The following is a 115,343-nucleotide window of genomic DNA, read 5'->3' on the forward strand; positions in this document are numbered from 1 at the left end:
ATCAGCCTGAATAGAGGAAATTATGCAACGCTTTGCAATTGGTATTGAGTTTTGTGGTATGCGGTATAAAGGTTGGCAGACTCAACAGGCTGGCGTGCGTAGTATCCAAGAAACCATGGAAAAAGTGCTCAGTAAGATTGCTGATGAACCAATCATTCTACATGGTGCAGGACGTACTGATGCAGGCGTACATGCGACCAATATGGTGGCACATTTCGATACTAATGCGATTCGCCCAATACGTGGTTGGCTCATGGGTTCAAACAGTCAATTACCAAAGGATATTTCTATCCAGTGGATTAAAGAAATGGACATGGACTTTCATGCCCGTTTTAAAGCCAAAGCACGTCGTTATCGCTATGTCGTTTATCAGTCGGCAAATCGTCCAGCCTTACTACATAAACAAGTCACACATGCCTACTATCCTCTAGATGTAGACAAAATGATTGAAGCAGCACAAAAATTTGAAGGTACACATAACTTTGAAAGTTTCCGTGCAGCAGCTTGTCAGTCCAATCAACCTGTGCGTCATGTAAAACATTGCCGTTTGATTCGTCATGGCAATTATTTAGTGCTGGATATTCAAGCCGATGGTTTTTTACATCATATGGTACGCAATATCATGGGGTGCTTGCTTGAAGTCGGTCAAGGCTTGTATGAAATTGACCATATTGATGAAATTTTTGCTGCCGAAGATCGCAAGGCGGCGGGAATTACTGCCCCACCTGATGGGCTTTATTTCATCCATGCCGATTATCCAGAACAGTTTGAATTGCCGAAAATGCCTTTAGGACCACATTGGCTCAATATGCCTGAATAATATTTGAAGAAGAATGAGTATTTCATTGTGCATTTAATTCACAATGAAAGTCTCCCTCCCTATGGGAGGGATTAAGGGAGGGTATCTAGAATAGAGAGATTTAGCGCTGTTTACGTTTTCTATATTCCACAGGCGTCTCATTCGTCCAACGCTTAAATGCCCGATAGAATGTACTTGGCTCAGAGAAACCTGTTAGATACACAATCCGCTCCACACTCTCATTGGTATTTGCCAATAACTTCTTCGCAAGACGACAACGATAGTCTGAAAGAATCTGTTGAAAACTGGTATTGGCTTCCGAAAGCTGAGTACGTAAGCGACGCGGTGTAATACTGAGCTGTGCTGCAACCGTTTCAAGCGTCGTTTCACCGCTTTCAAGCGTTGAACCAATCGCACGGCGTACCTCACCAACCAAATCATAACGTGCAAGTTCTTGCAGCTTCTCAATCGCCAATTGCTCATGTAACTGCAATAGTTCAGGTTCAGCCTGCCACAATGGATAATCAAGAATCGATGGATCAAAATACAAGCGCGTTTCTTTTTGTCCCAAACTCACAGGACAGCCATACACACGATAATACTCACCATCAGATGCACCTTGCGTAAAATTAAAATCGATATAAATCGGTTCAAATCTTCCCTCAGTGATGAATTTAAAGAAACGTAAAATTCCAGAAATAGCACATTCTGAAAAATGACGATTGACAATATTTTCACCCCAAGGTTGTTCACCATTGGTCAGATAACAACGCCCTTCATCATCAACAATCAATTTAGCGTGAAAAGCATCACTGATCAGACGCTGATAAGCCAATGCACGCTTTAGACCTTCACCAAAGTTTTCACTGGAAATGAATAGGTGCTCGATGACCTGCCCTCGGTATAATGGCAAATGCTCACCAAGGTGCAATCCAATGTCAGGATCATTGCTGACTTCCTCAGCAGCCACCCAAAATGCAAACTGTGCATTCAATGGTGTACGTGCATTCTGATCAACTTGACCCAAAGCTACGCCTGCTTTTGATAATATTTCTTCTGTCGGCAATCCTGCACGACGGATCGCTTGATAGCCTAATCGTAAAACAACCGAAGCATCAGTTAGCTGACTCACGTAGTGCCCTTCCTTGTATGTTATTCATTTATACTTAAAACCTTTGATTTAGATTACCGTCGATTGACCAAACTGACAATATTTATCCACTTTTTTTTGTAGAAATTGTTTAACAATATGTTCGCCTATTTTCAAGTCATCTGCCACCTTGAAATACCGAATAATCTTGTTTTTCTATAAAAAATTGCCTATAATTTGCGCCTTTCCAATTTGATCATCAGGTAGGCTATGGCCAATAAAGAGGAACTTATCGAGTTCGAAGGCGTTGTCACCGAAACGCTTCCTAATACTATGTTCCGTGTGCGTTTAGAAAACGGTCACGAAGTGATTGCTCACATTTCTGGTAAAATGCGTAAACATTACATTCGTATTTTAACTGGCGATAATGTAAAAGTTGAAATGACACCTTATGATTTAACAAAAGGTCGCATTACTTATCGCGCACGCTAAGTTTTAGTGTAAGCAAAAGCCACATTTAAGTGGCTTTTTCATTATCAAACTTCCGTTCTCGTACCCAATCCTATGCTCAACGATCTAAAGCGATTGTTTGGCAAGTCTGTTCTTTACACATTGAAATCTGTGTATCTAGCCAAGTATTCCGTGTTTGCAAAGCATTTAAATGGCAACCAACTGCGTTCGATTTATCAATCTCACGCGCGCAAGTCGCATCACGTTGATTCATCCAAGTCAATTGAGAATACTGTAAATTCTTTTTCTGATTCGTTGTTAATTTTGCTCTGAGTTGTTGGTATTTCTGCTTTACTTCATTCTGTAATATTGTAAATTGCTTTTTACCACACTCTAGATTTTGAGTATCGCAGACCTGTGCAAAACCTATTGTAGGCAAAAAAGAGATCAGAAAATAACTACATCCAATCAATACAAACTTCTTCATGATTCAAATCCTTTGAACATTTCTTTTACAATTCATCAATCAATTGTCTTTAATATAATAGGTAAATATCTACAGACTTTTTGCTTATTTATTACACTAAGATGACACTTTATATAAATAAAGCAATGTTTTTTAATCAAACTCCGTAAAGGTGACCATCATGCAATTACCTCTACATTATCTGATCATTCTCATCGGTATCGGTTTAATCACTGGATGCCAAAGTCTGGATACGCGCCCTGCGGATTTAAATGCTTATCTACAACAATTTATTGGACAAAATAGTACTGATATTCAAAAGAGTTTAGACTTCAGCGCATTAGGATATAAAGTCAGCCAAACTGTAAAAGCCACGGATGATGAGCTGAGTTACACCATTCTTCGACCATTAAGCATCCCCGTATCTGGAGGAAATGCGACAGTCGGATCAAATGCAATGGGAGCACCTGTAATTCGCTATGATACAACTGCGATGCCAAGTTATGACGTTAATTTTAATTGCACAGTCACATTTAAGCTTAAACAACATATTGCAGAGTCTATACAATATAGTGGTCGAGCTTGTTAATACTAAAACTCAAGAAACCTGTTATAAGAAACAAGATTAAAAATTAAACCATAAAAAACGCAGCCCTAAGCTGCGTTTTTTGAAACCATTAAGAGTTAAGCAATAGCAGCAACAACAGCTTCGCCCATTTCAACTGTACCAACTTTGCTCATGCCTTCAGACATGATGTCACCTGTACGTAAACCTTGATCTAAAACATTGCCTACAGCATCTTCTATCGCTTTAGCCGCTGTTTCTTCACGGAAGGTATAGCGAAGCATCATCGCCACAGAAAGAATCGTTGCAAGTGGATTCGCCACGTTTTGACCTGCAATATCAGGGGCAGAACCATGACATGGTTCATACATACCCTTACCATTTTCATCCAATGATGCAGATGGCAACATACCAATAGAACCTGTCAACATCGCAGCTTCATCAGAAAGGATGTCACCGAATAAGTTACCTGTCACAATCACGTCAAATTGTTTAGGCGCACGAACCAACTGCATTGCTGCATTGTCCACATACATGTGTGAAAGATTGATATTTGGATACTGCTCTTCTTTCATTGCAGTCACAGTTTGTTTCCAAAGCTCAGTCACTTCAAGAACATTGGCTTTATCCACTGAACACACTTTACCACCACGAAGATTTGCCATTTCAAAAGCAACTTTGGCAATACGTTTGATTTCAGATTCAGCATAAACATCGGTGTTAAAACCTTGTTTTTCACCATTTTCAAGTTCACGAATACCACGTGGTTGACCGAAGTAAATACCACCAGTCAATTCACGAACGATCAAAATATCTAAACCAGATACAATTTCAGGCTTTAAACTTGAAGCATCAGCCAATTGCGGATAAAGAATCGCAGGACGTAAGTTTGCGAATAGATTTAATTCACTACGGATTTTTAATAAACCACGTTCAGGACGGATTGAGCGCTCAATCGTATCCCATTTAGGACCACCAACTGCACCTAAAAGAATTGCATCGGCTTTTTTCGCTTGTTCAGAAGTTACCTCTGGATAAGGTGAACCATGTGCATCAATCGCAGCACCACCCAATAAACCATGTTCCCACGTCAAACCTAAATTAAATTTTTCATTGACACGTGTAAGTACTTTTTCAGCAGTGGCAACGATCTCTGGACCGATACCATCACCTGCCAAAATCAAAATTTGTTTAGACATTTGTAGTTCCATTTGTATTCAGCATAGTGCTGATGTGAGATTAAATCTTTTGTTCAATAAATTCGCTCACACCTGTCACCGCATTATGTGGGCGACAGAAACGGCGAATCGTTCGTTTTTCTTGAATCATATCGACACACAAAGGTGTCGGCGCAGAAACATTCAGCAAACTGCCTGAACCTTGACGTGTTCTTTGACGATACATTTTGAATGTATATTGTTGATTCGCTTTAAAATCATGAATCACATGGAACACTTCTGCATGTTGTTTGGTAATGGGATAAAACCGAATCACCATTTCATATTGCTGTGGTGGAATCGTCAGATAAACACCATTACGATCTAAAGGTTCACCTGTCAGTTTCAAATAACCTTTGTTAATCGCCTTACGATTCGCACGCTGCCCATGTTCTTCTGTAATGATCAAATCATTTAATCTGGCAAATTCACAATGTTCTGCACCTGAACAATAAACGGTTACAGTATTTAGGCTTTGATGCTTCAAACCAGCTTTGTTGATTCTGACCTTATCAATCATTTGACTTGACTGACACGCACTTAACAACAGGCTCAATATTGCAATTAAAACACTACTGCCTAAAAACTTTGTCATTATTCAGTCCCAACCCTTGCGCACCACATCAACATATCTTTTGTTATGTTCCGCATGTTAGCAAGAGTTAGGCATTCACGCTATGCATAAATGTTTATCAATAACTTAAAATTCAATTTGAAATTTAGCCTTGAATTTCAGCAAATACCCAAGGACGAGCCGCTTTGGTTTTTTCTTCATAAGCTCGAATATCATCCGCAGCTTGCAAAGTTAAACCAATATCATCCAAACCATTTAATAAACAATGTTTACGGAATGGATCAACTTCAAATTTGAATGCTTCGCCATTTGGTGTACGTACCTCTTGCGCTTCCAAATCAATAGTTAACTGATAGCCTTCATTGGCAAAACACTCTTTAAATAACTGATCCACAATCTCTTCAGACAAGATCACTGGCAACATGCCATTTTTAAAGCTGTTATTGAAGAAAATATCTGCATAACTTGGCGCAATCACGGTACGGAAACCATATTCTTCCAATGCCCACGGCGCATGCTCACGGCTTGAACCACAACCAAAGTTCGCACGTGAAATCAAGATAGAAGCCCCTTGATAACGTGGTTGGTTCAAAGTGAAATCAGGATTTTTAGGACGTTTTGAATTGTCCTGACCTAAAAAGCCTTCATCCAAATAACGCAATTCATCAAATAAGTTTTCACCAAAACCTGTACGTTTGATGGATTTCAAAAACTGTTTTGGAATAATTAAATCTGTATCGACATTGGCACGGTCTAAAGGTGCAACGATACCTTGTTCAACGGTATATTTTTTCATGATCCATGCTCCTATTAGAATGTACGCACATCAACAAAATGACCTGCGATTGCCGCCGCAGCTGCCATTGCTGGACTCACCAAATGGGTACGACCACCATTGCCCTGACGACCTTCAAAGTTACGGTTAGACGTCGATGCACAGTGCTCACCTGGTTGTAATTTATCCGCATTCATTGCCAAACACATTGAACAACCTGGTTCACGCCATTCAAAACCAGCTTCAACCAAAATTTTATCCAAACCTTCTGCTTCTGCTTGTGCTTTAACTAAACCAGAACCCGGAACAACCATCGCTTGCTTAATTGTTGAAGCAACTTTTTTGCCTTTCGCAACTTCTGCTGCTGCACGAATGTCTTCAATACGTGAGTTAGTACATGAACCGATAAATACGCGGTCTAATTGAATATCTGCCAATGCCTGACCGCCATTCAAACCCATATATTGATAAGCACGTGTCCAGTCATTACGCTGTACATCATCTTTCGCCTGTTCCAAGGTAGGAACAGCTTGTGACACAGGAATCACCATTTCAGGAGACGTTCCCCACGACACTTGCGGTTCAATCTCTTCACCTTGTAAAACTACAACTGTATCGAAATGTGCGCCTTCATCAGAAACTAAAGTATTCCAATACGCCACAGCAGCATCCCACTGTTCGCCTTTCGGTGCATACGGACGATCTTTTACGTATTCAATGGTTTTGTCATCGACAGCAACCATACCCACACGAGCACCACCTTCGATTGCCATATTACATACAGTCATACGACCTTCGATCGACATATCACGGAACACTTGACCACCGAATTCAATCGCATGACCTGTACCACCAGCAGTGCCTATTTTACCGATAATGGCTAATACGACATCTTTTGGTGTTACGCCTTGACCTAATTTACCGTCAACACGTACCAACATGTTTTTCATTTTCTTTTGAACTAAGCACTGGGTTGCCAATACATGTTCAACTTCTGATGTACCAATCCCATGCGCCAAACAACCGAATGCACCATGTGTTGCTGTATGTGAGTCACCACAAACCACGGTCATACCTGGTAAAGTTAAACCTTGCTCAGGGCCAACTACGTGTGCAATCCCTTGGCGTACATCGTTAATGTCGAATTGAACCACATTAAAAGTTTTACAGTTGTCATCTAAAGTTTGTACTTGGATACGTGAAGTATCATCTTCGATCCCTGCAATACCTTCCGAGCGCTCTTTGGTCGACGTTGGTACGTTATGGTCAGGTGTTGCCACGTTGGCACTTAAACGCCAAGGTGTACGACCTGCCAATTGCAAGCCTTCAAACGCTTGTGGAGACGTTACTTCATGCAATAAATGACGGTCGATATAGAGTAATGCAGAGCCGTCATCGCGTTGTTTTACTAAGTGGTCATCCCACAATTTGTCATACAACGTTTTTGTATTTTCAGTTTTTGCTTTTTGGTTTTCGCCTGCCATGTCGATGCGCTCCACTGGACTGGGTAATTCTTTCATTGAAGTCGATTATAACCGTGTTTTTACATAAATCTAATTTATCATTTTTATTAATTTAAAAACTTTTTGGAATTACTTTGTGTTTTTAAGTATTCTAAATATCAACTTAATTCACAAATCCAATCATCACCAATTAAAAATTCTCTTTTACATTTTAAATGATAATGATTATTATTTAATTAACTTCTAATCTTTGTGGTGATGATCATGGCACGTATTCAAAATTTTGTTCAAACCAATCAACGAATTTTCAAAAAAACCTTAAGTTATTACATTATGCACATCACTGTCGCAATGATGGTGGCTTATGTTATTACAGGAAATCTATGGATGGCTATCACATTAAGTTTAGTTGAGCCAACTGTACAAGCTGTTGCATTCTTCTTCCATGAGAAAATTTGGAATAAAAGAGATCAAAAGTTGGCGCAAGCTGCAGAAGTCAACGCTTAAACAAAATAAATGAGGAGGTGTCAATCACCACCGCCTCCTCCGCAACTACTGCAACTGCTACAAGAAGACGAAGAATCTGAACTATTAGAAGAATGATTTGAGTCATGAGATGACCCCGAACTTGTGCATGAAGTAGTCATTGAAGAGCATGCTGTTGTCGAGTTTGATGAACAGGAAGACATGGCTTGATCATTGGGAATCGCCGAGGTCGCACTCATTTGTGTATACAGTGCAATCAGAAAAGGTAAACTGAAAATCAAACCCTGTTCCCAACGAATGTGTGCATCGACTTGAAATATTCGTGGCAAAATATGCGTTTTTTGTGGATCTAATCCATGTATATGACATGCAGCCTGCCATGTATTTGCCAGTTGTTGTCGCTGACTGATTTTCTGTGAATCTGTCGGAGCTTGCTCATGAGGTTTGTGAATTAAGTGATAACCTAAAAAAGTTTCACACATGACACGGTAATAGCTGTCATATTCCTCGATCAGTAAATGCCACAATGCATCTACAGAATGAGACGGCATCGCATAGGCTTGCTTGATCCAAATATGTAATGCCAAATAATCTTTAAATCCATCCTCGATATGTTTATACGATGTCACACTGATATTTGGATGTCTTTTTCTAAATGCTGTCCAGATATAATCAGGGATTTGGAAACTTTCTAATTCTTTCATTTTAGTTATTCGATTGAATCTAGCTCTTAACCAAAGCAATGTAATAACTTCCGTAATGATGATAGGAATATACCACTTTAAAAAATACAACAAACCAAAGCCAATGCTATTTAGAATAATGAGTGTGGTAAAAAATCTCAGCCATGATGCAGTATAAGTGCTTCTTGAAAGCTGTTTAAAATAATGAATCGATGTCATTGTTGGTGGATTTAGAACTGTTCTATTCAAATAGTTTTCCTTTTGTTCTTTTTATAGACTGACTATAAATGAAATGAGACCAAATCATATAGCAAAAACTTGTATATAAACTTTTCATAAATTCTAAAAACAAGCTGTAAAACCAACCAATGAAAAAAACTTAAAATTTACTTTGATTTATTCTTAAAATTTCTAAATAATAAATTACGCATAAAATTTCTTTATGGATGGATAGACAATGAATTTAGCAGCCTTTGAAGCTTTCGTAAAAGTAATGGAAACAGGATCTATTTCCATGGCAGCAGAACATCTGTTTATTACCCAACCTGCTGTCACCAAACGAATACATAGTTTAGAAGAATATTTTGGCGTCAAACTTTTTGAGTCTGCGGGACGTGGTGTACAAGCGACGCATGCAGCACATTCACTATTGCCTAAAGTTAAAAGTTGGTTAAATGAATTAGGTGACATTCACCATACACTAAGCCATGAACAAGGCGAAGTCCGTGGAAAATTAAAGATTGGTACTAGTCACCATATTGGTTTGCATCATTTACCACAGCATTTAAAAAAATATGTTCAACAATTTCCTGAAGTGAAATTGGATGTGCATTTTGTCGATTCGGAACAAGCGCATGAACAAGTACTTGCTGGTGATTTAGAGCTTGCATTCCTTACACTTCCGCCTCAAGGTGATGAGCGTCTGAGTTATATCACCATTTGGAATGATCCTTTGGTTTTTGTGGTTGCACCATTTCATCCACTTGCACAAAAGAAGAATCTCAAATTAGAAGACTTAATTGAATATCCAAGTTTACTGCCTGCTGCACAAACCTATACCAGTCAAATCACCTTGGCGGAATTTGAAAAGCAAGGTCTAAAACCGAAGATCACCATGAGCAACAACCCACTTGAGTCGATTCGCATGTTGGTTTCGATTGGGCTAGGCTGGTCTGTTTTACCTAAGACTTTGCTCAATCAAGACTTACATCAGCTCGATATTCCTTTTGAAATGAATCGTCAATTAGGCATGGTCTGGCATCCTGCGCGTACACAATCACGTGCGGTGCAAGAACTGATTGAAATGATGAAGTAGTTTTAAATACTTAAAATGCCGAGCAATCTTTAAACTGCTCGGCATATCACCCATACAAATAAAACCGCACTTCTCTAGAAATGCGGTTTTTGAATCATCAGAATCTCAATATTTTATTTCACAGAGTCTTCATGTAATGACTCATTCAGTTGATCTACAACAAGTGCCCATTCACCGTCAGACTTAATCTTTTCAGCTAAAAATTGGCGTTGTGATTCTGACCAGATATTGGCTTGGACAATAGTTGTATCTGCATCTAACTGATGGGTTTCGATAAATTTTGCAATTCCCGCTTCACTTGAATCCAAACCCAGTTGTTCAAATAAATTAGTCATTCTTGGACGTGTTTGGCTCATTTTATTTTCTCCAGCAGTTTCTAAAAAATTCTAAAACCAACATAGCATTTTTATTTTTAAAATGAAGCACAAAACCTTTATTTATAAAAATAATTACAAATCTCAGAATTTAAATTTTGAAAATAAAAAACAGCACCTCAGTGCTGTCATTCATCTACTTCATCAATAACACAATCAATCAAATTGACCAGTCTTGAATTTCCCAAGCCTGCTCTTTCGCCAAAGTTTCTAAGCGATCATCTGGGTTGATGGCAAAAGCATGATCTGCATATTCCAACAAGAAACGATCATTGATTGAATCAGAATAAGCCCATGACTCAGTCACATCACGCCCCTCAAGCCATTGATCCAAACGCGCCAATTTACCTTGTTGATAACATGGAATATTGGTCACTTTGCCTGTGTATTTACCATCTTTGACTTCAGCATTGGTGGCAATGATTTCTGTAATACCAAATTCACGAAAAATCGGTGCAGTAATAAAGTCTGATGTTGCAGTAATCCCAACCAATTCATGTCCTGCATCTTTATGGCGTTGAATCGCCGCAAAACCTTTAGGACGCATTTGTGGACGAATCACTTTTTGCATAAATAACTGATGTAGCTCAGTTAAGTATTCATTGTCATGCTGAGTTAAAAATTCAAATACGAATTCATTATAAGCAATCGGGTCAAGTTGCCCTGCTTTGTAATCTTCATAGAACTTGTCATTCATGGCACGGTGATGGACTGGATCAACCAAGCCTTCATTGACTAAAAACTCGCCCCAAGAATGGTCAGAGTCGGTATTTAATAAGGTGTGATCTAGGTCAAACAACGCCAATTTCATGAAAATACTCGTTCAAACTGAAATTTAAGAAAAAAATTGTAAATCTATCACCGCTAGTCGATAGAAATTCGGTAAGATCATAGCAATTTTACAACATTATTACTTTGACTTTATCGAGTTGGACAAAAGAGTGTGTGTCCCCATATATAAAGTCAAATGAAATTAACAATTTTTAGGTAGCCAAATGATCGACTCAGAAGGTTTCCGACCTAACGTCGGGATCATTTTGGCAAATGATATTGGACAAGTGTTATGGGCAAAACGCATTGGTCACAATGCATGGCAATTTCCTCAAGGGGGGATCCAGTTTGGAGAAACTCCTGAGCAAGCTCTTTATAGAGAACTACGAGAAGAAGTTGGGCTCCTACCCGAGCACGTCCAAATAATCGCCCAGACAGATGACTGGTTGCATTATCGTTTGCCGCTTCGATACATTCGCTCGGATTCCGATCCGATTTGTATTGGACAAAAACAGAAATGGTTTTTACTCAAACTGACAGCTTCAACGAAACATATTCAGTTGAATTTGTCTGACCCGCCAGAATTTGACCAATGGCAATGGGTGAGTTACTGGTACCCGCTTGGTCAAGTGGTGAATTTTAAACGTGATGTTTATCGTAAAGCGATGATGGAGTTATGCATGCAGATGCCACAGCATGGTGCTGAAATTTCTTCAAAAATTTGAATGATTTTTCAAAACAGTGCTGTTATAAATAATTGCAAATGAAATCGCGTTAAACCGAACATAAATAAGGAGCATACCTTCATGTCGAACATGCAACTGGACACCCTAAGACGCATTGTGCAAGAAATCAATGCGTCCGTCAGTTTGCATGAGTCTTTAGAAATTATGGTCAGCCAAGTTTCTGAAGCAATGCATGTCGATGTATGCTCGATTTATCTTTTAGATGAACGAAATCAACGTTATGTGTTGATGGCGACTAAAGGTTTAAACCCAGAATCTGTAGGCAATGTTTCATTGCAACTCGGTGAAGGCTTGGTCGGCTTAGTCGGTCAACGTGAAGAAATTGTCAACTTAGACAATGCCTTTAAACATGAACGCTTTGCTTATTTCCCTGAAACAGGGGAAGAAGTCTATAACTCTTTCCTTGGTGTTCCAGTCATGTACCGTCGTAAAGTGATGGGCGTGATGGTGGTTCAAAATAAAGAATCTCAAGATTTTAGTGAAGCCGCTGAATCCTTCCTCGTCACATTATGCGCGCAACTTTCGGGTGTCATCGCACATGCACATGCTGTCGGGAATATTGATGTTTTCCGTAAGCCGAGCAGTTCATCCAACTATAAAACTTTCCAAGGTTCATCTGGTGCAGGTGGTATTGCTTTAGGGCGCGCCATTATTCTTTACCCGCCTGCGGATTTGGCAGCTGTGCCAGATCGTGATGCTGATGATATTAGTGAAGAGCTTGAACTTTTAGATCGTGCCATTTCTGATGTCCGCACTGAGATTCAATCCCTCGACGATAAAATGCAAGACTCACTCATGGCTGAAGAACGAGCGCTATTTAGCGTGTTCTTACGCATGTTAGATGAAAATGCTTTACCGAGTGAAATTAAAGAAATTATTCGAGATGGTAGTTGGGCACAAGGTGCTGTAAAGCATGTCATCGACCGTCATGTCGCACTCTTTGCGCAAATGGAAGATGACTACTTACGTGAACGCGTGTCTGATTTAAAAGATCTAGGGCGTCGAATCTTAGCAGCACTACAAGAGGGCGATACCAGTCATAAAGAAATCACGTCTGAAAGTATTTTAATCGGTGAAGAAATCAGTACTGCAGCACTGGTTGAACTCCCTGTCGATAAAATTGCCGCGATTGTCACGTCTGAAGGCGCTGCCAATTCACACATGGTGATCGTAGCACGTGCGCTCGGTATTCCAACAGTCGTTGGCGTGACTGAATTACCTGTAAATACCCTCGATGATGTTGAAATGATTGTCGATGCTTATCAAGGTCGTGTGTTTGTAAATCCACCACGGCGTTTACGTACCCGTTATAAAGAGATTCAAAAAGAAGAAGAGCAAATCGCCAAAGATTTAAAGCAATACGAAACCAAAGATTCGATTACACCTGATGGTGTTGCAGTCAAATTGTATGTCAATACAGGCTTGATGATTGATGTGGTGCGTGGTGTACAGCGTGGTGCCAAAGGGGTTGGTTTATATCGCTCTGAAATTCCGTTCATGCTCCGTGAACGCTTTCCGGGTGAAGAAGAACAACGTGCGATTTACCGTCAACAGCTCAGCCACTTTGCCAATAAACCTGTGGTCATGCGGACACTGGATATTGGTGCAGACAAAGACTTACCTTATTTCCAAATTGAAGAAGAGAACTCTGCTTTGGGATGGCGTGGGATTCGTTTCACACTCGATCATCCTGAGATTTTTTCGTCGCAAATTCGTGCCATGCTCAAAGCCAGTATTGGTTTGAATAATCTGCATATTTTACTGCCAATGGTGACCAGTGTCAGTGAAGTTGAAGAAGCGCTTTATCTGCTTGAACGAGATTGGATGGCGGTTCAGGAAGAAGAACAAGTTAAAATCACCAAACCTAAAATCGGGATTATGGTCGAAGTACCCAGTGTGCTTTTACAGATTGGTGAATTTGCTGAACTGGTGGATTTCTTCTCAGTGGGTTCGAATGACTTGATTCAATATTTACTTGCAGTTGACCGTAATAACCCCCGTGTGTCGAGTGTGTATTCTCACTTCCACCCTTCTGTACTACGTGCCTTAACGCGTTTGGTTCAGGAATGTCATAAGTATGACAAACCGATCAGTATCTGTGGTGAAATGGCGGGGGATCCGCTGTCTGCAATTTTACTCATGGCAATGGGTTTCAATACCTTGTCGATGAGTTCAAGTAATATTCTTCGTGTGCGTAAAGCGATTTGCCATGTCTCGATGACAGATGCTCAGAAGCTTTTGGAAGAAGTTGTGGCGATGAACAATCCACTGATGGTGAAAAGTTGGATGGAATACTATTTCCGTCATCATGGTTTAGCAGATATGGTGAAATCGAATCGTTTGGTCAATGTTTAATTTGAAGGTTTATTTTTAAGTTAAATATTTTTATTGTTAATATTTCAATGTATTAAGCACAAATTTGAAGCATCAAAAAAGGGAGATAATCATTTGAGTATCCCCCTTTTTTGTGTTTTGCATAGCCTCGTTTTGCATTCTTTTTTCGATCTACAAAAGTTTGGCTCTTGTTAAAATCGTTCATGTGTTTTGCCACAAAGTTGTGAATTACAACTTCAGGCGCAGCTTTTTTCTTCGCCATTTTATTTACCTTTTAGACTGTATGTTCGCCGCAGAATTGGTGATGCGGTGCAAGGCTGATATTACGCTTTTTTGTATAGAATACAAGCGGATTTATCCAATATTTCCAATACATCACATAACAAATACATGCAGTTCTTTGTACAGCATCCCGAACGCCAAAACACACATCATCAATGCTAAACCTTTTAATAAAATTCTCTCTATCCATTTATTATTTAAAAGTTTCTTAATTTTTAAAGCAGCAAAAATATATAGGCTTCCAACAATAAATAGAGTCAAAACTGTCAACCCAATCAGAGTAATCGTTTTTTCTTGTAACGATGCTGAACCAAAAATAATCGGCACCAAAGCAAGATAAAAAGAAATCGTTTTCGGATTGCTTAAAGTCATCAACAAACCATCCTGAAATGCTGAAAATGAGATCTTTATATCTAAAATTTGAGTATTTTCATTGAATAAATGATCCTGAAAATTCCAATATTGATAAGACAAGTACAGTAAATAAAAACTGCAAAGCAACATCATATAAACTGAAAAATGTGGACTGAGTTGGTGAATGAAATCAATTAGAAAAATCGAACTCAGCAAGAATAGAACATCACCTGTGATCAGCCCTAAAAGCATTAACAAGGCACGTTGGTGTCCTTGAGTAAATGTCTTCAACATTAGACCTGTCATGCCTGGTCCAGGTAGCAAAGCTGCAATGGCTAAGGTGAATAAATACGTTGAAAATTGGGTTAAATCTTGCATCAGCATCACAACCTGAAAAATCTGAAATGTATCCTTATATTTTTTGTGAAAAACGTAGGTAAAACTGATCTATTTATTTCTAAAATAGCAATAAAAAGGGTATAAATAACCTTTAAGATGAACTCAAAAGACAAGAATGACCCAAAAGCAGATCGATAAAACTGACACTAAAATTTTAGAGTTATTACAACGTGACTCTCGTATTTCCAATGCTGAACTCGCTGAAAATATCGGAATGTCTGCCTCACCCTGTTGGCGTAGGGTGAAACATTTAGAAGATACAAGCATCATCAAAGGCTATGGCGTACTGTTGGATCGTAAAAAAATCGGCTTAGGTGTCATGGTTTTTATCCGTGTTTCCATCGACAGTCACAGTGAAAAAGAAGCCAAGAAATTTGAAGAGCAAGTGACAGCTTTGGAGCATGTTGTGGCTTGTTATAGTATTGGTGGTGATGCTGATTTTCTTTTACAGGTGGTCTCGCCTGATTTAGATACTTATGCAGAGTTTTCAATGTCAATTATTCGCCGCTTGCCAGGAATTAAAGAAATGCAAAGCATGTTTGTACTCAAAGAAATTAAACCTTTTCTAGGTTTCCCAATTTTAAAGCCCTGAGCATGTAAAATTATTCTTTCACTCTCAAAATAAAGACCATGATAACAATCAGTTATAGCCTGAAAACACACACTCTTACATTAAGTTTCATTAAAATACAAAATAATCAAATATTTTCAACAAGTTAAATTTGCTTTATTTTTAAAACGTATATATATTGTATATACATTTTGATTTCCGCCTTTGGGGATAAATACGTGATGGCTGAATTACCCAAAAAGACAAAGGTGAATAAAAAAGATGGGCAGCTCTTAATTCGCATTAACAGTGCTGAACGGGATGAGTTTTTACAATTGTGTGAAAGTCTTGATACCAGTGCAGCACGTGAGTTAAGAAAATTTATCCGTAGTTTTATCAAAAAACATCAGCCAACGGATAGCAAAACAAAGGAGTAACATGATGTCAAAGCAAGTTAAATCTTTAAAGAAACAAATCAAAGCGCGTTTGGACAAAATTTCAAAGCACGAAGGTAAATTGAAAAAACTCCAGAAAAAGCTTAAAAAACAAAAGTAATTTTCAATAATTACGTGTTAAAAGTATCAGCTTCAAATCAAACCTGATTTAAGCGTATGAAGGTCATCATCATGATGACCTTCGCTGATTTGGGCATTTAAAAATCTATTTCAACTCGCCAATGCCCTTCCCAACAATCGTTCCACATCCACTGATTTCGCCTCCACCATGCCTACGACCCGTCCATGAAATTCACTATAACGAGTTGCGATAAACGCATCAGAGACAAAATCAGGTGCATACTGTTTCAGTAAAATCGCTTGAGCAAGAATCACCAAACGACTGACCAGACTGCGCGCCATAAACTGCATTTCATCGGCTTGTAAACTGCTGAATAATTTAAACAAAGACTGCAATTCATTCTGTAAAACAGCATCACTTGAAGCCACTTTTGCGAATGATTGGAACAGGACTTCGATGGACTCACGATCACGCTGAATCGCACGTAATACGTCTAAACACATGACATTGCCCGAACCTTCCCAAATGGAATTTACAGGGGCTTCTTTAAAAATGCGAGCCATGATGCCAGTATCGACATAACCATTACCACCAAAGACCTCCATCATTTCACCTGTCAGTTCCACCGCACGTTTACATACCCAAAACTTAGATGCAGGCGTCATGATACGTTTCCATGCCAGTGACATTTCATCATCCTGCTCATAACAATGTGCGAGATGAAAACTCAGTTGCATCGCAGCTTCGGTTTCCAAAGCCAAATCCGCAAGTACTGCTTGCATCAAAGGTTGTTCAGCTAAATGCTTTCCAAACGCTTTGCGCTGACGGGTATAGGCAACGCACTGTACCAATGCCTGACGTAGCATCGCACTTGAACCCACTGAGCAAGTTAAACGAGTGTAATTCGCCATCTCAATAATGGTTGGGATACCACGCCCTGCCTCACCGATCATGATGCCCCAAGCCTCTTTAAATTCGACTTCTGAACTTGAGTTACTACGATTACCGACTTTGTCTTTTAGACGTTGCACGTGAATATTGTTTTTCGTGCCATCCTCCAACCAACGTGGCACAAAGAAACACGCCAAGCCATCCTGTTCAGTTTTCGCCACCACCAAATGTGCATCACACATCGGGGCTGAGAAAAACCATTTATGCCCTGTCAGCAAATAGGCTTTACCACGACCTAATTCAGCGACAGGCACTGCATAGGTTCCATTGGCACGGACATCTGAACCACCCTGCTTTTCTGTCATGCCCATACCCATCCAGATGGATTTTTTTTGGGAAATCGGAATATCACGTTCATCGTATTCATTGGACAGTAATTTTTCACCGATTTTTGCCCAAAGCTCAGGTTCATTTTGAATCAGTGGAATACTGCCCAAAGTCATCGAGTTAGGGCATAAGTTTCCACATTCCACTTGTCCGCTTAAGAAAAATCGTGCTGCCCAATCCACCCATTTTGAAGTTGACTGTGACTGATTTTGTACATCAATAAATGGATAAGCATGAGTGTGGTATTGACGATTAATACCCATCCATTTATGCCATGCAGGGTGAAACTCTAAAAAATCTTTACGGCGACCACGTGCATCAAAACTATGCAATTCAGGTGTATGTCGATTGGCTAGGTCTGCATATTGATAATATTCTGCTGAACCGACAATCTCTCCAAACTCTGCTAAAGTCTGCTGATCCTGACTGCCATAGCGTTGCAAAATTTCTTGTAGGACTTGATCTGTGCTAAATAAGTTGTAGTTTTGCAATTCATCAAATTGGTTGCTGATCTCATGGGTTTGCCATGCTGTAGTTGTTCCAAACGTTGCTGTGTTCATGCTGAAATCCTGTCTTGTTGTTTTGTCCAATTACATTCAGTATAGATGAAAATCTATGGATGGATGTTCGGGTTATTTTTATGGCTTTGCCTGCAATCAATGTGCGTCGTAAACCTCGCCAGTCAAGGGCTCGTATCACTCAAGAAGCCTTGATGGAAAGTTTTGTTCGGCTTTTGCATGAACGTCCTGCCAGTGAAATTACCATTCGAGAAATTACTGATGTTGCAGGCGTTGGCTTGGGAACTTTTTATGAGTATTTTTCTAAGAAAGAAGATTTGATTGCGCTGACCATTCATCAGCATGTGAAAAGTAATGCTGAAGCTTTAAAAAGTTATGCACAAAGTCTGATCGAGTTATCCACAAATCTAGATTTTCCAGCACATTTACAGCAAGTGATTCATTTTCAATTGCAAGAAATTCAGGCACAGCAGTTTTTATGGGCACAGACTTTTTTGTTGGAGCGACAGGTTTCGAGTATTGAAATTTATCGTAAAAGTTATGAAATGATGGTGCAGATGTGGCAAACCATTCTCATGCCTTTTATTCAGGATCATGAGCAACTGAATCGGATCAGTTTAAATGTACAGCGGATTTGTTATGGAGTGATTTCACAGACTTTATTGATTGAGCCTGAGTTTAGGGAATGGGAGATTTTGGAGAGTGATGTGCTTGGTTTTGTAAAAAGTTTAATGGAGATATAGGTTTTTATTTGCAAAATGTTTTAAATTTGGATAATAGACACTCAACTCGTTTCAAATCGATTTTTTTGAGAATGAAAAAATATTTTAAATATATAAAATTTTTATTTCGCATGACAATCATTAAATTAAATTTAAACACAAAAAAAATATAAAATAAACTTAATAATTATTAAAAAAATACTTAATGATTTATATCAATTCGTATAAAATTAATCTTATTTTTTTAGGGTAATTCCACACAATTCACAAGCCATATAAAAAAAAATTAATTTTAAGTGATAGAACTTTCATTATCTTACATTTAGTTCACCAACAATAAACTCTCATATTTTTATACCAATATAGATAAATTAAGCACACGATAAATTCAAATAACTTTTTACTGTTTAACATTATTTTGACTTTAAAAAATACCCAGCAAGAAGTATAAGAAGTATAATTAATCCAATGGAAAAATAAGGATTAATAGAACCGATGGTTTTAAATGAAATCCGAAAAACTATTTCTATTACGTCTTTCATAACAAATTCTTACTATTAAATTATAACAATCAAAATTATATCAGATATATTATCTAGCAATTAATTTAAAATTCTATTGCATTAAGAAAAAATGTTTGGTGTTTCACTCGTAATGTTAAATCCATTAAGAATATAACGAAATTAGTCCACTTATCTTCATTTTTACTCTTGACAGATACGATTAGCACACAACCTCTATTGCCACCAATAAATGTACTGTAATTTCACGATAGCACTCTTTGTATTTATTTTTGATTATAAGCGACAATCTGTGTCGTTTAAATAATGAAGTTTAATAATATTTGCATTATAATATGATTCAAATTAATTACATAAGGGGAAAATTATATGGGTACGAATTTTAATACAGATTCTGTTGAAACAGAAACTCAAAAAAAACTAGATGAAATTGAAAAAAATTTAGAAAAAAATGTAACTATTGCTGTTGTTGGAAAAGTTAGTGCAGGTAAAAGCTCATTACTAAATGCTCTGTTTCATAAAAATAAAAACGAAGAGTTGCTTGCAAATGTCGGAGCTATGTCTGGCGTAACAACTAAAGTTAAAAGATTTAAACTTGGCAAGTATGTAGAGATTATGGATTCTCCTGGGCTTGGAGACATTATAGATGAAAATAGTGCTGCCACAAGAAATGCACTTTTAGATATCGATGTTGGTATTTTAGTGGTTTCTGATTCTGCTGACGTGGCACAAAAGCAACATTTTGATTTATTAAAGACTCATTGTAAAAAAGTTTTTGTCGTATTGAATAAAATTGATATGTATGACAGACAAAAATCATCAATACCAAAAGTAGTTCAGCAATGGCGAGAGGCTTTAAACTTATCAGAAACAGAAAATATTTTTCAAACTTGTACTTTTGGCTATGATCCTGATACAGATAGTGAGACTAACCTAGATATTCGCGGTGTAGATGAACTTCGCACATCAATTTTTGCCTTTTTAAAAGAACATGGTAAAGATTTAGTGCTAGCGAGAGAAATGGAAAGAAAATCTGTTATTGCTAAACGTATTATTTATGGTGCATTAGCAGCAGTAGGAATTGAAGCTTTTATTCCAGGTAGTGCAATCTATATTACAGGAACACAAGCAGCAGCAATTATGTCAATTCATTATACTTATACAGGCGAAGTTTTAAGCAAAAAATCAGCAGTTGCAATAATCCCATTATTTGCAAGTCAAAGTATCGGTGCCAATGCATTTCTTTTTGCTAAGTCATTCTTACCACCAACTGGTATTCTAGATATTGCAGCTGCTGGTGTTGCTATAATCGTAACATTAGCCATGTTAAGTGCTGTAAATTGGGTATATGAAAATGGCTATAACTTAGATGATAAGACTGAGTTAAAAGAACAGTTTAATAGATTTAAGAAATTGCTTGATGAAATTGGCGCTAAAGAAATTGCTAGAATCATTATAAGTAAAGATATAAAGTCTATAATGGAATTAATTTCAAAATTTATTAAATAGATTTATCATTAACATAGTACTCCTTATGCAAAGTGTGATGAATTAATTGAAATCCATAAAATGACATCACTCACAAAAAAACCGCCCTCAGGCGGTTTTTCTACATCTTAAATGACTTATTTCACATCAAAACGGTCAGCATTCATGACTTTCGTCCATGCTGCCACGAAGTCTTTTACAAACTTCTCTTTGTTGTCGTCTTGCGCATACACTTCTGCATAAGAACGAAGAATCGAGTTAGAACCAAATACCAGATCCACACGGCTTGCAGTCCATTTCACATCACCAGACTTACGCTCAACGATGTTATATGAATTCTTACCTGTTGGTTTCCAGTTATAGTTCATATCTGTTAGATTCACGAAGAAATCATTAGTGAGAACACCCACTTTGTCTGTGAATACACCTGCTTTATCGTCAGCATAGTTTGCGCCAAGTACACGTAAACCACCAACAAGAACTGTCATTTCAGGTGCAGTCAAACCAAGCAATTGTGCACGATCAAGCAACATTTCTTCAGGCTGAACCACATAATCTGCTTTTAAGAAGTTACGGAAACCATCTGCTTTCGGCTCGAAATCTTCAAAAGAATAAGCATCTGTTTGTTCCTGAGTCGCATCACCACGACCTGCAAGGAATGGAACTTTGATGTTCACACCCGCATCTTGCGCTGCTTTCTCAACCGCTGCTGTACCACCGAGTACGATCAAATCTGCAATACTGACTTTCTTGACTAAGCCCGCTTGAATCTCTGCAAGTTTCGCGACAACTTTAGCTAAACGAGCAGGTTCATTCCCTTCCCAATCTTTTTGCGGTGCAAGGCGAATACGTGCACCATTTGCACCACCACGATAGTCCGAACCACGGAAAGTACGTGCGCTATCCCAAGCCGTTGCGATCAATTCAGCAGAAGTTAAACCACTGTTCAGTAATTTCACTTTGAGATTGGTCACGTCTACATCAGACAATGAGTAATCTGCTTTTGGAATAGGATCTTGCCAAATTAAATCTTCATTTGGAACATCTGCACCCAAGTAGCGAGTTTTTGGTCCCATATCACGATGAGTCAGTTTGAACCATGCACGGGCAAATACATCTGCTAATTTGTCAGGATTTTGATAAAAATCTTCTGCAATTTTACGGTACGCAGGGTCAAATTTCAGTGCCATATCGGCATCTGTCATCATCGGGTTACGGCGTACATTTGGATTGTGTGCATCAACAGGTTTGTCTTCCTCTTTGATGTTCACAGGTTCCCATTGTTTTGCACCCGCAGGGCTAAGTGTTTTTTCCCATTCATACGTGAACAGTAAATAAAGGAATTCATTGTCCCATTTGTCAGGATGTGTTGTCCAAGCACCTTCAAGACCACTGACCATGGTATTTGCTCCATTGCCTGTACCTTCTGAGTTGTGCCAACCGAGACCTTGGAATTCTACATCTGCACTTTCTACATCCGCACCGAGGTTTTCAGCTTTACCATTACCATGTGCTTTACCCACAGTATGACCACCAACGGTGAGTGCAACAGTTTCTTCGTCATCCATTCCCATACGATCAAAAGTAACACGCATGTCCTGTGCGGTACGTAATGGATCCTGTACGCCATCGACACCTTCAGGGTTGACATAGATCAAGCCCATTTGTACTGCAGCAAGTGGGTTTTCCAAAGATGAACGATCTTCATCACTTGCATAACGCTCTTTAGTTGGTGCAAGCCATTGGCGTTCTTCACCCCAATAAATATCTTTTTCAGGTGCCCAAATATCTAAACGGCCACCACCGAAACCAAAGGTTTTTAAACCTGCCACATCATAAGCAACTGTTCCAGCAAGGACGATCAAGTCACCCCAAGAGATTTTATTACCATATTTCTGTTTGATTGGCCAAAGTAGACGACGACCTTTATCAGTATTGACGTTATCAGGCCAACTGTTTAAGGGTGCAAAGCGTTGGTTACCTGTGTTCGCACCGCCACGACCATCTTGTTTACGATACGAACCTGCCAAGTGCCATGCGGTACGCACGAACATACCAATATAGCTACCATAGTCCGATGGCCACCAATCTTGGCTTGAATTAATCAGTTCACGTAAGTCTTGTTTTACTGCTTCCAAATCCAATGATTTAAATGCTTTGGCATAATCAAAATCTGGGTCCATCGGATTGGTTTTTTTGTCATGTTGAGAAAGAATATCGAGATTCAGCGCATTCGGCCACCAATCTGCATTATTGGTGCTGGCTACACTGGTCTGCCCACCGGCTTGATGGAAAGGGCAACCTGAAGCTGGCTTATTGTTATCCATGTATAATTTCCTCATTCATCAATTTTGATTAAAAATTTAACCGTTTAAAAATTCTGCTACAACACCAACATAGCGGTTTTTCATGACAAGCTAAAGTGAATTTAACGAATAAAAACAATCGGATTCTTCTATTTAAAATCTTAAAATTTAATGATTTACAATAATTCAGCGATTTAGCAACATTTTCTCGACTATTTCCTTACAAAGTTTAAGTGATTCATTATTTTCATCATACTTTTCGATTATTCCGATGGTTTAAAAATGTACCGATACAGACTGTTTTTTCGCCCAATAATTTCAGTTATAGTGAGCTTAAGCGCTGCATAAAATGAGCCTGTGAATGTCAAAAATAAGCACTGAAAATCATATTGCCCTAACTAAGGACAGCATTGAACAGATCATTCAACAACATGACATTGTGTTATTTGATGCGATTTGTGTGTTATGCAATGCTTGGACAGAATTTCTAATCAAATATGATATAGATGCTCGATTTAAACTCGCCTCAGTTCAGTCTGATTTAGGACAAGCCATTTTAAAATTTTATCAAATGCCAACAGACCATTTTGACACCATGTTGGTGATTAAAAATGGGCAAATGTACACTGAATCTACTGCATTTTTAAAAGTGATCGAAGACTTGGGGCAACCTTTTTCAAGTTTAAAAGTCGGTTATGTCATGCCGAAATTGCTTCGAGATTTTCTCTACCGCCGAGTGGCTTTCAATCGTTATCGCTTATTTGGAAAAATGCAGCATTGCACCCTTCTTTCTGCTGAAAATAAACAGCATTTTTTGGAAAATGTCATTAATGGATAAGTCAATTCAAAAGGCATTACTCACAATAAATATCAGCTTAGCGATCTTATGGATTTATCAAGGCATCGTGCCGAAAATCATGTTCAAAGCAGCAGAAGAACGAAAATTTTGGGAGTTTCTGGAGATTGATCAATCGAGCATGATGCTGTTTATTACACTTTCAGGTGTGATCGAGATCATTTATGGCTGTTTATTTTTAGTATTTCGACAATCCAAGTTACTTCATTATCTCAATATTTTTGGCTTAATTGGTTTAGCAGTTACGGTTGCGATCATTTATCCTCAATATTTCACTGCTGGCTTTAACCCTTTTGCAATGAATGTGGCAATGGCAACCCTCTCTGTTGTGGCGATTCAACTGATCAATATTCAACATAGTCAAAACGTTACAACCTGACATTTTGACCGAAATCTTCTTTCCAACCCTTTGTTTCTACTGCAATCTGTGAAGCCAATTTACTTTTCACTTCTTTGATTAGTTGCGTACGTTCCTGTCCATGTACAAACCGCGCTTTATAACGTGTTTGCATTTGCTGAATATAGTTATTTAATGCAAGTTTATCTTTAGGGCTTTTTGGTTGAATCGTTAAAAACTGTAGATAATCCTGATCTGGATTTGTTTCCAACGGATTGCTAATAGTATCCTCCACATAAACTACAGCACTGATTAATTTGACCATCCCTTTTGAATCGACTGAATAAACCTGCTTACGCACGCCATAAGGAAATGTCCATAAACCCTGTCGATCCCCTGCCGCCCAATACGTATAAAAAATCAGTTGATTATTTTTAACCTCATAATCACCTACCTCTATAGTAAGAATACTGCAATCTCCTGTACTTAAACGTTGGGTATGGGTCAACAGTTTTTTATCGCCACGATATAATTCAAGATTGTCTTGTTCAAACCCCTCGTCGGTTTCACCATGCGTAGTTTTAATTTCAAAGCGTTGTTGATTAATGCTCAATGTTTTTGCATGTGCCGCAACAGTACCAAACATCAGCAATATAAGTACCAATTTGAACATTTTCATTATTTTTATCCTTCAACATTCAGTTAAAAGAATGACTTTATTGAATACCCCAAGCCTTCGCAAAGTCCTCTCTTTCCTTGCATAATTTTTTAAACACAGGTAACTTCTCACCTGCTTGACTCAAGGTTTGGGTCTGACGATATAAATCTACTTTTTTCACTAATTTATAATTTTGATCATCCTTACTTTGGTATTGTTCAAGCACTTTAAAGGTCTGATCTTTACACAAAACTTGATAATAATTGACCACAGATGTTTTCTTAGTAGGTTCAATCGTCTTAATCCACGCTTCAACCAACTGAATCCCATCATTCACAGTCAAATCATTTTGAAAATATTGTGTTTGCTTATCCTGATAAATCAATCTCCAATCATTTGAACCTTCCATACCATCAAAGCTATATTTTTCTTCTAGCGGCTTTGCTGCATAGTTGGGTACAACATCATGTTGATCTGCAACAGCATCAACAACATCAGCAGACTTATCACCAGCATAATCGACTAGATCTGCATCAACCGCTTGATCATGGTCTACATGCTTTGATTTTGCATGAGCAACATCAAAAGACAAGATGAGAAAAGGTAATATCAAAAATCGTAAACTCATTTTTTTCATATTCAACATCCTTGTTCATTTTTATATTAGACCACTAACTTACGCCCTTCACGGATACAATAAAACGGATTGACCATTTTCGACGAATGTTTCATGGCTTTTTGCAAATCTTGCTCAGGCTGTTCGCGGCTTTCATCCGTCAGTTGGAAAGTACGGTAATGTATTGCCAAAGAACGCTTTGCCTGTAAATCCAAATGCGCTTGAAAAGCATCTTGTGGATTCATATGCATATATTGCATCAATGCTCTAGGTTCATACGCCCCGATCGGCAACAAAGCAATTCGTGGTGTTCCTAAACGCTTTTGAATTTCTTTAAAATGTGGTGAATAGCCTGTATCTCCCGCAAAGAAGAAATGACCATGTTCAGAAATAATGGAGAAACCGCCCCACAATGCAATATTCTGATCACGTAAGCCACGACCAGAACCATGTTGTGCAGGGGTATAAATAATTTTCAAATTTTTAAATAAAGCCGATTGCCACCAGTCCATTTCAATCACATGAAATGCTTTAGGCAGATATGATCCATTGCCTAAACCTGTATAAATCGGCATACCGAATTTATTGTGTAGCCATCTTAAAGATGCCAAATCCATGTGATCATAGTGATTATGACTCAATAAAACAGCATGAATCTCTGGAAGCTGTTCCAATGCAATTCCCGATGGAATCACCCGTTTAGGTCCTCGTCCTTGTTTAGGACTGACATAATCTGCCCAAACTGGATCGGTTAAAAAGTTATACGGTCCAATCTGAACCAAGACCGTTGCATGACTAACAAACCAAACTTGCCAATCATTGTCATCAGCATCTGGACGGTTTTGCGGTAAAGTTCGTTTAGTTGCATAGAATTCAGCAGCTTCTTTGGCTGAATCGACATTCCATGTATAAGACTTACGTGTGCCTAACCATTTCATCAAATCCCAACGACTACGCCCTTCAGGTCGACGTTGTTGATTAAAAAAACGTTCCCCGTTGTGATAATTCGAACCAATTACTTTAAATAACGGTTTCGCCCATGTATGCGATAAACAGTTTTCAGTATCAATTCGATAATGTAATTGCTGAATATTTTCAGATGGAACTACAGCAGATTGAACCTTATTCTCATGGTTCTTCTTATCTAAAATCGTCTCATCTTGTTTCGTTTTTTCTTCAAAACGGACAATTGGCTCTTGTTTCGACATGATTACTCTAAACGCCCTTTCATTCTTTCAAGCCAAACTTGTTTAGTTTGTGGCTTCACGAATAATGCCACGATTTCAGGATGAATACTCTTAATCTTTGCTTCAATTCTGTTCACGCAGGTTTCAATCTCATCTGAAGTAAGCCCATCTTTAAATTCTAAACTTAAAGAAGCGATCACTTGATGAGCTCCCATTTGTTCTGTCAGTACACCATTGGCAGAATATACAGCTTGATCTTCTTGCGCGACCTGCAACACATTATGTCGCAATTTGGGATCTGCCGTTTCCCCCATCAACAATCCTTTCGTTTCTCTCGCCAAAAGTAAAGCTGAAATGGCTAAAACGACACCAATCAATACTGAAGCCACGCCATCTAAAACAGGTAAATTAAATTGATGTGCACAGAAAATTCCAACCAAAGCAATCAATAAACCAATCAATGCTGCTGAATCTTCAAATAAAACGGTAAATGTCGTCGGATCTTTACTACGTCGAAATGCCTCGAAATATCCCATTGAACCTTTGGTCTTTTTAAAGGTTTTTAGGGCAATAAACCAAGACGTTCCTTCACAAAGAATCGCGAACCCTAACACGGCGTAATTCACCATTGGAGATTCAATCACTTCAGGATGACGTATATGCTGAATACCTTGAAAGATAGACACCACTGAACCCAAAGCAAAAACCAATAAAGCAACAATAAATGCCCAAAAGTATAACTCTCGACCATAGCCAAATGGATGTTGGTAATCGGCAGTTTGTTGCGATTTCTTTAAACCATATAGCAATAATATTTCATTCAGTGTATCCACAACAGAATGTACAGCTTCACTTAACATTGCAGAACTATTTGTAATATACGCTGCAATAAACTTAACCAATGCGATGGCTAAATTACCAAAAAGTGCTGCATATACAACAATTTTGTTAGAATCTGACATTTATTGTCCTGTTTTTTTTCATCAAATACATCGATTTGATTTTTATACCGATATTCATTCATATTAGCGAAACAACATGTGATTTTTCTTTATTTTTTGTTTCTTTTCACACTTGAGTGAATGTTTTATGGAAATAGACCTGAACCATATTCTGGACACATCATCAAAAGATCATCCGCAACTCTTAAAAATCTGGGAAGATTCTGTTCGCGCAACACATGATTTTTTAAATGAACAACATATTGTACAAATTAAAGAGTCGATCATTCAGCATCATTATTTTGATCACGTACAATTGTTTCATGTGGAACGAGATGGAAAAATCGCGGGATTTATGGGTTTGGCATATCAGAAAGTTGAAATGTTATTTGTCGATCCACAGTTTTTCGACCAAGGCATTGGTTCTATCCTGATCAAAAAAGCTTTTGAATTGGGAGCACATGAAATTGATGTCAATGAACAAAATCAACGTGCTTTGAATTTCTATCTTAAACATGGGTTTAAACAAATTGCGCGTTCTGAATTAGACTCAGAAGGTCGCCCATTTCCTATTCTACATCTACGTTTTCCAAACCATTGTTAAATTCATTTGAAAATCGAAACATAAAAAAACTGAGCATAAAACCTGAGTAAAATCACTCAGGTTTAAGATGACAAAAACCAAAATTATTTCAATAACTTACGTAGTTCTTGGCTCATATCCAAATGCTTATCTGCTTCAAAATTAGCTTGTTTGCTAATAAGTTTTTTCAAAAGACGCATCTCTTTAGCAGCATTGACGGTAATACCGCCCACAATCACACCATCCGTTATACCAAATAGGATGAATGAAGATTCAGCAGCCAATTCAGCGTTCATTTCACCACGAATGTGCCATTCAGCAGCAGCCATATCGCCAACAAACTGATAATTAATATTCAGTTGATCTGTCCAAAACCATGCAGGATTTGGCGTTGGATGTTCAACACGCATCACGTGACGAGCAAAAATTCCTGCTTGCAGATTAGCATTTTCCCAAGTTTCTACACGACCATATTGACCATTGCCACGTAACTGAGTCGCCACATCACCCGCAGCATAAATATCAGTATGTGATGTTTGACAGTTTTCATTGACCAGAATGGCAAAATCAACATTTAAACCTGCATCAATTGCTAATTGTGCATTTGGGATAATACCAATGCCGTAAATAACCGCATCTGCACGAAGTCCTTCACCCCCCTCAAGTGTGATAACCACTTCTTCACCCTCAAGCTGACAGTTTGAAATTTTTGTCTCTAAACGAACATCCACACCTGCAAGACGTTGTTGTGCCAAAAGGAACTCGCTCAAGATCCGTGGAGATGAACGTCCCATCACCATGCTGCCCATTTCAATGACTGTCACTTGGCAATCTTTAAAACGTGCCGATGATGCAAGTTCTAAACCGATTACACCACCACCGATTAAGACAATACGGCGACCTGCTTGTAGTACGGGAACAAGGGCTTGAGAATCTTCAAGGTTACGTAAGGTATATACGTGTTTGCCTAATGCATCGAAATTCGGTAAGCGACGTGCCGCACCACCTGTGGCAAGCAGTAACTTATCAAAGGCAATTGTTTCACCATTTTTAAGTTCAATACTTTTTGCCTCAGCGTTGATTTTCACCACACCATTGCCACGAATATGTTCAACGCCCAAATCTGCCAATTTCTGTTCTGACAAAATCTCAATTTTGGTTTCATCAGGTTTTAAAATCACGTCTTTTGATAAAGGTGGGCGTTCATATGGCAGATGGGGTTCATCTCCCACCAAAATGATCTTGCCTTCATATTTGTTGGCACGAAGTTCTAAAATGGCGCTCGCACCTGCTTGACCTGCACCAACAATAACAATGGTTTTCGTCTCATTTTGGCTCATGGGAGATTTCCTTTATTTATTTCAATTCAGCAGATACGATGCCGAAGCCCGCAATCCACTCACTAATATCTTCGTAGCAATGTGTGGTCATGTCGTATTCACCCACTTCATGCATCGCAGCAAAGGCTGCCATCCATGAACGAACTTCTTGACCGCCACGTCCGCCATCTTTACGGATTTCCGCCTCACTCATCGCTTCAATGCTTGCAAAGTCGGCTTTGGCAAAAGTTTCAAGCAAGGCACGATCCCATTCAGGATTTAGTGGCACAGCCACAGAGGTATCACCTGCTGCCAACTTTTGTCCTACCGCAATAATTTTGCCTTGACGTGTATTGCGTGACTCTTCACTTGGATTACGTCCACATATCAAAAATTCTTCCACTTCAGGTGGTACTGAACCCATTTGTGGTGTCGGTGGATCGTGTGATAAGCCACCTGTTCCAAGAATCAAAATACGTTCATTTTCAAGGTTCAATGATTTAACAAACTGCCCGACTGCACGACCTAAAGCCACTGTGCGTTTGGTAGTGGGCATCGGTGCAGCTGCACCATTGATGAAAATAGGAATGGTTGGGTAGCGATCTAGTTTTCCACCGCATAAAAAATGTAGAGGCTGTGTCACACCATGATCGGCTTGCATACGGTATGAATAGGCAACATCGACGCCTTCATCTAAAACACGACGCACCAAATGAATTGCTGTTTCTTCAGGTACATCAATTTTATTGTCAATTTTGCCATAGTCCCAATCGCCTGCCGCTGTAGCACGAATCCCCACGCAGAAACTCGGCATCAGGTCATAGAAGAAACCATTAAAATGATCAGGACCGAATGTGATGATTAAGGTCGGATTGTATGCTTCAACTGCTTTGGCAAGTTGAGCAAAAGTCTCACGAACTTTTTGTTCTTTGTATTGTTGTTGCGGTGAAGCAAATTCCATCAATGGACTGTGCGATGCACATATGAGCTTAACAGGCATGTTGGACTCCGAAATAGAAGTAATAGCTATACTTCTTAATCTTCCCTCTGACAGAATATATTTCTCAGCTTCTGAAAAAGAAGAGTTTTTCTGCAAAGGGAAATTTAATTTATTAATTAAGCTTCTTGCGCAAGTCAAAATGTTCAAACTTTTAAAGTCAAAACATATTCGAAAGCATATCGGGAGTTCCTTCTCCCTTTGGGAGAAGGCTAGGATGAGGGGCTTTTAAATATAAAACCTCTCCCTAACCCTCTCCTTAAAGGAGAGGGAACTTTCAATATTGATTTAATAATCATTTTGAATTTTACAAAATTCAAAATGATTACTCATCAAAGAAACCTGCACGCGGTTGGCGTAATCCACGAATCCCCAAACCACATTCCGCATTGATTAAAACACCCGTCAGTGGACGGTTGTTCTGACGGGATGCCAGTAAAACGTAAGAACCAGTCATATCTTCGGGTTCTGGTAAGAAGTTGAGCGGCATACCGCGGGCAATCTTCTCAGGATCACGTGCATCCAATAAGCCTACATTTTCCTGACCTAAAGATGCCGCACCTTTGATATTGACATTCATACCTGAGGGCGCAACGGCATTCACTCGTACTTTAGGCGCAAGCTCATAGGCCAATTCTTTCATAATTCCAACCCCTGCATGCTTAGACGCTGTATATACAGGGCCTCCGCCTGCTGAGTACAAGGCTGAATTAGACAAAGTAAATATGATAGACCCTTCAGAAGCGATCAATGCATCAAGCGCAGCCTTAGCTCCAAGGATTAAAGACTTGGTATTAATGCCCATAATCTCATCAAATGCTTTCTCAAGTTGTTCACCTGAAGTATTGACGATATCTGCGTAATGATCCCAAATTCCTGCATTACCCACGAAGCAATCAAGTTTACCAAAGCGTTCAACGGTGGCATTTACCGCACGGACATTGTCTGCATAGTTGGCTACATCGCCCTCAATTGCTAAGACTTGACCACCGAAATGTTCATTTAAAGCATCCACTTTGGCTTTTGAACGCTGAAGCACTGCAACCTGTGCACCTTCTTCAATAAAGCGTTCCACCAAAGCCCAACCTAAACCTGAACCACCACCGGTAATCAGTGCAACTTCGCCTTGTAGCCAACCCATGCTTATTCTCCTGCCATTTCTACAAACAATTGACCATCTTCCACAATCACAGGGAATGTTTTGATTGGATCAGTTGCAGGTAGACACAATGCTTCACCTGTTTTTAAACAGAAACGAGCTGAATGTAATGGACATTCCACCGTGCCATCATCTTCAAGATAACCTTCAGACATCGATGCATTGCCATGTGAACAACGGTCATTCATGGCAAAGAATTCACCGTTGTTATTGAATACTGCCAATGCTTCGATACCATTGACACCACATTCTACTTTCAGTGCTTCGCCTTCATCTAACTCGTCAATTTGGCAAACAAAAATTTTATTCATCAGAAGAACACGCTCAAGTTGTGTGAGTTATACGTCACTTGGTCTAGGGTAATTTTACGGTTGAAAATCTGCCATCCTAAGCCGCCTTCAACTTGGCGAAGTTTGTCATGACGTTTACCGCAGTAAATCGTCACATCTTTCTCTTTCTGTGTACGGTAAAGTAAATAGGTGACGTAAACATCGTATTCGCCATCTACTTCGGTCGCTTCAACAATCACGTTTGAAACCATGTGCGTGGTACGTGATGGAGGTTCTTCCGCCCAAGCCATACCTGTTTCAAGGCGTGCTACACGGCGTTCCAGCAAATGTTTGTTGTCGTTAAATACCCATGTGGTTGGTGGTTCAACAGAACGACGACGGTCACGGGTTTGTGCATTTGGTGTGGTGCGAAGCGTATAAGAAATATCTTCTGCGAAGACATCTAACCATTCACGGAATTTCCAATCATCGAGTAATTTTGCTTCACGATATAAAAATTGGCTGATTTGGTGTTGTAATTCGAGGCTGACTAAACTCATTTCACAAGCTCCTGCTCATATGCTTCTGCCGCAGCTTCGACATCTTCCCATTTTTCATGAATCAGTAAGTCTGCCCAACGACGGTACATGCCACGTGCGGCTGTTTCTGAGAAAATGTAGTTGGTAATCCCAGGAATATCATCTTCACGGACTTTCTCATTGCCTAAACCCATTTCCATAATGAGTTGGTTTTTACGTGCTTTGTAGCCACGAAGTACTTTTTGAATCTCAATCCAGTTCTCAGAGTCATCTTGTTCCAAGAAACCCGCAGGACCAAAGGCACGTGTCGCAGAACGCTCAAACGCTTCTTTCACTTCTTGTGATGCTTCGGCATCGGCAATACAGAATGCCCAGACTTCTGTTTTGTTTGGACCACGTGGATGCCATACACGAAGTGTTGCTGTACCATTCAACCATGACAATGTTGGGAACATGGTGTTATGACCTGCAAGACGTAAGGCACGAACTTCACCTAAACGTTCTTTGACTTCATCAAATGTTTCACGGAAATAGTTGGCAACCTCACCGTCCACCCAGACGTTTGCATCAGGTTTCTCGGTAAAGAAAAAGCCTGAACCATGACCACGTGAACCGTATTGAATTGCGTCTTTGGCTGTTTCCCACACAGGACGAGCGGTTTGGGCAGCACCTAATTTTTTAGAGCCTTCATCGTCAGGTTTTGCACCTAAGACTTGAATCGCAGAAGCATGTGAGAATAAAGCGTGATATTGGTCAGAGGCAAACTGTTCTGCTGCAAATTTCCAGTTACACTCGATTTCCCACTTGTGTACACCCCCGATGATTTCAGTACCACCTGGACGACGGTCTAATACACCATCTAAATACCAAGCAATATCACCCATATATTCTTCAAGATCAGGTGTGCTTTCATCCCAACAACCAAAAATTAAGCCCTTATAAGATTTGACGCGGTTAACTTCAATCAAGCCCCATTTTTCTTTACATGCACCTTGTGGAAATGCACGATCTTCAAGTGGAATATCTTTCAGTGAACCATCAACACCGTATGACCAACCGTGATATGGACATGTGAATGCACGGGTATTACCACAGTCTGCAAAACTGACACGCATTGAACGGTGACGGCATTGGTTCAATAATGCTTTGATTGAGCCATCTTTTTGACGCACCACAATGATCGGATCTTCACCCATGTAAGTGTTGAAGAAATCACCTGCTTTTGGAATTTGGCTTTCATGGCAAAGGAATAACCAAGTACGACCGAAAACTCGCTCTAATTCCAACTCATACAAATCTGGATCTGTATAAATAGATGGCGAGATACGTCCATTTTGTGCATCGACCAAAGCATCGATTTCACGTACATCAATTTTTCCACTCATGAAAGCTCTCCTGCGACAAACGTGGGGTCACAAACAAATTGACTCAACTTTGCACAAATCATCGCTTTTGAGACGAGTTTTAGGGAAATATTTATTTTGTTTTAATTAATACCTTTTTTGAATTATTAGCAGCGTTATTTTCTATATTAGAATGGCAATGCTTTTGCAGACTTCATTTATTTTCTAAATGGCATAATCATCTTCACGCCATAGTTGTTTATAGATTATACTCTCACAGCTTATTAGTAAGACATTTTTTGGATTACTCTTTGGACGAGTTATATGGAATTACGACATCTAAGATACTTCATTACTGTGGCTGAAGAACTCAACTTCAGTAAAGCAGCATTGAAACTTTATACCGCACAACCTTCTCTCAGTCAGCAAATCAAAGACCTAGAAGAAGATGTCGGCGTCAGACTACTGAATCGCACTAAACGTAAAGTTGAACTGACCGAAGAAGGTGCTGTTTTTCTAGAACAAGCACGCTTAACTTTGGCACAGGCAGACAAAGCCGTGGCAATGGCACGTCAAGTCTCCAAAGCCAAACAACAGTTACTTCGTATTGGCTTCGTTCCTGTCGCTGAGATGAAAGTTTTTCCTTATGTACTGCCTAATTTACGGGTACAAAATCCTGATCTTAAAATCGAATTATTAAGCTTAAACAACCTTGAGCAAATGCGTGCAATTAAGAAAGGTGAATTGGATGTCAGCTTTACCCGACATAACTTTCACAATGATGAAATTGAAAGTAAATTTGTCCTACGTGAACCTTTGATTTTTATTTTACCCAAAGATCACCCTTTGGCGAAGTATGAACGTATTCCTGTTAAAGCATTGAATGGTATTGATTTTATTATTCCTGCCGAAGAGCAATCAGGTACGTTGCACAACGCTATTTTAGACTTTGCCAAACAGAATAATATTGAATTTAATATCGTGCAAAAAGCCGATAATATTTTGTTTAATATCAACTCGATTGGTATGGGCTTAGGCTGCACCATTTTACCAGGTTATATTGCACCACTCACCATGAGCAACACGGTCATTCGCCCACTCGATGTAGAGCTTCCCTATTTAGATTTGTATGTCAGCTACCGTAAAAATATGGATTCTGTCGCTGTACAAAAATTTATGGAACTATTAACAAAGGTATTTTATCTCGATATCAATCGTTCAGATCGTTAATTTTTAACCATCTCATACATCTTGCTTTTTGCACCATTATTTATTTTTAAAATAATGGTGGCTAAATCACAGAGAACCTATTCACACTTTCCAACAATAAGTATAAATGAATAAGTCTGCTTTTATTTTTTACGAATGAATCTAAACACTTCATCTTTTTTTATACGCATCAGTTTTGTCAGTCTTTCTCATTAACTTTGCTATTGACTACAACTTAAGTCTAATCACCTCTCACAAATTCAGCTAAGATATTTATACATAAAACATAACAATTTTAAGTTTGGGTGATGTTGATGAGGACAATACATACGTTTCACCGCTTCAAGTCAGGAGTGCAATCTCGTCCTTACTTTTTTATAAGCTTCATCATCACAGCCCTGCTCTATGTAATGATCGCTTTTTCAACAGATTGGAATTGGTCTACAAATCTATTATTCAGTTGGAATATTGCTATTTTTGTCTATCTTATTTTGACCATGAAAACATTATGGACAACCAATCGAGCGCATATTTTAAAACGAGCACAGCAACAAGATGCCAGTAAATGGATCATCCTATTTTTAGTCATTTTAAGCCTGATCATGTGTTTTATTGCGATTATTATTGAATTAACACATTTGCCAAATGATCATATGGTCAAATTAGGGCATTTGATCTTAGCAATGGTCACCATCATTTTCGCATGGTTATTTATGCACACCATTTTTGCGATTCATTATGCACATGACTTTTATTTAGCAGTCGCCAATCATCAAGATGGGGGCTTAGATTTTCCCAAAACACCTGAACCCACTTATCCAGAATTTATATATTTTAGTTATGTGATTGGCACTTCTGCACAAACTGCTGATGTTTCTTTAACTTCAAGTTCAATGCGTACACTGAATATTTTACATATCCTTTTGGCGTATGGGTTTAACACCACAATTTTGGCGATCTGTATTAATGTCGCAGCGAGTTTTATTATGAGCTGAGTAACAAAATACTCTTTCATTTACTTCCCATTATAAGTGCTACTTTGACATCACGACCTTATATCTTTACAACATGTACAGAATATTGTACATTTATTTTATACTCCATCGTGTAGATGGTTTAGATTACTTATTCATCGCCCATAGTGGTGATCGAGGTATTTAAATGCATGTATTTACATACACAGATGCACGTAACAATCTAAAAACTGTTTTAGATAAAGTAATAGATGATGCCGATGTCGCTGTAATTACTCGTAAAGAAGGACAACATGCCGTTGTCATGGGACAAGATTATTACAATAGCATCATGGAAACATTACACCTGTTATCTTCTCCAAGTAATGCTGCTCATTTAGCAAAATCAATTGCTGAATTACGCGCATCGAAAGCAGTCGAAAGAGAACTTTTAGATGACACGACTGACTAGCTTCACGCCTACAGCTTGGGAAACTTATATTTATTGGCAAAGCCAAGATAGAAAAACGCTCAAAAGAATCAATACTTTAATCAAAGAATGTCAACGTACGCCCTTTGAAGGTATTGGGAAGCCTGAAGCTTTACTCGGTGATTTATCTGGATTATGGAGCAGACGTATAGATGAAAAGAATCGACTGGTCTATGAAGTCACAGATACAGCCATAACCATAATTTCCTGCCGTTATCACTATGAATAAAAGCATGAGCTAATCAATGCTTTTATTACAACTCTACTCAAAGGACTAAAAAAGGACAGCTTTCGCCATCCTTTGGGTAAATCAATATAGAAAATTTACACACCACGTGCAGTTAAATAATCTTTAATCACGGTATTAAATTCTTCAGCTTTTTCTACTTGTGACCAGTGACCACATTGACTGAAAATGTGTGCATCGGCATTTGGCACAGTATTTAGAATGTCCCATGAACGAGATACTGGAATCACCACATCCTGCACACCATGAATCAACAATACAGGTACAGTAATGTCTTTCATTTTTTCAAAATCGAGTGGAAATTCAAAACGATCACGGTCACGTGCGCCAACCACATCCATTAAACGATTTGATGCATAGTCATTTGCCGCAGAAGCAAAACGTACTTTCACCAATTCATCTGTAATCAAGTCTTTGTTTACCACAAACATGGACAAGGTTTTTTTGATGCCTTCTTCTGTCAATACAGGATTTGCATGCGCTTTCAGTGCTGCTGTTTGTTTTGCACCACCTGTACCCATAGACACAATACCCAAAACACGCTCTGGATAATCAAGTGCCAATTGGAAAGCCAACCAACCACCTAAAGAGTTACCCACTAACCACGTTTTTTCGATACCCAAAGCATCTAAAGTACGTACCGCATGATCGACCCAAGCACGAATACCATAAGCAGTATCTGGTGCAACAACAGTTTGACCATAACCAATCGTATCAATTGCGATACAACGTGCTTGCTCACCAATTTGTGGCAAATTTAACCACCAGTTTGCAGCTGCAGAAACACCTGTACCTGAACCATGTAAAAACAGAATCGGTGTACCCTCACCTATTTCATGATAATGGGTAAGTTCACCCTCAGCTGTTTCAATCCATTTGTCTTCCAAACCGAAGAATGCATCAGTTTTATAATCTGGGATTTGTACAGTACTCATACCTATTCCTTTACAGTCTATCTATGGGTTGAATCCATTTAAAAACGCATCAATATGGATTCAAACTGACTAATTTACAGCTTCATAGTACCTGTGAATTTGAGTGAAATTGATACTTAATAACGATGACAAACTACAAAAAAACGATAATTTAAATGACTGTTTTCAATGTGTTTTTAATAGAATTTGTTTCAACAAGATCTGAATCAATATTGAATATTCCCTCTCCTGAGCAAGTTTTAAAGCACTGCTTTAAAATGAAGCGCAAGTGAGGGTTAGGGAGAGGTCTTATATTTTATTTGCAATAAATATAACACTTACACCCTATTCTTAAATGGATACGCGTAAGTAATTACATACAAATTTAAGTTAAAAACGATAGGTATACGTCGTCGCAATACGATTCTCTGTTAAATCCACAAATCCAGGTACATTGGCATAATTCACATTGATATACATCCATTGAAAACCAAGACCTTTAAGCTTACCCTCAGGAATTACATAATTTACAATCAAATTATCTTCCTGTTCCTTACCACGTGTACCATTGTTATTTTTAATATTTGAACCATCATAATGACGTGCAGTCACAGTCAAACCTTTGGCAATCGTATCTTTAAAATCATAGGTATAACCTAAACTCCAAGAACGCTCATCTTTACGAATAAAGCTCGCCACTGACCAATTCACCAAATACGGCTGTGGCACCCAACCTGAAAGTGTCGAGAACATCGCATTCACATTGCCCGTATCACCAAAAATCTGTTGATAGCCTGCATCTATCGTATGGTTGTCATGTGTCCACGCGCCACGCAAAGATAAGGCTTGGTTATCAATTGCACCATAAATCGCATCACCTGAATCTTGGTTATCGAAATAACGGATATGGGTCGCGATTTTATTGTGCTCATCCAGCTTTTTATTAAAAGCCAAACCGAGATAATTTTGGCGGTAAATATTTTCTACATCCGCATAGAAATAGCTTGCTGCCAACTCAGGTGTCACTTGATAGTCCACACCTGCGATTAGCATACTTTTGCTATCGCCTTCACGAACTTTACCTTTATCCGTATTTAATTCATTGGGCCACAATCCAAAATCATGCACCTGATTTTCATAACGTGCATTGACACCATCTAAATAGCCCAAAGTGAGTTTGGTATTTTTAAGGTCTTTAGATTCTAACCAAGCACCCTCAAATGTGGTGAGTAATTGGCGTGATGGGTCGAAATGCACCACAGGTGACATCGGTAAAATTTCACCCACTTTCAGTTCTGTTTGGCTGATTTTCGCTTTTAAAGTCGCACCCAATTTTGCATTATCACGGGCTTGCTCTTTGCTGTTGTAATCGTATGGCATGACATAGTCATTATCACCACGATCTCCACTTAAACGTAGAGCATATTGTGCCAAAACATCCACACCCACTTGCACAGGACCAAGTTCTGCATAACCAGATTTAGCATCCAATGTTACTGCCTGTGACCAACTACCAAAATCTTGAGGCTTAGTTTTATCAGGTTGATCAATTTGACGATCTAAGAAAAAGTTGCGAAATTTGAGCTGAACTTGACTGTCTTCTACAAACGCTGCATGCGTTGCCGTTGTCCCTAAAACTGCTGTTGCAGTACACATTGCTATCCATAATGATTGACGGCGCATCGTTGCTTTCCATAAAACAAAATCTGAGCGGACATCATGCGGAACTCTAGTTTTCGATAAAATCCGACTACAGTATTAAGTTTTATCTATGTTTTAACCACTCATCGTGGCATGATCTTTTTTTATTTATTTTTAATATATTTAAACAATAAGTCTTTTTTTAACCAATATTTCTCTTTAAGATTTTATCCTCACAAAATAATAGAGATTATTAACAAATAAATAAGATGATTATTATATTATGAAATCTTTTAGCGTTTTTAAGTTTAAAAATATTTTTAAATTTGCATTTTTATTTTTTTTATTTATAAGAAATAGCGTTTAAGTCAAAGGAATTTTCTATAGCAATTTATTTTACAGTCCACCCTTAGATTTAAATAACCACAAGCTAAACACATTATAAATATCATATTTTTATACCCACAAAGTATTTGAATCAAAAAGCAGACCTCAGTAAATTGAGTTGCGCTTTTCACAACTACTTACAGGATGTAAAACCTTATGAAAAGAATTCAGGCAGCATTACTTGCAACACCTTTATTGATTTTATCTCAAATCAGTTCTGCGGATTGGGTCAAAGACGCTGTCATTAAAACAGAACCTCAAACCATTCAATTACGCCATCAAATTCATCAACATCCTGAACTTGGCAACATGGAGTTTAATACTTCTAAATTAGTTCAAAAAGAACTCAAATCATACGGGATTGAAGTTAAAACTGGATATGCAAAAACTGGGGTAGTCGGTGTTCTCAAAGGTGCTTTACCTGGACCAGTGATGGCTTTACGCGCAGATATGGATGCCTTACCTGTTGAGGAAAAAACTGGTTTAAGTTTTGCCAGTAAAGTTAAGGCGCTCTATCAAGGAAAGCAAGAATCAGTGATGCATGCTTGTGGACATGACACACATACCGCAATGTTACTGAGTGCTGCCAAAGTTCTCGCTGAAAATAAGGATAAACTTGCGGGTACTGTCGTTTTTGTTTTCCAACCTGCTGAAGAAGGCGCAGCAGACATCGATAATTTTACCCAAGGTGACCAAATTGGTTCTCGTAAAATGATCGCTGATGGTGCTTTTAAGCAGAACAAACCCGAAGTTATTTTTGGCATTCATGTGATTTCAGGCATGCCAACTGGCAACCTGTTCTATAAAAGTGGTGCAATTTTAAATAGCGCAGATGAATTCCGCATTAAATTAACAGGTCAACAAGTTCATGCATCTATGCCATGGGCTGGAACTGATCCGATCGTGACTTCTGCTCAAGTGATTACCAATTTACAAACGCTCATCAGTCGCCAATCTAATCTAACCAAAGGCATGGGTGTTGTGAGTGTTGGACAAATTTCTGGCGGAACTGTGAGCAATGTTATTCCTGAGGAAGTTTCAATGGCGGGAACAATTCGTACAAATAACGAAGCTATCCGTCAGAATATTTTGAAAAAACTCCCAGAAATGGTGAAATTTACGGCACTAGCAAATAATGTGAAAGCCAATGTAGACATTTCATCTTATGCACCTGTGACCACAAATGATAAAACTTTAACTGAACTTACAGCACCAGCGCTCGAAACTGCGGTTGGCAAATCTCAATTACACCTCTTGGATAATAATGCGAGTCCAAGCGAAGACTTTGCCTATTATGGGAAATTAATGCCATCACTTTTTGTTTTCCTTGGCGCAACACCTGCTGACCAAGATATGGCAAAAGCCGCACCTAACCATAGTTCAGAATTTGTTGTCGATGATGCAACCCTAAAAACTGGGGTAGAAACACATGTCCGTTTTATTTTGAATTACCCATCTATTGCCAAGCAAGTTCAAGCTTCATGGAAAGCACAATAAGCTCTTTATTCAAAGCTTTTCACATCTAACTTTCGATCATTAACCGCACAAACACTCAATTTCAAAATGAAATTGAGTGGATTAACTTTGCCTATTTTTAGGCAATTTATTTCAAAACATCTTAACAAAGGACTTATTAAGATGAATAAAATTTTCACTCTACTTGCGCTTTCTACGCTCATTACTACCAGTTCTGTATATGCAGGAACAATCAATATTGGTGATTCAAAAACGGATTTAGGCGGCTTAAATATTGGAGGTGCTGTTCGTGGTGCTTATGTTTACAAAGACTTCGCCGATGATGTGAGCGAAGGCTCAACCAATGGGCAATTCAAATTTCTTGATATCAAGCTGATGTTAAATTATGAAAATCCCAATTGGCTTGCCTCTTTTGAAGCGCGTTGCTACCAACATGATCGTTTATGTGATGCGATCTTTGTCCGTGATGCTTGGCTTGGCTATAAACTCAATGAACATAGCCGTATTTCAGCTGGACAACAAGATGTTGAGTTTGGTTTTGGTCGATACTGGGGGAATACCAACTATGGTTCGCTCTTTTCATCAATGGGCTTTGAAGGTGTAGAAAACGTCGGTGTTAAGTACAAATTAAATCAAAATGATTATGCATTTACACTCGGATTTTATCCAAAAGATGGTGGAAATTTTAAAGGTGTCAGTAAAGATTCAAGCCGTTATGGTGTGAGTTATGTTGAGGCAGATGACATTGAAAATGGCACACATATTGAGGAAGAAAATATATGGGCTACACGCTTTGCCAAAACATTTAACATAGATTCAGAAAAAAACTTTAAAACTGAAGTGGGTGCTTCATATTTACACTCTGACTTAGACAATCGAATCAGTGGTGAAACGGGTAAACGAGACTCTTGGAATGCATTTGCAACAACGGATTATCAAAACTGGCAGTGGTTGATTATCGCAGGGCAACAAAAAGTAGATAATGCAGATGCATTACGTCCACACGATTCAACCTTAGGTGCTCGAGATTACTCTTATCAAGTTGCAAATGATGGCAAGTTTATGTTGAACGAAATCAATTACTCAATTAAACAACCTTTTGAAAATGTGCCTGAAATTAAACCTTATCTGTCTTATGGAAAATACTATAAGGATCAACAAGGATATCTAGATTCAGAACGAATCAATGCGGGTGTATATTTCTTCTATAAAGACATTGGCGTTCAAGCAGAATATATCATCAGTAAAAATGACCCTGCTGTCGGTGGTAGTAGCACTTCACTTGCTCAAGGTGACAATCAGGACACCAATAAAATGTTTGCTTTTTCAATTGGGTATTTTTTCTAAAATTTAATACTTGATTTGATATTTGAGATTAAATTTCCCAATCCATAAAAAGTACAGGATCAACCCTGTACTTTTTTCTTTCTTGAACAATATTGCTCATCAGCGTTTTAAGCATTCGCCTCTTTAGCTTTAGACATAGTCAATGCAAGATCTTCGATCATATCTTCCTGACCACCCACCGTACCACGACGACCCAATTCAAGTAGAATTTCACGAGCTGATACGCCATATTTAGCTTCAGCACGTTTCGCGAATAATAGAAATGAAGAATACACGCCGGCATAACCCAAAGTCGCTGCATCACGATCCGCACGAATCGGTTGTTGCATCATCGGTACAATCAATTCTTCAGCAATATCCTGTACTTTGAACAGATCCACACCTGTTTCCATCTGCATACGGTTCGCTACAGCAACAAACAGCTCAAGTGGTGTATTACCCGCACCTGCACCCAAACCTGCAGAAGCCAAATCGACACGTTTTGCACCTGCATCAACTGCAGCCACAGAGTTTGCCACACCCATACCTAAGTTATGGTGACCGTGGAAACCGATTTCGATTTCTGCTGCTAAATTTGCACGCAAGATTCCGACACGATCAGTCACATCTTGTGGAAGCATATAACCTGCTGAGTCAGTCACATAAATACAGTTCGCACCATAAGACACCATTTTCTGTGCTTCTTCGAGTAATTTCTCAGGAGTAGCCATGTGTGCCATCATCAGGAAGCCCACAGTATCCATACCAAGTTTACGCGCAGCAGTGATATGCTGTTCTGAAACATCCGCTTCCGTAGAATGCGTTGCCACACGAATGGTTGCGACACCCACATCATGCGCCATTTTCAAATGGTCAACCGTACCGATACCAGGAAGTAAAAGCGCTGAAACTTTAGCTTGTTTTAAATTCGGAATAACCGCTTTTAAATATTCTTCATCAGTTGCAGCAGCAAAGCCATAGTTGACTGAGTTACCACCCAAACCGTCACCATGTGTCACTTCGATTAACGGTACGCCCGCATCATCGAGTGCAGTTGCAATGGCAACCATTTGCTCAGGGGTTGTTTGATGGCGCATCGGGTGCATACCATCACGTAAAGTCATATCATTAATAATAATCTTAGACATGAAGATGCTCCTTATGCTTCTACTTGGTTAGCGATCAGACGTTCTGCAAACATTTCTGCGGTACGTGCAGCAGCTGCGGTCATGATGTCGAGGTTGCCTGCATATTTAGGTAAATAGTCACCCAGACCTTCAACTTCCAGGAACATAGATACGCGGTTGCCATCAAATACAGGACCATTCACTAGTTTATAACCTGGTACATATTTCTGAACTTCCTTGATCATGGCATGCACAGATTCAGTGATTGCAGCCTGGTCAGGCTCACCTTCCACCAGGCAATGCACTGTGTCACGCATCATCAGTGGTGGCTCAGCTGGGTTAATGATAATGATCGCTTTACCTGCTTTTGCACCGCCAACTTGCTCAATTGCACCCGCAGTGGTACGTGTAAACTCATCAATATTTTTACGTGTACCAGGACCGACAGATTTGGTTGATACCGTCGCAATAATTTCACCATACTCAACCGCCTGAACACGTGAAATCGCAGCCACCATCGGAATAGTCGCCTGACCACCACAAGTCACCATATTTACATTTGGCAATTCACCTTGTTCAAGCAAAGCCTCAAGGTTGACAGGTGGAACACAGAATGGGCCAATTGCCGCAGGCGTTAAGTCGATCATCTGTACGCCAAGCTCGTTGAGCTTACGGCTGTTTTCAGCATGTACGTATGCAGACGTTGCATCGAAAGCGATTTTAATGTCGTCAGCAATGACGTGAGGAAGCAGACCATCCACACCTTCAGCAGTGGTTTTAATCCCCATTTTTGCAGCACGTGCCAAACCTTCAGATGTTGGGTCAATCCCCACCATCCATACAGGTTCTAAAAACTCACTGCGTTGTAATTTATAAAGTAAATCAGTACCAATATTCCCTGGACCGATCAATGCACATTTAATCTTTTTCATGAACAATATCTCTTAACGCTAAGTTGTAAAATGCAGGCGTTGTAAAACTTAAGACCTGGTAAAATTCAATTTTATTCAGCCGCAAAAGCCGCAGTCACTGAACCAAAACCTTCAATTTCCACAACAAATTCATCACCCGCATGTGCCACAACCATTGGCCCAAGCGCACCAGTCAAAATAATGTCACCTGCCAGAAGTGGACGACCACGACGTACCATTTCATCTGCTAACCAAACAGCTGCATTCAATGGGTTTGAAAGACATGCTTTACCCACACCTTGAGAAACCACTTCACCACTACGCGTCATGGTCATTTTGCAATTTACAAGGTCAAGATTTTCAAGTTTCACAGGCTTAGAGCCGAGGACATAGGCTGCAGAAGACGCATTATCAGCAACAGTATCAATCAGTGAAATTTTCCAGTTTTCGATACGGCTATCGACCACTTCAACTGCAGGCAAGGCATATTCAGTCGCACTGATAATGTCTGCATAGGTGTGTTTTTCCTGGGTTAGATCTTTATTGATTACTAACGCAATTTCAGCTTCAACTTTCGGCTGAATCAATAAACCTGCAGGAATGGCTTCACCATCACCAAATGCCATATCTGCAAACAGCATTCCAAAATCTGGAGAATCAACACCTAACTGCTTTTGCACTGCAATTGATGTCAGACCAATTTTGCGCCCTACTAAACGACGACCCTCAGCAATCGCACGTTTGGTATTTTCTTCCTGAACGGCATAGGCGATATCTACATCGGCACTTTCACCCCCAAGTTGTGGACGAACAGGCGCTATCGCCGTTTTTGATAATTCAGCTTCTCTTAAAGCCAAAGCAACCGATTCAACACTTGTTTGAACAACAGCAGAATTCGACATCATGTTTCCTTAAACTGCAAAATGGACTGAATACCGTTTTAGATGGCTGAATCTCGACATTACCCAATGAGAGATTTTGCTTGAATGATCAGATCAATCTCTGCAGTTCTACTGCATCTGAACACCATTTTTCTTTAAAACGTGTACTTTTATGAACAGTTTAAGCATCGGTAAATTGCTGTTTTTGTGCCAATACTTATTTTATTTATGACAATAGTTAGAACCTATAAATCTTTATCCATATTTTTAGATGAATAAACAAGCGTTAAAAATCAATTAGAAATACCCGTAAATTACTCAGAATTCAGGTCGTTGTTATTTTTGAGGGAACTTTATTCTACGACTAAAAGCTAATATAGAGATGAACAAAAAATGACTTTTTCAGCCGAGAAATAACAGAGCAATACAATCTTTTAAATATGAAAAAAGGGCAAAAGTGAATGACTTTGCCCTTTTCTTTATGAGAATGAAGCGACGATGGATATTGATTAAACCACGTCTTTAAGCTGAACCTGTTGAAGTAAAAAATCATGCAAAGTGCTGACATCATTTGCAATCGTTAATGGATTAAAGCTTTGTAAAACATCAATACGATGTACCCCATAACTCACGCCTACACGTGGCATCGCAATGTTTTTCGCCATTTCCAGATCATAAGAAGTATCACCGACCATAATCGCACGATCAGCCTGAATCCCTGTGTGTTGTAAAATTTCAGCCAACATTAATGGATCAGGTTTGGACTTGGTTTCACTCGCTGCACGGGTCACAGCAAATAAATCATGACTATTGGTTTGCCCTAAAACACGATCTAAACCTTTACGACTTTTCCCTGTTGCCACTGCCAATTTGATGCCTTGATCATGCAAATCATGCAACATTTCTGACACACCTGCAAACCACTGATCACCTTTGGAATGCTCAACATAATGATCACCATAGCATTTTAAAATTTCTGTATGCAGTTCAGGCACAGTTGGAAATAAAACCTGAGCCACTTCAGGCAAACCTAAACCGATAATACTTTTTGCAGCTTCAGGTGTTAAAGGTTGCTCAAATTGCTCAGCAGCAAACAATAAACTCGCCACAATCTGCCCGACAGAATCAAACAGTGTCCCATCCCAGTCAAAAATAATCAGTTCTACAGGTTTTTGCATGTTTATTTCCAATAAGTTCCCTCTCCTGAGCAAGTTTTAAAGCACTGCTTTAAAACGAAGCGCAAGTGAGGGTTAGGAAGAGGTAAAAATTTCTCAAATACTTTTAATTACGCAACAGGCTTATCCGCTTTCTGCGATCTTAACTGCGCCACCAAACTCTGCATATCTTCAGGCAAAGGCGCTTCAATCACAGGATAGCCTGGAATTTCCAAACGCATCGCATGCAGACACAAACGACGTGGATTTGGTCCACGATATTCAGTTTCATGCCCATACTTATCATCCCCAACGAGTGGATGACCAATACTCAAACCATGTACACGAATCTGATGGGTACGCCCTGATAGCGGTGAGGCATGTACCAAAGTTGCATGCATAAAGCGTTCAGCGACTTTCCATTGTGTCTTGGATTCTTTACCGTCTTTTGACACACGTACACGACGTTCGCCATTTGCCAATTCATAGCGCAATAAAGGTTGATCAATCAATTGATTGTCTAAGCTCACCTGACCTTTGGCAATTGCAGCATAAGTCTTACGAATTTTATGTTCACGCAACAAATCTTGTAGCGTTTTGAGTACGCTACGCTTTTTACTGATCATCACCAAACCAGATGTATCACGGTCAATACGGTGAATCAGTTCCAGATATTTTTTACCTGTTGCAGCTCGCAAACCTTCAATCAAGCCATACGCCACACCACTACCACCATGTACTGCGATGCCTGAAGGTTTATTGACCACCATTAAACCTTCATCTTCATAGACCACACGGCTTAATAAACTTTGCGCCACCTTATCTGACACAGGCACAGCAGACTCATCTTTTTGCTCAAAGCGAATCGGTGCAACACGGATCTGATCGCCAATCGCGAGCTTGGTTTCAGCCTTAACGCGTTTTTTATTGACACGAACTTGACCCTCACGAATCAAACGATAGATGCGGCTTTTTGGCACACCTTTTAAACGTGAAAATAAAAAATTATCAATACGTTGAGCTTCCTGATGTTCGTCGACTTCAAACCAGGTGACACTTTGCCAGTCTTGCGTAGAATTCATACAGTTACGATGACCTAATAAAACGAAATTTTGATTAAAAACTGATCACTTAGACTATACATTTCATACAAAATAACCGTATAGCCCATAGGCAGATGATGCAAGGTTTGCTATAGTCAGCGCACGGATACCACCGTAAGTGAACTTTATTATCTGTATTTCAGAAACTTTTGAAACAAAAAACTTTTTGAAAGCACAGACAGAATAAAGCATTCACCCAAAGCTCGGAATGGTCCCAAAAGAATACGCCGACGCCGAAGGCTTTATTATATCGGCAAAAAGACAAACTGTTGCGTTTAATTGTACTTAAAGTACAGAAATCGGTTTGTTTAAAAATATATGTCGCCAAACTGGTCATTATCCAGCATTTGGTTTTTAAACATAAACTGATACACATCAGCCAAGTCGCTTTAGAGTGTTATTCAGGACATAAGTGTCTGAGGTATTGGAACTGCACATTTTGTAAAGATACGATGATAATTCCGTATCAAGACGCACTCACCAAAGTTGAGATGATCTTCGAGCAATGTGACAGTGAAAGACGATCAAATCCGTCATCCAATGCACCACTTTCAGTGCCAGTGAAAACCTCAAAACTTTAATTGTGCAAAGATTAAAGAAAGTATTGCAACATCAATACGGAAATACAGGTATCAAACCCTCGCCTGAGCTCACAACTCAGTCAGCAACTTAAATCATACTGGATGTTTTTGGTTTAAGTCTTGATCCAATATTTTAGATGTTCGCTTTATTTAGATAAATAGCGAGTTGTTGGTGTGGATCACTATTAGGTGTTACACCCATGAAACGTATGTTGATCAATGCAACACATGCCGAAGAAGTTCGCGTTGCACTCATCACTGGTCACCGTCTTTACGATTTCGACTTAGAAAATCGTACACGTGAGCAAAAGAAAGCCAATATTTATAAAGGTCATGTCACTCGCGTAGAGCCTTCTTTAGAAGCTGTATTTGTAGAATATGGTGCAGGTCGTCAAGGCTTCTTGTCGATGCGCGAAATTGCCAATACTTATTACAAAGCAGATCCTCGCCAAACTTCAAATATTCGTGAATTAATCACGGAAGGTACAGAACTTCTTGTTCAAGTTGAAAAAGAAGAACGTGGCAATAAAGGTGCTGCCCTTTCTACTTATATTTCACTTGCAGGTCGTTATTTGGTACTTATGCCAAACAACCCTAAAGGTGGCGGTATCAGTCGTCAAATTTCAGGTTCAGTTCGTGAAGAGTTGAAAGAAATGTTGGCGTCTTTAAATACTCCTCGTGGGATGAGCGTGATTGTTCGTACCGCAGGTATTGGTCGTTCACAAGAAGAATTACAACTCGATTTACAACATTTATTAGACCTTTGGGCGCAAATCCAGGGGACTGCAAATTCTGGTCCATCTCCAATGTTGGTGCATCAAGAAGCAGGTGTAGTAACACGTGCGATTCGTGATTACCTACGTGATGACGTTGCAGAAATTTTAATTGATTCTGAGCAAGCCTATAACGAAGCATATAACTTTGTTAAAGCGGTAATGCCAAACCAACTCGACAAACTCAAAACTTATACTTTAAATGAACCATTGTTCGCTCATTTTGGTATCGAAAGCCAAATCCAAACGGCTTATGAACGTGAAGTAAAACTTCCTTCCGGTGGTTCTATTGTCATCGACCAAACTGAAGCATTGGTTTCTATTGATATTAACTCTGCGAAATCTACCCGTGGTCATGATGTTGAAGAAACAGCATTAAGTACTAACTTAGAAGCAGCTGAAGAAATTTCTCGTCAACTCCGTTTACGTGATATTGGCGGTTTAGTCGTGATCGACTTTATCGACATGACCAAAGAACGCAACCAACGTATGGTTGAAGCGAAACTTCGTGAAGCGACGCAAAGCGATCGCGCACGTATCCAATTCGGTCAATTATCACGTTTTGGTTTAATGGAAATGAGCCGTCAACGCTTACGCCCATCACTTGAAGAAGCAACAGGTTATGTCTGCCCTCGCTGTCATGGCACAGGTATGGTACGTGACTTACGTTCGCTTTCTCTTTCAATCATGCGTAAAGTTGAAGAGATTGCACTCAAAGAACGTCATGGTGAAGTTCAAGTTGAAGTGCCTGTAGAGATTGCAGCATTCTTATTGAATGAAAAGCGTCACAGTCTTGTTTACTTAGAACAAACCTCAAATGTACGTGTGACTGTATTGCCACATCCACATTTAGAAACACCACATTACGAAATTTCATATAACCCTGAAGGCTTTGCGCCAACAAGCTATGAACGTACTGAAGCAACTCGTTCAAGCGAAAAAGAATTGGGTTATGAGTCATCTGAGTGGCATTTAGAAGAAGAGCAAGCACATCAGCACACTGCTGCGCCTGTTCAAACTCAAAACAATAAGCAAGGCAAAAAACAACAAAGCCAACCACAAGCTCAGCAACAGCAAAGACAACAAGCTGTTCAAGCTCAAGTTACGCAACCATCATCAAGCCCATGCGCTTGGTTAGAAAACTTGTTCGTCCAAAAACAAGCAGCAACTGTAGATCAGTCACGTACTGCGAATAATGCAGCAGCGTCTATTGAACAAATGGTCAATGGTGGTGCTGTAAGCCGTGGTCAATTCGGTCAAGTCAATCAAGTGCCTTCTGCACCAACGATTGAAGCACGTGTTGTACCTGAAACCAATGCTTACCTTTCACACGCGCCTGCTCAAAAGCAAGAACCACGAGAGTATGAAAAGCATGTTGAACGTGAGGACAAACCTCAACGTAACAACAAAAACAAAAATCGCAATAAGCACAAAGAGCAACGCGATCAATCAAATGATCAACATCAGGTGATTGAAGAAGTTGTTCAGGTGACTCGTCAGGAACAACGCCAAGAGCAGCGTCAGGACAATCGCCAAGAACAACGTGATCAACGTCGTCAGCAAAAACAACAACGTCCTCAGCATGAACAACATGCAGATGCGAACAATAATGCTGAACAAGCTGTTCCACGTCGTGACCGCAATCAACAACAGCGTCCACAACGACCAAACCGTCATCGTGACCACAGTGTGTTTAATGGTGAGCAACAACCTGCTCAAGTGAATACACCTGCTGTTGAAACACAACAAGCGGCTCAAAATCAACAACCTAAAGTTGAATTCGTTGATGCGCCTCAACAGGCTCAATTAACTACAGCTTTGGTTGTAAATATTGATCAAGCGCAAAGTGAAATTGTGGCATTAACACCGCCTCAACAAGCACCTGCACCTGCGAAGCAACAAAAGCATCGTCGTGAAGCTAAAGCTGAAGTTGCCGTTGAAGCACCAACTGCTACACCAGAAGCAAATACGACACCTGTAGAGCAAGCACCTGTTGTAGAAGTTCAAGCTCAACAACCTGTTCAACGTGCGAGTAATGACCCGCGTCAAAAGCGCCGTCAACAACGTGAAGCCGCTCAAGCCAAAGCTGCTGCACCAAAACTTAATCCGTCTCAAGTACCGACCTTAGGTCAGTATACTGTACGTAGCTTGATTACTCATGTTTATGGTGATGATTGTGCTGTATTGATTGAACAGTTTGGATTAATCCCAACGTTCAACCGTGCATTGGCGAAGTTCACAGAAGAATATGCTGCAATACTTACTGTTGTAGAAACTTCTGAACCTGCGGTTAAACAACCAGTGACACGTGATGTTGCTGTGACTAAAGCTGCACCTGAAGCTGAGCCTGCGGAAGTGTTAGACCTAACACCACCAAAGCCAGAAAATGACCGTCGTGTAGCTAATGATCCACGTGAACGTCGTCGTTTAGCCAAACAAGCGGCTGCTCAAGCAAAGCAAGAGCATCAAGCTGAAGTTGTGAAAACAGCTGAATCTGATGTTGTTGAAGCAGCACCTGTTCAAGCTGAAGCAACAACTGAAACTATCGCAACTGAGACTGAAGCAACCACACCAGTTGAAGCAGTAGAAACAGAAGCTGCACCAGTGGTTGAAGAAGCAAAAGTTGAAGTTTCAGTAGAAACTGATGCTGTTGTTGATACAACAAAAGAAGCCGAAGCTGAAAAACCACAGCAATCGCTTGCATTGGAAACAGCTGAAACTGTGAAAGATGAAGCAACGCAACAAGCTGAGACTGTTGCGACAGATGAAAAACCTGCTCGTCCACGTCGCCCACGTGGTCGTCCACCAAAAAAAGCAACACCACCAACAGCTGAATAACTAGTAATTATTTGCTCAAATGCTGTTGTTTAAAAAGAACCTAGTCATTTCGATGGCTAGGTTTTTTTGTTATTTTGAATAAATTACAAATACATTTGTCAGATTAGGTTGATTGCACTAGACCAAATCTATTAAAAAGACAGCTGTATAGAGTTATTTTTATTCTTTATATTATGCTTAACATGAAAATACTTAATGTTCGGTCTAATATTAAGCATAAATATGGTTTGCAAATTAGAAGCAAATAAATTGTATCGGATGACGAAAAATAAATAGGATTGATATGAGCCAAACCACACAGACCGATTTGATCGGTTTTGCTGATGTAGCAGAGCGCTTGCCAAAATTCATCAATAAAATTCCCAATCTACTCAGCGGGCTGAAACAAGCTTATATCAGAACGCCGAACTCGCCTGCTGGTCTTGGTCTTGCATTTGAACGCGCAACAAAGAACAACCCTTATGGTGATGCGTTATTGTTTGAAGAGCAACGCTACAGCTATAAAGAGCTCAATAACTGGGCGAATCAAATTGCACATTTTTATCTTTCAATTGGGATAAAAAAAGGCGACACCGTTACAGTAATGGTTGAGAATCGTCCTGAACTCTTAGCAACCATTATTGCCTTTGCTAAACTCGGCGTGACTTCAGCGCTCGTCAATACATCGCAAACTGGTAAGGTACTGACACATAGCATTAACCTTGTAAAACCCGTTGCTATTGTTGTTGGTGAAGAATGTCGAGTAGCCGTCGATGAAATTCGTCAAGACTTAGCGATTCAACCTGAAAATTTCCACTGGTTTGCAGATCAAGAAACGCAAAAAGATGCAGGAAAAGCACCAAAAGGTTATATCAACCTTGCTGAAGTTTTAGAACAATTTCCAAAATTTAATGTGCCTACGACACATAGTGTCAAAGGCAAAGACGGCTTATTTTATATTTATACCTCTGGAACGACAGGCTTACCTAAAGCAGTGATTTTCTCAAACAGCCGTTGGACACTGGCATACGGTACATACGGTCACGTACTTAATCTCAATGAAGATGATGTAATGTACTGCACCCTACCGCTTTATCACGCAACAGGTATGGTGGTGTGCTGGTGTGGTGCAATCGCAGGGAGTTCAGCCTTTGCAATTCGTCGCAAATACTCAACCTCAGCATTTTGGACAGATGTACAAAAATTTAATGCTTCTGCGATCGGCTATGTCGGAGAACTCTGTCGCTACTTGATGGATGCACCAGCCTCTGAAAATGACCATAAACACCGTGTAACCAAGATGATTGGTAATGGTATGCGTCCAAATATTTGGGGCAAATTCAAAGAGCGTTTTGGTATCCAAGAAATTCTTGAACTTTATGCATCAAGTGAAGGTAATGTCGGTTTTAGTAATATCTTTAACTTTGACAATACGGTTGGTTTCTCTCCTACACCGTATGCAATCGTTCAATTTGATAAAGAAAAGAATGAAGCCGTTCGTGATAACAAAGGGTTCTGCACAAAAGTTCAAAAGGGTGAAGTGGGCTTATTGATTGGTAAAATTACCAAACGCTCTCCTTTTGATGGCTATACAGACCCTGAAAAGAATAAATCCGTGATCATGAATGACGTCTTTAAAAAAGGCGACTCGTACTTTATTACAGGTGATTTGGTTCGTGATATTGGTTTCCGCCATGCACAATTCGTCGATCGTTTAGGCGATACCTTCCGTTGGAAAGGTGAAAATGTCTCAACCACAGAAGTTGAGAATATTTGCAGTGAATATCCAAAAATTACTGAAGCGGTGGTTTATGGTGTAGAAATTCCAAATACCAATGGTCGTGCAGGTATGGCAGCCATCACCTTACATGATGGACAAGAACTTACAGAACAAGATCTTAGCCAAATGGTTTCAGACTTCAAAAAGAACCTCCCTGCTTATGCAGTTCCCGTGTTCTTACGCATTCAAGAAGTGGTTGAAACGACGGGTACTTTTAAATATCAGAAGAATAAATTGAAGGAACAAGCCTTTGATCCTGCAAAAACTTCTGATCGTTTATTGGTTTTATTACCGAATGCCAATGCCTATTGCGATGTCACTTCTGAAATCTATGCCAATATTGAAGCGTATCAATACCGTTTCTAAATTCATATAAATATGACGATTCAAACAAAAAGCCCTGTTTTCAGGGCTTTTTTTATTTAATTTGTGTTATTTATAACCGAACGTTGCAAACTTTCTTATTTTTTACTTGCGCTCTATCAATATCTTGCTAAAATACGCACCATCAAACAAAGTGGTGTTTAAAACTTTTTTAGTTTCTTACACTGCGTATTCAATACTTTTGAATATCTGTTTAGGGTCGTTAGCTCAGCTGGTAGAGCAGCGGACTTTTAATCCGTTGGTCCCGCGTTCGAATCGCGGACGACCCACCACTTATTGTTTGACCTGCAAAGGATCTTAATCCGTAATCGCAAATATAGGCTATTTCATATACCTATAGAAAATCATAGATTTTCTCTTGCGTTCGGACGAAACGTTGTTTCGTTAATCCTCACTCAGGGTCGTTAGCTCAGCTGGTAGAGCAGCGGACTTTTAATCCGTTGGTCCCGCGTTCGAATCGCGGACGACCCACCATTTATTTAAGCTTTTCCTGAAAGCTGTTAGATGACACAAGTTATCCAACATCAAAGACTACGCGCTTCGCTTGTCTTGCAAAAATTTTAAAATGTTATTTTAAAATTTTCTCAGGGTCGTTAGCTCAGCTGGTAGAGCAGCGGACTTTTAATCCGTTGGTCCCGCGTTCGAATCGCGGACGACCCACCATTCTTTCTTAAGGCTTCTTTCTGTACGACTTCAGTACAACCATAGAAACGAAACCTGCAAGTTCCGACCAAGACCAAACATCTCCTTTCAGATGCTTCGCCATTCTCGAAATTTTGCTACATCGATGTTGCAAAGTATTATTCTTGTCTTACTAGATCAAGTATTTGACATTCAAAATGTTAGATAACAAATATTCTCTAGTATTCAAAACTACGCGCTTCGCTTGTCTTGCAAAAAGCTCTTTAGCTTTTCATACAAAACAATGGGCTTTGTAATATATCGATAGAAAATCATAGATTTTCTCTTGCGTTCGGGTGAAACGTTGTTTTGTTGGATTAAGTATCTGATCTCAAAAAGGTTAGTTGACGAATATGGCCTAGTGTTAAAAAACTACGCGCTTCGCTTGTCTTGCAAAAAGCTCTTTAGCTTTTCATACGAAACAATGGGCTTTGTAATATATCGATACCGATAGAAAATCACAGATTTTCTCTTGCGTTCGGGTGAAACGTTGTTTCACTCATCCTCACTCAGGGTTGTTAGCTCAGTTGGTAGAGCAGTAGACTCTTAATCTATTGGTCGTGGGTTCGAACCCCACACAACCCACCATATTTTTATTCTCAATAAAAACAGATATTCACATCTGCCTCATTCGTTCTAAAATAATTTTCTTGCTTTAAATACAATAATGCTTTGTCTTACTAATGATCAAATCGCGTCAACACATAAGCTTTGGTCGGTGCGATATTATTTTGTTGAAAATACACTTTATTTTTTTCAGTACCGTTCAAGATCTTATCTAAATCCATGACTAAATTCTTGTGCGCATCTACTTTATAATAAAATTGAATACCTTCTATACGATTCACAATAATCTCTCGATTCGCTTCATCATAGGCCCATGTATTTTTTTGATAAGATCGATTCGACTTAATATCATTATTTTCATAAGTCATTTTCCCCATATAAACAAGGGTTCTATGTGCAGTACCATCTGGCAATAAATTGATAATAAATTCTGAATTGCCTTGATCACACATTGCAAATGGGTCTTCACAATTAATTTGCACATGATAACGCCCAACAAGCTGCTGAGCTTTTGGAGTCATCGTTTCTGAAGGTTGATCTAGAGCATTGACTTCTGAAGCCGTTGGTAAAGTCGCCTGCCCAGCCACTTCAGTGAGCTTTTTCCCATGCTGCACTTCATCATGTTGCGTCAACGCTCCCTGATTAAGCACGTCATTCGATGAACTCGCTGAACCCGAACGATCTTGTTTATTATTTGTTGTTGAGGAATCACATGCAGTAAGCGCCACACAGCAACTGAATGTCATCACTCGAACAAAACTTATTCCATTGAATACAACATACATAAATCAAAAAACCCAACAATTAAATCGACAGATTTACCCATTTGGCAAAGCACAACTGCGATACACATCAAATATTCATATTTATCTGTATATTTTAGGGTGTTGTCACATTTCTCGAAATCTTAAGCGGCTATTTTTTACAAAAGTATAAAAAACTGATCTATTCCGCCGAATAATGCTTATATTTACTTCGTTTTTTAGAATACTCTGGATGGTATAAATCTTTATTGTTACATAGCATTAACAAAATTAATGTGTGATTCACTTGAAGAATTCAGTAAAAGTCCCATTATTAAATTATCAAGATTCATTTATAGAATGATTGATAGCAAATCACTGAAGGAGAGTTAAATGGCCAATTCTGGTTTATATCGTTCTAACCGACACAATATGATCGCCGGTGTAATGGGCGGTATTGCTGAACGTCTTGGTTGGAATGTGACATTATTACGAATTATCTTCGTTGTTGTTTCATGTATGAGTGCGGCTTTTCCAGGGATTCTTGTCTATTTAATTCTTTGGTTGCTAATACCAAAACAGGATTTACGCTTAGATAGCACATACAGCTACCAACGCCCTACGCGTACTATTTACGAAGAGAAAACGCATTAATTTCAACAGTTTTAAATTTTAAATAGTTTCCCTTTTTCAAGCTACACCAGTTCCCCCAAACTGCTGTAGCTTTTTTTTATTCTCAATTAAAGTTTAGATTGATTTAACTGCTGTTGTAATACAGCAATCATATCTGCACGACTAATGATCCCCACCAGTTTTTGCTGTTCGACCACAGGAATATAGTTAAATGATCGCTCAACAAAATAAGGTACTAAGTCCTGAATGGGTTGTTGCGGTTGTGCAGTGATCACTTTGCGATTCATGATTTGTTTAACCAGATGCTCCCATGATGCACGAGGATCTGCCGCACGTTTAAACCATTCCACGACGTCATAAAGTGCCAATGTTCCAACCAATTCATGTTGTGAATTGATCACAGGCAGACTCATCAAATTCACTTTTTTAAATTTATCTAATGCCTTATGAATATCATCTTGCTCATCCAAACTAATCACATCTTTGGTCATAATATCTTGGCAAAGATATTGACTGACATTTCGAGCATTGGCTTTTTCTTGTGCTTCTAAAATGATTTTTTGTAGATCGTATTCACTAATATCCAAAAGCTGAGTTTGATGCTCTAAAACCTCTTGAATATCTTGAGGTTGAATGGTGACTTTCTGTGTCGGTGTTGGGTCTTTGGAACGTGTATTGACTTGTGCAACTTGTGGGTATTGTTTCCCCAACAATCGGTTGAAAATAATCGCCACAACCAACAATAATACAGAATTTAATAAAACTGGATAGAAAATAAAGTGATAACCCAATTGGTGAACTGACTCTCCACCTAGCACTGCAGTAATCGCAACAGCACCACTTGGTGGATGCAATGAATCTGTAGTCATCATCAGAAAGATTGCTAAAGCAACTGCAATGCTAAATGCTTCCGTTTGATTGGAAATAAATAGTGCGCAAGTTACCCCTAAAATCCCTGCAATGGTATTCCCTACCACCATATTCCACGGTTGTGCCAATGGACTTGCAGGTACAGCAAAGAGCAATACGGATGAAGCTCCCATTGGTGCGATATACCATGCGTTAAAGTCACCGAGTACATACCAACTGATAAGTGAAGATATTGCCAAGCCCAGTAATGCGCCAAGTCCACACAACAATCGGTCTTTTAGCGGTAAAACTTTAAAATTGGGTTTTAAGGTATTTAACCATTCAAGTTGGGTATGAAACACGTCGTTCCTTTGCTATTACACTTAGAAATACAATTGTACGAATTTCTTAGGAAAAGATATATTACTATTACACCTTTATTGGTTTTTATAATATCTCAGGTCATTTATAAGCACCATTACTCAGAATAAAACACCTCTCTTTTCAAATCATGAGAAATAAAGCATCCTAAGAGAATGAGCTTTCATATTACTTTTACGTGAGCCACTTCGTGCTTTTTTGACTTTAATAAGTGCTCTAATGTATAACATTATTTTCCAATTTTGCAGTGCATCCAATGGAAATATAATGAATAGAACCGATGTGATAGCACTTTTACTTTGCGGTATTGCTGCCATCTTACATGGACTAAGTGGCATGGGTTTCCCCATGATCAGTACCGCAGCATTATCCTCAATCTATTCATTAAGTACCGCAGTTGCCTTAGTCCTGATCCCTTGCCTGATTTTGAATATATTCATGCTTAAAACCAATGATTCTCAAGGTTTTATTAAAAGCATTACCCTTATTCTTCAAAAAAACTGGATGCTGATTCTCAGCAGTGTGATTGGGAGTTATATTGGTGTCCATCTGCTATTAAAAATTCCAGAGCAATACCTTAAACTGGCTTTAGGCAGTGTAATTTTATTCTATATTGCCGATCAACTTCGAAAAACGCCCCTCCATATTGCAACAACACCAGTCAATATGCTGATTTTTGGACTATTTGCTGGCGTTATAGGTGGTGCAACCAATGCGATGGCTCCATTTTTAATGATGTACTTGCTTAGTTCTGAACATTCTAAAGATGAAGTTGTCATTATTAGCAATTTGAGTTTTATTGTCAGTAAACTGATTCAGTTAATTATTCTTTATCCTGTTATTTTGACCTTTAATGAAGTTCAAAATAAGCTATTAGTATTGATTTGCGTCATTTGTCTTTTATTTGCATGGATTGGAAGCAAAATTCGGCAGCATATCTCCCAAAAATTGTTTAAGAAAATTGTTTTGGTCTTACTTAGTTTATTGGGCTGTAATGCACTTTGGCAAGCATATTTACTGTTTTAGCAATATAAAACAATAACTTAATATTTTTAATATTATTTATTTTCACGATTCTACGAATGATCTTTTTGGACGAAAACAACCTAAGGAGCTTTGCTTATGGATCCTAGCAATTTACAAACACCCACCAATGTCATGCCAAAAGGCATGATAAAAGGTTGGATCATTATTCTAATTGCAGCAGTGTTGGCGTATACCCTTTTTCAGGTTTTACCTTATGATGAAAATGCCAATAAAGGTTTAGCACTACTCGCATTTATTGGAATTTTATGGCTCACTGAAGCTATTCACATCACCATTACTGCCTTATTAGTTCCAGTACTTTCAGTCTTATTTGCAATGCCAATGATGAAAGCTGGTGAAATAGTGCCGATTACCACTCAAACGGCTTTAGCAACATTTGCAGATCCGATTATTTTCCTATTTTTTGGTGGTTTTGCACTCGCAACAGCGCTACATATCCAAAAACTTGATCGTAAGATTGCGATGTGGATTATTTCATTATCTGGCGGTCATCTAGGGATTTCTGTTTTGGCGATCTTTATCGTCACAGCAGTATTGTCGATGTGGATTTCCAATACAGCAACCGCAGCCATGATGTTACCTTTGGCAATGGGCTTACTGTCACATTTGGATGCAGCAAAAGAACGTAAAACCTTTGTCTTTATTTTATTAGGGATTGCCTATTCAGCGAGTATCGGTGGGCTGGGTACCGTAGTTGGCTCACCACCGAATGCGATTGCAGCTAAAGCCTTAGGTTATGACTTTGCTGAATGGATGAAAATCGGTTTACCGATGATGCTGATCATTTTACCTGCAATGCTGGTTAGCCTTTATCTTGTACTACGTCCAAAACTCAATCATAAAGTTCAATTTTCAACTGAAAATATTCCATGGACTGGCACGCGTATTGCCACCATGATTTTATTCTTATGTACTGCATTGGCTTGGATTTTTAGTAAAAAATTAACTGATATCTTTAACATCAGCCAACCTGATACTTGGATTGCTGTGCTCGCTGCTTGTTTTGTGGTTGTGTTAGGTACTGCCACATGGAAACAAATTTCTGATAACACTGACTGGGGCGTATTGTTCCTTTTTGGTGGGGGGCTAACTTTAAGTGCTGTTTTAAAGGATTCAGGAAGTTCTTTGGTATTGGGTGAAACGCTTGCGAATGCTTTTGGGCATGCTTCACCTTTACTAATTATTTTTGTTGTCGCAACATTTATTATCTTCCTGACCGAATTTACCAGTAATACCGCTTCTGCTGCACTATTGGTTCCTGTGTTTGCAGCAATTGCAGATCAAATGGGGATGCCTAAAGAAATCTTGGTTATTGTAATCGGGATCGGGGCTTCATGTGCATTCATGCTTCCTGTCGCAACTCCACCAAATGCTATTGTATTTGGTACTGGACATATTCAACAAAGTGAAATGATGAAAGTTGGTTTTGTACTCAATATTCTGTGCATATTTATTGTTTCTTTGTTTGTATACTGGTTCTTTATATAATCATTTAAAAAACATATAACTGCTAGACATCCATTTGGATGTCTAGTTTTAATTAAACGAGCATCAAATAAAGGATGCTTCTATGCAATTCCATCCGAAATATATTTTAAAAGCTCTACTCTTAGCACCGATCACTTTATTGGTCATCTTGGCTTGTTTATTTATTGTGATGAATCATGAATATAGCTTACAAGCAATTTTGACTGTTTTAGGCGTTACGCTACTGATTTATTTCACGTACTGCGTGATTACAGTCCCAATCAGTTATGCAATATCGGTATTACTTTCTCGTAAAAATCGACTGACGTTCTTTAGTATTATCTTTGGCTCTTGGTTGATGTGGGCTATCGTTTCAATGATAGGTTATCTTTTATTCACGGGCGCACTTCCCACACCATTTTGGAAACTTTTTACGGATTGGTTTTTCTATTGTTTAGCCATGTTTGTTGGGTGTTGTTATTGGGGAATTTTACAATGGTTAACAAAATATAGGAATCATCCAAAATTTATCACTTAACTGACTCAATATTTTTTATACTAAAATAGATAAGAGAAAGAAAATAAATAACTCAATTATAGGAAAATAAAATGGCATATATCATGGTCGACATCGAAGCTGATGGACCTATTCCTGGTGACTATTCAATGATTGCATTGGGTGCTGTATTAGTTGAGGATAATTTACATCAACAATTTTACGGTTTGCTGAAACCTATTTCTGATCAATACATTCCACAAGCTCTAGCTGTGTCAGGCTTTAGTCGTGAAGACACTTTGAATTTTAATAACCCTGAACATGTGATGAAAGACTTTGCCAAATGGATTGCTAAAGTCAGTAAAGATCGTCCGATTTTCATCAGTGATAATAATGGTTTTGACTGGATGTTTGTCTGTTGGTACTTTCATCATTTTACGGGTAGTAATCCATTTGGATTTAGCTCTCAAAACTTAGGTAGTTTATACAAAGGTATGGTGAAAGATACTTTTCAAAGCTTTAAGCATTTACGTAAAACCGCACATACACACAATCCTGTGGATGATGCCAAAGGCAATGCTGAAGCGCTATTGGCTTTGAAAAAGGATTATGGATTGAAAATTAAGTTTTGATTGGTATTTTTCAAATACTGAACTCGCCCTTCATAATCCCTCATATCCCACTCTACGTTTCCAACTTGAAGAGAAACTGTCATGAAATCAGGAGGTAAATTCATTGACAATATATATTGAAATTGGTGAACAACTTTTAAAATATAATCGTCAATATTCCATTGATTTAGTCCTGTATTAAAAATTGCATATTCATCGATAGACATCAAATACAAATCTTCTTCGAAGTAATACCAAATCGCCATGATCGGATGGTAAACGTTATTAAATTTTTGATTAAAATTTAAATTTATGTTTTCACATATTTCACTTAAAACATGAACCGCTTTTTCAGGTTCAATTTTCCCAAGAATCACTTCATCACAATAAAAATGTAAATATGCATAAATCGCTTTTTTATCATTGGGAAACAGCAAGCCCAATTCGTCAATCGACTGAGTAAAATATTGTTCGGCAATATCGATTTCAGGGAATACTTCCAACATTAAAGAAACTAAAGCAATAATAGACTCTGTTTCAAAACCTTGTTCAAGTTTCAAAACAGCCCAGTCAATATAATCCTGTACCCTTATTTCATGGACTAAATTTTTACCAATAATTTCTAAATAATTCATTTACTTTCCATCGAGTAAAAGGTCAGAACATCTTCATGATGAACCTCTAACATCCAGCTTCTTGTCTGATCAACAATATTTAAGCTAAAACCGACTGACCAACTAAAAACATCCCAATATTTAACAAAGACCTTCCACTTTGTTTTGATGACATTTTCATCATAGAGCATATAAATATCTTGATCGAAAGGAATTTTGAGTTCAAATAACCAATCCCTGACTTTAGCAATTTCTTTATCTGAATTCCAGCCATCCACAATACTTAAAAATTGCTCATACTTAAAAGTCCTTGGCATTTCCTTAAAAAACAATCGAGCAAATTCAGTCGCCTCAAAACCTTTTAAAAAAGTTGTCCGCTCAGCAAGATAATTCTCTATTTCATATTCATCATTTAAAAAAGATAAACCAAAAGGTAATTCTATATAACTGTTCCAACTTTTGAATTTATATTCATAATCGCTTAGATACATGATTTGATTTAATTCTGATCATTATTAAAAGCAGTATAACTTGATCTATACCCTTTGCCACTCCCCACCAAAATCCTTATACTTAGAACCAATTTTTTCTAATACTTATAGTGGATGCTGCATGAGTCGCGCCATATCGCATATTGATACATTCCAAGGCTTAATTCTTGCCTTACAAAACTACTGGGCTGAACAAGGTTGCGTCGTGTTACAACCTTACGATATGGAAATGGGTGCAGGGACATTCCACACTGCAACATTCTTACGTGCGCTTGGTCCTGAAACATGGAACGCAGCATACGTTCAACCGTCACGCCGTCCGAAAGATGGGCGTTATGGTGAAAACCCGAACCGTTTACAACACTATTACCAATTCCAAGTGGTGCTTAAGCCAAACCCAGACAACATCCAACAGTTGTACTTGGATTCATTAAAAGCAATCGGCATCGATACACTCGTCCACGACATTCGCTTTGTTGAAGACAACTGGGAATCTCCAACACTTGGCGCATGGGGCTTAGGTTGGGAAGTTTGGTTAAATGGTATGGAAGTGACTCAGTTCACTTACTTCCAACAAGTGGGTGGTGTTGAATGCTACCCTGTGACAGGTGAAATCACTTACGGTCTTGAACGTTTAGCAATGTACCTGCAAGGCGTAGATTCAGTTTACGACTTGGTTTGGACCAAAGGTCAATTTGGTACAGTGACTTATGGTGACGTATTCCATCAAAATGAAGTTGAGCAATCAACTTATAACTTTGAATATGCCAACGTTGAAAAAATGTTTGAGCTTTTCGATTTCTATGAAGCTGAAGCAACTCGCTTAATGGAAGCTGAACTTCCATTGCCTGCATACGAACAAGTCATCAAAGCATCTCATAGCTTTAACTTGTTGGATGCTCGTGGTGCGATTTCTGTGACTGAACGTCAACGCTATATTTTACGTGTTCGTACTTTGGCGCGCTCAATTGCACAAAGTTATGTGGCTGCACGTGCAAAACTTGGTTTCCCAATGGCTGAACCACACTTACGTGATGAAGTATTGGCACAGTTAAAAGCACAAGTTGAAGCAGAAGCAAAAGCTGAGGAGAATAAGTAATGTCTAAACATACCGTTTTATTCGAACTTGGCTGTGAAGAATTACCACCAAAAAGCTTAAAAACTTTACGTGATGCATTACAAGCTGAAACTGTAAAAGGCTTAAATGACGCTGGCTTGGCTTTTGATTCAATCGAAGCATACGCAGCTCCACGTCGCTTAGCTTTGAAAATTGTCAATGTTGATGGCGCTCAAGCAGACACGCAAAAACGTTTCGATGGTCCTGCAAAACAAGCCGCTTTTGATGCTGAAGGCAAACCAACCAAAGCACTTGAAGGCTTTATGCGCGGTCAAGGTATCACTGTGGATCAGGTGACAACTTTCCAAGCGGGTAAAGTTGAAAAAGTGTGTTTTTTGAAAGATGTTCAAGGTCAAAGCCTTGACGTTTTATTGCCACAAATTTTGCAAACAGCTTTGGATAATCTTCCAATTGCAAAACGCATGCGTTCAGCGGCAAGCCGTACTGAATTCGTTCGTCCTGTAAAATGGGTTGTATTGTTAAAAGATAATGAAGTTGTTGATGCAACGATTCAGGATCATCAAGCAGGCAATGTGACTTATGGTCACCGTTTCCATGCGCCTGAAGCGATTACTTTGGCAAATGCAGAAGACTATTTACCAAAATTAAAAGCAGCGCATGTTGTGGCTTCTTTTGAAGAACGCCAAGCCATCATCGACCAACAAGTTAAAGCACTTGCTGATGAAGTGAATGCGATTGCGATTGTGCCAAGTGATCTTCGTGACGAAGTGACTGCATTGGTTGAATGGCCTGTTGCGCTTCGTGCAAGTTTTGAAGAACGCTTCCTTGCTGTTCCGCAAGAAGCATTAATCACGACGATGCAAGACAACCAAAAGTATTTCTGTTTGGTGAATGCGGACAATAAACTGCAACCTTATTTCATTACCGTTTCAAATATTGAGTCTAAAGATCCGACTCAAATCATTGAAGGAAATGAAAAAGTTGTACGTCCTCGTTTGTCTGATGCTGAATTCTTCTTCTTACAGGATCAAAAGCAACCGCTTGCATCTCGTAAAGAAAAATTAGCCAATATGGTGTTCCAAGCTCAATTGGGTACGCTTTGGAATAAATCTGAACGTATTGCAAAATTGGCTGTGGCTTTGTCTGCAATCACAGGTGCAAACCCTGCTGATGCTGAAAAAGCAGCTTTACTTGCTAAATGTGACTTAACATCTGAACTCGTGGGTGAATTCCCAGAACTTCAAGGTATTGCGGGGACTTACTACGCACGTATTGAAGGCGAAAATGATGAAGTTGCCGAAGCATTAGGTGAGCAATATTTACCTAAGTTTGCAGGCGATGTTTTACCGCAAACCAAGACAGGTACAACCATTGCCCTTGCTGACCGCTTAGATACGCTCACAGGTATTTTTGGTATTGGTCAGGCACCTACAGGTTCGAAAGACCCGTTTGCTTTACGTCGTTCGGCGATTGGTATCTTACGTCTGGTGACTGAAAACAATCTTGATGTGTCAATTGAAGAATTAATCAAGCTTGCTTTAGCAGCGTATGGCGATGTGATCAAAGATCATGACAAGACTTTGGCGGATGCGGTTGCATTCCTTGAAGGTCGTTATCGTGCGAAGTATGAAGATCAAGGCGTTGCGGTTGATGTGATTCAAGCCGTTCAAGCGCTTTCTCCAAAATCTCCTTTAGATTTTGATAAGCGTGTGAATGCGGTAAATCATTTCCGTGACTTGCCTGAAGCTGCTGCACTTGCTGCTGCGAATAAACGTGTTGCGAATATCTTGGCGAAAGAAGCTGCACCTACAGGTGAAATCGTTGAATCTAAATTGGTTGAAGATGCTGAAAAAGCACTTTATGCAGAGATTCAAAAATTACTTCCTGTGGTTCAACCGCTTTTGGCTGCGAAAGACTATACCGAAGCACTGTCTAAACTTGCTGCTTTACGTGCGCCGATTGATGCTTTCTTTGACAGTGTGATGGTGATGGCGGAAGATGCTGAGTTGAAAGCAAACCGTTTGCGTATCCTTGCGCAATTACGTGATTTGTTTACAAGTGTTGCGGATATTTCGGTGTTGCAACATTAATGGAAATCTTTACTCATTCTCCAATGAGTAAAGCGATTCTCAAGCTCTTTCTTGAGCTTGAGAATTATATTTCTACGAATCATCAAAATTTACCTCATGGTGCTATAAAAGCTTATATTTTTGGTGGTTGTGCTTTTCATATCCATACCAATGCTCGTGGTAGCAATGATGTAGATGCTGAAATTCAAGCAATTCCTTTATTAAAAAAAGAAGACATCATCATTTTTCTTGAACAAAATGATATCGAATATATTGATGAAAATAATTTAGAAACGAATTTAGAATTTGATCGTGGTTTTAACACCGCTTTAGCTTCTATTGATCCTGATTATATTGACCGCACTATTCCTCTCATCATTGAAAATATTGTAGAAGTTTATTTGGTTTCAGCGCTTGATCTAGCTATTTCAAAATTAGCACGGCTGTCTGATCGAGATATTGAAGATATTCGAATCCTATTTCAGCTCAAAAAATTTTCACTTGATCAGTTTAAAATTTCAGCGAATAATGCTAAAGATTATTATGCGACTCCTGAACAATTGGAATCAAATATTCGCTATATGATTTCGTTGTTATCTGAGCTATCTGAATAAGTGAGAGGATGATGAATCAGCATGAGTTTGAAATAGCTTTACAACAGTTGCTCACACATTCTTTAAGTTCTGCAACTTTTGAAGAAGTTAAACCTGTGGCTGAAGCTTTGCTATATTCAGAATTTTTACCTACTGCTTTTTCTAAACTCAATGCTTTAGAAACACGTCGATTAGTTTTTTTATTGGAAAAATTTAGTCGTTATTCATGTTCTTCTGTGTTTAGACGTACTCAATTAAAAGCCTATTCAACGAATTTATCTGAACGATTCACATCCTCAAATATTTTACAGAATACTTTTGCAACTGACCCTCTCGCTAAAAAACTTGGTTTGGATGAAGATTTAAATCATCTCAAGCCACAATTACTTAGCTTACAAACACGTCATCATCAGCAATCATTTACTTAAAAATGTTTTTGTATCCTTGCGCAGTTGCGTGATTTTTTACAAGTGTTGCGGATATTTCGGTGTTACAGCACTAAGCTAAATATTTGAAATAAAATGAAAACCCTGCTTAAATAAGTAGGGTTTTTTAATATTAAGAATAAATAATGTCTAGTTTAACAACGTATTATAAAAATGATTTGTATCTTATTATTTTTATATCATTACAGTTATTTTTTCAATTCAATGGCAAGAATATGCACCATATATTTCAAGACAAAGAGAAATGTCTGTTGTGGAAGATCTGTTTATTTGTGCTTTATTTGCATTCTCCTCATTGTTAATAACCCTAATTGGTCTTAGTAATCTTAAGTCTGAAAGTAATGAAGAAACTATTTATATAGGTAAAATTCTACTTGGATGTATTTATGGCACACTATGTACAATTGCAATGGTATATATTGCAGATACTTCCTTTCTACGTCATGAATTAATTTTACGAATCATCATTACTACAATACTATTTTATACTGCTGTGTACTTTTCAATACTCTACAAAGTTAAATTTAAAAATCGTAAATCTATCTTAATCATATTTTTAGCAAGTATTCCTTTTTTATACTTTTTTTACTCAATAATTTTTTATTAATTCAGTATAAATACTTCAAATTAGATTTTTAAAATAGAGTAAAAGTAACAATCTAAAACTAAATAAAACTGAATCTTCTCAATGGATTGTATACACTCAATCCATTAGATTCAGCCAAGACTAAAAGCAATGAATGCAAAAACCATCTTTTCTATTATTTTAATCGCTTCATCAATCACCGCTTGCTCAACGACACCAACAAATCCCAACGCCCCTGTCGTCTTAGAACAGCATAAAAATATCTCAGCTGAACCGAGTACAAAGCACAACCTCGCTCGCCTGATCAAACAAACTGACAACTGCGTGATCGAATTTACAGGCAACTTTGAAACAGGCAAAGCCACAGAACTTTGGATCTTTAAAGGTGATCAACTCATTTCAGCATTTTCAAATATCGATGCCGAAGTAGAAAACAAACAAACTGTATTTGATCCAAATGATGCTGAAAAAGTGAAAAACTTTGAACTATTGAAAAAGAATTTCAAAGCAACAAACCTAGAAAAGTGCCTATAAGCACATAAAACAATACGTTCATCCTCCTCAAAATATTCAAAAGAGCGAGGATGAACGATATTTTCAAAAATTCGCTTTGTAAAAAATAAAAATTAGCCAAAATTAAAACATCTGTAATAACAAAGATATAAAAAATTAAATCAGCTCAATCTTATTCACAAATCTTACATAATTGTTAAAATTCTGTAGCTAAGCTGTTGCTGTTTTATCTCAAGCACTATTCAAAACCATTTTTAACATTAAGATGAGCATGACTCAAAACTTGAAACAAAATCAAGCACAGGATAAAACGAATTATGAAAATGCTTAAAACAACAGTACTCGTAAGCGCACTTCTAGCAAGTGGCTCTATTTTTGCCAATACAAATGTAGGTGCAAACGCATCAGTAGAAGCCAATGTAAATACCCAAGGTGGTCTACTGCACAACATCGGTCAAGGGATCCAAAACACTGCGGATAAAGTCGGTGCAGGCATTGAAAAAGGCGTAGACAAAACCCGTGAAGTATCTGGAAATGCTTGGGAAGGCACAAAAGACGCAACCCATTCAGCAGGTCAAGGCATCCAAAATACAGCAGATAAAGTAGGAACAGGCATCGAAAAAGGTGTAGATAAAACCCGTGATGTATCTAAAGATGCATGGCAAGGTACAAAAAATGCAGCAGGTAAAGTTGGCGCAGGTGTAGAAACTGGCGTGGACAAAACCCGTGAAGTTTCAGGCAATGCGTGGGAAGGTACAAAAGAAGCTGCGAACAAAGTAGGTAGCGAAGTTGAAACAGGTGTTGAAAAAGGCAAAACAGCAAGCAAAGGCGCTTGGGAAAATACTAAAGAACTTGGTTCAAAAGCAAAAGATAACACCAAAAAAACATTAAAGAAAGCTAAAAAAGCAGTCACACCTAAATCATCTCAAGCAGGTGCGAAAGTAAATACCAATGCTCAAGTCAAAACCCCTGTAGGTAGTGCTAAAGTTGGTGTATCTGCCAATGCAAATGCAGGCACTAAATAATCTATATTTGGCACATAAAAAACTCACTTCGGTGAGTTTTTTTTAATTTCAACATTTTGGCAACTATGTATCCTTATGTATTTTGCTGTAGGTTTTTTCTAACCGCCAAACATTTTATACAAATAAAACAGTATGATAACAACAATATATTTAGCTCATAGCTAAGTCTCATCAGTGAAGGATGAACAACGAAATGAAGATGATGAAAAGTGCATGTTTTATGATCGCTGTAATCACAGCACCATCACTCTATGTTCAAACGGATAGCGCAAATCAAAACCAAGCCTATGGTGATAATCCGAATATTTTTAGAGTTTTAGCACATAAAACCGGTGAAGCCGTGCAAAATACAGCTGAAAAAGTTGGCACTGCGACTGAAAAAGGCATTCAAAAAATTAAACCGTCATTTGATGCAACGATTGAAAATACCAAAAACTATACCACTGAACAGGCGACTATTGCGCGTGACAATACCCGTCAAGGCATCGATACTGCTGTCAAAAAAGTGGAACAAACCAAAGATAGAATCACAGGAAAAAACAGTTATAACATTCCGATTGAATCAGGTAGTTTAAGTCAATCTTCAACAACCGTTAATCCAAGTCAAAATAATACTGTGCCTTATACTGCACCGATTGTTCAGGAAGCACCGATCAGCCCACAACCGATTCAGCAAATTCCACTTCCTCAAAACAATGTACAAAATGCACAAGAAGAACCAGAGATTAAAAAGCAATCTTTGCCAATCGAAAATAATGCTACACCAAATCCTTCAAATGAGCGTGATACAACAACCAATAATTCGAGTACAAGCAGTGCAAAAGATTCAACAGATGATGATTCAGGTGTCCCGAGATAAGACAAAAATCAATCGTCAATTCACTTGACGAATGGTATGACCTTGTTTAAATGCTTCAACATTTTCAAGCATTTGATCAACAATACGTTGACGAGCATCGACACTGCCCCATGCACTATGTGGTGTGATAATTAAATTAGGAATATCTTCAGCCAGTAGGACATTGCCGTCCTTTGGTGGTTCTACTGAAAGAACATCTGTCGCTGCGCCTGCAATTTTCCCTTGTCGCAAGGCATCTACCAAAGCTTGTTCATTGACAATACCACCACGGGCACAGTTGATCAGAAATGCTGATTGTTTCATCAAATCAAATGCTTGGTGATCGATCAAATCACGAGTTTCATCAGTCAATGGGCAGTGTAAACTCAAAAAATCTACTTGAGGTAATAATTGTTTAAATGGGATACGTGATTCATTTTGCGGTCGATTGGGTAAAGCACCGACCAAGACATTCATACCAAATGCTTCTGCTAACTTGGCAACAGCTTTGCCCAATTCTCCGTAGCCAATGATCCCCAAAGTTTTCCCTGAGAGTTCGACAATAGGAAAATCAAGTAAACAGAAAATCGGCGATGTGTTCCATTCACCTTGTTTGACTGCACGATCATATTTTAATAATGATGTTGCTAAAGCTAGCATCAATGTCAACGTATGCTGTGCTACCGCAGACGTGCCATAACCTTGACAATTACAGACCACGACTCCCTTTGATTTAGCAGCGACCAAATCAACATTATTTGTTCCAGTTGCAGAGATCAAGATCAGCTTAAGATTTTGACATTGTTCAATCATTGATGCATCGACAACGACTTTATTGGTGATGATCACATCAGCATTTTGCACTCGTGCCAAAACCTGATCTGAGGTTGTTGCGGGATAAAGTTTAAGATCATCAAAAGCTGATTTTAGTTCACTAAAATCCAAATCATTCTTATCTAAAGATTCATAATCTAAAAATACAGCTTTCATTTACATTCCTTGTTCTAAACATACAAAACTACAAGTATGAAATATATCAGGTATTTATCACAAGCTACTGAACTGTTGTAGGAATAAAGTTAAAAGATCTATTTTTTAATGCTGTTAAGTAGGCAACTGCCATCCGATACGCTTCCTGAATAATTGCCTCAGAAATATAACTTTCATTGTAATAGCCATGTTTCATACAAGTAAAAATCAACTCCATAAGGATGGTTAAGGTATCTGGCTGTTGTGGCACATAATTATCCACTTTAATCATTTCAAGCGCTTTACGAACGCCCTCACTGACCTTTTTCAATTCAATTTGATATTCCAAATAAGCCTGTCGTGTAAATGGGCCACTCAGAATCAATAAACTGGCAATTTCAGATTCATTAAAAAATTTAGCCGTCGCTCGAATCATACTTTCAGTCAATAATCGCCCGTATTCATCAATACTGGCTTTCGGGTTTTCAGTCAGAACCCTTACAGCAGTTTGCCCCAATTGCTTGACCAGATCATTCAAATGCGCCAGTGCAATATGACGTAAAATATCGTATTTCGTCGGAAAAAATTGATAGATGCTGGTGCGTGGCACGCCAGAAGCATTGGCAATTTCAGGAATAGAAATCTTTTCAATTCCAATGGATAACAACAATTTTTCAGTTGTTTCTAACATCGTTTCCATACGTTTTTGTGAACGTTCTTGTTTAGGCTTGTTCACTTTCTTCGTCACTTTTTTTAATACAGATGTTGACGGTATTTTGATCATCAGCTAATCTCTTCAAAAATCCAACAAATGTTGGTTTTATATCTTCCTTGCAGTCATACAAAAAATATAGAGGAAAACGGAAATGAATTTACCCCTTTCCGATGTAAAAATGTCAAAACAAAGCAAAATTAAACTTTTTGCAGATCCAGAAGATGTATTACGCAATCAAAAAATCCGTAAAGGGATTTTAGAGGTCGGTGATCAATTACGTGAACGTCATCCGTGGTTAGTTCAGCACCAAGATCAAATTGGTCTGGGTATTTTAACCCTAGCTGTCACTGGAATTATTTTCAATATAACACAATACGCTAGAGGGAAAATGCCTTGGTATATGGCAGTTCCACTTTCTGCATTTTGGATGTCAATCTTGCATGAACTTGAGCATGATCTGATTCACCAAATGTATTTCCGTAAAAATAAGAATATGCATAATTTGATGATGGGTGCGGTCTATATGTTCCGTCCAAGTACCATCAGCCCGTGGATTCGTCGTGATATTCATATGCATCATCACAAGTCATCTGGCACGAAAAGTGATCTTGAAGAACGTGGTATTAACAATGGTGACAAATGGGGCTTAAAACGTCTGATCATGACTGGTGACAACATGTTGGCGGTTTATCTGCGCCCAATCACCATGATGAAAACCACCCAACGTTATGTCAATGCCCAGAAAAACTTAACAAAACCTGAAAAATTAAAATTAAAAGCAAAAGTTTCATCAGGTTATACGCCTTTGGGGCATATTCACTATGCCTTATGGCATGGCTTTTTACTAATGTCAGTTGCAAAACTGGCAATGAAAGCGGTTGGTATAAAGCAACCTAAAAATAAACTATGGAAATTGGCAAATAAGACAACCAAGTTCTATGCCGTCAGTATTGCTGCACCGAATTTTCTCAGAACGCTGAGCCTGCATTTCACCAGTTCTAATATGCATTATTACGGTGATGTTGAAGATGGCAATATCGTTCAGCAATGCCAAGTGTGGACAGATTGGTGCATGAAACCTTTACAAGCTTTCTGTTTTAATTTTGCAGGTACACATGCAATCCATCACTTTGTGGTACGTGATCCGTTCTATATCCGCCAAGCGATTGCACAGGACTGCTACCCAGTGATGAAAGAAAATGGCGTGCGTTTTAATGATTTTGGCACATTTAAACGTGCTAACCGTAGATTTGAATCAGGAAAATCATGAGAAATAACAACAATAAATAAAAAAGCAAGGAACTTTCCGATTGATGAGGGCTCGTGCATGTGCCCTCTTTTTTATTTTAAATCGATTGGTTTGGCTTTATATTAGACTGAATAAAATTTAAGCATCACAGTCGAATCACCATAAAAAATGAATTTTAAAATACTCAAACCATTATCCGTATTTACACTTTGCTTTTGTGTATCCGCAACGAATGTTTTTGCAAGTGAAAAAGTTTTGCAATCTATTGATAACTTAGATAACGAGGACGTCCATACTGATGAAGGTAACTATTTCAAACTCATTCGAATAGAACAAGGTTGTCGAATTGAAGCTAAGCTTTACCTATCTAATCAACAGCATATTTACAATTATTACTTTAATAATCAAACATTATATAAAGCGACACGTAAGACTTTCCAATATCGCTATAAGAAAGGGGAAGAAGGTTCTTTAGGCGCTGTTACTGGTATTTATCAAAGTTCAAGTGAAGTTTATCCATTGACTGATGCTGAAATGCTAAAACGGTATAAATATTTTAAGTCATTATTTCCTAGCACTTATCTCAAGCAATGTACCTAAACAATACGCTAAAACATGTCACTTTAAGCAATCTTAAAGTGACAGAACTCATTCAAACTTTCATCATCAAAGCTGACTTGCCCCTGAATATCACAACTCATATAAAAGTTTTTATAACTCAAGACATAAAAGTCTGTGGTCTTCTTGATCACGATTGGATTCATATCCAAAGACAAAGCATCATCGTGTTTAAATAGCTTGGTGACACGGCGGTCATTCATACAAATCAAATAGTTTTGTTTTTTAATCTCAACTTGCGCCAAGCCATTATTTTCAACATGTAATGGAATAATATATTTACCATTCACATCAATCACTTGCTGATCATAACTTTCCAGTTTTTGCGTAATCACATTGAACACTAGAATATTGCCATAACTATCTTTAAGTTGAGATTTATCCTCAAAGGCAAAATTAACCTGAATCCCTAATTTTTGTAGATCCTGCTCATCGACACGTTTATTGGTGAGTAAAATACGGGTAATGGTTTGCTTCAGACTGGCATCAAAAAAAGTGCTATCCAGTTGAATATCTGAACCTTTTAGAATTTTACCTAATGCTTCGTTATGTGTTCCAAGTAAATGCGCAATCACACTACGATAATAAAATTTACTGTTTTTCTTCACCTCACGAATCTGCTTATAAAAATAAGTCTGATCATAAGGACGTTCAATAAAATCGTGTAGTAATGCAGAGTTTGCCAACACCGCAATCGCATCATGCCCTGTATAAGGCAAATGCAAAGTATGTAACTGAGGAATTAGCGGTTTTATTTTTAAATAATGCTCTTTGTCATGTTCAAAATAAGGATCATAGACAATGATATATTCACACTTAGCAACAATATCTTTCTCCTGAATACGCATGTCTGAATTTAATTCAGGATCATAAAAGTCGGTGTAGCGTTTATCTTCAACTTCTGTTGGATCAATTGAATACTGTGGCACCATCGCCACCACACGATTCATTTGCAAAGCACGCGCATATTTGATTGCAGCGTAGCCCCCCATCGAACCACCATAACCGACGATATTTTTATACTGTTTTAAAATTGGCGTAATGTGCTCAAGTAAAGCTGTCATGCTTGAAGCAGGAAACCATGATTTTTGCTTCGGCATGATGCCTACCACAGCATAATCATATTTCATCAAAGACTTTTCAGCATTGATCGACGTACCCTTGGCACGGGTGATCAAGTCCCCAAAAGACAGAACCAGTGTGTCGGCACTTCCTTGTAAATAGATTGCTCTGATATGTTCGTCTTCAAAAATTATTTGCTTATCCATTCGCACACCGAGCAAAGCTCTCTCATTGACTGAAATTAAATGAATTGGCACTTGCCTATTCATTGCTTCAAGTGTCATATTTTATAGAGTCTGGTCAGATAAAAAAGCGCAAAATATGACACATTCCTTACATCCTGCTGCTCAAAAAGGTTTCAGTTCTGCTGCTGAACTTTATCAACAAGTACGACCAAATTATCCACAAGCAGTGGTTGATTGGTTAAAGGATGACTTAAAACTCAATCCTCATTCCACTGCGATTGATCTAGGTTCAGGCACAGGAAAATTCTTAAGCTATTTAAAACAAGCCACACCAAATGTCACAGCTGTCGAACCTGTCACAGAAATGTTGGAACAGTTGAAAATAGTACATCCTGATGTACAAACGCTTCAAGCCAAGAGTGATCAAATTCCACTAGATCGTAACAGTGTTGATGCTGTTTTGTGCGCTCAAGCATTTCACTGGTTTGCCAATACTGAAACCCTCACTGAAATTCATCGTATTTTAAAACCACAAGGGCATCTCGGACTGGTCTGGAATCAACGTGATGAAAATGTGGATTGGGTCAAAGCATTGGCAGATTTGCTCGCCACCATGGAAGGTGACACACCTCGTTACCACAGTGGACAATGGAAACAGGTCTTTGAGGATCAATCACTATTTGAATTGGTCAGTAGCAAAACCTTTACCCAGTTACAAACAGGTACAGTGGAAAATGTCGTGAGTAAGCGTTTACTTTCCACCAGTTTTATCGCTGCAATGTCGGATGCGGAACAACTTAAACTCAAACAACGATTCGAACAAATAGTGTTTGAATATACAGGCAAACGTGCTGAAGATGAGATTGATTTTCCCTATACAACCTATGTTTATAGTTTTATAAAGCAAGATTAAGATACCGTAATTTTATCATTTCAGGATGCCAATATGAAAACCGCTTTGCCAATCATCACATTACTCTGTTCTGGTTTAATCCTCAGTGCATGTCATAAATCACCTGAACAAGAGGCAACAAAAACAGATCCACAAAACAAAGTTGAACAACAACTAGATGCAACACCAATCAAAGAATTCCCTGCAACAGAACATGATTCACAAGATATTGAAATATTAGTTAATTTCAATAATCAATTTTCAGCTTTAAGTGATGAAATGGAAAATGAAATCATAAAAATGCAACAAGATGGCTCTTTAACCCCTGAATTTGAACTCAGTCGCCGTCAGGATAATATTCAATCCGCATTCAACATGCTCAAAGAATTAGATTTACATACCGAGCAAGGACGTTATATCCAAGGTTTACTCTATAGCTCTTGGGAAGCACAGCAAAAACAACTCAAAGAAAATGCATCAACCGAAGTAAAAAAATCGGTTCAAGGGATGAATGAATATATGCAAGCTCAGAAGCAATTACAGCACTGGAAACAAACCATAGAAAAGAAATAATCAATAAGTATCAAAACAATTAGTGATTGTGGATTTCAAATCAGTTGTACTATCGCGATAGGCGACATGGAGGTCGCCGTTGGGCGGGGGTATAGGACATACCCCTCGCCCAACAAAGGATTTTTGTTACTTTTCATCCTTGAAAAGTAAGTATCGCCTACACAAATTGAACTAAACTTTGCAAGATAGATGGGGCTGTGCTAGCTCAAGAATATTGTTATATCGTCAATATTTTGAGCACTCTCAATTTTTAAACATTCTTTAAATGCGTAACATCACTTAATAATTAAGACACGCGAATACGACAACGCCATTGCTGATCAGGTTGCTTAGACGATTCCCATGCACGAATATGAACTAACTCAATATAATCCTGTCCAGGTCTTTCAGCACTAAAGCGGAAAGTTTTTGTCCCACCGACACCGACAGCACCCTGCTCTACTTCATTATTCTGCGTATACGTTTCTTCAGTTTTAAAAATTTTCAACGGCTGTAACAATTGCCACTGATAACCCGTGCTTGGATTTTCAGGTGCATTAAACACAAGTACATCACCCACTTTCATATCCATCAAAGTTGGGCACTTTTGTTTGAGCGTATATTCATGTGTTCTCGTATTCTTAGGCGCATTGGAACTTTGACAAGCGGTCAATCCTAAACCCAATACCAACATGGTCACACACGCTAAACCTTTCATTCTTCAAACTCTTTGTTATAAATATTGCCTAAAATTAAGCCAATAACTTAGCATCATCTCAGCTTTGGCTCAATTTGAATTTAGAGTTTTTGATTTTCTAACCACTTAATTGAATCAACACGAATCAATTTACATGCGCCATCCCCAACACCATTCCAGTCGAGTGCAGATTTCCACACCAAATCTTTGTCATTGACCTGAACCAAATCACCCGTTAAACGCACCAAGTCACCACGCTTTACTTTTTTGATTTCTTTAGCAATTTCAGGATTAGCAGGAATGATATGCATATTACTCACCAACTGAGTTGCATACTGTGCAGGAATCGGTGGCTTCGCCATTTGCCAATTTAAATAACGATCGTATTGATTAATCGAAATCTGACGTGCAATTTCTGGATGAGTAAACAAACCACGCGTTACCGCATAATCAATCGGTGAAAACTTTGCTTGCTCATCATCGTTATATTCTTTTGAGCCTAAAATACGAAACTCACCACGAAATGGCTCTAATACTGAAATTTTCTGTTGCTGTTCAGTTGGCGCTAAACCATTGGCGATATTGAACGCAGGATTTATTTCAACTTTCTGTGCAGATGTTGTCGATTGAAAAGCATGAACCTGAAAAGCGCTCAATGCCAACAATCCTGCATAGATTAACTTTTTATTCATCGCATGCTCCTATTCACCACAACGTACATTTTTCATCGATATAACTGCATTATTCACATAAAAACTTAAAATAAATATCGAGTTTAAGTAACAAAATACAGCGATTTCGTCATATTTTTGTCTTATATTCCACGCTTGCTTTGGTTAGAATCGAATCAATACAAATACAACAGTCTAAAACGATGATCTATAAATTTTACCAGCAACGCATTTTCCCGCATTTACTCAATCAAATTATGCAAACCCCAAGTATGATGGATGGTCGTGCAGAATTACTGCGCAAAGTACACGGTGAAGTGCTTGAAATTGGTTTTGGTACGGGCTTGAATTTACCATTTTATCAAGCTGTCGATCAGCTCTATGCTCTTGAACCCAATCGAGATGTTTACCAACTTGCGCATAAACGTGTATTAGAAGCGCCTTTTCATGTACAACATATTCAAGCCAGTGCAGAAAAACTGCCTTTTGCAGACAATTCACTCGATAGTATAGTCAGCACTTGGACCTTATGCAGTATTGTAGGTTTAAACCAAGCTATTCAGGAAGTTCGTCGTGTTCTAAAACCAAATGGAACGTTTCATTTGATTGAACATGTACAATATAACGATAACAACACGCTCAAAAAATTGCAGGATATTTTGACACCTGTACAAAAAGTTATTGCAGATGGTTGCCATTTGAATCGGAATATTGAGCTTGAACTTTTAAATGCCAATTTTAAATTTGCTGAGAAATATTATTTTGATGCTGAAGATTTACCCAAAGTCGGACGGCGTATGTTCATGGCAAGAGCACGAAAAGTTTAATACCTCTCTCATTGCTTATTTTCTATTCATCACAAGCTCAATGACCTCTACGATACAATAAATCCATTTCGTTGAGGTCTCATAAACTCCACGCAAAAAATGCAAAGTTATTAACAAAATCAAGTTACACTTGTCTTAGAAAGAAAAAAATTAAGGACAGGTGTGCATGTCACTGCTACTCCAAATCACGCTATTTCTTGGCGCCGCGCTCATTCTCGTTCCGCTCGGGAAAAAACTCGGTATTGCAACTGTACTTGGTTACTTATTTACAGGGATATTGCTTGGTCCAAGCGTATTCAATATTGCCAATGATCCTGAAGAAATCATGCACCTTGCTGAGTTTGGTGTGATTTTATTGATGTTTTTGATCGGTTTAGAATTACGTCCTCAACGATTGTGGGAAATGCGCCAATCGATTTTCGTGATGGGAAGCTTGCAAGTCGTAGTAACAGGCATTGTGCTCATGGGCACTATTTTTCTGCTGTTGCAACAAAGCCTTTCCGCAAGTTTTGTGATTGGTTTTGCACTGGCACTTTCATCAACAGCATTTGTACTGCAACTACTTGCAGAAAAACAACAACTGAATACCACACATGGTCAGCAGTCCTTTTCAATTTTACTCTTTCAAGATATTGCGGCGATTCCACTGCTTGCTGTGATTCCAATGCTCGCAGGTGGTCAATCCAGTCATCATGGTGTGGCTTATTTCGCAGCGATCATTGCCACATTTACTGGATTATTTTTATTTAGCCGCTATGTGATGCGCCCTTTCTTCCGCTTTGTGGCAAAAAGTGGCGCGACAGAACTGATTACTGCTGTCGGGTTGTTCATTGTCCTCGGTGTGGTTTTACTCATGGACACTTTGGGCATTAGCACCACACTTGGTGCATTCCTCACTGGCGTGCTCCTAGCAGATTCTGAATTCCGTCATGAGTTAGAGGCCAGTATTGCACCATTTAAAGGTTTATTACTCGGTCTATTTTTTATGACTGTGGGAATGACCACGCAAATCTCATTGATTGTGGATATGCCCTTATTCATCGTTGGTGGCGCAATAGGGCTGATCCTCATCAAAATGCTCGTCATGACAGCGATTGCGCGATTTAAGAAGATGAGTTGGTCAAATAGCTTGATGGTTGCAACCTGTTTGGCTCAAGGCGGTGAATTTGCCTTTGTGGTGTTAAATGTCGCAAAAAGTGAAAAAGTCCTCACGGATGCCATCATGGAACCGATTACATTGGTTGTGACGCTATCAATGGTGTTTACACCCGTTGTATTTTGGATCGTTTCCACTTGGGTTTTGCCTTTACTCAACAAAAATACTGAACCTCAATATGATGAAATTCCCAATGATCACCCTGCACTGATCGTTGCAGGTTTTGGTCGTGTTGGGCAAATCATTGCTCGTTTGGCACGTATTCGTCATTTTCGATTTACCGCAATTGATAATAATCTGCAAAAAATTGATTTTGTCCGTCGCTATGGTGGCACATTGTATTATGGCGATGTGACACAACCTGATTTATTACGTTCCGCAGGCATCGAGCAAGCCAAAGTTTTTGTACTCGCCATTGATGATGTGGAAGACTCAATGACTGTTGCGCGCCATATTTTATTGAATTATCCCAACCTAACATTACTGGTTCGCGCACGTGACCGTTATCACATGCATTTGCTTCGTGATGTCGGGGTTAAACACATCTGGCGTGAAACCTATTTGACATCACTGGGCATGGGCTATCGTGCTTTATGTGAATTAGGTGTCAGTAAAGAAGATGCTTATAATAGCGTTGAACTGTTTAGAAATTACGATGAAGAACTTTTAGCACGGCAACAACGTATTTTTACCGATGAACAAAAAGTCTTTGAAAGCTACCGTGATTTTATTTCAGAGCTTGAACATCTATTTGAAAGTGATACCCAAGTGGATAGCCAAAATCCAGAGCAATACAAAGATGACCCTGATTTGGACGAATCAGGTTTGGAGCGACCAGAGCCGAAAACTCAAGCACCACAGCAAAAGCAGGATCGTTTTCATATTATTCGTGATGATGAAAACTGATCGTACATATAAAGCCATCAAGTTTTAGTACAAAATAAACTTGTGATTTATAATATCGCCACCATCTAAACAGGGATTTGGAGAATTTTATGACTGATTTACGTCAACGTTTTTATATTGAAGACAGCCCTGTTCGCGGTGAAGTTGTGCATTTAGATACGGCACTACAAACCATTTTATCTCAACGAGACTATGCACCAGCAGTTGCTATTCTTTTAGGTGAAATGCTTTGTGCAACTGCGCTACTTGCCAGCACATTAAAAATTAAAGGACGTATCAGCTTACAAATCCAAGCGCAAGGTACTTTTAAATGGGCAATGGCGGAATGCAATCACTTAGGTGATGTACGTGCGCTTGCAGACTATGAAGAAGATCCGCACTTCATGCTCAGTGAGGATAGCAGCACTGTACTCAGCACCCTACAACAACCTGTTTTGTTTATTAATATTGAACCTGAACATGGTGAGCGTTATCAAGGTATCGTACCTTTAGATAAACCAACACTTGCAGGTTGCTTAATGCAGTACTACGATTTGTCTGCACAAATTCCTACACGTATTGTTTTGGCTAGTACACATCACAATGCGGGGGGCTTACTGATCCAATTATTACCGCGTAATAATGAAGAAGAACAGCAACGTGTCGATGAAGATTTATGGCCACGCCTGATCATGCTGACTCAAACACTCAAATCTGAAGAATTAACCGATTTGGAAGCCCAAGACATTCTTTATCGCTTATACAATGAAGAAGAAGTTCGTCTTCCAGAAGTGGAAAACTTGCAATTTAACTGCACGTGCTCACATGAGAAGTGTCAAAATGCACTGATTCAAATTGGTTTAGATGCGGTCAAAGAAACTTTAGAAATTCAAAACCCAATCGAAATGGATTGTCAGTTCTGTAATAAAAAATATCAGTTCACTGCAAAAGAAGCACTCAGTCTCTTTGGTGAGCATTTAAGTTAAATAATTCTACTAACTTAAATTGATCCAGTTTAAATAGCAAACTTAGGTTTGCTATTTTTTTTGCAGATTAATCCATATTTTTATATTTAAATAATCCCCGAAAAACCAAACATAAATTTGTGATATACATCTCACTTTCAAAATAAAAATTATTTATTTTATTCTTATCGAATACTGTAATTTTAATTAGTAAAACTTAAATTACTCAAAATAAAAAATAAACAGTATATATTCGATCAAACCCATTCAAAAAATATACCTTTAATAATAAATAACACACTGATTTAACTAAACATATTTAAATAATAAAATCTTGATTTATACTTATAAAAAGTAGAGTCTATTCATAATAAATTCATACTTATGATTTAAATAAAAAGGATGTAAGAATATGAAAAAGATTTTACTCTGCTGCTTGAGCCTAATTACAAGCCTAAGCCATGCTTATGATTTAACAGGGAAATGGAAAACTGTAGATGATAAAACAGGTTATTCTCGTGCCGATGTCGAAATTGTAAAAAATCCAGATGGCACATATTCAGGGAAAATTTATACTATCCGTCCATTACCAGGTAAACCATTAGAACCAAAATGCTTACAGTGTAAAGGGAACTTAAAAAATGCACCATACGTGGGCTTACAGATTATTTCAGGATTTAAACAGGATCCAAATAACCCAAATGAATTTATTGATGGGCAAGTATTAGACCCGTTATCAGGTAAAGTTTATAAAGGTAAAGCCAAAGTAAATGCAAAAAATAATCGCTTAAATATGCGTGGATATATTGGTGTATCAATGTTAGGGCGGAGTGTGACTTGGTTGAGAATTGAATAGATTTATATTAAAGCGCTTCGGCGCTTTTTTTATAAGCCCTACCTTATCCTAAATGGATTTAAATAACCTGAAACTATAAACAATAATCCCCAATAACGTGAAAATACTTGTTCAATATTTGAATAAAAATAACATTGATCTAGAACTCATTTTTCAGCTATAAATTTTGAAACAATAACAACACGAAGAAAGGCTTCCATAGATCTCAAAAAAAGCATAAAACTATAATAAAGATAAACAATTAATGACTGAGAATATGGCAAAAAATTATTATGAAGAACTGGGAGTTGCAAGAACAGCAACACCCGATGAAATTAAAAAAGCATATCGTAAATTGGCTCGAAAATATCATCCAGATGTGAGTAAAGAAGCTGATGCTGAGGAAAGAATGCAAGGCATTAATGTCGCTTATGACACGCTCAGTAATGAAGAAAAGAAAAAACAATACGATTTCGAACTCGACAACCCTTATGCCAATACAGCAGGCTTTGGCGGACAAAGCAGTGGACAAAGTGGCTTTGATGGCAGTCAATTCTATCGTTCAAGTGGCAATACAAGTGGTCAAGACTTTAGCGGTTTTGAAGATTTGTTTGGACGTTTTGGTGGTGGGTTTGGTGGTGGTCGTCAACAAGAATATGGACAAAGAGGCTCTCAACAACGTAGTTATAAAGGTGAAGATCAACACGCCAGTATTCAAGTTCCTGTGAATATTGCCTATGAAGGTTCAACACAAACCATCACCCTACAAATTCCGACTTATAATGCTTATGGCGAAGCCGAAGTTCAACGAAAAACACTTCAAGTAAAAATTCCAAAGGGAATGAAAGAAGGACAACAAATTCGTCTTTCTAAACAAGGACAGGCTGGAATTAATGGCGGTGAGAATGGTGACTTATATATCGAAATTCAATACCAAGATACTGATCGTATTCGTGTCGAAGGCGCAGATGTATATTACACCGTAGATGTTACCCCTTGGGAGGCAGCACTGGGGCAAAGTATTGAAATAGATACACCTGCGGGTAAAGTCAAAGTAAATGTCCCACAGAATGCCAAAAATAATCAACAACTGCGCTTAAAAGATAAAGGTATCCCTGCAAAAGTACCTGGACATTTATATTTAGTCATCAATATCGTTTATCCAAAGGCCAACACAGAACAACAGCAAAAAGCATATCAAGATTTTTCCAATGCTTTTCATGACTTTAACCCACGTTCATAACTGAATAATTGATTGATAAATCAATCACTCTGCTAAAGGAGAGCAATCATGACAACTATTCAATACCGTGAAATTGTCTATGACGATTTCCAAGATGCCGAAATCGTAGATGAAAACCTAAATTTAGATCTCAAAAATTTTGCCCAAGCCTGTGGTCAAAGCACTGAGTGGATTTTACAATTACTAGAATATGAAATCTTACCTGCTCGACCAGAAGATCGTATTCATCAATTTTTTGGAGAAGACATTGCACGTGCTCGACGAGCCTATCGCCTTCAACGAGATTTTGAAGCAAGTTTATCTGCTGTTGCAATGATGATGGATTTACTTGATGAGGTTCAACAATTACGGAAACAAGTCAAACACCTTCATCTACATTCACACTAATTCATTTCAAATTGTTAATACCTAGTGGCAGGTTATTATTCAACCTGTCATGATGGAGAACTTGTCTTTTCGTTTTGTTTTATGATTTAGAATTTTATAAATAAGAGGTTAAGGACTCTAATGAATTCGAAAGTAATGAATAAAAAGTTGAAACACATGTTCCCAGAACATCACAATCTCATGTGTATCCTCAAACAAGAAGATCCGCATTTTGCCAAGCTTTTAACTGATCATGATGAACTCGATCGTGAAATTAGTCAGCTAGAGCTTGATCCACTCAATCATATTCATGAAAATATTGAACAGCTCAAACGAAAAAAACTGCGATTAAAAGATCAGCTTTATTCAATTTTACAAAGGTCTGCTCACATGAATGTATCACTAGAATAATCCATAATTATGTCAGTTTTATGATTACTCTAGCTATGTGATTACTTTAGCTTTGTTATTTTTTCAACTTCTTTCATGGTTTGTTTAATCGGCTCATAGTCCAAAAACCATAAAAAGTTAACGTGTTGATTATTATGTTGTTGCGCCAACATATCAATCACACTCCTTTCCCCTCGCCCAACCAAATGTCGTCGATAAAAATAGATCAGTAATCCTACAGTACAAATCAACATTGCACTGAGCATGATCCAAAAACCAATTGGGCTTTTTAAGCCTGGAATAAATTCAAAATTCATTCCATATACACCAGTTAATAAAGTTAATGGTGCAAATACTGCAGTAATGATTGCGAGAATCCGCATATTTTCATTAGTTTGATTGGCGATAGCAGAAAAATGTAGATCAATCGCTGTTTGAATCGCTGTGCTTAAGCGAACTGTATATTTTTGAATTCGCTCAACATGACTGGTTAAATCATCCACTCGAACAAGCATAATATCTTGTTTTTCATTGTGTTTTTTACCCTTTAAATGAGTGTAATTTTCAACAATTTCATCACGTAATTCCTGTAAAGAATCGATCTGCTCCTCACACAAATTCTCAATTTGCTGAAAGACCATATTTTCCTGAAATAGCTGATGCCACTTGGCAAAACGACGATTACCTTGTAAAAGTTCTTGTTGCCAAAATTCTACACGACGAGACAAAGGCTTTCGCAGGTCTAAATATCCATCCACCATACTATTGAGTAAGCGTAAGGCTAAATCGACAGGCGTCGTCGCTAATTTACGCGGTTTATTTTGCTCATCTATACTTTTGCTCATGATATTCATGATTCGTGTGAGATAGCTTTCAAAAGCATGATTACCTTTTTCATGTACCGTAATCAGTGCATGAGAGGTAATAATAAAACTGACTGGTGATGTGGCTAATCCAAATATTGTGTCATGCTTTTCTAGTGCATTTTCCCCACTATTAATTTGATCATCTGGGGTAATCAGCTTTCTAAAAATGAGTAAATCATAATCCTCCATCGCATCGAATGCACATGGATGCTCAATATTTAAAATATCTTTTAAATGATATTCATTGACCTGAATTTGAGTATTCTGCAATATTTCTTGTTGCCACTGTTCTGCACGATTCACCACATCTTCACGGGTACAATCAATCCAGACAAATTGCTGCTCTGCATTGAATACAGGTTCTTTTTGTACGCAGGTAAAGGGTGCTTCAGGATGCTGAAAAAAATAAAAACTTTGCATATTCACAGCTTTTAAAAAAATTATTGTTGGTCTTCCTTACTCGCATCATGCCATAAAAAAGCCTGCATGAAGCAGGCTCTTTTAAAGAAAATTGTGAATCCCACGTCAATTGCGCTCGATCTACAGATTTCACCTATAAAGCACTCATGAAATATGAAAAATAATCTAATTTAAAAACAATAAATTAAGTGATCTTTTTTTTGATTTATGAAAGAGACAAAATACACTCTAATTGAAATCGAGCTCAAAACAGATTAACTTAACGTGTTATACCAAGACCTCAAATAAAAGATTTATATAATGAAAAAGACAACTAAATTTAACTCACCATTATTTTCAAACGTAAACGTAGGTGAAAAAATAAAAGATCTTAAACTTAATGGAAGGTATAACGAAGCAATAGAACTTTTAAAAAAACCGAATACTTTTTACTCTTCAAAAGATATAAATCTTGAAATTTCAGATTGTTATTTTGAAATAAAAGAATATGCACTCGCAAAAGAATATATTTTAAAATCGATTAAAGCGAATGGTGAGACTTTATATCTCTTAGGTAAATTATCATCCATACATTATTTGTTGAATGATTTTGACAATTTTTTAAAAGTCGGTAATCAACTTTTATCTTTAAATGATACTCAAGATTTTTTGGAAATACACACCAAACCAAAACCTATAGGTAATGATAAAACTAAAAATATCATTAGTTTTTCAATCTATGGCGATTCACCAAGATATTGCGAAACAGCCATTTTAAATACAATAGAGGCGAAACATTTATATCCAAATTGGACATGCAGATTTTACGTCGATCATAGCGTCCCCCAAGAAGTATTAGATAGATTAGTTGCAAATGGTGCTGAGTTACACTTCGTATCTGATGAATTTAAAAAAATGATCCACGGCACGATGTGGCGCTTTTTAGTTATTGATGATGAAAATATTGATAGATTTATAATCCGTGATGCAGATTCTATTGTATCGACTAGAGAACAATATGCTGTAAATGAATGGCTCGAAAGTGATAAAGCATTTCATATCATGCGTGATGGATATACACATACAGATATCATTTTGGCAGGTATGTGGGGTGGAGTGACAGGAATTATCAAAGATATAAAAAGCCAAATACTGAAATATAATAAAACATGTCAGTCAAAACTATATTTTGGGCAGGATCAACATTTTCTAAGAGATGTGATATGGAAACAAATTAAAGGCAGTGTTTTACACCACGACAGCCAGTTTAATTATGAAAATACGGTTAAATTCCCAAACCATCCTCAACAAGAAAATGGACATGAAAATAGACCCAACTTTCATGTTGGTTGGGATACAACTTCAGAATTTTCGATCCCATCAAACAAAAAAAATGGTGAAAAATTTTCTTGGGCAATCGTAGACAAAGAAAATCATGTGATTTGTAAATACACTTCAACAGTTAAAGCCAATAAGTTTACTTTTGTAGTCCCTATTCCTTATCTAGAAAAATTAAATAGCAAGGATTGGTCAGTTCAAGTTATTTAACCAATGCTTTTGTATATTCACAGCGTTTAACCGTTATTTTTAATCTTCCTTATTTTCAACATGCCATAAAAAAAAGCCTGCATTTAGCAGGCTCTTTTAGAAAAAATAAATCTTGCGTATATTACGCTTGATCGATGTCTTTCATCGTAAGTTTAATACGACCACGGTTATCAACATCTGCAACCTGTACTTTCACTTCTTGTCCTTCAGCCAATACGTCAGTTACATTTGCAACGCGTTCGTTTGAAATTTGAGAAATGTGAAGCAAACCATCTGTACCAGGCATGATGTTTACAAACGCACCGAATTCAACGATACGAATGACTTTACCTTGGTAAATTGTACCAGGTTCAACTTCGGCAGTAAGAGCTTGGATTTTTGCAATTGCAGCTTGAGCAGCAGCTTTAGATTCACCAAATACACGTACTGTACCGTTGTCTTCGATGTCGATCGCAGCTTTAGTTTCTTCAGTGATTGCACGAATCGTCGCACCACCTTTACCGATGACATCACGGATCTTATCAGGGTTGATGTTGATCACTTGGAATGTCGGTGCGAACATTGAAATTTCAGGACGAGCACGTGAAATCACTTGGTTCATTGCATTTAGAATATGCATACGACCTGCATAAGCTTGGTTCAATGCAACTTCCATAATTTCTTCAGTGATACCTTCGATTTTGATATCCATTTGAAGCGCAGTAATACCGTTTGCAGAACCCGCTACTTTAAAGTCCATATCACCTAAGTGATCTTCATCACCTAAGATGTCAGAAAGTACTGCGAAACGCTCACCTTCTTTTACTAGACCCATTGCAATACCTGCAACTGGCGCTTTAAGTGGAACACCTGCATCCATAAGTGACAATGATGCACCACATACAGAAGCCATTGAAGATGAACCGTTAGATTCAGTGATGTCTGATACGATACGGATGACATACGGGAAGCGATCAGCCGCAGGAAGAACAGCTTGAACACCACGGCGTGCCAAACGACCATGACCGATTTCACGACGTTTAGGACCTGATTCACGACCAGTTTCACCTACAGAATATGCAGGGAAGTTGTAGTGCAACATGAAGTTATCAGTTTTAGTACCCGCTAAAGTATCAACCATCAACGCATCACGAGTATTACCCAGTGTCGTTGTAACTAAAGCCTGAGTTTCACCACGTGTGAACAATGCAGAACCGTGAGCACGGTCTAATACACCCACTTGTACGTCTAATGCACGAACAGTTTTAGTATCACGACCATCAATACGTGGTTTACCTGAAAGGATGTTGTCACGTACGGTGCGGTATTTAAGATCTTCGAATAATTCGTTTAGGTCATCAGCGATGCCGTCAACGTCTTCTTCAGGGATAAATTGAGCTTTTGCTTCTGCTTCCAACGCATCTAGAGCTGCATAACGATCTTGTTTAACTGCAATCGTATAAGCTTCAGAGATTTTAGCTTCAAATGTTTCTTTTAATTTTGCACGAAGATCTTCGTTTTTCGCAGGTGCAGTCCAAGTAGACTCTGTTGCACCCGCAGCTGCTGCAAATTCTTTAATTGCTTGGATCGCAATTTGCATTTCGTCATGACCGAAAAGCACAGCGCCTAACATTTGGTCTTCTGAAAGTTCTTTCGCTTCAGATTCAACCATAAGTACAGCAGATTCTGTACCAGCAACAACAAGATCAAGATCAGATTGAGCCAATTGTTCTAAGTTCGGGTTAAGAACATATTCACCGTTGATTAAACCCACACGCGCGCCACCGATTGGACCACGGAACGGAGTCCCTGCAATCGCAAGTGCAGCAGAAGTACCCAACATTGCAGCAATATCAGCTTCCATTGTTTTGTCAGAAGACACAACAGTTGCAGTCACTTGGATTTCGTTATAGTAACCTTCTGGGAACAACGGACGAATTGGACGGTCGATCAAGCGTGAAATTAAAGTTTCAGACTCTGAAGCACGACCTTCACGTTTACCATAACCGCCAGGGATACGACCCGCAGCATATTGTTTTTCTTGATAGTTTACTGTAAGTGGGAAAAAGTCTTGACCCGCTTTCGCAGTTGGTTGAGCAACAACAGCAACTAAAACTGTTACGCCGCCCATTGTGATCACTACAGTGTTTGCTTGACGAGCAACGCGACCTGTTTCGAGTACAACTTGATGTTGACCATATTGAAATTCTTTACGAATCACATTAAACATTGACATGTAATTTTATTTCCTAGTTCTTTTGAACAGTTATTCTAGTGGAGACCCCTAAGGTTTGGCATTCACATCATTCTGAACGAATAAAAAGCATAAATGACAAAGCTTAGAAGCCGACCTCACTAGAGAATAAATTCAAATTAATCTTTATTTACACTAATTTTAAACACGAAGAAGGAGCGAATATTCGCCCCTTCTCTTTATCCAGCAAATGCTGGACAGACTTTAGTTTTCATCACTACAGCATTGATCATGCAATAATCCGAAAATAAAAGTTTAAATCGAATTAACGACGTAAACCTAAAGCAGCAATCAAATCGCTATAACGAGTAGCATCTTTACCTTTAAGGTAGTCAAGAAGCTTACGACGTTGGTTAACCATACGGATCAAACCACGACGGCTATGATGGTCGTGTTTGTGTTCTTTAAAGTGACCTTGCAAATCATTGATTTGAGCAGTCAATAAAGCAACTTGTACTTCAGGTGAACCAGTGTCATTTTCAGCACGAGCGAATTTTGCAACGATCTCTGCGCGATCTGCGTTTGTTAAAGCCATTCGATTTCTCCGAGATGCTTAATTTAAATACTTGATACAAATCAAATTGATTCTTCAAAATCAATTTAACTGCCGTGCATCACTACAGCAGTCGACTATTTTAAAGGAAGTATAATGAGATTGCAAAAATATCGTACATATTCTCGCTTCTAAAAATGGCTTCAAAATAAAAAATGAAATATTGCATTTTTTTTACAAACTTCGAGGCATTTAGGACACTGACTTATTTATTTACTCAGTTCAAACTGTAAACCTGAATAAAAATAATCACGGAAAAGAATGTGAAACTATTTTCAACCAATACCTGTTATGTACCTAAAGACTTAAACAGCATTACACAAAGTAAAAATGAAGTATTGCCTAAACAAGGTGGGATGACTGAACAGCAAGTTCAAAAAATATGGGGCAGTATTGAAAGCTTATACCGAACAGGGAATCATCCTCTGATCAGTGTCTGCCTTCGTCGTAAAGGTGAAATTATACTGAATCGTAGTTTAGGCTATGCTTCAGGAAATTCAGCCAGCGGTCTTGCACAAAATGCTGTGATTGCCAATCCTGATACACCGATTTGCTTATTTTCAGCCTCGAAAATGATTACAGCGATGCTGATTCACATGTTAGATGAAACAGGTGAAATTAATCTACTTGATCCGATCAGTTATTACATTCCGGAATATGCCCAAAATGGTAAACGACGTGCCACCATTTTCCATTTGCTCTCACATCGTGGTGGAATCCCTCGCGTAGAAACAGAAGTCACACCTGAACTATTATTTGATAAAGAACAGATTTTACAACAACTCTATGCTTCTAAACCGATTTCACCTGCGGGAGCACACCTCGCCTATCACGCTGTGACCGCAGGTTATATCTTAGGTGAATTGATTGAGCGTGTGACTGGACAAGATATTCGTCAATTTTTGCATGAACAAATTGAAAAGCCGATGGAGATGGAGTTTTTCAACTATGGCTTAAAACCTGAATTTCGAGATCATGTTGCCTTAAACTACCCTACAGGAGTACATCCTAAATTAGGTACAGATTTATATTTAAATCATGTGCTTGGTGGTGGCTTGCAACTTGCTGTCGATGTCACCAACGATCCTCGATTCATGGACAGTGTTTGTCCTGCAGGTAATATTTATACCAGTGCCGAACAAGCCAATCGTTTTTTTGAAATGTTGTTAAATGGTGGACAATATAAAGGCAAACAAATCATGAGCCCTGAAACGGTGTTCAGAGCGACACTTCCGACATCGACCACAACGATAGACCGCACTCTCATTGCACCCATGCGTTATGCTCTTGGACCAATGCTTGGTAGTAATCCTGTGGGGGTATTTGGTCCTATGACAGGACAAGCGTTTGGTCACTTAGGTTTTTCCAACATTCTATGTTGGGCTGATCCTGAGCGTGACATTAGTGTCAGTATTTTAAATACAGGAAAATCTGTAGTAGGAACCCACATTCCTGCTTTAGCACAGACACTTTACCAAATCTCTAAGAATTGTCCGAAAATTCCAAAAGAACAGCGTCGTACTCTGTTTGGAACTGATCGTACTGAAACAGATTTAGTTTAAATACGCTTTAGCCTGATCATAATCCTTCTTTTTATTATACTTTTTAGTTTATCTTATAAAAAAGCCCTAAGATTACTCTTAGGGCTTTTCCATTGCGCTGTAGTTTCTTATTTAATAATTATCGTTATCTTATTTATTGTACTCACTCGTGCTTTGGCACTTATTGTTCTTATATACTGACAATATTTTCACGACATTGTGACCAATTATGTCCATATGTGACCTATTATGCACCATGATTTTTCCAGACATAAGTCGCATTATCTTCTATCCGTGTGAGAAATATCTTACAAAAATACAAATCATCGTTTCCTGTAAAAAATATATTGAATACTTTTAAAAATTTAAAGAATATCTCAAAATACGGTTTTTAATATCTATTCAATAAAAAAGCCTTGTAGTCTCTCCCAAAACTACAAGGCTTAGCGGCTGTAAGTTTCCTCTTTATCACTTACTTACATGTAAGTTCGCAGTCTCTCGACTTCAAATTATTCTTATTGTGCGATTTTACTCAACGATCCTTGCTGAGCTCTTTATGGGTTCATCATCTCAAAAAGAGACATGAAGCTCTATGCGCAAATCTCTCGAATTCATGTAAGCCATTTCGTACAAAGTTAAAATTATTTAAATATACTACAAAATAACTACATTCATTTAATCGTACTAACCAACCCACTCATTCTACGCGTTGAAATCATCAAAGATTGAACAAAAGCTTGTTGATCAACCAAAAGACTCACCACTTTTTTGGCACGGGTAATCGCTGTATAAATCAATTCTTGACTCAACAATCGTGTTGCAGCTGCATCCAAAACCACTGCTGTATGGGTAAACTCTGAGCCTTGGGATTTATGAATTGTTAATACAAAAGCAGTTTGCATCGACTTTGGTAATCGTGTTGCAGGCAACCATTTATTCAAACTTGGAAAATAGACTTCAAATTGATCGGCTTGCTGACGATGCCTAAAACAAATCCCAATATCACCATTGGACAATCCGAGTTGATAATCATTATAAGTCATCATCACAGGACGCCCGACATACCAATCCCCTTGCCTAGATAATGTTGGTAAAGATGTAAATAATGCTTTCTCCATTTCTCTATTAAGTTGTTCCAAGCCTAAAGTGCCATGACGTACCGCCGTTAAGATGCGATACAAATCAAATGCTTTAACAACTTCCTCTATAACTTCATCGCTGTTTTCATCTTTGGATAAATAATTTTTGAGCGTTTCAAAATATGGTTGAAAGCCAAAGCTCAACTTTTGATTATAACTTTCGAGTTCTGCTGATGTAATTTTTTCAGGTAAATATTCAAGTTGAATGACATCTTGCACGTCATTTTGTAAAACAATATTTTGAATTTCTGTGGCTTGAACAACTTCATTTTCAAAATCTTGGAGGATCTGCTCCTCATTCAATTGCTGATGTTTTTGTTGTTGAATAAAGCGTGCCATTTTTCCAATTAAAGCATCATCACTAAAACGTCGTGTCGTAAGCAGATTAACTCTGTTTTCTTTTAGCAATTCAACATGTTGTAAGTCAGCTAATACCGAACCGACATCTACAGAAGCAAGCTGATTGGCATCGCCCAATAAAATTAATCGACAATGTTCAGGCACAGCTTCAAAGAGCATGGTGGCTAAATTCAAATCTAACATGGATGCTTCATCGACCACGATCACATCATAAGGTAAAGGTTGTCTTAAATTAAAGCGAGGTACATGTTGATTACCCAAACCCAATAGGCGATGTAAAGTCATGGGATTAAAGAGATTTTGATCTAGTCCAAAGCTGTGTAGTTTAGGGTCAGATAGTGAATTTTGTAGTGCCTCACCCATACGTTGTGCAGCTTTCCCTGTCGGTGCTGCCATGGCAATACGAATATCTGGAATGGCTTGATGAAGCACTGCGATAATCCGCGCTAAGGTATAAGTTTTACCTGTGCCAGGTCCGCCAGTAATGATATTGAATGCATTTTTGGCAGCGTTGATTAAAGCCTTTTTCTGATGTTCATCCGTCAATAAATCATCATAAGCGGATACATCAACTTGTTGAATCGCTTGCTGTTTTAAACGTAGAACTTGAGTTGCCAAACGCTGTTCCAACTGCCAATAACGATATAAATAAACAAATTCATCATCTTGCACAAAAGGTGCAACTTCAGTCTGTGCAGTTTGATCATCGCTAATCAATGTATCTAATACGGCTGTGTTTCGCCCCTGTTTGGCAATACAACTATCCCCTTGAGTCGTTGCCAACAAAACCTCTTGAACCAATTCAAGTGCTTGTGCATATGCATCTTCATGCATATGAGAGGCTGTGGAATACTGTGTTAAAACGTATTTACTCCATGTCTCTATCCATTGCGGGACTTGACTTGCTAAATCTTGTTTATTTTCCACACAGTTATCCTCAGAGTTATCTACAAGGTTTTCAACACACTTATCCACAAAAGCATCCACAACTTCATTCACATCCTTAAAACAAGAATAAGTATCTGTTTATTCAAAATTTTAAATAAAAAATTACGCACTTTCTGCCAATTTACCCTCAGTAAAATAACCGAGAATTGCATCTAATCTGAGGATAAATTCTGTACTTGGTCGCCAATAATGATAACCCTGCTCCGCTTGCCCATTCATACCGCGTAAATATAAATAGGTTGCGCCCCCCAAATCACGATCAATTTGATAGCCCTCAAGTTGCACGTTTAAATAACGATGCAATGCAACTAAATATAACGAAGCTTGTAACCAATAACTGGCATGCGACATACTTTCTTGTACCGCATCGGAACAATAGCTCTGCTGATCGATACCCAAGAAATTACTTTTATAATCGGCAATGTGATATTTCTGACCATCAAAAAATACCAAGTCAATCGAACCATTTAAATAACGTGCTGAATTGGCATCTTTAAACTCTGGCATGGTAATACCATGTTCATCGAACAATTGATGAATCCGTTTGATGGCAAGCACACGATCCGATAAGGATAAATAGAAAGGAAACTCAGCCAAATGCTCATGTGGTTCAAGCTGACCTAAGTTAAAACCATTGAGAATGGGTGTAGATAAAACATCTTTCAGCCATTCCGCCATCCAGCCTAAAATAGTTTCTTCGGCAGGTGGAATTTCGGATGATTCCGTTTCTTGCTGATCATCAATAAATGCTGCCCGATATTTCTCAAGCAGTTCGGTTCTTAAACTAGCATAATCATTTTTAAAACGACGGTGAATTTCTAAATGCCAATATTGCTGATCTTTAAAATCGATATGTTCAAAAATTTCATGTAAGAAATTCCCTGCGACTGTTCCCATCGGAAAATTGGCTTTAATCCATGCAATCGGTTGTGTTGCCATTTGATGATCTATTTCAATGACTTCTTGCTGAATTTCATCTTCAGCACTTTCAGCCTTTTGTTCAGAAACAGCCAATGCATCTTGGATTTGTTGTCGAGTCAAATGCTGTGCCAAAGCACTAAAACTGGTTTTACCACGTGGATAAAAACGCTGTTTGGGAAAGATCTCAGCCGTCAAAGGAGTGTTTGCTTCCGCTTTGGCTTTTTCTAATCGTGGCGGACATTGTGTCAGTAAGGGTTCTTCCGTACTGCCAATATGTTTAAATGTACTTGCACCCTGCCCACGCCAAAAAGCCAAACCTGTAGTCGATTTTTCCTTTACATCACTGAGCATGGCATAGACACGATAACTGGCACGGGTTAACGCCACATACCATAGGCGATGATGCTCTGCCAACGCTCGCTCATTGTGCTGTTCAATATCTTTAGGATCGAGAATAGAGCTATCATTCACCGCAACCACTCGTTGCTGTTCAACTTTCCCTTGTGTATTGACCTGTTCAATGGTGGAAAAATTGAGGGTTTTATTGATTTCTTTAAAATCTTTATCCGCACCTAAAAGGAAGACAAATTTAAATTCTAAACCTTTCGATTGGTGAATGGTCATCAGCTGAACGCCTGCCTCATTCGACAGTTTGCGTTCCATTTCCCATTCACGTTCCATCGGTGACGTGAGCTGTTTTAAATACCAATGATACAGATTTTGCGCACCTTGATATTCTTCACTGTGCTGACTGAGCAATTCGGTTAAATGACGTAAATTAACTACGACACGCTCATTGTCCCGACTTTGTGTAGCGACTAATTTTGTCCAGACTGAAAATTGATTCAGTGCAAATTGCCAAGCCGTTAAAAAGCCTTGATTCAGCCACATCTCACGGATTTGATCGAATAGCTCAATATACTGACTTAAACCATCCGCATGTTGTTCCAATGCAACCAATTGTTTTAAATCAAAACCCAATAAGCGACTGAGCAAAGCCCGTTTAATTTTTGCTTCATGGTAGGGATAAAGAATTGCCGATAATACTGCGCCTACATCTTGCGCAATTTGACTTTCAAAGACACTCTTTTTCGAAGGTCGATTGGTACGAATACCTAAATAATTTAATGCAGATTGTGCTTTGTCTAAGCCATCATGGTTTTTAGATAGAATGGCAATATCATTTTCATCAATATTTCGTTGCCCTGATTTTTCAGCAAAATATAAATTGCCTTGAATGCCTTGATTCAATAAATCACGAATTTTCCAAGCGACTTGCTCTGCTTCTTGGTTCTTATCTTCTAACTTTAACCATCGTAGCGGTTGTGGATTGGCACTACCATTGTCAATTAAATCAGGATGCGGACGGCTACCTGCTTGTACAGGGGTATAGATCACCTGTTCACCAAAATCCATTTGTTGCTGGAATAAGACATCGACCACTTCAACCAAAGGTTTAACCGAACGGTGGTTATAAATCAGATTGTATTCATGCCCATCTTTGCCAAAAACATCTTGATGCGCCTTTAAAAAGGTCAACATATCACCGCCACGGAAACCATAAATCGCTTGTTTACGATCACCGACCATGATCATACAGCCTTTTTTCACTCGGCTTGGATGACGCCAAATTTGCGCCAACATATCATCCTGATCTTGGTTAGTATCTTGGAATTCATCCACCAGAATCAAAGGATAACGCGCATGGACAAAAGTCGCAAAGCGTTGTCCTTGCTCGCCTTGTAAAGCTTCGGCTAATGTACGAATTTGCTGTGCAAAGGTGGTTTCGCCCTTTTGTTGCAAGACCTGTGGTAAACGCTGTTTAACCTCTTGTGCCAAGTAATATTTTAAAAATGTATTGGTACCCAGTAACTGATTTTCAAATGTTTCAATGGCTTCATAAATCTTTAAAAGCTGTTGAATTACCGTATGTTGATAAAAGTCAGCTTGAACATTTTCAGGCGCAGCTTTCTTGAAAATTTGTTGCTCACGTAACACTTTGATCAGTGTGGCAAAATCAGTCTTTGCCGAAGACAAACTTGAACTGAGATAATGTTTATAATCATTTTTCTGAACGGTTTGAATAATTTGCGGCAAGCTTTTGGCAAAAATTCGATGGAAACGATCACTTCTAAATTTCGTCCCATTGATGAATTTATAATATTCACCATCCAACAAATAATAGGCTTCTAGGCTTTGTAGTTTCTCGGGTGGAATTTGAGCAAGTTGTTCAATGGCTTGCTGAAATATTTGAGAATCAGCACTGGAAAACTGTGGCTGAATAAACTGCGCCGAAGCAAAGTTTAGACTCTGCTCGACCGTCGCCACATAATAATCAACGCCACGTAACTCTCCTGCAAACATCAAGCTATCCACAATCTCTTGCGGTTGCTTTTGAATCCATGTGCGTAATATGTCGTGAATCAGTTGGTGACTATAGCTCTTTGCATCATCAGTAATTTCAGCCCGTTCAATCTTGCCACTTTCAAAAGCAAACTCACGCAATAACTTCTGACTAAAACTGTCTAATGTCCCGACGAATAGCTCATCGAGTTGGTCAATGACTAATTTTAAACGCTCACAAGCATAGGCAATCTGTGTTGCAAAAGTCACCAGTACTTTGGCGAATAAGGGATCGGTCTCTTGTTGTGCTTTGGCTAATACTTCTGCCTCAGTCAATTCACGACAAGACTCGAAATAACGAAATGTTTCCTGCAAACGTGCGCGAATACGACTTTTTAATTCTGCCGCAGCTTTACGGGTAAAAGTGGTGGCAATCACTTGGCTTGGTAAATATTTCTCAAGAAAAATCCGTACCATTAAACTGGATAAGGTATAGGTTTTCCCTGTCCCTGCCGAAGCTTCAATCCAATGCAATCCTGAAAATTGCATATCGCCAATCGGTTCAATAGAAATCTTTTTATTCGCAACATGTTTATTTGCAACAGTGTCGGCAGAAGTTGATTCAGTCATGATTATTCCTCTGCAACAGTTTGATGCTGATAAATCGGTTGATACAGATCATGGGCAAATTGATCACAGGCATGTTTCAACAAGGCTGTTGCATCCTGTTCTTGCAAAATAAACTGCCAATCTCGATGCTGACGACTCCATTCCATCTCAGTTAAATCATAAGGTAGAAATGCATCACTCTTGTTCCATTCCGCCAGAATATCCGCAAAGTTTTCAATATGGGTTTGCCCCTCTTCTTCGCTCCATTCAAGTTGTTTTTTATTTTCAGCAAGTTTCAATAACAATCCTGCGGGCAAAACCAAAGGTTCAGATTGCCCATAGGTATAGGCTTTAAACCATGCCAATAGATGTGCTTTGGCTTGTTCAGAACTCAACCCAGTATTGATAATGGTCACGTCACTAAACACAGCAATGCGTTGTAAATCTTTGGCTTGATCACCTGCGAGATTTAAATAACTCAACCACAGTAAATATTCGAGCCACACTTTGGCACGGCGTTTAGCACGACCACTGGATGCATCTAAACTGACCCAATCCACACCGAATTGTTTCGGCACAGTGATATTCATCACCACATTCTTTTCAATACGCCATTGCCGTTGTGTGGTCGCTGTCACTTCCGGTGCATAGCGTTTTAAGCGTTCTTGTAGATTATCTTGTTCAGCTAAGCTCATTTGCCATGCACTCTGCTGAACCTTACCCATTGGCAATTGATCTTGTAATAAGCCAATATCAGTTGCGTTGTTTTGCGTATCGCTTTTCTGTAAAAAATCACGAATTTGATAACGTGCTAAACCATCGAGAATCAAAGGCTCATTCAATGTTGGAATATCTTCCGCGCGTAGATTTTCCACACCCAACGTTTTTAAATATAAACGTGCAGGGAAAGTCACATCCTGAATCCATTGCCCTGCATCCAATACAGTAATGTCTTCCTGAACGATTGGATAAGGGGCATTTGCCCAAGCTGTACGTTTGGATAGCTTTTCTGCTTGGCGAATCTGTTGCGCCACAGCAAACCATTGATCTTGATAGCGGATATTCTGCGTAGATTCAAAACCATTGGGATCAAAAGGCTGTAAAGTATGAATATGGTATAAAGACTGAATTTGTTCAGGTACTTCAATACCATTCAAATCCACCATCTGATCTGCCTGATCAGGTGAATCGAATGAAGCATTTGTGGACTGTGCAATCAAAGCAATATGATTGACCAATTCCTGCAAGACACTGGATGGGTCACGCACTTCACCATCACTGACATCGAAACCATTATAGAATAGCCACAGATTTTCCTGCACCAACAGCAAAGCATCTAAAAATGCACCTTGGTCGTCATCCAAACGAGAACGATCCCCCAATTGTGGTTTTAGAATTTCCATTAAATCGAATGGTAAATGCACATTTCGATCTGGGAATTTGCCCCCGTCTAAATTCATCATCACCATTAATTTATAGGGTAATGGTCGAATCTGCCCAATCTGACTAAAGGTGATCTGACCTGTCGGTAGAGCTTGATCAATTTGACCATCTAGTAGATTGTTAATTTCATTAAGTAAATAAGGTAATGGTAGGTAAATATTCTTTAAAACAGACTGCTCTTTTACATGCGCTGAAGCACCAGTCAGATTTTCAATTCTTTCATCATAATAGCTCGCCAAAGTCAGCATACGTTCTTGTTTTTTGACAACTTCACGGACTACTTTTAAGGACTCAACGCCAGCTTGCTCAAACTCGATAATGTCTTGCATGAGTAAGTTTAACCATGCATCGACATAGCATTTTAACTGGGTATTTTTACCCAGTTCATGCGCAATCATCCAATCACGGCGCTGATCAAAGTCTTGATAAATCTGAATCAACTTAGCAATGAGTTCAAAATCACTGGCTAAGACTTGAGCGTAACTTAAAGTATCACCATTCACATGTTTAAAAATCTGATGCTCTGGAATTGCCAGACCCAATGCCAAACGATCTAAGGCATATTTAAAGCTAAAACGGTAATCAGTATCGTCAGCACTGAGTGAACGTTGTAAATGTTGTGCATCCAAACCACGCTTAAACCCTGCACTGATCAACAAATCAATCATACGCTCAGTATTAGAAACATCGAGCTCATAGCGGATTTGCGTGGCATTCAAATTCAGCCAATCGGCAAAATCTTCAACGCTAAAACGTCCTTCAACCAACTGAATACGCCCGAGCACTGCACGCCATGCATTATTGGCATCCAGTTGCGTCACCCCTGCAATTTTCACAGGTAAATAAACACTATCTTGGTTTGGTGTATGCGGAAATACACTACGAATTAGCGGTTCAATTTGTTTTAAATCGGGTACGAGAATCAAAACATCACTCGGACGATGCGGATTCTCTGCCGTACCTTGTGCCAACCAATCAATCAATTGATCTTTTAAAACTTCCAACTGACGCAATGACGAATGACAGACATGTATTTGAATCGAATCATCGTCCTCAGCAATTGGATAAGCATGCGGTTCAGGCTCAACCAAATACAGAATATCAGACTGTAATTTCGTCAATAAATTGGTCGGTTCTTCATCGACAAAGGCATCGACCCATTGCCCTTCATCACCCGATGAAAGATTGGAAAGAATCGAGAAATGATCACGGGCTTGTTTACCAAAACGAGTCAGTAATGGATGACGTGACTCTCGAATTTCAGCATTAAAGTTTAAAGTAAATTCATCAAAGAACTTTTGAATATCTTCATCTGTCGCTTTAGGATGCTTGGCAATAAAACGTTCTTTAACACGTAAATCGTATTGTTTTTTCCAGTTTGGATCGACACTGTCTGCCCAATATTCTTGCGATGGGTTGTAATGCAGAATAATGACATCTAAATATTGTCCCAATCGTCTTAAAAACTGCAATTGACTGGGTGGCAAATCGAGTAAGGTGAAGACAATTAAACGACTTGGCAATTTTTTCAATGCGAAATGACGTTTAACTTCATCATCTAAAATCTGCCAAAAATCATCATCAATACTTTGCATTTCAACAAAATCATCATGAAATGTCTGTTGCCACAACCAACGTTGCCAGCTTTCCAATTCTTGCGCTTGATTTAAAGTGAATGCTGAAACAGCTTGATTGGTTTTAAAAAATTGTTGTTCTAAATTCAGTTCCTGACCACGTCCCCATTGCCCAAGCCAATTACTTGGACAGGTACAGATATGTTCACATGCACGCTGACATTCGCCACGATACATCATATAGTTGCTGAATAACTTTGATACTTGTTCAGACACCCAATACAACATACTTTGTTTTTTGAGTTGTTTATCTAAACCATTTTCAAGCTGTGAAGCAGCATCGTAAATACGTTGGATAATGCTATGTAAAGGATGATGTTCAGCAAGGCTATTTTCATCACTTTCAATAAAACTTTTTAAAGTTTGATAAATGCGCCATTTCATAATCAAACGTGGAATATTGGCTTTACGAACTTTATCTTTATCTTCTAAAACTTGTTGATAGGCAAACCATTGAAAACCACGAATCCGTTGGTGAAATTGGCTATTGGCACTAATCCCTTGTTGTTCAGCGATACGTTGACTGAGCCATTCCTGAACAGCAGGGCTCGGTACAATAAAATGTTGTGTTTGCAGGACAGCAAAAGGATTTTTAGATGGCTGTGTCGTATTTTGCAAAAGCCCTTGCACCAAAACGTCAATACGTTGGCTTTGAATCACATGTATTGCCATAATCCCTCAACTGTCAATATTTTACTCTGCATGGTGATGCACAAAAACATAAACATTCACCACTATACAACTGCGCCATACTATGGCATTTTTACACTATATTTGGAAATAACTTCACACCTTCGAGCTTAAAAACTGGCATCTACAGAAATATAAAACGCTTGAAAAATAGGTAATTGTTTTATGAAAATTGATAAAATCCCAGATTCGATCGACCCAACTTTAAATTTAGAACAAATTCGTAATGAATGTTTAGAACTCGTCAAAAAACGTGCTTATTTTTCAGCAGGTGCAGCCGTTGTCCCTGTACCATTTTTTGATGTGGTGATTGATGTGGGAATTTTATCGCAATTGATTCCTGAAATTAATGCCCGTTTTGGTTTAGCACCTGATCAAATCAGCGTTTATGACCCTGCGACTAAAAAAATCCATTGGAATGAATTGCGTAAACGTGGTTTTGAGTTTTCAGGTTTAGTTGTTGCTCGTACTGCGGTGAAATCTTCTTTGAATAATGTTGCTGCCAAAGTCATTACTAAACAAGTGACTAAATTTATTCCACTCGGTGGTTCAATCATTGCGGCAAGTTTGGGCTATATCGTGATGAAGAAAGTTGCCGAAGCGCATGTGGATGAATGTTACAAATTGGCAAAAGGTATTCAGCAGAAACAGAATGCGAGTGTGGTGAAGTATTCTTGATGTAAATATTTTAAGTCGCTTAGAGCATCGGACTCATAATCCGATGTTCTTTTTTATGCATTCCCGATTTTAACTAAACCAGTCTTATCAACAATAAAGTTTTTGCAATAAGTCTAATTACAATCAACATTTAATTCATAATGAAAGTCCCCTCTCCTTTTCAAGGAGAGGGTTAGGGAGAGGATGTATATGAAAAACACAGCATCCCTAAGCCATGCATGACGCCTAAGAAAAAAAATTCTTCAACATCAATCCACTTTTAACTGTTTCAATATCGCCTTAAGCACCTGAATACGTGCCGAATACTTATCATTAGTTGAAATAATATGCCACGGCGCATACTCAGTATTGGTACGCTCAAACATATCCGCCGCCGCATTCAAATAATCATCCCAATGCCCACGATTACGCCAATCATCTGGGGTAATTTTAAAACGCTTATGCGGTGTTTCTTCACGTGCTTTAAAACGAGCCTCTTGCTCATCTTTGCTAATCGCCAGCCAAAACTTAATCAGCACCGTTTGATTATCACTTAAATCCTTTTCAAAACGATTGATTTCATCATAAGCACGTTGCCATTCCGCAGGTTTAGCAAAGCCCTCAATCCGTTCCACCAAAACCCGCCCATACCAAGTACGGTCAAAAATGCTGATCTTTTCTTCAGGTTGAATCTTCGTCCAAAAACGCCACTGATATGGACGACGTAACTCATACTGCTCAGGTGCGGCAATGGTATGAATTTCATATTCACGAGGATCAAGATTTTTAACAATCCGCTTGATCGCACCACCTTTCCCCGCAGCATCCATACCTTCAAACGTCACCACAATATTGCGTGGGTCATTACGCAAGGCATCAGAGACTTTCTTGGATAATTTCTTTAACTCAGCCTTATAATCATCATTTTTCATCTCATCAGTAGATGGATTCAACAGACTTTCAGGAACAGGGGCTTGCTTCCACTTAGTTCTCACCGTGGTTTTATGTTTCGGTAGTTGTTTTAAGGCATGCAAAATATATTGTGCAAATTGTTGATCACGGACTTCTTCATCTTCACAATCAATCACATACCAATCATCAGTAAAACGCTGACGAAGCTTTTGTATGGTGTCATATTGCTTTTTATTGCGCCAATCCAAACCCATCAACTTATGCCAACGTTGCTCAGAGGCATCAATATTATCCAGACGCTTTTGCAAACTTTTCCACGGCAGATCGAACCAGACTTTAATCACATCCACATGATTATTTTTTAAATCCTGTTCAAATGTGCGCATGCTTTCGATATAGGCATCAAATAACGTTTCATCCAAAGGCTTAGAAACATGCATTGCCGTTGATAATAAATCACTATACCAATTGCCAAAAAAAACTTGGATTTGCCCTTCAGCAGGGATATGTCTTGCATAGGGCTGCCAAAATGTTTGTCTAAAGGTAAATAGGTGTGCAGGATCAGCTTTAACACGTAAATAACGTGGATCAACCCATTCACGTAGTTGTTTTACTGCTTCACCTTTACCCGCAAGCTCAATACCACTGACCAAGATCACGATGCTTTTGGCATTGCTTTGACCTTTAGAATTTTTAAGTGCGTATTGTGCTTCAATCAAATCAACCGAAAGTTCTTCTTCATCCCGCAATGAAAATTGTAGTTGTTCTTCAATCATTTGCTACTCTTTTGATTTAACTATACTTCATTCGAGTATAACCATTCTCTAAAATCACACCATATCTTTTCTGTATAAAAATACAGCGAAGCAAACTAATCTCGCTGAATAAGACATCCACTGACCATATTTCCCAATTGTTTTTGTACTTTTGTCATGGCGATATGATTAAACTGCCTTTATGCTTTTATAAAACGAAATTTAGAGTTTTTGTATGTCAAAACTTGCTGCACTCGATCAGCTTTTAGAACAATACCAACAATTGAGTTATCACACTGACCCAATTCTTGAAAAGCGCCTACATGAAGCCCAAGATTGGTTAAAAATTCGCATTCAAAAAACGCACCATGATTTGTTTAATCAAAAAGAAAACCAGTTGATGGCGAAATACTTTATCAACCGTTTATATGGTGGTCCTGAGTTTGATGATCTCGCTTTGCAAATTGAACGCCTTTTAAAGTATGCACACAAAGCAGAAAAAATCATTCCTGAAAATGCCATCAAAACAGGTTTAAAGTCAGTCGGGCTTGCTGTATTGGCAATGCAACTCGATGAACAAGTCGCAGCACAACTCCTGAAAGACTACCCTGCTGAACAAGCCATTAATGACGAAATGATGCGCCAAACCTTGCTTAAACTTGATCAATACAATGCCCGTTTAGAACAATTGGGGCTATTGGATGATTTGGGCGGCGCATTGGATAAATATATGCGCTCATTTATCATGCATACTGCTTTTAAAATGTGTAAAGGCACAGCAGCGAAATATAAATTTGAACTGATGTATGACTTTATTGGTGAAGGTTTTGTGGCAATGAAACCGATGAAATCCGCAGCCAAGTTTATTCACGAATTTACCGTAAAAGAAACTGAGATTGTTGAAAAAGTCCATTCAGGGCATCCACATCCATTTGAAATTTAATTTTAATTGTGCACTCAACAAACCGATCTTTTAGATCGGTTTTTGTATATTATTCATAACAATTGTTGGATGATGACTGCAAATTTTTTCAGAATCTGTCATTATGCAGGGCAATATAAAATTTCCCATTTTTGTGTTCAGGAGTGACTCAAATGTCGAATGAAGACCAAAAGCCTACAGCACCTGCTGAAACGGCAACCAATACAGACAAAGTGAGCCCATTCTTAACCGAACCATTGCCACAAGGCGCACCACAAGGTCAGCAACAATCTTTACAACAACAGCTGACCGATACCCCAGTTTCAGGCACAGTGCCTAAATACAATCTACCTCGTGGCGCAAACACAGGCAATGTCGGTGCAACCACACATTTCGGTTACCAAACCGTCAGCAGTGAAGATAAAGCGCAAAAAGTCGCTGAAGTATTCCATTCTGTTGCAGCAAAATACGACATCATGAATGACTTGATGTCTTTCGGTATTCACCGTTTATGGAAACGTTTTGCGATCAATATGTCAGGTGTACGCCGTGGTCAGCATGTGCTTGATATTGCAGGCGGTACAGGTGACTTAGCCAAAGTCTTCAGCCGTGAAGTGGGTCCTACAGGTCACGTTGTATTATCAGACATTAACGAATCAATGTTGAATGTGGGTCGTGATCGTTTACTCGATGCAGGCTGTACCAATGTGGATTTCGTTTTAGCCAATGCTGAAACTTTAGAGCCATTTGCAGACAACAGTTTTGACCTACTGACGATCAGTTTTGGTTTACGTAACGTGACCGATAAAGATGCGGCACTTGCTGCGATGTATCGTGTACTTAAGCCAGGTGGTCGTTTACTCATTTTAGAATTCTCTAAACCTGTGTTTGAACCATTCTCAAAACTCTATGACTTATATTCATTCACTGCTTTACCGATCATGGGTAAAATCGTGGCGAATGACTCAGAAAGTTATAAATATTTGGCTGAATCAATTCGTATGCACCCTGACCAACGTACCTTAAAAGGCATGATGGAAAATGCAGGCTTCCAAAACACCGATTACCACAACCTAACAGGTGGAATCGTGGCTGTGCATCGTGGTTTTAAACTTTAAAGGTCAATCGCCATGTGGTCAATTTTGGCACTCGGTGCTGTTGAACGGCTGATCAATCAATTTATCAATTTGGATGCGATCACTCGTATCCAATTCGATGAATTACAAGGTAAATTATTACGTGTGGTGATCGATTCACCACAATTGTCTGTTGATGTGTTTTTTGATACGCATAAAGTTCGGCTTGAACCGACGGTGACAGGTAAAAGTGATACACCATCGATCTTTGAACAACGTCCTTTTGATCAAACAGTTGCGATTTCAGAAGCAACTGCGACTTTACATGTCAAAAGTGTAGTTGAACTCGCCAAACTGTTTGTTGCGGATGATATTGGTAATATTCCACTTCAAGGCGATTATCACCTGCTACAGGATATTCAACGTATTCTGCAACAGGCTGAACCTGATTTAGCCTCGCATTTAAGCCCGTGGATTGGTCCTGCATTGGCACATGAAATTGGTAAAATTCAGCTTGCGCCAAAACTGATTAAACGCTCTTTGCAAAGTCATTTATTTTTTGCAGAAGACTTTTTAAAAGAAGATACAGGGCTAATTGCACCACGTTGGCAAATGGATGATTTGCAACACGATACGCGTTCTCTCAACCAAAATATTGATCGGCTTGAAGCAAAAATTCAACAGCTTCAAAACCATTTCAACTCTGAACAACCTAGGTAAGACCATTTATGATTCCGCACATTTCCCGATTGCTCGACCTGTGGCGCATCGCTGCTCACTATAGACTCGATACATTGGTACCTGCGGAAGAATTACCTGAAAAAGCCCGCCATGCCTTGTCAATTATTCGTATGCACCCTGCGGCATGGTCAAGTAAAGAGAAGAAAAATCCACTGAAGCTCAAAGAAGCTTTAGAAAAAATGGGACCTTTGGCAATCAAGCTAGGGCAATTACTTTCTACTCGCCGTGATTTGATTCCACCTGAAATCCTACAGCAATTGGTTTTACTACAAGATCGTGTCAAACCTTTTGATTCAGATGTTGCAAGAATACGTATTGAAGAATCACTCAAAGCCAATATCTCAACACTTTTCGCTCGTTTTGATGAACAGCCTTTGGCTGCGGCTTCGATTGCGCAAGTACACACGGCAGCTTTACATGATGGTCGTGAAGTGGTCGTTAAAGTCACTCGACCTGATATTCGCAGTCAAATCCTAGAAGATTTTGAAATTCTAAGATGGCTTGGGGCGAATTTGGAAAAACGCCTTGAAGCAGCACGTGCTGTGCATATTTCAGAAATTATCGAGAACTATCGTCAAGTCATTTTGAATGAATTGGATTTGACTTTAGAAGCGGATAATACCCGCCGTATGCGCCATTACTTCACAGGCTCAAGCATGATGTATGTGCCTGAAGTGTATATGGACAGCAAAGATGTGATGGTGGCTGAACGCATTACAGGTGTGCCAATTTCGGACATTGAAACCTTTGAAAAACTCGGCATGGATCGTAAAGATTTAGCTGAAAAAGGGTTAACGATTTTCTTTACCCAAGTGTTCCGTGACAACTTTTTCCATGCGGATATGCATCCGGGAAATGTCTTTGTTGAAACCTTAAATCCAAGCAAACCTCGTTATATTGCCCTTGATTGTGCAATTATGGGCGAATTGTCTAAGTCAGATCAGATGACTGTCGCTCGTATGTTACTTGCAGTGATGAACAGCGACTTCATGCAATTGATTCAGATCGTGCATCAAGCAGGTTGGATTCCACCTGGCACTGATCAAGATGCTTTAGCACGTGAAATGCGTCGTACGGTTGGACCGATGGTGTCTAAACCGATGCACGAATTGGACTTTGCAGGCATTCTGATTCAAGTCATGGACATTGCCCGTCGTTTCCATTTGGAAATTCCGCCACAACTGATGTTATTACTCAAAACATTGGTGCATGTGGAAGGCTTAGGGACAGATCTCTATCCTGATTTGGACATTTGGAGTTTAGCAAAACCGATTCTGACCGAATGGGTTAAAGCACAGATGAATCCGCAGAAAAACTTAAAGGAATTAGGACAAAAAATTCCTGACCTACTGTTAGGTGCACAGGATTTCCCTACATTGCTGATTGATAGTTTGAATGGTTTAAAAAACCAATCTGCATGGCACTCTAAACAACTGCACGAATTACAAATGATGCGTTTAGAAGTTGAACATCAACAAAAACGCAGTTGGATGTTTGGCAGTATCATGGCGATTTTATTGTCGATAGCGATTATTGCACCGTGGTATGTGTCGATTGTACTCATTGTATTGGCGAGTGTTTTAGCGGTTTGGCGGATTGCGAAGTAAATAAAATCACATTGTTTTTTTAAATAATTTCGAAAAGATCACCTAGCGTGAGGCGACATGGATGTCGCCTGTTGGGAGTTCCTTCTCCCTCTGGGAGAAGGCTAGGATGAGGGGGCTTTTAAAATAAAAACCTCTCCCTAACCCTCTCCTGAAAGGAGAGGGGACATTCAATATTGATTCAAATATTGCCGAAACTAACTTTCGTAAGAAGTCTAATATCCAGATTAAATAAATAGAACAAATGACTCCCAAGTCACCTGCTGAAACCTCTCGCCATTGTCCAACAATCCCTCACCACTAAAATACCCTCATCCGTTTGAGTGAGTGAACCCATGACCCAAATTCTACAAAAGCGCCCTGCTGCATTAACCATCCAAGCAGGCTCACTTGCCAAACAACTGATTCAAAAAGAAGGACTACAAGCACATCATGTTGACATGATTCCTGGTGCGGCAGGCGGTCCCAAAGGCATTGGTTTAATGGGTCTGGATCAAGCCATTTTCGGTGATTTCCTACAAAGAGCGAAACAACGTCGTTACCTCATCGGCTCATCAGTGGGTGCATGGCGTTTTGCAAGTCTGATTGCACAAGGTGAAAAAAAGGGCGCAGAACAACTGGCAGAGTTATATATCAATCTGCCCTTTCATAAAGGCATGAAAATCGCTGAGATTGAGAAAATTTCACGGGATATGTTACATGGAATATTAGGCAATCAGTCCAAAAAATTAGTCACTCATCCTGACTATCATCTTACAATTATCGCTGCCAAAGCAGAGCATATTTTCCAAAGTGATCAAAAGCTTGCGCTCTATGGTTCATTATTGGGCATCATTGGTAGCAATGCAATTTCACGTAATCACTTGAATAAATTTATGCAAAGGGTGATCAGTCAGCCTGAACATTTCCCACAATTTAAAATTCAGGATGATGCTTTTACAACCCATTATGTCAACTTTAATACCGACAATGTCGCAGATTGGCTGATGGCTTCAGGCTCGATTCCGGGTGTGACGCCTGCTGTAAAAAATATTGCCGATGCACCACAAGGTGCATATCGTGATGGTGGTTTGATTGACTATCACATCGACTTGCCATTCAACAGCAAAGGGATTGTTTTATATCCACATTTTAGCGACAGTATCACCCCTGGCTGGTTCGATAAAATGTTTAAATCCCGCAAAGCCAATCCTGAAAATCAAGCACGGACTTTACTGCTTTCACCGTCTGCGGAATATTTAAAATCATTGCCTTTGGGTCGCCTCCCTGACCGTAAAGACTTTGTCATGAAAGGCTTATCAGACAGTGAACGTAAAAAATTATGGCGACAGTCTGTGGCTGAAAGTCAGCGCATGGGCGATGAATTTTTAGAATTGGTCGAAAAGCAGAATTTTGCCGATGTGATGGTGGATTTGTAACTCTGAAAAAAATCCCCCTAAAATCCATATTTAGGGGGATTAAATGGTTCACGAATCATTTTTTAACTTGTGTATTCAGTACTTTTTGTTAAATTTAAGATAATTACAAGTACACACTTCAATAATGATTCAAACTAAAATTCAAAAATTTGCCATCATCGGTGCAGGAACCGCAGGGCTTGTCACCGCAATCCTATTGGCACGACAAAATATTCACGTCACTCTATTTGAAAAAGCTGAAAAACTCGAACCTGTGGGTGCAGGCTTATTACTACAACCCTCAGGGCTTGCGGTATTTGAACATTTAGATGTATTGGATGATGCTTTAAAATTGGGTGCAGTCGTTACTGGTCTTGAAGGACAACTGCCAAGTGGCTTTAAACTGGTCGATAGTCATTATGCACAAGCTCATCCAGATTTTTATGGTTTAGGTATTCACCGATCGACTCTCTGTCATGTTCTTGAACATAAATGCCGTGAATATCCTGATTTGATCACATGGCAAATGAATACGGATATTCAACGCATTGAAGAAGCTACAGATGAAATTCGAGTCTATGGTACTGTCAATAGTGAAAAATTCGATCAAGTTTTTGATTGTGTGATTATTGCCAATGGTGCAAGAAGCGAACTCAGACCCAAGTCGTGGGTTAAAGTCGATCAAGCTTATCCGTGGGGTGCAAAATGGACCATTGTTCCTGAATGTTTAGACTTCGATACCCAAATTCTGCATCAGTTTTATGATCGTTCTAAAATCATGATGGGAATCCTGCCAACAGGTGCTATACCAACTGCACCTGAACAACGGCTTTCAAGTGTGTTTTGGAGTTTACCCACAAATCAATTGGGCAATTTTTTACAGACCAATCAAGCACGTTCAGAATGGTTAAAACAAGTTTCAAAACGTTGGTCACCTGTCGCAGATTGGTTAGAACAAGTGATTGCCAATCCTGAAGATAAACAACAATGGCTTTCAGCAAATTATCGTGATGTGGTGATGTCAAAGTTTGGCGAGGGTCGCATTGGTGTGATTGGCGATGCGGCACATGCCATGAGCCCGCAACTTGGGCAAGGTGCAAATATGGCACTTTTAGATGCGTGGGCTTTAGGACAAGCAATTCAAAATTCAAAGCAGAATGAAACCTTAGATTACTCACAGCTTTGGAAAACTTATCACCAACACCGTCAAAGTTCGACAGCCTTTTATCAATTTTTAAGTCGCCTACTCACACCACTCTATCAATCGGAACATTGGTGGGCAGGTGGATTCCGTGACCTGACATTTTCATGGATGTATCGTATTCCCTACTTCCGTAAAGAAATGGCAATTACCGTGTCAGGTTTAAAATCAGGCATGTTTAGTCAGATGAAGTATGAGGAGATTTCAAAGAGAAATGAACATAGATAAATTTTTAAAATTACAGATTCATCAATTAGTTCAAGATTTTCTGCATCGAATGAATCAAAATGATAGCCAAGATTTATTGAAATATAATCAAGTCACGGCTGCCATGCTCGAAGAATTATATGAAGAACTAAACGATTCGTTCGAAAATAACCATCAACTCAGCATCATTCCATTTGATGAGCTCCCTGAAATCATGCCGAAAAACATACCTTTATTTAATATTGAAGTGATGGATGATGGAGACTTCATTAACGAATGTAATATCTATAATTTTGGAAAAATAACAGGCTTGATATTACAAGCTTATATTATCAAACGAAATTCAGTTTTAATCTTAGTTGATCCACTATTTAGGTGGTAAACCAATTAAATAATTTCCAAGATTTTCCGCAAATCATTTCAAATCACGTAAACTATAGACCGCTATCAAATAGCACAAAAATTTTAAATCAATGAATTGGTGAAATCCTATGAACAACTTGCAATGGCTCGATGAAGTAAAATTTAACGAACAAGGACTTATTCCTGCTATTGCACAACATCATCAAACTGGACGCATTTTGATGGTGGCATGGATGAACCGTGAAGCACTGCAACTCACTGCTGAAAAAATGCGTGGTGTATATTTCTCACGTTCACGTAATAAATTGTGGTTCAAAGGTGAAGAGTCTGGACATTTTCAAACCGTTTATGAAATCCGATTAGACTGCGATGCAGATGTGATCGTATTACAAATCGAACAAGAAGGTGGCATTGCTTGTCATACAGGTCGTGAGTCTTGTTTCTATCGCAAACTCACACCAAATGGTTGGGAAATTGTCGATGCTCAACTCAAAGACCCGAATGCAATTTATGGCAAGTCTGATGAGCATACTTCAACCAATCCACATACACTTGCAATGAATGCTTCAAATGCACAATCTGAACAAGTTGAAGTCTTGGATTACTTAGGCAAAATGATGGCTGAACGTAAATCTGCCGATCCTGAATCATCTTATGTTGCCAAGCTCTATCATAAAGGCTTAAACAAAATCTTAGAAAAAGTCGGTGAAGAAAGTTTTGAAACTGTGATTGCAGCCAAAGAATATCAAGCACATGCCAACGAAGATAATAAAAACGATTTAATCTACGAAGTGGCTGATGTATGGTTCCATACCATTGTGATGTTAGGTTATTTCGACCTTGATGTGCAATTGGTGCTCAATGAATTGGCACGTCGCCAAGGGCTTTCAGGCTTAGTTGAAAAAGCCAATCGTGATCATTAATTTTGATTCATTTGAAATAAAAATCCCGTGCAATTGCACGGGATTTTTTATGCTCTTAATCTATATTAAGAAGATTTCTTTTCAACAGAAGGTGCAACAGGATCAGCGGTAATATAACCGACTGCTGCAGCAAACTTATTGTTATAGTTTGTATTAATTGCTGCATCTAATTCCGCAAGTAAGCTTGTTGTTAAGCCACTACGAGAACCATCTGCATTGTCTTTGTAGAAACGATTCCACTCATCACCAGGATGCTGGAAGTTGCTCATGATATATGTCCAACCATTCACCTCATCCACAGCATGTAAACCTGTAGATTCAGCACCCGCTGGTGCAGATAAAATACGATCTAATTTTTTCGTATCAACGTTATACGCCCAAAGGTAATTATTGATATGGTTACCAGAATCTTCACCGATAAACAAAGTACGAAGTTTCTCTGAATATTTTAAATTGTCAGGACTCGCAATTTTTTCAGGGTCAGCGGTATTCCCTAAACTATCAAAACTAATATCGACGCCACGTAATAATAAACTGGATTCACTAGGTACCCACTCACTGTTAATTACGGTATTGGTATTGTCTTTCTGACCACCTGTTAACTTATGTTCTAAAATTCCGCCTGCCGTAATTTTCGGGAACTTCACATTGTGTTCAGCGAGATAACCACTACCACCTTCAACCATTGAATCCACAATGTTTGCTAAAGCTGAATACGCTTTTTTATCCGCAACATTCACTGTGGTGCCTTCATTTTTGGTGAGCGCCATAGAAGCACCAACAAATGCTGCATAGCGGTGAGTCTCAAGGAACGCTGCTGCAAGCTTAGTCTTATCACTCGTGTCTTTCAATTTAAGATAGACACCTGTTTTACTTAAATAAGTAAACTTAAAGCCTTGTGCTTCTAACTCTGCTTTTTGCGTTGCTTGTTGTGTTTTTAAACGCGCTTTTGCCGCATCTGCCAAAGCTTTTTGCTCTGTTGTCGGATTAGCCGCATCAATTGCAGATTTTTCAGCAGGAGTTGCATCGGTTGGATATTTAACAACTTGTAAAACTGATTCAAAAATATCTGTTGCTTTAATTCCACTTTTAATCAGATTCTCAATCTCTGCACTGGTCGCGTGACCAAGCTTAATCCATGAAATCTTACCAGCTGTAGTATCCGTCAATTGTGTAATGAATTTTGCAACATACAAAGTTCCAGCAGATAAATCCTTTTCTTTATCCGCAACAAACATGAATAAGCCACCATTGGTATAATCATCCCCCATGAGCACTGTACGATTATCTGCAAAGACTTGTACCAACTCATGTGAAATACGACCTAGACAATAATGCTTTTTCACTGAACCGGTACCATCTGCTTTCACTGTGATTTCTGGTAAATGACCATAGTTATATGGATTTGCAGAAGTTTCATCACCATATATATTTTTACTAAATGCTTTGAGTGTCGATAATGATTGACCTAATTTTTGGTCGAATGCATCTGGTTCATATTCTTCACTCGAAAGATGTGTGCCCCATGGTGAAAGACTCGCACCACAAGTAATCCAAAGACCATGCGCACTTGAAGTATCTACATTATGGTATTTGATTAGTGATAAATGACCCGTTTTAGGATCTTGGTCAAGTGTTAGCACTGCGATTGGAGAAGATAACTTTCCATACGTATCTCCACCTGCTTGATCTTTAGACAAATATTCAAATTGTACGACATGAAAAACAGGGTTACCTTTTACGCCCAAAGTCTTTTTATCGGCATCCGTGAAATCTTTACCAGTTGCTTGTTTAAAGCTAATTAGAGAACTACCATCTGGACAATCTGAAAAGAATTGACGTTCTTTACCTGTAACAGACTTATCGATAATCGGTTGATTTTTAATATCATAATAACCACCCGCAATGATTTGACCACCTTTACCATCAGGTACTTTGGTACCTGTCAGGAAGAATGGCTTATAACCCAATTGATATTCTGTTTTACTGCCATCATCCCAACTGATTGAAAGTTTAGATGTACAAGCTGTCGTCGCCATCACAGCAACTGTGGTTGGAGCAGCCATTGGTGTAAATGTTGCTGTTTTTAATTTAGCAGGATTAACCACTGGTGTTGTAGTGTCATTACTGTCATTGCATCCTGCTAATGTCGCAGATGTTGCCATCGCCCCAAGCGGAAGAAAAGGAATGCTGGCTAACCATGTAAGGACTTCACGACGTGTGTGTTGGTTGGCTGAATTTGTCATAATATTTCCACAATATTTTAGAATTTTTCCCTGCTTGAGTGTAAAAATCTGTTATGACAATTTCGTTTCACTTTTAAGTCACTTTCAAGACAAAAACTTAAAAAATTCATATCATGATAAATATGAAGTACTAAGCAATACTTTGATTCTCATTCTAATGTATCAAATTTTATTGTAGAGCTTTGTTGCCGTCATTTCCTAAAGAGATTTAACCCAAGCGCTTAGTAAACTTTGCTATACTTCTGGCTCGATTAAATTTTCAACTGAATAAGATTTTATAAATACTGTGCCTCATTCTTTTAGCCCGACTCATGAACAAAATTTTGCCATTGCAGAAGCAAAAAAGGGACAATCCTTTAAAGTGATTGCCTATGCTGGGACAGGTAAAACCACCACACTTCAGTTGATCAGTGATGCAATGCCTGAACGACGTGGCATGTATTTGGCATTTAATAAGGCAATTGCATCTGAAGCACAGAATAAATTTCACCAAAATGTAAATTGTCGTACCTTTCACTCCTTGGCATTTCGTAGCGTACCGCGTGGTGTTACTGACAAATTAAGATTGCCTCGTTTAAGCCCAAGTTTTATTGCCAAAGAATATCGCCTAGAACCCATTACACTTAGACGCTTGATGGGCGGACGCTATGAAAAATATGTGCTGATGCCAAGCCGTTTAGCCAGTTTGGTCGCGAATGCTGTCAGTTATTTCTGTTCCACCAGTTCTCAGTATCCTGCTCCTCGCCATATCCAAGCACCGAGTTGGTTACATCCTGATGATGTGGAAAGCTTACAGACCCATTTATATAAATCTGTTGAAAGACGTTGGTTAGAGTCGATTGATCCGAATCACCAAGCAGGGATTGGACACGATATTTATTTAAAATTGTGGGCATTGTCAGATCCGTTTATTCCCGCAGATTATGTGCTATTTGATGAAGCCCAAGATGCCGATCCACTCATGCTCGGTATTTTACTGCGTCAACGCAATACCCAAGTGATCTATGTCGGCGATGCCCATCAACAAATTTATGCATGGCGTGGTGCGGTGAATGCGATGCAACAAATGCCACTGCCTGAATCAAGACTTACAACTTCATTCCGTTT

Annotated in this window: 105 protein-coding genes and 4 tRNA genes (2 of these 109 cut by a window edge); 62 read left to right on the forward strand and 47 right to left on the reverse strand. The window is 38.7% G+C overall.

What is annotated here, in order from left to right; genetic code table 11:
• Together EXE09_RS00310 and truA are read left to right on the forward strand one after the other, a co-directional pair.
• A protein-coding gene (locus tag EXE09_RS00310) for an asparaginase domain-containing protein (RefSeq protein WP_130115964.1) crosses the window boundary here: on the forward strand, window positions 1–14 show its end. The gene continues 973 nt to the left of window position 1, outside the view; 14 of the gene's 987 nt are visible here — the last part of the coding sequence; its start codon lies beyond the left edge, outside the window; the stop codon is at window positions 12–14.
• An 8-nt stretch (window positions 15–22) separates the two neighbouring features.
• Window positions 23–820 (forward strand): tRNA pseudouridine(38-40) synthase TruA, encoded by a 798-nt coding sequence (truA, locus tag EXE09_RS00315; protein WP_130112004.1) that lies wholly within the window; start codon window positions 23–25, stop codon window positions 818–820.
• A 100-nt stretch (window positions 821–920) separates the two neighbouring features.
• On the opposite strand, the gene EXE09_RS00320 is transcribed toward truA, so the two are convergent.
• Window positions 921–1,931, reverse strand: coding sequence for an AraC family transcriptional regulator (locus tag EXE09_RS00320; protein WP_068973707.1), 1,011 nt, complete (start codon window positions 1,929–1,931; stop codon window positions 921–923).
• A gap of 228 nt (window positions 1,932–2,159) precedes the next feature.
• Between EXE09_RS00320 and infA the strand changes: the two genes are divergently transcribed.
• Window positions 2,160–2,381 carry a translation initiation factor IF-1 gene (gene infA / locus EXE09_RS00325; protein WP_004718087.1) on the forward strand — a complete coding sequence of 74 codons (222 nt, stop codon included), beginning with the start codon at window positions 2,160–2,162 and terminating at the stop codon, window positions 2,379–2,381.
• A gap of 76 nt (window positions 2,382–2,457) precedes the next feature.
• On the opposite strand, the gene EXE09_RS00330 is transcribed toward infA, so the two are convergent.
• A complete protein-coding gene (locus EXE09_RS00330) occupies window positions 2,458–2,826 on the reverse strand; it encodes a lysozyme inhibitor LprI family protein (protein ID WP_130115965.1) in 369 nt (122 codons plus the stop codon).
• Between the two features lie 160 nt (window positions 2,827–2,986).
• On the opposite strand from EXE09_RS00330, the gene EXE09_RS00335 reads away from it, so the two are divergent.
• Complete coding sequence (locus EXE09_RS00335) at window positions 2,987–3,394, forward strand: hypothetical protein (RefSeq protein WP_130115966.1); 408 nt, start codon at window positions 2,987–2,989, stop codon at window positions 3,392–3,394.
• 95 nt (window positions 3,395–3,489) lie between these two features.
• Here EXE09_RS00335 and leuB read toward each other — a convergent pair whose 3' ends face one another.
• The 4 genes from leuB to leuC all read right to left on the reverse strand — a co-directional run bounded on the left by leuB (window position 3,490) and on the right by leuC (window position 7,420).
• Window positions 3,490–4,569 (reverse strand): 3-isopropylmalate dehydrogenase, encoded by a 1,080-nt coding sequence (leuB, locus tag EXE09_RS00340; RefSeq protein WP_130115967.1) that lies wholly within the window; start codon window positions 4,567–4,569, stop codon window positions 3,490–3,492.
• 40 nt (window positions 4,570–4,609) lie between these two features.
• Window positions 4,610–5,182, reverse strand: a complete 573-nt coding sequence (locus EXE09_RS00345) for a hypothetical protein (RefSeq protein WP_068973711.1) — start codon at window positions 5,180–5,182, stop codon at window positions 4,610–4,612.
• A 124-nt stretch (window positions 5,183–5,306) separates the two neighbouring features.
• A complete protein-coding gene (leuD, locus tag EXE09_RS00350) occupies window positions 5,307–5,957 on the reverse strand; it encodes a 3-isopropylmalate dehydratase small subunit (RefSeq protein WP_068973712.1) in 651 nt (216 codons plus the stop codon).
• A gap of 14 nt (window positions 5,958–5,971) precedes the next feature.
• Entirely contained in the window at window positions 5,972–7,420 is a 1,449-nt protein-coding gene (leuC, locus tag EXE09_RS00355; RefSeq protein ID WP_068973713.1) for a 3-isopropylmalate dehydratase large subunit, read from the reverse strand.
• Between the two features lie 237 nt (window positions 7,421–7,657).
• Here leuC and EXE09_RS00360 point away from each other — a divergent pair, with 237 nt between their 5' ends.
• Window positions 7,658–7,906, forward strand: coding sequence for a DUF2061 domain-containing protein (locus EXE09_RS00360; RefSeq protein ID WP_171422349.1), 249 nt, complete (start codon window positions 7,658–7,660; stop codon window positions 7,904–7,906).
• Between the two features lie 20 nt (window positions 7,907–7,926).
• On the opposite strand, the gene EXE09_RS00365 is transcribed toward EXE09_RS00360, so the two are convergent.
• Window positions 7,927–8,817 carry a hypothetical protein gene (locus EXE09_RS00365; RefSeq protein ID WP_228257125.1) on the reverse strand — a complete coding sequence of 297 codons (891 nt, stop codon included), beginning with the start codon at window positions 8,815–8,817 and terminating at the stop codon, window positions 7,927–7,929.
• A 208-nt stretch (window positions 8,818–9,025) separates the two neighbouring features.
• On the opposite strand from EXE09_RS00365, the gene EXE09_RS00370 reads away from it, so the two are divergent.
• Entirely contained in the window at window positions 9,026–9,883 is an 858-nt protein-coding gene (locus EXE09_RS00370; RefSeq protein ID WP_130111999.1) for a LysR family transcriptional regulator, read from the forward strand.
• A 113-nt stretch (window positions 9,884–9,996) separates the two neighbouring features.
• On the opposite strand, the gene EXE09_RS00375 is transcribed toward EXE09_RS00370, so the two are convergent.
• Window positions 9,997–10,239 carry a DUF2789 domain-containing protein gene (locus tag EXE09_RS00375; protein ID WP_068973718.1) on the reverse strand — a complete coding sequence of 81 codons (243 nt, stop codon included), beginning with the start codon at window positions 10,237–10,239 and terminating at the stop codon, window positions 9,997–9,999.
• Between the two features lie 178 nt (window positions 10,240–10,417).
• Window positions 10,418–11,068 carry an HAD family hydrolase gene (locus tag EXE09_RS00380; RefSeq protein WP_130111998.1) on the reverse strand — a complete coding sequence of 217 codons (651 nt, stop codon included), beginning with the start codon at window positions 11,066–11,068 and terminating at the stop codon, window positions 10,418–10,420.
• A 184-nt stretch (window positions 11,069–11,252) separates the two neighbouring features.
• On the opposite strand from EXE09_RS00380, the gene EXE09_RS00385 reads away from it, so the two are divergent.
• Together EXE09_RS00385 and ptsP are read left to right on the forward strand one after the other, a co-directional pair.
• Window positions 11,253–11,753 carry an RNA pyrophosphohydrolase gene (locus EXE09_RS00385; protein ID WP_068973720.1) on the forward strand — a complete coding sequence of 167 codons (501 nt, stop codon included), beginning with the start codon at window positions 11,253–11,255 and terminating at the stop codon, window positions 11,751–11,753.
• Between the two features lie 81 nt (window positions 11,754–11,834).
• Entirely contained in the window at window positions 11,835–14,129 is a 2,295-nt protein-coding gene (gene ptsP, locus EXE09_RS00390; protein WP_087552189.1) for a phosphoenolpyruvate--protein phosphotransferase, read from the forward strand.
• 52 nt (window positions 14,130–14,181) lie between these two features.
• Here the strand turns inward: ptsP and EXE09_RS00395 are convergent, their stop codons facing one another.
• Window positions 14,182–14,370, reverse strand: a complete 189-nt coding sequence (locus EXE09_RS00395; protein ID WP_068973722.1) for a hypothetical protein — start codon at window positions 14,368–14,370, stop codon at window positions 14,182–14,184.
• 113 nt (window positions 14,371–14,483) lie between these two features.
• Window positions 14,484–15,122 carry a LysE family translocator gene (locus EXE09_RS00400; RefSeq protein WP_130115968.1) on the reverse strand — a complete coding sequence of 213 codons (639 nt, stop codon included), beginning with the start codon at window positions 15,120–15,122 and terminating at the stop codon, window positions 14,484–14,486.
• A gap of 136 nt (window positions 15,123–15,258) precedes the next feature.
• On the opposite strand from EXE09_RS00400, the gene EXE09_RS00405 reads away from it, so the two are divergent.
• Both EXE09_RS00405 and EXE09_RS00410 read left to right on the forward strand, forming a co-directional pair.
• A complete protein-coding gene (locus EXE09_RS00405) occupies window positions 15,259–15,735 on the forward strand; it encodes an Lrp/AsnC family transcriptional regulator (protein ID WP_087552192.1) in 477 nt (158 codons plus the stop codon).
• A 200-nt stretch (window positions 15,736–15,935) separates the two neighbouring features.
• The gene (locus EXE09_RS00410; RefSeq protein WP_068973724.1) at window positions 15,936–16,130 is read left to right on the forward strand and encodes a hypothetical protein; all 195 of its coding nucleotides are present in this window, start codon (window positions 15,936–15,938) and stop codon (window positions 16,128–16,130) included.
• A 228-nt stretch (window positions 16,131–16,358) separates the two neighbouring features.
• Here the strand turns inward: EXE09_RS00410 and EXE09_RS00415 are convergent, their stop codons facing one another.
• Window positions 16,359–18,047, reverse strand: a complete 1,689-nt coding sequence (locus EXE09_RS00415) for an acyl-CoA dehydrogenase family protein (protein WP_130115969.1) — start codon at window positions 18,045–18,047, stop codon at window positions 16,359–16,361.
• Window positions 18,048–18,127: 80 nt separating this feature from the next.
• On the opposite strand from EXE09_RS00415, the gene EXE09_RS00420 reads away from it, so the two are divergent.
• Window positions 18,128–18,748, forward strand: coding sequence for a TetR/AcrR family transcriptional regulator (locus EXE09_RS00420; protein ID WP_130115970.1), 621 nt, complete (start codon window positions 18,128–18,130; stop codon window positions 18,746–18,748).
• Between the two features lie 869 nt (window positions 18,749–19,617).
• On the forward strand, window positions 19,618–20,757 hold the full coding sequence (locus tag EXE09_RS00425) for a GTPase (protein WP_130115971.1): 1,140 nt from the start codon (window positions 19,618–19,620) through the stop codon (window positions 20,755–20,757).
• 116 nt (window positions 20,758–20,873) lie between these two features.
• Here the strand turns inward: EXE09_RS00425 and katG are convergent, their stop codons facing one another.
• Entirely contained in the window at window positions 20,874–23,063 is a 2,190-nt protein-coding gene (katG, locus tag EXE09_RS00430) for a catalase/peroxidase HPI (protein WP_130115972.1), read from the reverse strand.
• A gap of 340 nt (window positions 23,064–23,403) precedes the next feature.
• Here katG and EXE09_RS00435 point away from each other — a divergent pair, with 340 nt between their 5' ends.
• Window positions 23,404–23,880, forward strand: coding sequence for a thiol-disulfide oxidoreductase DCC family protein (locus EXE09_RS00435; protein WP_130115973.1), 477 nt, complete (start codon window positions 23,404–23,406; stop codon window positions 23,878–23,880).
• Window positions 23,873–24,277 carry a DoxX-like family protein gene (locus EXE09_RS00440; protein WP_130115974.1) on the forward strand — a complete coding sequence of 135 codons (405 nt, stop codon included), beginning with the start codon at window positions 23,873–23,875 and terminating at the stop codon, window positions 24,275–24,277. Before EXE09_RS00435 ends, EXE09_RS00440 begins: the two co-directional genes overlap by 8 nt.
• Here the strand turns inward: EXE09_RS00440 and EXE09_RS00445 are convergent.
• Genes EXE09_RS00445 through EXE09_RS00460 form a run of 4 tightly spaced genes read right to left on the reverse strand, consistent with a single transcriptional unit; the run spans window position 24,267 to window position 27,658 of the window.
• Window positions 24,267–24,914: a hypothetical protein gene (locus tag EXE09_RS00445; protein WP_130115975.1), complete on the reverse strand. Its 648-nt coding sequence runs from the start codon at window positions 24,912–24,914 to the stop codon at window positions 24,267–24,269. The genes EXE09_RS00440 and EXE09_RS00445 overlap by 11 nt on opposite strands.
• 37 nt (window positions 24,915–24,951) lie before the next feature.
• Entirely contained in the window at window positions 24,952–25,530 is a 579-nt protein-coding gene (locus tag EXE09_RS00450) for a hypothetical protein (RefSeq protein ID WP_130115976.1), read from the reverse strand.
• A 26-nt stretch (window positions 25,531–25,556) separates the two neighbouring features.
• On the reverse strand, window positions 25,557–26,717 hold the full coding sequence (locus EXE09_RS00455) for an MBL fold metallo-hydrolase (protein ID WP_130115977.1): 1,161 nt from the start codon (window positions 26,715–26,717) through the stop codon (window positions 25,557–25,559).
• A 2-nt stretch (window positions 26,718–26,719) separates the two neighbouring features.
• Window positions 26,720–27,658 (reverse strand): cation diffusion facilitator family transporter, encoded by a 939-nt coding sequence (locus EXE09_RS00460; protein WP_130115978.1) that lies wholly within the window; start codon window positions 27,656–27,658, stop codon window positions 26,720–26,722.
• A 127-nt stretch (window positions 27,659–27,785) separates the two neighbouring features.
• On the opposite strand from EXE09_RS00460, the gene EXE09_RS00465 reads away from it, so the two are divergent.
• Window positions 27,786–28,241 carry a GNAT family N-acetyltransferase gene (locus EXE09_RS00465; protein ID WP_068973734.1) on the forward strand — a complete coding sequence of 152 codons (456 nt, stop codon included), beginning with the start codon at window positions 27,786–27,788 and terminating at the stop codon, window positions 28,239–28,241.
• Window positions 28,242–28,324: 83 nt separating this feature from the next.
• Here the strand turns inward: EXE09_RS00465 and hcaD are convergent, their stop codons facing one another.
• From hcaD to hcaE, 6 genes are all read right to left on the reverse strand, one after another.
• Window positions 28,325–29,560, reverse strand: a complete 1,236-nt coding sequence (hcaD, locus tag EXE09_RS00470) for a 3-phenylpropionate/cinnamic acid dioxygenase ferredoxin--NAD(+) reductase subunit (RefSeq protein WP_130115979.1) — start codon at window positions 29,558–29,560, stop codon at window positions 28,325–28,327.
• A 16-nt stretch (window positions 29,561–29,576) separates the two neighbouring features.
• Window positions 29,577–30,539, reverse strand: coding sequence for a 3-carboxyethylcatechol 2,3-dioxygenase (locus EXE09_RS00475; protein ID WP_130115980.1), 963 nt, complete (start codon window positions 30,537–30,539; stop codon window positions 29,577–29,579).
• 322 nt (window positions 30,540–30,861) lie between these two features.
• A complete protein-coding gene (gene hcaB, locus EXE09_RS00480) occupies window positions 30,862–31,677 on the reverse strand; it encodes a 3-phenylpropionate-dihydrodiol/cinnamic acid-dihydrodiol dehydrogenase (protein WP_130115981.1) in 816 nt (271 codons plus the stop codon).
• 2 nt (window positions 31,678–31,679) lie between these two features.
• On the reverse strand, window positions 31,680–32,006 hold the full coding sequence (gene hcaC / locus EXE09_RS00485; RefSeq protein ID WP_068973738.1) for a 3-phenylpropionate/cinnamic acid dioxygenase ferredoxin subunit: 327 nt from the start codon (window positions 32,004–32,006) through the stop codon (window positions 31,680–31,682).
• Window positions 32,006–32,524 carry a 3-phenylpropionate/cinnamic acid dioxygenase subunit beta gene (hcaF, locus tag EXE09_RS00490; protein WP_068973739.1) on the reverse strand — a complete coding sequence of 173 codons (519 nt, stop codon included), beginning with the start codon at window positions 32,522–32,524 and terminating at the stop codon, window positions 32,006–32,008. Before hcaF ends, hcaC begins: the two co-directional genes overlap by 1 nt.
• Window positions 32,521–33,888: a 3-phenylpropionate/cinnamic acid dioxygenase subunit alpha gene (gene hcaE, locus EXE09_RS00495; protein ID WP_130115982.1), complete on the reverse strand. Its 1,368-nt coding sequence runs from the start codon at window positions 33,886–33,888 to the stop codon at window positions 32,521–32,523. Before hcaE ends, hcaF begins: the two co-directional genes overlap by 4 nt.
• A gap of 282 nt (window positions 33,889–34,170) precedes the next feature.
• Here hcaE and hcaR point away from each other — a divergent pair, with 282 nt between their 5' ends.
• From hcaR to EXE09_RS00515, 4 genes are all read left to right on the forward strand, one after another.
• Entirely contained in the window at window positions 34,171–35,076 is a 906-nt protein-coding gene (gene hcaR / locus EXE09_RS00500) for a DNA-binding transcriptional regulator HcaR (protein ID WP_068973741.1), read from the forward strand.
• A gap of 293 nt (window positions 35,077–35,369) precedes the next feature.
• Window positions 35,370–36,050 (forward strand): DUF1345 domain-containing protein, encoded by a 681-nt coding sequence (locus tag EXE09_RS00505; protein WP_416332359.1) that lies wholly within the window; start codon window positions 35,370–35,372, stop codon window positions 36,048–36,050.
• Window positions 36,051–36,216: 166 nt separating this feature from the next.
• Window positions 36,217–36,480 carry a type II toxin-antitoxin system Phd/YefM family antitoxin gene (locus tag EXE09_RS00510; protein WP_068973743.1) on the forward strand — a complete coding sequence of 88 codons (264 nt, stop codon included), beginning with the start codon at window positions 36,217–36,219 and terminating at the stop codon, window positions 36,478–36,480.
• Window positions 36,464–36,727 carry a Txe/YoeB family addiction module toxin gene (locus EXE09_RS00515; RefSeq protein ID WP_087552210.1) on the forward strand — a complete coding sequence of 88 codons (264 nt, stop codon included), beginning with the start codon at window positions 36,464–36,466 and terminating at the stop codon, window positions 36,725–36,727. Before EXE09_RS00510 ends, EXE09_RS00515 begins: the two co-directional genes overlap by 17 nt.
• 95 nt (window positions 36,728–36,822) lie before the next feature.
• Here the strand turns inward: EXE09_RS00515 and EXE09_RS00520 are convergent, their stop codons facing one another.
• Complete coding sequence (locus tag EXE09_RS00520) at window positions 36,823–37,680, reverse strand: alpha/beta fold hydrolase (RefSeq protein ID WP_130115984.1); 858 nt, start codon at window positions 37,678–37,680, stop codon at window positions 36,823–36,825.
• A gap of 369 nt (window positions 37,681–38,049) precedes the next feature.
• Window positions 38,050–39,342: an OprD family outer membrane porin gene (locus EXE09_RS00525; protein ID WP_130115985.1), complete on the reverse strand. Its 1,293-nt coding sequence runs from the start codon at window positions 39,340–39,342 to the stop codon at window positions 38,050–38,052.
• A 501-nt stretch (window positions 39,343–39,843) separates the two neighbouring features.
• Here EXE09_RS00525 and EXE09_RS00530 point away from each other — a divergent pair.
• Together EXE09_RS00530 and EXE09_RS00535 are read left to right on the forward strand one after the other, a co-directional pair.
• Window positions 39,844–41,184, forward strand: a complete 1,341-nt coding sequence (locus EXE09_RS00530; protein WP_130115986.1) for an amidohydrolase — start codon at window positions 39,844–39,846, stop codon at window positions 41,182–41,184.
• A 141-nt stretch (window positions 41,185–41,325) separates the two neighbouring features.
• Window positions 41,326–42,510: a porin gene (locus tag EXE09_RS00535; RefSeq protein ID WP_130115987.1), complete on the forward strand. Its 1,185-nt coding sequence runs from the start codon at window positions 41,326–41,328 to the stop codon at window positions 42,508–42,510.
• 107 nt (window positions 42,511–42,617) lie between these two features.
• Here EXE09_RS00535 and dmpG read toward each other — a convergent pair whose 3' ends face one another.
• The 5 genes from dmpG to EXE09_RS00560 form a co-directional block, all read right to left on the reverse strand.
• A complete protein-coding gene (dmpG, locus tag EXE09_RS00540; RefSeq protein WP_087552215.1) occupies window positions 42,618–43,637 on the reverse strand; it encodes a 4-hydroxy-2-oxovalerate aldolase in 1,020 nt (339 codons plus the stop codon).
• 11 nt (window positions 43,638–43,648) lie between these two features.
• Window positions 43,649–44,548, reverse strand: coding sequence for an acetaldehyde dehydrogenase (acetylating) (locus EXE09_RS00545; RefSeq protein WP_130115988.1), 900 nt, complete (start codon window positions 44,546–44,548; stop codon window positions 43,649–43,651).
• Between the two features lie 71 nt (window positions 44,549–44,619).
• The gene (locus EXE09_RS00550; protein WP_068973751.1) at window positions 44,620–45,429 is read right to left on the reverse strand and encodes a fumarylacetoacetate hydrolase family protein; all 810 of its coding nucleotides are present in this window, start codon (window positions 45,427–45,429) and stop codon (window positions 44,620–44,622) included.
• Window positions 45,430–45,917: 488 nt separating this feature from the next.
• Window positions 45,918–46,586 (reverse strand): HAD-IA family hydrolase, encoded by a 669-nt coding sequence (locus EXE09_RS00555; protein WP_130115989.1) that lies wholly within the window; start codon window positions 46,584–46,586, stop codon window positions 45,918–45,920.
• A 107-nt stretch (window positions 46,587–46,693) separates the two neighbouring features.
• Window positions 46,694–47,644, reverse strand: coding sequence for an RluA family pseudouridine synthase (locus tag EXE09_RS00560; RefSeq protein ID WP_130115990.1), 951 nt, complete (start codon window positions 47,642–47,644; stop codon window positions 46,694–46,696).
• Between the two features lie 802 nt (window positions 47,645–48,446).
• Here EXE09_RS00560 and EXE09_RS00565 point away from each other — a divergent pair.
• From EXE09_RS00565 to EXE09_RS00590, 6 genes are all read left to right on the forward strand, one after another.
• On the forward strand, window positions 48,447–51,857 hold the full coding sequence (locus EXE09_RS00565; RefSeq protein WP_130115991.1) for an Rne/Rng family ribonuclease: 3,411 nt from the start codon (window positions 48,447–48,449) through the stop codon (window positions 51,855–51,857).
• Window positions 51,858–52,140: 283 nt separating this feature from the next.
• Window positions 52,141–53,982 (forward strand): long-chain-acyl-CoA synthetase, encoded by a 1,842-nt coding sequence (locus EXE09_RS00570; RefSeq protein WP_130115992.1) that lies wholly within the window; start codon window positions 52,141–52,143, stop codon window positions 53,980–53,982.
• A gap of 214 nt (window positions 53,983–54,196) precedes the next feature.
• Window positions 54,197–54,272, forward strand: a tRNA-Lys gene (locus tag EXE09_RS00575).
• 126 nt (window positions 54,273–54,398) lie between these two features.
• Window positions 54,399–54,474, forward strand: a tRNA-Lys gene (locus EXE09_RS00580).
• 113 nt (window positions 54,475–54,587) lie between these two features.
• Window positions 54,588–54,663 (forward strand) — tRNA-Lys (locus EXE09_RS00585).
• Window positions 54,664–55,193: 530 nt separating this feature from the next.
• A tRNA-Lys gene (locus EXE09_RS00590) sits at window positions 55,194–55,269 on the forward strand.
• 92 nt (window positions 55,270–55,361) lie between these two features.
• On the opposite strand, the gene EXE09_RS00595 is transcribed toward EXE09_RS00590, so the two are convergent.
• Complete coding sequence (locus EXE09_RS00595; protein ID WP_165382021.1) at window positions 55,362–56,033, reverse strand: hypothetical protein; 672 nt, start codon at window positions 56,031–56,033, stop codon at window positions 55,362–55,364.
• Between the two features lie 351 nt (window positions 56,034–56,384).
• Here EXE09_RS00595 and EXE09_RS00600 point away from each other — a divergent pair, with 351 nt between their 5' ends.
• Window positions 56,385–56,645, forward strand: coding sequence for a PspC domain-containing protein (locus tag EXE09_RS00600; RefSeq protein ID WP_130115993.1), 261 nt, complete (start codon window positions 56,385–56,387; stop codon window positions 56,643–56,645).
• Between the two features lie 86 nt (window positions 56,646–56,731).
• On the opposite strand, the gene EXE09_RS00605 is transcribed toward EXE09_RS00600, so the two are convergent.
• Window positions 56,732–57,835: an HPP family protein gene (locus EXE09_RS00605; RefSeq protein WP_130115994.1), complete on the reverse strand. Its 1,104-nt coding sequence runs from the start codon at window positions 57,833–57,835 to the stop codon at window positions 56,732–56,734.
• A gap of 286 nt (window positions 57,836–58,121) precedes the next feature.
• On the opposite strand from EXE09_RS00605, the gene EXE09_RS00610 reads away from it, so the two are divergent.
• The 4 genes from EXE09_RS00610 (at window position 58,122) to EXE09_RS00625 (ending at window position 61,496) form a co-directional block, all read left to right on the forward strand.
• Window positions 58,122–58,880 carry a sulfite exporter TauE/SafE family protein gene (locus EXE09_RS00610; protein WP_130115995.1) on the forward strand — a complete coding sequence of 253 codons (759 nt, stop codon included), beginning with the start codon at window positions 58,122–58,124 and terminating at the stop codon, window positions 58,878–58,880.
• A gap of 96 nt (window positions 58,881–58,976) precedes the next feature.
• Entirely contained in the window at window positions 58,977–60,389 is a 1,413-nt protein-coding gene (locus EXE09_RS00615) for an SLC13 family permease (RefSeq protein ID WP_130115996.1), read from the forward strand.
• 82 nt (window positions 60,390–60,471) lie between these two features.
• A complete protein-coding gene (locus EXE09_RS00620) occupies window positions 60,472–60,906 on the forward strand; it encodes a hypothetical protein (protein WP_130115997.1) in 435 nt (144 codons plus the stop codon).
• 71 nt (window positions 60,907–60,977) lie between these two features.
• Entirely contained in the window at window positions 60,978–61,496 is a 519-nt protein-coding gene (locus EXE09_RS00625; protein ID WP_130115998.1) for a 3'-5' exoribonuclease, read from the forward strand.
• On the opposite strand, the gene EXE09_RS00630 is transcribed toward EXE09_RS00625, so the two are convergent.
• Together EXE09_RS00630 and EXE09_RS00635 are read right to left on the reverse strand one after the other, a co-directional pair.
• Window positions 61,472–62,110: a hypothetical protein gene (locus EXE09_RS00630; RefSeq protein WP_130115999.1), complete on the reverse strand. Its 639-nt coding sequence runs from the start codon at window positions 62,108–62,110 to the stop codon at window positions 61,472–61,474. The genes EXE09_RS00625 and EXE09_RS00630 overlap by 25 nt on opposite strands.
• Window positions 62,107–62,580 (reverse strand): hypothetical protein, encoded by a 474-nt coding sequence (locus EXE09_RS00635; RefSeq protein ID WP_130116000.1) that lies wholly within the window; start codon window positions 62,578–62,580, stop codon window positions 62,107–62,109. Before EXE09_RS00635 ends, EXE09_RS00630 begins: the two co-directional genes overlap by 4 nt.
• A gap of 121 nt (window positions 62,581–62,701) precedes the next feature.
• Here EXE09_RS00635 and glyQ point away from each other — a divergent pair, with 121 nt between their 5' ends.
• The 7 genes from glyQ (at window position 62,702) to EXE09_RS00670 (ending at window position 69,749) form a co-directional block, all read left to right on the forward strand.
• Window positions 62,702–63,679, forward strand: a complete 978-nt coding sequence (gene glyQ, locus EXE09_RS00640) for a glycine--tRNA ligase subunit alpha (protein WP_068973763.1) — start codon at window positions 62,702–62,704, stop codon at window positions 63,677–63,679.
• On the forward strand, window positions 63,679–65,748 hold the full coding sequence (gene glyS, locus EXE09_RS00645) for a glycine--tRNA ligase subunit beta (RefSeq protein WP_130116001.1): 2,070 nt from the start codon (window positions 63,679–63,681) through the stop codon (window positions 65,746–65,748). The genes glyQ and glyS overlap by 1 nt, the downstream gene beginning before the upstream one ends.
• A complete protein-coding gene (locus EXE09_RS00650; protein ID WP_130116002.1) occupies window positions 65,748–66,341 on the forward strand; it encodes a DUF6036 family nucleotidyltransferase in 594 nt (197 codons plus the stop codon). Before glyS ends, EXE09_RS00650 begins: the two co-directional genes overlap by 1 nt.
• An 11-nt stretch (window positions 66,342–66,352) precedes the next feature.
• Window positions 66,353–66,748 (forward strand): hypothetical protein, encoded by a 396-nt coding sequence (locus EXE09_RS00655; protein WP_130116105.1) that lies wholly within the window; start codon window positions 66,353–66,355, stop codon window positions 66,746–66,748.
• Window positions 66,749–67,502: 754 nt separating this feature from the next.
• Complete coding sequence (locus EXE09_RS00660) at window positions 67,503–67,886, forward strand: hypothetical protein (RefSeq protein ID WP_130116003.1); 384 nt, start codon at window positions 67,503–67,505, stop codon at window positions 67,884–67,886.
• Between the two features lie 296 nt (window positions 67,887–68,182).
• Window positions 68,183–68,890, forward strand: a complete 708-nt coding sequence (locus EXE09_RS00665) for a hypothetical protein (RefSeq protein ID WP_087553018.1) — start codon at window positions 68,183–68,185, stop codon at window positions 68,888–68,890.
• A 193-nt stretch (window positions 68,891–69,083) separates the two neighbouring features.
• Entirely contained in the window at window positions 69,084–69,749 is a 666-nt protein-coding gene (locus EXE09_RS00670; protein ID WP_130116004.1) for a hypothetical protein, read from the forward strand.
• A gap of 15 nt (window positions 69,750–69,764) precedes the next feature.
• On the opposite strand, the gene EXE09_RS00675 is transcribed toward EXE09_RS00670, so the two are convergent.
• Together EXE09_RS00675 and EXE09_RS00680 are read right to left on the reverse strand one after the other, a co-directional pair.
• Window positions 69,765–70,718: a 2-hydroxyacid dehydrogenase gene (locus EXE09_RS00675; protein ID WP_130116005.1), complete on the reverse strand. Its 954-nt coding sequence runs from the start codon at window positions 70,716–70,718 to the stop codon at window positions 69,765–69,767.
• 64 nt (window positions 70,719–70,782) lie between these two features.
• Window positions 70,783–71,481 carry a TetR/AcrR family transcriptional regulator gene (locus tag EXE09_RS00680; protein ID WP_068973772.1) on the reverse strand — a complete coding sequence of 233 codons (699 nt, stop codon included), beginning with the start codon at window positions 71,479–71,481 and terminating at the stop codon, window positions 70,783–70,785.
• A gap of 82 nt (window positions 71,482–71,563) precedes the next feature.
• Here EXE09_RS00680 and EXE09_RS00685 point away from each other — a divergent pair, with 82 nt between their 5' ends.
• Together EXE09_RS00685 and EXE09_RS00690 are read left to right on the forward strand one after the other, a co-directional pair.
• On the forward strand, window positions 71,564–72,682 hold the full coding sequence (locus EXE09_RS00685) for a fatty acid desaturase (protein ID WP_130116006.1): 1,119 nt from the start codon (window positions 71,564–71,566) through the stop codon (window positions 72,680–72,682).
• Window positions 72,683–72,916: 234 nt separating this feature from the next.
• A complete protein-coding gene (locus EXE09_RS00690; RefSeq protein ID WP_228257126.1) occupies window positions 72,917–73,261 on the forward strand; it encodes a hypothetical protein in 345 nt (114 codons plus the stop codon).
• Window positions 73,262–73,284: 23 nt separating this feature from the next.
• Here EXE09_RS00690 and EXE09_RS00695 read toward each other — a convergent pair whose 3' ends face one another.
• A complete protein-coding gene (locus EXE09_RS00695; protein WP_165382022.1) occupies window positions 73,285–74,547 on the reverse strand; it encodes a hypothetical protein in 1,263 nt (420 codons plus the stop codon).
• Between the two features lie 115 nt (window positions 74,548–74,662).
• On the opposite strand from EXE09_RS00695, the gene EXE09_RS00700 reads away from it, so the two are divergent.
• Together EXE09_RS00700 and EXE09_RS00705 are read left to right on the forward strand one after the other, a co-directional pair.
• Window positions 74,663–75,439: a class I SAM-dependent methyltransferase gene (locus EXE09_RS00700; protein ID WP_130116009.1), complete on the forward strand. Its 777-nt coding sequence runs from the start codon at window positions 74,663–74,665 to the stop codon at window positions 75,437–75,439.
• A 33-nt stretch (window positions 75,440–75,472) separates the two neighbouring features.
• Window positions 75,473–75,991 carry a hypothetical protein gene (locus tag EXE09_RS00705; protein WP_130116010.1) on the forward strand — a complete coding sequence of 173 codons (519 nt, stop codon included), beginning with the start codon at window positions 75,473–75,475 and terminating at the stop codon, window positions 75,989–75,991.
• A 286-nt stretch (window positions 75,992–76,277) separates the two neighbouring features.
• Here EXE09_RS00705 and EXE09_RS00710 read toward each other — a convergent pair whose 3' ends face one another.
• On the reverse strand, window positions 76,278–76,688 hold the full coding sequence (locus tag EXE09_RS00710) for a protease inhibitor I42 family protein (protein ID WP_130116011.1): 411 nt from the start codon (window positions 76,686–76,688) through the stop codon (window positions 76,278–76,280).
• An 80-nt stretch (window positions 76,689–76,768) separates the two neighbouring features.
• Window positions 76,769–77,359: a hypothetical protein gene (locus EXE09_RS00715; protein ID WP_087553011.1), complete on the reverse strand. Its 591-nt coding sequence runs from the start codon at window positions 77,357–77,359 to the stop codon at window positions 76,769–76,771.
• A gap of 182 nt (window positions 77,360–77,541) precedes the next feature.
• On the opposite strand from EXE09_RS00715, the gene EXE09_RS00720 reads away from it, so the two are divergent.
• From EXE09_RS00720 to EXE09_RS00750, 7 genes are all read left to right on the forward strand, one after another.
• Window positions 77,542–78,165 carry a class I SAM-dependent methyltransferase gene (locus EXE09_RS00720; protein WP_130116012.1) on the forward strand — a complete coding sequence of 208 codons (624 nt, stop codon included), beginning with the start codon at window positions 77,542–77,544 and terminating at the stop codon, window positions 78,163–78,165.
• Between the two features lie 166 nt (window positions 78,166–78,331).
• Window positions 78,332–80,227 (forward strand): monovalent cation:proton antiporter-2 (CPA2) family protein, encoded by a 1,896-nt coding sequence (locus EXE09_RS00725; RefSeq protein ID WP_130116013.1) that lies wholly within the window; start codon window positions 78,332–78,334, stop codon window positions 80,225–80,227.
• A gap of 89 nt (window positions 80,228–80,316) precedes the next feature.
• Window positions 80,317–81,192 carry an Hsp33 family molecular chaperone HslO gene (locus EXE09_RS00730; protein WP_087553009.1) on the forward strand — a complete coding sequence of 292 codons (876 nt, stop codon included), beginning with the start codon at window positions 80,317–80,319 and terminating at the stop codon, window positions 81,190–81,192.
• Between the two features lie 391 nt (window positions 81,193–81,583).
• On the forward strand, window positions 81,584–82,027 hold the full coding sequence (locus EXE09_RS00735) for a DUF2147 domain-containing protein (protein WP_087553008.1): 444 nt from the start codon (window positions 81,584–81,586) through the stop codon (window positions 82,025–82,027).
• A 256-nt stretch (window positions 82,028–82,283) separates the two neighbouring features.
• The gene (locus tag EXE09_RS00740) at window positions 82,284–83,249 is read left to right on the forward strand and encodes a DnaJ C-terminal domain-containing protein (protein ID WP_087553007.1); all 966 of its coding nucleotides are present in this window, start codon (window positions 82,284–82,286) and stop codon (window positions 83,247–83,249) included.
• 48 nt (window positions 83,250–83,297) lie between these two features.
• On the forward strand, window positions 83,298–83,636 hold the full coding sequence (locus EXE09_RS00745; RefSeq protein WP_130116014.1) for a chaperone modulator CbpM: 339 nt from the start codon (window positions 83,298–83,300) through the stop codon (window positions 83,634–83,636).
• Between the two features lie 120 nt (window positions 83,637–83,756).
• Window positions 83,757–84,026, forward strand: coding sequence for a YdcH family protein (locus tag EXE09_RS00750; protein WP_068973785.1), 270 nt, complete (start codon window positions 83,757–83,759; stop codon window positions 84,024–84,026).
• A 41-nt stretch (window positions 84,027–84,067) separates the two neighbouring features.
• Here the strand turns inward: EXE09_RS00750 and EXE09_RS00755 are convergent, their stop codons facing one another.
• Window positions 84,068–85,291 (reverse strand): magnesium transporter CorA family protein, encoded by a 1,224-nt coding sequence (locus tag EXE09_RS00755; RefSeq protein ID WP_130116015.1) that lies wholly within the window; start codon window positions 85,289–85,291, stop codon window positions 84,068–84,070.
• 300 nt (window positions 85,292–85,591) lie between these two features.
• Between EXE09_RS00755 and EXE09_RS00760 the strand changes: the two genes are divergently transcribed.
• The gene (locus tag EXE09_RS00760; RefSeq protein ID WP_130116016.1) at window positions 85,592–86,818 is read left to right on the forward strand and encodes a tetratricopeptide repeat protein; all 1,227 of its coding nucleotides are present in this window, start codon (window positions 85,592–85,594) and stop codon (window positions 86,816–86,818) included.
• A gap of 121 nt (window positions 86,819–86,939) precedes the next feature.
• Here the strand turns inward: EXE09_RS00760 and pnp are convergent, their stop codons facing one another.
• Both pnp and rpsO read right to left on the reverse strand, forming a co-directional pair.
• The gene (gene pnp / locus EXE09_RS00765; protein ID WP_171405006.1) at window positions 86,940–89,027 is read right to left on the reverse strand and encodes a polyribonucleotide nucleotidyltransferase; all 2,088 of its coding nucleotides are present in this window, start codon (window positions 89,025–89,027) and stop codon (window positions 86,940–86,942) included.
• Window positions 89,028–89,316: 289 nt separating this feature from the next.
• Complete coding sequence (gene rpsO / locus EXE09_RS00770; protein WP_004725514.1) at window positions 89,317–89,586, reverse strand: 30S ribosomal protein S15; 270 nt, start codon at window positions 89,584–89,586, stop codon at window positions 89,317–89,319.
• Window positions 89,587–89,867: 281 nt separating this feature from the next.
• Here rpsO and EXE09_RS00775 point away from each other — a divergent pair, with 281 nt between their 5' ends.
• On the forward strand, window positions 89,868–91,166 hold the full coding sequence (locus tag EXE09_RS00775; protein ID WP_130116017.1) for a serine hydrolase domain-containing protein: 1,299 nt from the start codon (window positions 89,868–89,870) through the stop codon (window positions 91,164–91,166).
• A 650-nt stretch (window positions 91,167–91,816) separates the two neighbouring features.
• Here EXE09_RS00775 and recD read toward each other — a convergent pair.
• From recD to EXE09_RS00790, 3 genes are all read right to left on the reverse strand, one after another.
• Window positions 91,817–93,571 carry an exodeoxyribonuclease V subunit alpha gene (recD, locus tag EXE09_RS00780; RefSeq protein ID WP_213073878.1) on the reverse strand — a complete coding sequence of 585 codons (1,755 nt, stop codon included), beginning with the start codon at window positions 93,569–93,571 and terminating at the stop codon, window positions 91,817–91,819.
• 123 nt (window positions 93,572–93,694) lie between these two features.
• Window positions 93,695–97,486, reverse strand: a complete 3,792-nt coding sequence (locus EXE09_RS00785; protein WP_130116018.1) for a UvrD-helicase domain-containing protein — start codon at window positions 97,484–97,486, stop codon at window positions 93,695–93,697.
• Between the two features lie 2 nt (window positions 97,487–97,488).
• Entirely contained in the window at window positions 97,489–101,214 is a 3,726-nt protein-coding gene (locus EXE09_RS00790) for an exodeoxyribonuclease V subunit gamma (RefSeq protein WP_130116019.1), read from the reverse strand.
• A gap of 183 nt (window positions 101,215–101,397) precedes the next feature.
• On the opposite strand from EXE09_RS00790, the gene EXE09_RS00795 reads away from it, so the two are divergent.
• Window positions 101,398–101,910: a hypothetical protein gene (locus EXE09_RS00795; protein ID WP_130111940.1), complete on the forward strand. Its 513-nt coding sequence runs from the start codon at window positions 101,398–101,400 to the stop codon at window positions 101,908–101,910.
• A gap of 248 nt (window positions 101,911–102,158) precedes the next feature.
• Here EXE09_RS00795 and EXE09_RS00800 read toward each other — a convergent pair whose 3' ends face one another.
• Window positions 102,159–103,577 (reverse strand): phosphate--AMP phosphotransferase, encoded by a 1,419-nt coding sequence (locus EXE09_RS00800; protein WP_130116020.1) that lies wholly within the window; start codon window positions 103,575–103,577, stop codon window positions 102,159–102,161.
• A gap of 214 nt (window positions 103,578–103,791) precedes the next feature.
• Here EXE09_RS00800 and EXE09_RS00805 point away from each other — a divergent pair, with 214 nt between their 5' ends.
• The 8 genes from EXE09_RS00805 (at window position 103,792) to hisIE (ending at window position 111,990) form a co-directional block, all read left to right on the forward strand.
• Entirely contained in the window at window positions 103,792–104,499 is a 708-nt protein-coding gene (locus tag EXE09_RS00805; RefSeq protein WP_130116021.1) for an FFLEELY motif protein, read from the forward strand.
• A gap of 152 nt (window positions 104,500–104,651) precedes the next feature.
• Window positions 104,652–105,596, forward strand: coding sequence for a bifunctional demethylmenaquinone methyltransferase/2-methoxy-6-polyprenyl-1,4-benzoquinol methylase UbiE (gene ubiE, locus EXE09_RS00810; protein WP_130116022.1), 945 nt, complete (start codon window positions 104,652–104,654; stop codon window positions 105,594–105,596).
• 12 nt (window positions 105,597–105,608) lie between these two features.
• Complete coding sequence (locus EXE09_RS00815; RefSeq protein WP_130116023.1) at window positions 105,609–106,274, forward strand: ubiquinone biosynthesis accessory factor UbiJ; 666 nt, start codon at window positions 105,609–105,611, stop codon at window positions 106,272–106,274.
• An 8-nt stretch (window positions 106,275–106,282) separates the two neighbouring features.
• A complete protein-coding gene (locus EXE09_RS00820) occupies window positions 106,283–107,902 on the forward strand; it encodes an ABC1 kinase family protein (RefSeq protein ID WP_130116024.1) in 1,620 nt (539 codons plus the stop codon).
• 332 nt (window positions 107,903–108,234) lie between these two features.
• The gene (locus EXE09_RS00825) at window positions 108,235–109,317 is read left to right on the forward strand and encodes a patatin-like phospholipase family protein (protein ID WP_130116025.1); all 1,083 of its coding nucleotides are present in this window, start codon (window positions 108,235–108,237) and stop codon (window positions 109,315–109,317) included.
• A 124-nt stretch (window positions 109,318–109,441) separates the two neighbouring features.
• Window positions 109,442–110,725, forward strand: coding sequence for an FAD-dependent oxidoreductase (locus EXE09_RS00830; protein ID WP_130116026.1), 1,284 nt, complete (start codon window positions 109,442–109,444; stop codon window positions 110,723–110,725).
• The gene (locus EXE09_RS00835) at window positions 110,712–111,086 is read left to right on the forward strand and encodes a hypothetical protein (protein ID WP_130116027.1); all 375 of its coding nucleotides are present in this window, start codon (window positions 110,712–110,714) and stop codon (window positions 111,084–111,086) included. Before EXE09_RS00830 ends, EXE09_RS00835 begins: the two co-directional genes overlap by 14 nt.
• Window positions 111,087–111,195: 109 nt before the next feature.
• Window positions 111,196–111,990, forward strand: coding sequence for a bifunctional phosphoribosyl-AMP cyclohydrolase/phosphoribosyl-ATP diphosphatase HisIE (gene hisIE, locus EXE09_RS00840; RefSeq protein WP_130116028.1), 795 nt, complete (start codon window positions 111,196–111,198; stop codon window positions 111,988–111,990).
• A gap of 65 nt (window positions 111,991–112,055) precedes the next feature.
• Here hisIE and EXE09_RS00845 read toward each other — a convergent pair whose 3' ends face one another.
• The gene (locus EXE09_RS00845; protein WP_130116029.1) at window positions 112,056–114,236 is read right to left on the reverse strand and encodes a PhoX family protein; all 2,181 of its coding nucleotides are present in this window, start codon (window positions 114,234–114,236) and stop codon (window positions 112,056–112,058) included.
• 286 nt (window positions 114,237–114,522) lie between these two features.
• Here EXE09_RS00845 and EXE09_RS00850 point away from each other — a divergent pair, with 286 nt between their 5' ends.
• On the forward strand, window positions 114,523–115,343 hold the 5' portion of the coding sequence (locus tag EXE09_RS00850) for a UvrD-helicase domain-containing protein (RefSeq protein ID WP_130112098.1). It continues 673 nt past the right edge of the window; the window shows 821 of its 1,494 coding nt (coding positions 1–821); it begins with the start codon at window positions 114,523–114,525; the stop codon falls past the right edge of the window.

This window comes from Acinetobacter sp. WCHAc060025 (assembly GCF_004209355.1).
Taxonomy (GTDB): domain Bacteria; phylum Pseudomonadota; class Gammaproteobacteria; order Pseudomonadales; family Moraxellaceae; genus Acinetobacter; species Acinetobacter wuhouensis.

Bases quoted from the DNA above. Each gene is read 5' to 3' on its own strand.
- truA (WP_130112004.1), top strand. From the start codon at position 23: ATGCAACGCTTTGCAATTGGTATTGAGTTTTGTGGTATGCGGTATAAA.
- infA (WP_004718087.1), top strand. From the start codon at position 2,160: ATGGCCAATAAAGAGGAACTTATCGAGTTCGAAGGCGTTGTCACCGAA.
- EXE09_RS00330 (WP_130115965.1), bottom strand. From the start codon at position 2,826: ATGAAGAAGTTTGTATTGATTGGATGTAGTTATTTTCTGATCTCTTTT.
- EXE09_RS00335 (WP_130115966.1), top strand. From the start codon at position 2,987: ATGCAATTACCTCTACATTATCTGATCATTCTCATCGGTATCGGTTTA.
- leuB (WP_130115967.1), bottom strand. From the start codon at position 4,569: ATGTCTAAACAAATTTTGATTTTGGCAGGTGATGGTATCGGTCCAGAG.
- EXE09_RS00345 (WP_068973711.1), bottom strand. From the start codon at position 5,182: ATGACAAAGTTTTTAGGCAGTAGTGTTTTAATTGCAATATTGAGCCTG.
- leuD (WP_068973712.1), bottom strand. From the start codon at position 5,957: ATGAAAAAATATACCGTTGAACAAGGTATCGTTGCACCTTTAGACCGT.
- leuC (WP_068973713.1), bottom strand. From the start codon at position 7,420: ATGGCAGGCGAAAACCAAAAAGCAAAAACTGAAAATACAAAAACGTTG.
- EXE09_RS00360 (WP_171422349.1), top strand. From the start codon at position 7,658: ATGATCATGGCACGTATTCAAAATTTTGTTCAAACCAATCAACGAATT.
- EXE09_RS00370 (WP_130111999.1), top strand. From the start codon at position 9,026: ATGAATTTAGCAGCCTTTGAAGCTTTCGTAAAAGTAATGGAAACAGGA.
- EXE09_RS00375 (WP_068973718.1), bottom strand. From the start codon at position 10,239: ATGAGCCAAACACGTCCAAGAATGACTAATTTATTTGAACAACTGGGT.
- EXE09_RS00380 (WP_130111998.1), bottom strand. From the start codon at position 11,068: ATGAAATTGGCGTTGTTTGACCTAGATCACACCTTATTAAATACCGAC.
- EXE09_RS00385 (WP_068973720.1), top strand. From the start codon at position 11,253: ATGATCGACTCAGAAGGTTTCCGACCTAACGTCGGGATCATTTTGGCA.
- ptsP (WP_087552189.1), top strand. From the start codon at position 11,835: ATGTCGAACATGCAACTGGACACCCTAAGACGCATTGTGCAAGAAATC.
- EXE09_RS00395 (WP_068973722.1), bottom strand. From the start codon at position 14,370: ATGGCGAAGAAAAAAGCTGCGCCTGAAGTTGTAATTCACAACTTTGTG.
- EXE09_RS00400 (WP_130115968.1), bottom strand. From the start codon at position 15,122: ATGCAAGATTTAACCCAATTTTCAACGTATTTATTCACCTTAGCCATT.
- EXE09_RS00405 (WP_087552192.1), top strand. From the start codon at position 15,259: ATGACCCAAAAGCAGATCGATAAAACTGACACTAAAATTTTAGAGTTA.
- EXE09_RS00410 (WP_068973724.1), top strand. From the start codon at position 15,936: ATGGCTGAATTACCCAAAAAGACAAAGGTGAATAAAAAAGATGGGCAG.
- EXE09_RS00415 (WP_130115969.1), bottom strand. From the start codon at position 18,047: ATGAACACAGCAACGTTTGGAACAACTACAGCATGGCAAACCCATGAG.
- EXE09_RS00420 (WP_130115970.1), top strand. From the start codon at position 18,128: ATGGCTTTGCCTGCAATCAATGTGCGTCGTAAACCTCGCCAGTCAAGG.
- EXE09_RS00425 (WP_130115971.1), top strand. From the start codon at position 19,618: ATGGGTACGAATTTTAATACAGATTCTGTTGAAACAGAAACTCAAAAA.
- katG (WP_130115972.1), bottom strand. From the start codon at position 23,063: ATGGATAACAATAAGCCAGCTTCAGGTTGCCCTTTCCATCAAGCCGGT.
- EXE09_RS00435 (WP_130115973.1), top strand. From the start codon at position 23,404: ATGTCAAAAATAAGCACTGAAAATCATATTGCCCTAACTAAGGACAGC.
- EXE09_RS00440 (WP_130115974.1), top strand. From the start codon at position 23,873: ATGGATAAGTCAATTCAAAAGGCATTACTCACAATAAATATCAGCTTA.
- EXE09_RS00445 (WP_130115975.1), bottom strand. From the start codon at position 24,914: ATGAAAATGTTCAAATTGGTACTTATATTGCTGATGTTTGGTACTGTT.
- EXE09_RS00450 (WP_130115976.1), bottom strand. From the start codon at position 25,530: ATGAAAAAAATGAGTTTACGATTTTTGATATTACCTTTTCTCATCTTG.
- EXE09_RS00455 (WP_130115977.1), bottom strand. From the start codon at position 26,717: ATGTCGAAACAAGAGCCAATTGTCCGTTTTGAAGAAAAAACGAAACAA.
- EXE09_RS00460 (WP_130115978.1), bottom strand. From the start codon at position 27,658: ATGTCAGATTCTAACAAAATTGTTGTATATGCAGCACTTTTTGGTAAT.
- EXE09_RS00465 (WP_068973734.1), top strand. From the start codon at position 27,786: ATGGAAATAGACCTGAACCATATTCTGGACACATCATCAAAAGATCAT.
- hcaD (WP_130115979.1), bottom strand. From the start codon at position 29,560: ATGAGCCAAAATGAGACGAAAACCATTGTTATTGTTGGTGCAGGTCAA.
- EXE09_RS00475 (WP_130115980.1), bottom strand. From the start codon at position 30,539: ATGCCTGTTAAGCTCATATGTGCATCGCACAGTCCATTGATGGAATTT.
- hcaB (WP_130115981.1), bottom strand. From the start codon at position 31,677: ATGGGTTGGCTACAAGGCGAAGTTGCACTGATTACCGGTGGTGGTTCA.
- hcaC (WP_068973738.1), bottom strand. From the start codon at position 32,006: ATGAATAAAATTTTTGTTTGCCAAATTGACGAGTTAGATGAAGGCGAA.
- hcaF (WP_068973739.1), bottom strand. From the start codon at position 32,524: ATGAGTTTAGTCAGCCTCGAATTACAACACCAAATCAGCCAATTTTTA.
- hcaE (WP_130115982.1), bottom strand. From the start codon at position 33,888: ATGAGTGGAAAAATTGATGTACGTGAAATCGATGCTTTGGTCGATGCA.
- hcaR (WP_068973741.1), top strand. From the start codon at position 34,171: ATGGAATTACGACATCTAAGATACTTCATTACTGTGGCTGAAGAACTC.
- EXE09_RS00505 (WP_416332359.1), top strand. From the start codon at position 35,370: ATGAGGACAATACATACGTTTCACCGCTTCAAGTCAGGAGTGCAATCT.
- EXE09_RS00510 (WP_068973743.1), top strand. From the start codon at position 36,217: ATGCATGTATTTACATACACAGATGCACGTAACAATCTAAAAACTGTT.
- EXE09_RS00515 (WP_087552210.1), top strand. From the start codon at position 36,464: ATGACACGACTGACTAGCTTCACGCCTACAGCTTGGGAAACTTATATT.
- EXE09_RS00520 (WP_130115984.1), bottom strand. From the start codon at position 37,680: ATGAGTACTGTACAAATCCCAGATTATAAAACTGATGCATTCTTCGGT.
- EXE09_RS00525 (WP_130115985.1), bottom strand. From the start codon at position 39,342: ATGCGCCGTCAATCATTATGGATAGCAATGTGTACTGCAACAGCAGTT.
- EXE09_RS00530 (WP_130115986.1), top strand. From the start codon at position 39,844: ATGAAAAGAATTCAGGCAGCATTACTTGCAACACCTTTATTGATTTTA.
- EXE09_RS00535 (WP_130115987.1), top strand. From the start codon at position 41,326: ATGAATAAAATTTTCACTCTACTTGCGCTTTCTACGCTCATTACTACC.
- dmpG (WP_087552215.1), bottom strand. From the start codon at position 43,637: ATGTCTAAGATTATTATTAATGATATGACTTTACGTGATGGTATGCAC.
- EXE09_RS00545 (WP_130115988.1), bottom strand. From the start codon at position 44,548: ATGAAAAAGATTAAATGTGCATTGATCGGTCCAGGGAATATTGGTACT.
- EXE09_RS00550 (WP_068973751.1), bottom strand. From the start codon at position 45,429: ATGTCGAATTCTGCTGTTGTTCAAACAAGTGTTGAATCGGTTGCTTTG.
- EXE09_RS00555 (WP_130115989.1), bottom strand. From the start codon at position 46,586: ATGCAAAAACCTGTAGAACTGATTATTTTTGACTGGGATGGGACACTG.
- EXE09_RS00560 (WP_130115990.1), bottom strand. From the start codon at position 47,644: ATGAATTCTACGCAAGACTGGCAAAGTGTCACCTGGTTTGAAGTCGAC.
- EXE09_RS00565 (WP_130115991.1), top strand. From the start codon at position 48,447: ATGAAACGTATGTTGATCAATGCAACACATGCCGAAGAAGTTCGCGTT.
- EXE09_RS00570 (WP_130115992.1), top strand. From the start codon at position 52,141: ATGAGCCAAACCACACAGACCGATTTGATCGGTTTTGCTGATGTAGCA.
- EXE09_RS00595 (WP_165382021.1), bottom strand. From the start codon at position 56,033: ATGTATGTTGTATTCAATGGAATAAGTTTTGTTCGAGTGATGACATTC.
- EXE09_RS00600 (WP_130115993.1), top strand. From the start codon at position 56,385: ATGGCCAATTCTGGTTTATATCGTTCTAACCGACACAATATGATCGCC.
- EXE09_RS00610 (WP_130115995.1), top strand. From the start codon at position 58,122: ATGAATAGAACCGATGTGATAGCACTTTTACTTTGCGGTATTGCTGCC.
- EXE09_RS00615 (WP_130115996.1), top strand. From the start codon at position 58,977: ATGGATCCTAGCAATTTACAAACACCCACCAATGTCATGCCAAAAGGC.
- EXE09_RS00620 (WP_130115997.1), top strand. From the start codon at position 60,472: ATGCAATTCCATCCGAAATATATTTTAAAAGCTCTACTCTTAGCACCG.
- EXE09_RS00625 (WP_130115998.1), top strand. From the start codon at position 60,978: ATGGCATATATCATGGTCGACATCGAAGCTGATGGACCTATTCCTGGT.
- EXE09_RS00630 (WP_130115999.1), bottom strand. From the start codon at position 62,110: ATGAATTATTTAGAAATTATTGGTAAAAATTTAGTCCATGAAATAAGG.
- EXE09_RS00635 (WP_130116000.1), bottom strand. From the start codon at position 62,580: ATGTATCTAAGCGATTATGAATATAAATTCAAAAGTTGGAACAGTTAT.
- glyQ (WP_068973763.1), top strand. From the start codon at position 62,702: ATGAGTCGCGCCATATCGCATATTGATACATTCCAAGGCTTAATTCTT.
- glyS (WP_130116001.1), top strand. From the start codon at position 63,679: ATGTCTAAACATACCGTTTTATTCGAACTTGGCTGTGAAGAATTACCA.
- EXE09_RS00650 (WP_130116002.1), top strand. From the start codon at position 65,748: ATGGAAATCTTTACTCATTCTCCAATGAGTAAAGCGATTCTCAAGCTC.
- EXE09_RS00655 (WP_130116105.1), top strand. From the start codon at position 66,353: ATGAATCAGCATGAGTTTGAAATAGCTTTACAACAGTTGCTCACACAT.
- EXE09_RS00660 (WP_130116003.1), top strand. From the start codon at position 67,503: ATGAATGCAAAAACCATCTTTTCTATTATTTTAATCGCTTCATCAATC.
- EXE09_RS00665 (WP_087553018.1), top strand. From the start codon at position 68,183: ATGAAAATGCTTAAAACAACAGTACTCGTAAGCGCACTTCTAGCAAGT.
- EXE09_RS00670 (WP_130116004.1), top strand. From the start codon at position 69,084: ATGAAGATGATGAAAAGTGCATGTTTTATGATCGCTGTAATCACAGCA.
- EXE09_RS00675 (WP_130116005.1), bottom strand. From the start codon at position 70,718: ATGAAAGCTGTATTTTTAGATTATGAATCTTTAGATAAGAATGATTTG.
- EXE09_RS00680 (WP_068973772.1), bottom strand. From the start codon at position 71,481: ATGATCAAAATACCGTCAACATCTGTATTAAAAAAAGTGACGAAGAAA.
- EXE09_RS00685 (WP_130116006.1), top strand. From the start codon at position 71,564: ATGAATTTACCCCTTTCCGATGTAAAAATGTCAAAACAAAGCAAAATT.
- EXE09_RS00695 (WP_165382022.1), bottom strand. From the start codon at position 74,547: ATGGATAAGCAAATAATTTTTGAAGACGAACATATCAGAGCAATCTAT.
- EXE09_RS00700 (WP_130116009.1), top strand. From the start codon at position 74,663: ATGACACATTCCTTACATCCTGCTGCTCAAAAAGGTTTCAGTTCTGCT.
- EXE09_RS00705 (WP_130116010.1), top strand. From the start codon at position 75,473: ATGAAAACCGCTTTGCCAATCATCACATTACTCTGTTCTGGTTTAATC.
- EXE09_RS00710 (WP_130116011.1), bottom strand. From the start codon at position 76,688: ATGAAAGGTTTAGCGTGTGTGACCATGTTGGTATTGGGTTTAGGATTG.
- EXE09_RS00715 (WP_087553011.1), bottom strand. From the start codon at position 77,359: ATGAATAAAAAGTTAATCTATGCAGGATTGTTGGCATTGAGCGCTTTT.
- EXE09_RS00720 (WP_130116012.1), top strand. From the start codon at position 77,542: ATGATCTATAAATTTTACCAGCAACGCATTTTCCCGCATTTACTCAAT.
- EXE09_RS00725 (WP_130116013.1), top strand. From the start codon at position 78,332: ATGTCACTGCTACTCCAAATCACGCTATTTCTTGGCGCCGCGCTCATT.
- EXE09_RS00730 (WP_087553009.1), top strand. From the start codon at position 80,317: ATGACTGATTTACGTCAACGTTTTTATATTGAAGACAGCCCTGTTCGC.
- EXE09_RS00735 (WP_087553008.1), top strand. From the start codon at position 81,584: ATGAAAAAGATTTTACTCTGCTGCTTGAGCCTAATTACAAGCCTAAGC.
- EXE09_RS00740 (WP_087553007.1), top strand. From the start codon at position 82,284: ATGGCAAAAAATTATTATGAAGAACTGGGAGTTGCAAGAACAGCAACA.
- EXE09_RS00745 (WP_130116014.1), top strand. From the start codon at position 83,298: ATGACAACTATTCAATACCGTGAAATTGTCTATGACGATTTCCAAGAT.
- EXE09_RS00750 (WP_068973785.1), top strand. From the start codon at position 83,757: ATGAATTCGAAAGTAATGAATAAAAAGTTGAAACACATGTTCCCAGAA.
- EXE09_RS00755 (WP_130116015.1), bottom strand. From the start codon at position 85,291: ATGCAAAGTTTTTATTTTTTTCAGCATCCTGAAGCACCCTTTACCTGC.
- EXE09_RS00760 (WP_130116016.1), top strand. From the start codon at position 85,592: ATGAAAAAGACAACTAAATTTAACTCACCATTATTTTCAAACGTAAAC.
- pnp (WP_171405006.1), bottom strand. From the start codon at position 89,027: ATGTTTAATGTGATTCGTAAAGAATTTCAATATGGTCAACATCAAGTT.
- rpsO (WP_004725514.1), bottom strand. From the start codon at position 89,586: ATGGCTTTAACAAACGCAGATCGCGCAGAGATCGTTGCAAAATTCGCT.
- EXE09_RS00785 (WP_130116018.1), bottom strand. From the start codon at position 97,486: ATGACTGAATCAACTTCTGCCGACACTGTTGCAAATAAACATGTTGCG.
- EXE09_RS00790 (WP_130116019.1), bottom strand. From the start codon at position 101,214: ATGGCAATACATGTGATTCAAAGCCAACGTATTGACGTTTTGGTGCAA.
- EXE09_RS00795 (WP_130111940.1), top strand. From the start codon at position 101,398: ATGAAAATTGATAAAATCCCAGATTCGATCGACCCAACTTTAAATTTA.
- EXE09_RS00800 (WP_130116020.1), bottom strand. From the start codon at position 103,577: ATGATTGAAGAACAACTACAATTTTCATTGCGGGATGAAGAAGAACTT.
- EXE09_RS00805 (WP_130116021.1), top strand. From the start codon at position 103,792: ATGTCAAAACTTGCTGCACTCGATCAGCTTTTAGAACAATACCAACAA.
- ubiE (WP_130116022.1), top strand. From the start codon at position 104,652: ATGTCGAATGAAGACCAAAAGCCTACAGCACCTGCTGAAACGGCAACC.
- EXE09_RS00815 (WP_130116023.1), top strand. From the start codon at position 105,609: ATGTGGTCAATTTTGGCACTCGGTGCTGTTGAACGGCTGATCAATCAA.
- EXE09_RS00820 (WP_130116024.1), top strand. From the start codon at position 106,283: ATGATTCCGCACATTTCCCGATTGCTCGACCTGTGGCGCATCGCTGCT.
- EXE09_RS00825 (WP_130116025.1), top strand. From the start codon at position 108,235: ATGACCCAAATTCTACAAAAGCGCCCTGCTGCATTAACCATCCAAGCA.
- EXE09_RS00830 (WP_130116026.1), top strand. From the start codon at position 109,442: ATGATTCAAACTAAAATTCAAAAATTTGCCATCATCGGTGCAGGAACC.
- EXE09_RS00835 (WP_130116027.1), top strand. From the start codon at position 110,712: ATGAACATAGATAAATTTTTAAAATTACAGATTCATCAATTAGTTCAA.
- hisIE (WP_130116028.1), top strand. From the start codon at position 111,196: ATGAACAACTTGCAATGGCTCGATGAAGTAAAATTTAACGAACAAGGA.
- EXE09_RS00845 (WP_130116029.1), bottom strand. From the start codon at position 114,236: ATGACAAATTCAGCCAACCAACACACACGTCGTGAAGTCCTTACATGG.